The 115,343-nt window shown below is 44.3% G+C and carries 116 protein-coding genes, 2 pseudogenes and 2 riboswitches (1 of these 120 running past the window's edge); of the genes and pseudogenes, 100 read left to right on the top strand and 18 right to left on the bottom strand.

Annotated elements, in window-relative coordinates:
* From BMW94_RS15795 to BMW94_RS15705, 18 genes are all read left to right on the top strand, one after another.
* Positions 1-24 carry the end of a sigma-70 family RNA polymerase sigma factor gene (locus BMW94_RS15795; protein ID WP_090999808.1) on the top strand. The gene continues 507 nt to the left of window position 1, outside the view, so 24 of the gene's 531 nt are visible here — the last part of the coding sequence; its start codon lies beyond the left edge, outside the window; it ends in the stop codon at positions 22-24.
* A gap of 485 nt (positions 25-509) precedes the next feature.
* Positions 510-1,166, top strand: a complete 657-nt coding sequence (locus BMW94_RS15790; RefSeq protein ID WP_090999806.1) for a hypothetical protein — start codon at positions 510-512, stop codon at positions 1,164-1,166.
* 112 nt (positions 1,167-1,278) lie between these two features.
* Positions 1,279-3,864: a DNA polymerase gene (locus BMW94_RS15785; protein WP_090999803.1), complete on the top strand. Its 2,586-nt coding sequence runs from the start codon at positions 1,279-1,281 to the stop codon at positions 3,862-3,864.
* A gap of 79 nt (positions 3,865-3,943) precedes the next feature.
* Entirely contained in the window at positions 3,944-4,381 is a 438-nt protein-coding gene (locus BMW94_RS15780; protein WP_090807164.1) for a hypothetical protein, read from the top strand.
* Between the two features lie 61 nt (positions 4,382-4,442).
* Entirely contained in the window at positions 4,443-4,871 is a 429-nt protein-coding gene (locus tag BMW94_RS15775) for a hypothetical protein (RefSeq protein WP_146218468.1), read from the top strand.
* 214 nt (positions 4,872-5,085) lie between these two features.
* Positions 5,086-5,289, top strand: a complete 204-nt coding sequence (locus BMW94_RS15770) for a hypothetical protein (RefSeq protein WP_090807160.1) — start codon at positions 5,086-5,088, stop codon at positions 5,287-5,289.
* 10 nt (positions 5,290-5,299) lie between these two features.
* Positions 5,300-5,482 carry a hypothetical protein gene (locus BMW94_RS15765; protein ID WP_090999800.1) on the top strand — a complete coding sequence of 61 codons (183 nt, stop codon included), beginning with the start codon at positions 5,300-5,302 and terminating at the stop codon, positions 5,480-5,482.
* 87 nt (positions 5,483-5,569) lie between these two features.
* Positions 5,570-6,064, top strand: coding sequence for a hypothetical protein (locus tag BMW94_RS15760; protein WP_090999798.1), 495 nt, complete (start codon positions 5,570-5,572; stop codon positions 6,062-6,064).
* 137 nt (positions 6,065-6,201) lie between these two features.
* On the top strand, positions 6,202-7,182 hold the full coding sequence (locus BMW94_RS15755) for a hypothetical protein (RefSeq protein ID WP_244192724.1): 981 nt from the start codon (positions 6,202-6,204) through the stop codon (positions 7,180-7,182).
* Between the two features lie 410 nt (positions 7,183-7,592).
* Positions 7,593-7,904, top strand: a complete 312-nt coding sequence (locus tag BMW94_RS15745; protein ID WP_090807151.1) for a hypothetical protein — start codon at positions 7,593-7,595, stop codon at positions 7,902-7,904.
* Positions 7,905-7,991: 87 nt separating this feature from the next.
* Entirely contained in the window at positions 7,992-8,348 is a 357-nt protein-coding gene (locus BMW94_RS15740) for a hypothetical protein (RefSeq protein ID WP_090999796.1), read from the top strand.
* Positions 8,326-8,655: a hypothetical protein gene (locus BMW94_RS15735; RefSeq protein WP_090999795.1), complete on the top strand. Its 330-nt coding sequence runs from the start codon at positions 8,326-8,328 to the stop codon at positions 8,653-8,655. The genes BMW94_RS15740 and BMW94_RS15735 overlap by 23 nt, the downstream gene beginning before the upstream one ends.
* A 330-nt stretch (positions 8,656-8,985) precedes the next feature.
* Positions 8,986-9,483, top strand: coding sequence for a hypothetical protein (locus tag BMW94_RS15730; RefSeq protein ID WP_090999794.1), 498 nt, complete (start codon positions 8,986-8,988; stop codon positions 9,481-9,483).
* A 306-nt stretch (positions 9,484-9,789) separates the two neighbouring features.
* A complete protein-coding gene (locus BMW94_RS15725; protein WP_175480720.1) occupies positions 9,790-9,972 on the top strand; it encodes a hypothetical protein in 183 nt (60 codons plus the stop codon).
* 163 nt (positions 9,973-10,135) lie between these two features.
* Positions 10,136-10,429 carry a hypothetical protein gene (locus BMW94_RS15720; protein WP_090999792.1) on the top strand — a complete coding sequence of 98 codons (294 nt, stop codon included), beginning with the start codon at positions 10,136-10,138 and terminating at the stop codon, positions 10,427-10,429.
* Positions 10,426-10,668 carry a hypothetical protein gene (locus BMW94_RS15715; RefSeq protein ID WP_090807139.1) on the top strand — a complete coding sequence of 81 codons (243 nt, stop codon included), beginning with the start codon at positions 10,426-10,428 and terminating at the stop codon, positions 10,666-10,668. Before BMW94_RS15720 ends, BMW94_RS15715 begins: the two co-directional genes overlap by 4 nt.
* A gap of 138 nt (positions 10,669-10,806) precedes the next feature.
* Positions 10,807-11,049, top strand: coding sequence for a hypothetical protein (locus BMW94_RS15710; protein ID WP_090999790.1), 243 nt, complete (start codon positions 10,807-10,809; stop codon positions 11,047-11,049).
* 154 nt (positions 11,050-11,203) lie between these two features.
* Positions 11,204-11,500 carry a lytic transglycosylase domain-containing protein gene (locus BMW94_RS15705; protein ID WP_368086917.1) on the top strand — a complete coding sequence of 99 codons (297 nt, stop codon included), beginning with the start codon at positions 11,204-11,206 and terminating at the stop codon, positions 11,498-11,500.
* A gap of 561 nt (positions 11,501-12,061) precedes the next feature.
* Here BMW94_RS15705 and BMW94_RS15695 read toward each other — a convergent pair.
* Positions 12,062-13,259, bottom strand: a pseudogene (locus BMW94_RS15695) (IS1182 family transposase); the annotation flags it as partial.
* A 241-nt stretch (positions 13,260-13,500) separates the two neighbouring features.
* Here BMW94_RS15695 and BMW94_RS15690 point away from each other — a divergent pair.
* The 7 genes from BMW94_RS15690 to BMW94_RS15660 all read left to right on the top strand — a co-directional run bounded on the left by BMW94_RS15690 (position 13,501) and on the right by BMW94_RS15660 (position 17,377).
* On the top strand, positions 13,501-13,788 hold the full coding sequence (locus BMW94_RS15690) for a hypothetical protein (protein ID WP_090999786.1): 288 nt from the start codon (positions 13,501-13,503) through the stop codon (positions 13,786-13,788).
* A gap of 2 nt (positions 13,789-13,790) precedes the next feature.
* A complete protein-coding gene (locus BMW94_RS15685) occupies positions 13,791-14,750 on the top strand; it encodes a sigma-70 family RNA polymerase sigma factor (RefSeq protein WP_090999784.1) in 960 nt (319 codons plus the stop codon).
* Between the two features lie 181 nt (positions 14,751-14,931).
* Positions 14,932-15,093, top strand: coding sequence for a hypothetical protein (locus tag BMW94_RS30525; protein ID WP_175480719.1), 162 nt, complete (start codon positions 14,932-14,934; stop codon positions 15,091-15,093).
* A 327-nt stretch (positions 15,094-15,420) separates the two neighbouring features.
* On the top strand, positions 15,421-15,633 hold the full coding sequence (locus BMW94_RS31305) for a thioredoxin domain-containing protein (protein WP_217648187.1): 213 nt from the start codon (positions 15,421-15,423) through the stop codon (positions 15,631-15,633).
* Positions 15,634-15,878: 245 nt separating this feature from the next.
* On the top strand, positions 15,879-16,160 hold the full coding sequence (locus tag BMW94_RS15670; RefSeq protein WP_090999779.1) for a thioredoxin family protein: 282 nt from the start codon (positions 15,879-15,881) through the stop codon (positions 16,158-16,160).
* A gap of 133 nt (positions 16,161-16,293) precedes the next feature.
* The gene (locus BMW94_RS15665) at positions 16,294-16,752 is read left to right on the top strand and encodes a type IV secretory system conjugative DNA transfer family protein (RefSeq protein ID WP_139209350.1); all 459 of its coding nucleotides are present in this window, start codon (positions 16,294-16,296) and stop codon (positions 16,750-16,752) included.
* Between the two features lie 31 nt (positions 16,753-16,783).
* Positions 16,784-17,377 (top strand): type IV secretory system conjugative DNA transfer family protein, encoded by a 594-nt coding sequence (locus tag BMW94_RS15660; protein WP_090999775.1) that lies wholly within the window; start codon positions 16,784-16,786, stop codon positions 17,375-17,377.
* 393 nt (positions 17,378-17,770) lie between these two features.
* Here BMW94_RS15660 and BMW94_RS15655 read toward each other — a convergent pair whose 3' ends face one another.
* Positions 17,771-19,057, bottom strand: a complete 1,287-nt coding sequence (locus BMW94_RS15655) for an IS110 family RNA-guided transposase (RefSeq protein WP_175480737.1) — start codon at positions 19,055-19,057, stop codon at positions 17,771-17,773.
* Positions 19,058-19,384: 327 nt separating this feature from the next.
* On the opposite strand from BMW94_RS15655, the gene BMW94_RS15650 reads away from it, so the two are divergent.
* From BMW94_RS15650 to BMW94_RS15635, 4 genes are all read left to right on the top strand, one after another.
* Positions 19,385-21,067 (top strand): DEAD/DEAH box helicase, encoded by a 1,683-nt coding sequence (locus BMW94_RS15650; RefSeq protein ID WP_368086916.1) that lies wholly within the window; start codon positions 19,385-19,387, stop codon positions 21,065-21,067.
* A 512-nt stretch (positions 21,068-21,579) separates the two neighbouring features.
* The gene (locus BMW94_RS15645; RefSeq protein WP_090999769.1) at positions 21,580-21,957 is read left to right on the top strand and encodes a hypothetical protein; all 378 of its coding nucleotides are present in this window, start codon (positions 21,580-21,582) and stop codon (positions 21,955-21,957) included.
* Positions 21,958-22,846: 889 nt separating this feature from the next.
* The gene (locus BMW94_RS15640) at positions 22,847-24,238 is read left to right on the top strand and encodes an N-acetylmuramoyl-L-alanine amidase family protein (protein ID WP_254790249.1); all 1,392 of its coding nucleotides are present in this window, start codon (positions 22,847-22,849) and stop codon (positions 24,236-24,238) included.
* 31 nt (positions 24,239-24,269) lie between these two features.
* Positions 24,270-24,815, top strand: a complete 546-nt coding sequence (locus tag BMW94_RS15635) for a GerMN domain-containing protein (RefSeq protein WP_090999767.1) — start codon at positions 24,270-24,272, stop codon at positions 24,813-24,815.
* A 668-nt stretch (positions 24,816-25,483) separates the two neighbouring features.
* On the opposite strand, the pseudogene BMW94_RS15630 reads toward BMW94_RS15635, so the two are convergent.
* Positions 25,484-26,410 (bottom strand): annotated as a pseudogene (locus BMW94_RS15630) (IS30 family transposase).
* Between the two features lie 337 nt (positions 26,411-26,747).
* Here BMW94_RS15630 and BMW94_RS15625 point away from each other — a divergent pair.
* The 3 genes from BMW94_RS15625 to BMW94_RS15615 all read left to right on the top strand — a co-directional run bounded on the left by BMW94_RS15625 (position 26,748) and on the right by BMW94_RS15615 (position 29,157).
* On the top strand, positions 26,748-28,154 hold the full coding sequence (locus BMW94_RS15625) for an RCC1 domain-containing protein (protein WP_175480718.1): 1,407 nt from the start codon (positions 26,748-26,750) through the stop codon (positions 28,152-28,154).
* Between the two features lie 67 nt (positions 28,155-28,221).
* The gene (locus tag BMW94_RS15620; RefSeq protein ID WP_090999764.1) at positions 28,222-28,440 is read left to right on the top strand and encodes a hypothetical protein; all 219 of its coding nucleotides are present in this window, start codon (positions 28,222-28,224) and stop codon (positions 28,438-28,440) included.
* An 81-nt stretch (positions 28,441-28,521) separates the two neighbouring features.
* Entirely contained in the window at positions 28,522-29,157 is a 636-nt protein-coding gene (locus BMW94_RS15615) for a hypothetical protein (RefSeq protein WP_090999762.1), read from the top strand.
* Here the strand turns inward: BMW94_RS15615 and BMW94_RS15610 are convergent.
* On the bottom strand, positions 29,122-29,283 hold the full coding sequence (locus BMW94_RS15610) for a transposase (protein WP_175480717.1): 162 nt from the start codon (positions 29,281-29,283) through the stop codon (positions 29,122-29,124). The genes BMW94_RS15615 and BMW94_RS15610 overlap by 36 nt on opposite strands.
* 345 nt (positions 29,284-29,628) lie before the next feature.
* On the opposite strand from BMW94_RS15610, the gene BMW94_RS15605 reads away from it, so the two are divergent.
* Positions 29,629-30,828 (top strand): IS110 family RNA-guided transposase, encoded by a 1,200-nt coding sequence (locus BMW94_RS15605; protein WP_090999757.1) that lies wholly within the window; start codon positions 29,629-29,631, stop codon positions 30,826-30,828.
* Between the two features lie 130 nt (positions 30,829-30,958).
* Here the strand turns inward: BMW94_RS15605 and BMW94_RS15600 are convergent, their stop codons facing one another.
* On the bottom strand, positions 30,959-31,618 hold the full coding sequence (locus BMW94_RS15600; RefSeq protein ID WP_090999755.1) for a CatB-related O-acetyltransferase: 660 nt from the start codon (positions 31,616-31,618) through the stop codon (positions 30,959-30,961).
* A gap of 578 nt (positions 31,619-32,196) precedes the next feature.
* Between BMW94_RS15600 and BMW94_RS15595 the strand changes: the two genes are divergently transcribed.
* Positions 32,197-33,498, top strand: a complete 1,302-nt coding sequence (locus BMW94_RS15595; protein WP_090999753.1) for an aldehyde dehydrogenase — start codon at positions 32,197-32,199, stop codon at positions 33,496-33,498.
* Positions 33,499-33,609: 111 nt separating this feature from the next.
* Here BMW94_RS15595 and lexA read toward each other — a convergent pair whose 3' ends face one another.
* A complete protein-coding gene (lexA, locus tag BMW94_RS15590) occupies positions 33,610-34,236 on the bottom strand; it encodes a transcriptional repressor LexA (protein WP_024630400.1) in 627 nt (208 codons plus the stop codon).
* Positions 34,237-34,541: 305 nt separating this feature from the next.
* Between lexA and BMW94_RS15585 the strand changes: the two genes are divergently transcribed.
* The 8 genes from BMW94_RS15585 (at position 34,542) to BMW94_RS15550 (ending at position 41,568) form a co-directional block, all read left to right on the top strand.
* The gene (locus BMW94_RS15585; RefSeq protein ID WP_090999751.1) at positions 34,542-34,919 is read left to right on the top strand and encodes a LysM peptidoglycan-binding domain-containing protein; all 378 of its coding nucleotides are present in this window, start codon (positions 34,542-34,544) and stop codon (positions 34,917-34,919) included.
* Between the two features lie 95 nt (positions 34,920-35,014).
* Positions 35,015-35,224: a DUF896 domain-containing protein gene (locus BMW94_RS15580; protein WP_062325454.1), complete on the top strand. Its 210-nt coding sequence runs from the start codon at positions 35,015-35,017 to the stop codon at positions 35,222-35,224.
* A gap of 126 nt (positions 35,225-35,350) precedes the next feature.
* Positions 35,351-35,863: a hypothetical protein gene (locus BMW94_RS15575; protein ID WP_090999749.1), complete on the top strand. Its 513-nt coding sequence runs from the start codon at positions 35,351-35,353 to the stop codon at positions 35,861-35,863.
* A gap of 27 nt (positions 35,864-35,890) precedes the next feature.
* Positions 35,891-36,697, top strand: coding sequence for an HAD family hydrolase (locus BMW94_RS15570; RefSeq protein WP_090999747.1), 807 nt, complete (start codon positions 35,891-35,893; stop codon positions 36,695-36,697).
* 537 nt (positions 36,698-37,234) lie between these two features.
* Positions 37,235-38,197, top strand: a complete 963-nt coding sequence (locus BMW94_RS15565; protein ID WP_090999744.1) for an ABC transporter permease — start codon at positions 37,235-37,237, stop codon at positions 38,195-38,197.
* Positions 38,198-38,209: 12 nt separating this feature from the next.
* Complete coding sequence (locus BMW94_RS15560; RefSeq protein WP_090999742.1) at positions 38,210-39,079, top strand: carbohydrate ABC transporter permease; 870 nt, start codon at positions 38,210-38,212, stop codon at positions 39,077-39,079.
* 77 nt (positions 39,080-39,156) lie between these two features.
* Positions 39,157-40,788 carry an ABC transporter substrate-binding protein gene (locus BMW94_RS15555; protein WP_090999740.1) on the top strand — a complete coding sequence of 544 codons (1,632 nt, stop codon included), beginning with the start codon at positions 39,157-39,159 and terminating at the stop codon, positions 40,786-40,788.
* Between the two features lie 105 nt (positions 40,789-40,893).
* Positions 40,894-41,568 carry a GntR family transcriptional regulator gene (locus BMW94_RS15550; RefSeq protein WP_090999738.1) on the top strand — a complete coding sequence of 225 codons (675 nt, stop codon included), beginning with the start codon at positions 40,894-40,896 and terminating at the stop codon, positions 41,566-41,568.
* Between the two features lie 92 nt (positions 41,569-41,660).
* Here the strand turns inward: BMW94_RS15550 and BMW94_RS15545 are convergent, their stop codons facing one another.
* Positions 41,661-42,206: a cupin domain-containing protein gene (locus BMW94_RS15545; protein WP_090999734.1), complete on the bottom strand. Its 546-nt coding sequence runs from the start codon at positions 42,204-42,206 to the stop codon at positions 41,661-41,663.
* Between the two features lie 179 nt (positions 42,207-42,385).
* Here BMW94_RS15545 and metH point away from each other — a divergent pair, with 179 nt between their 5' ends.
* The 27 genes from metH to BMW94_RS15415 all read left to right on the top strand — a co-directional run bounded on the left by metH (position 42,386) and on the right by BMW94_RS15415 (position 69,802).
* Complete coding sequence (gene metH / locus BMW94_RS15540) at positions 42,386-45,826, top strand: methionine synthase (RefSeq protein ID WP_090999731.1); 3,441 nt, start codon at positions 42,386-42,388, stop codon at positions 45,824-45,826.
* A 73-nt stretch (positions 45,827-45,899) separates the two neighbouring features.
* The gene (gene rnz, locus BMW94_RS15535; RefSeq protein ID WP_091000164.1) at positions 45,900-46,838 is read left to right on the top strand and encodes a ribonuclease Z; all 939 of its coding nucleotides are present in this window, start codon (positions 45,900-45,902) and stop codon (positions 46,836-46,838) included.
* 128 nt (positions 46,839-46,966) lie between these two features.
* The gene (locus BMW94_RS30520; RefSeq protein ID WP_175480716.1) at positions 46,967-47,125 is read left to right on the top strand and encodes a hypothetical protein; all 159 of its coding nucleotides are present in this window, start codon (positions 46,967-46,969) and stop codon (positions 47,123-47,125) included.
* A gap of 68 nt (positions 47,126-47,193) precedes the next feature.
* The gene (locus BMW94_RS15530; protein WP_090999729.1) at positions 47,194-48,003 is read left to right on the top strand and encodes a TIGR01457 family HAD-type hydrolase; all 810 of its coding nucleotides are present in this window, start codon (positions 47,194-47,196) and stop codon (positions 48,001-48,003) included.
* 7 nt (positions 48,004-48,010) lie between these two features.
* On the top strand, positions 48,011-48,832 hold the full coding sequence (locus BMW94_RS15525; protein ID WP_090999727.1) for an Fpg/Nei family DNA glycosylase: 822 nt from the start codon (positions 48,011-48,013) through the stop codon (positions 48,830-48,832).
* Positions 48,822-49,670 carry a deoxyribonuclease IV gene (locus BMW94_RS15520; RefSeq protein WP_090999725.1) on the top strand — a complete coding sequence of 283 codons (849 nt, stop codon included), beginning with the start codon at positions 48,822-48,824 and terminating at the stop codon, positions 49,668-49,670. Before BMW94_RS15525 ends, BMW94_RS15520 begins: the two co-directional genes overlap by 11 nt.
* 20 nt (positions 49,671-49,690) lie before the next feature.
* A complete protein-coding gene (locus BMW94_RS15515; RefSeq protein ID WP_063562852.1) occupies positions 49,691-50,029 on the top strand; it encodes a cyclic-phosphate processing receiver domain-containing protein in 339 nt (112 codons plus the stop codon).
* A complete protein-coding gene (locus tag BMW94_RS15510; RefSeq protein WP_079693932.1) occupies positions 50,029-50,346 on the top strand; it encodes a thioredoxin family protein in 318 nt (105 codons plus the stop codon). Before BMW94_RS15515 ends, BMW94_RS15510 begins: the two co-directional genes overlap by 1 nt.
* Positions 50,343-51,122 (top strand): ABC transporter ATP-binding protein, encoded by a 780-nt coding sequence (locus tag BMW94_RS15505; protein WP_090999723.1) that lies wholly within the window; start codon positions 50,343-50,345, stop codon positions 51,120-51,122. The genes BMW94_RS15510 and BMW94_RS15505 overlap by 4 nt, the downstream gene beginning before the upstream one ends.
* A 6-nt stretch (positions 51,123-51,128) precedes the next feature.
* A complete protein-coding gene (locus tag BMW94_RS15500; protein WP_090999721.1) occupies positions 51,129-52,178 on the top strand; it encodes an SAM-dependent methyltransferase in 1,050 nt (349 codons plus the stop codon).
* 179 nt (positions 52,179-52,357) lie between these two features.
* On the top strand, positions 52,358-53,836 hold the full coding sequence (locus BMW94_RS15495) for a serine/threonine protein kinase (protein ID WP_090999719.1): 1,479 nt from the start codon (positions 52,358-52,360) through the stop codon (positions 53,834-53,836).
* A gap of 26 nt (positions 53,837-53,862) precedes the next feature.
* A complete protein-coding gene (locus BMW94_RS15490) occupies positions 53,863-54,885 on the top strand; it encodes an SAF domain-containing protein (RefSeq protein ID WP_090999716.1) in 1,023 nt (340 codons plus the stop codon).
* A gap of 69 nt (positions 54,886-54,954) precedes the next feature.
* The gene (locus BMW94_RS15485; protein ID WP_064637143.1) at positions 54,955-55,668 is read left to right on the top strand and encodes a hypothetical protein; all 714 of its coding nucleotides are present in this window, start codon (positions 54,955-54,957) and stop codon (positions 55,666-55,668) included.
* On the top strand, positions 55,665-56,495 hold the full coding sequence (locus BMW94_RS15480) for a CpaE/TadZ family protein (RefSeq protein ID WP_090999714.1): 831 nt from the start codon (positions 55,665-55,667) through the stop codon (positions 56,493-56,495). The genes BMW94_RS15485 and BMW94_RS15480 overlap by 4 nt, the downstream gene beginning before the upstream one ends.
* A gap of 6 nt (positions 56,496-56,501) precedes the next feature.
* Complete coding sequence (locus BMW94_RS15475) at positions 56,502-58,328, top strand: ATPase, T2SS/T4P/T4SS family (protein ID WP_090999712.1); 1,827 nt, start codon at positions 56,502-56,504, stop codon at positions 58,326-58,328.
* Positions 58,318-60,384 (top strand): hypothetical protein, encoded by a 2,067-nt coding sequence (locus BMW94_RS15470; RefSeq protein ID WP_090999710.1) that lies wholly within the window; start codon positions 58,318-58,320, stop codon positions 60,382-60,384. Before BMW94_RS15475 ends, BMW94_RS15470 begins: the two co-directional genes overlap by 11 nt.
* Before the next feature lie 55 nt (positions 60,385-60,439).
* Positions 60,440-60,925 carry a hypothetical protein gene (locus tag BMW94_RS15465; protein ID WP_063562843.1) on the top strand — a complete coding sequence of 162 codons (486 nt, stop codon included), beginning with the start codon at positions 60,440-60,442 and terminating at the stop codon, positions 60,923-60,925.
* Positions 60,926-60,941: 16 nt separating this feature from the next.
* Positions 60,942-61,340, top strand: coding sequence for an ammonium transporter (locus BMW94_RS15460; RefSeq protein ID WP_090999708.1), 399 nt, complete (start codon positions 60,942-60,944; stop codon positions 61,338-61,340).
* A complete protein-coding gene (locus tag BMW94_RS15455; protein WP_090999706.1) occupies positions 61,337-61,888 on the top strand; it encodes a hypothetical protein in 552 nt (183 codons plus the stop codon). Before BMW94_RS15460 ends, BMW94_RS15455 begins: the two co-directional genes overlap by 4 nt.
* On the top strand, positions 61,875-62,858 hold the full coding sequence (locus tag BMW94_RS15450; protein WP_090999703.1) for a hypothetical protein: 984 nt from the start codon (positions 61,875-61,877) through the stop codon (positions 62,856-62,858). The genes BMW94_RS15455 and BMW94_RS15450 overlap by 14 nt, the downstream gene beginning before the upstream one ends.
* A gap of 132 nt (positions 62,859-62,990) precedes the next feature.
* Positions 62,991-64,538: an ABC-F family ATP-binding cassette domain-containing protein gene (locus BMW94_RS15445; RefSeq protein WP_090999701.1), complete on the top strand. Its 1,548-nt coding sequence runs from the start codon at positions 62,991-62,993 to the stop codon at positions 64,536-64,538.
* 136 nt (positions 64,539-64,674) lie between these two features.
* Positions 64,675-64,784: riboswitch (TPP riboswitch) on the top strand.
* A 315-nt stretch (positions 64,785-65,099) separates the two neighbouring features.
* Complete coding sequence (locus BMW94_RS15440) at positions 65,100-65,693, top strand: thiamine phosphate synthase (protein ID WP_175480715.1); 594 nt, start codon at positions 65,100-65,102, stop codon at positions 65,691-65,693.
* A gap of 4 nt (positions 65,694-65,697) precedes the next feature.
* A complete protein-coding gene (gene thiO, locus BMW94_RS15435; RefSeq protein WP_090999696.1) occupies positions 65,698-66,921 on the top strand; it encodes a glycine oxidase ThiO in 1,224 nt (407 codons plus the stop codon).
* Positions 66,918-67,121: a sulfur carrier protein ThiS gene (gene thiS, locus BMW94_RS15430; RefSeq protein WP_063562837.1), complete on the top strand. Its 204-nt coding sequence runs from the start codon at positions 66,918-66,920 to the stop codon at positions 67,119-67,121. Before thiO ends, thiS begins: the two co-directional genes overlap by 4 nt.
* A gap of 3 nt (positions 67,122-67,124) precedes the next feature.
* Complete coding sequence (locus BMW94_RS15425; RefSeq protein WP_090999693.1) at positions 67,125-67,892, top strand: thiazole synthase; 768 nt, start codon at positions 67,125-67,127, stop codon at positions 67,890-67,892.
* Positions 67,889-68,938, top strand: a complete 1,050-nt coding sequence (locus tag BMW94_RS15420) for a ThiF family adenylyltransferase (RefSeq protein ID WP_090999691.1) — start codon at positions 67,889-67,891, stop codon at positions 68,936-68,938. The genes BMW94_RS15425 and BMW94_RS15420 overlap by 4 nt, the downstream gene beginning before the upstream one ends.
* Before the next feature lie 174 nt (positions 68,939-69,112).
* Positions 69,113-69,802 carry a winged helix-turn-helix domain-containing protein gene (locus BMW94_RS15415; RefSeq protein ID WP_254790248.1) on the top strand — a complete coding sequence of 230 codons (690 nt, stop codon included), beginning with the start codon at positions 69,113-69,115 and terminating at the stop codon, positions 69,800-69,802.
* 139 nt (positions 69,803-69,941) lie between these two features.
* Here BMW94_RS15415 and BMW94_RS15410 read toward each other — a convergent pair whose 3' ends face one another.
* Together BMW94_RS15410 and BMW94_RS15405 are read right to left on the bottom strand one after the other, a co-directional pair.
* Positions 69,942-70,442 (bottom strand): C40 family peptidase, encoded by a 501-nt coding sequence (locus BMW94_RS15410; protein ID WP_090999689.1) that lies wholly within the window; start codon positions 70,440-70,442, stop codon positions 69,942-69,944.
* 282 nt (positions 70,443-70,724) lie between these two features.
* Positions 70,725-71,366 (bottom strand): thiamine diphosphokinase, encoded by a 642-nt coding sequence (locus BMW94_RS15405; RefSeq protein ID WP_090999687.1) that lies wholly within the window; start codon positions 71,364-71,366, stop codon positions 70,725-70,727.
* Positions 71,367-71,552: 186 nt separating this feature from the next.
* Between BMW94_RS15405 and BMW94_RS15400 the strand changes: the two genes are divergently transcribed.
* Positions 71,553-72,221 (top strand): trimeric intracellular cation channel family protein, encoded by a 669-nt coding sequence (locus BMW94_RS15400; RefSeq protein ID WP_090902466.1) that lies wholly within the window; start codon positions 71,553-71,555, stop codon positions 72,219-72,221.
* Position 72,222: 1 nt separating this feature from the next.
* Positions 72,223-72,693, top strand: coding sequence for a low molecular weight protein-tyrosine-phosphatase (locus BMW94_RS15395; RefSeq protein WP_090999685.1), 471 nt, complete (start codon positions 72,223-72,225; stop codon positions 72,691-72,693).
* Positions 72,694-72,857: 164 nt separating this feature from the next.
* Here BMW94_RS15395 and BMW94_RS15390 read toward each other — a convergent pair whose 3' ends face one another.
* Positions 72,858-73,592 (bottom strand): alpha/beta hydrolase, encoded by a 735-nt coding sequence (locus BMW94_RS15390; RefSeq protein ID WP_063562831.1) that lies wholly within the window; start codon positions 73,590-73,592, stop codon positions 72,858-72,860.
* 255 nt (positions 73,593-73,847) lie between these two features.
* Between BMW94_RS15390 and pdhA the strand changes: the two genes are divergently transcribed.
* The 9 genes from pdhA (at position 73,848) to BMW94_RS15345 (ending at position 85,868) form a co-directional block, all read left to right on the top strand.
* Positions 73,848-74,915: a pyruvate dehydrogenase (acetyl-transferring) E1 component subunit alpha gene (gene pdhA / locus BMW94_RS15385; protein WP_053780908.1), complete on the top strand. Its 1,068-nt coding sequence runs from the start codon at positions 73,848-73,850 to the stop codon at positions 74,913-74,915.
* A 105-nt stretch (positions 74,916-75,020) separates the two neighbouring features.
* Positions 75,021-75,998, top strand: coding sequence for an alpha-ketoacid dehydrogenase subunit beta (locus BMW94_RS15380; RefSeq protein ID WP_062325380.1), 978 nt, complete (start codon positions 75,021-75,023; stop codon positions 75,996-75,998).
* 175 nt (positions 75,999-76,173) lie between these two features.
* A complete protein-coding gene (locus BMW94_RS15375) occupies positions 76,174-77,487 on the top strand; it encodes a dihydrolipoamide acetyltransferase family protein (protein ID WP_090999683.1) in 1,314 nt (437 codons plus the stop codon).
* A 3-nt stretch (positions 77,488-77,490) separates the two neighbouring features.
* Positions 77,491-78,906: a dihydrolipoyl dehydrogenase gene (gene lpdA / locus BMW94_RS15370; protein ID WP_063562829.1), complete on the top strand. Its 1,416-nt coding sequence runs from the start codon at positions 77,491-77,493 to the stop codon at positions 78,904-78,906.
* A gap of 286 nt (positions 78,907-79,192) precedes the next feature.
* Positions 79,193-79,987 (top strand): thymidylate synthase, encoded by a 795-nt coding sequence (thyA, locus tag BMW94_RS15365; protein WP_063562828.1) that lies wholly within the window; start codon positions 79,193-79,195, stop codon positions 79,985-79,987.
* Between the two features lie 30 nt (positions 79,988-80,017).
* Entirely contained in the window at positions 80,018-80,506 is a 489-nt protein-coding gene (locus BMW94_RS15360; protein ID WP_072733281.1) for a dihydrofolate reductase, read from the top strand.
* A gap of 625 nt (positions 80,507-81,131) precedes the next feature.
* On the top strand, positions 81,132-82,619 hold the full coding sequence (locus BMW94_RS15355) for a glutamate synthase subunit beta (RefSeq protein WP_090999681.1): 1,488 nt from the start codon (positions 81,132-81,134) through the stop codon (positions 82,617-82,619).
* Between the two features lie 307 nt (positions 82,620-82,926).
* Positions 82,927-83,394, top strand: a complete 468-nt coding sequence (locus BMW94_RS15350) for a ferric iron uptake transcriptional regulator (protein WP_024633997.1) — start codon at positions 82,927-82,929, stop codon at positions 83,392-83,394.
* Positions 83,395-83,519: 125 nt separating this feature from the next.
* Positions 83,520-85,868: a type IA DNA topoisomerase gene (locus tag BMW94_RS15345; RefSeq protein WP_090999679.1), complete on the top strand. Its 2,349-nt coding sequence runs from the start codon at positions 83,520-83,522 to the stop codon at positions 85,866-85,868.
* 94 nt (positions 85,869-85,962) lie between these two features.
* Here the strand turns inward: BMW94_RS15345 and BMW94_RS15340 are convergent, their stop codons facing one another.
* Positions 85,963-86,727 carry an HAD family hydrolase gene (locus tag BMW94_RS15340; protein ID WP_064637169.1) on the bottom strand — a complete coding sequence of 255 codons (765 nt, stop codon included), beginning with the start codon at positions 86,725-86,727 and terminating at the stop codon, positions 85,963-85,965.
* Positions 86,728-86,769: 42 nt separating this feature from the next.
* Entirely contained in the window at positions 86,770-87,690 is a 921-nt protein-coding gene (locus BMW94_RS15335) for an ArsR/SmtB family transcription factor (protein WP_090999677.1), read from the bottom strand.
* Positions 87,691-87,892: 202 nt separating this feature from the next.
* Between BMW94_RS15335 and BMW94_RS15330 the strand changes: the two genes are divergently transcribed.
* The 5 genes from BMW94_RS15330 to BMW94_RS15310 all read left to right on the top strand — a co-directional run bounded on the left by BMW94_RS15330 (position 87,893) and on the right by BMW94_RS15310 (position 93,409).
* Complete coding sequence (locus BMW94_RS15330) at positions 87,893-89,092, top strand: MFS transporter (RefSeq protein ID WP_090999675.1); 1,200 nt, start codon at positions 87,893-87,895, stop codon at positions 89,090-89,092.
* Positions 89,093-89,175: 83 nt separating this feature from the next.
* Positions 89,176-89,901, top strand: coding sequence for a phosphonate ABC transporter ATP-binding protein (locus tag BMW94_RS15325; protein WP_090999673.1), 726 nt, complete (start codon positions 89,176-89,178; stop codon positions 89,899-89,901).
* Positions 89,902-89,968: 67 nt separating this feature from the next.
* Positions 89,969-91,246, top strand: coding sequence for a hypothetical protein (locus BMW94_RS15320; RefSeq protein WP_090999670.1), 1,278 nt, complete (start codon positions 89,969-89,971; stop codon positions 91,244-91,246).
* A complete protein-coding gene (locus BMW94_RS15315) occupies positions 91,239-91,937 on the top strand; it encodes a response regulator transcription factor (RefSeq protein WP_063562821.1) in 699 nt (232 codons plus the stop codon). Before BMW94_RS15320 ends, BMW94_RS15315 begins: the two co-directional genes overlap by 8 nt.
* Positions 91,934-93,409: a sensor histidine kinase gene (locus BMW94_RS15310; RefSeq protein WP_090999668.1), complete on the top strand. Its 1,476-nt coding sequence runs from the start codon at positions 91,934-91,936 to the stop codon at positions 93,407-93,409. Before BMW94_RS15315 ends, BMW94_RS15310 begins: the two co-directional genes overlap by 4 nt.
* 100 nt (positions 93,410-93,509) lie before the next feature.
* Here BMW94_RS15310 and BMW94_RS15305 read toward each other — a convergent pair whose 3' ends face one another.
* Positions 93,510-94,736, bottom strand: coding sequence for a glucose-1-phosphate adenylyltransferase (locus tag BMW94_RS15305; protein WP_090999665.1), 1,227 nt, complete (start codon positions 94,734-94,736; stop codon positions 93,510-93,512).
* A 159-nt stretch (positions 94,737-94,895) separates the two neighbouring features.
* Between BMW94_RS15305 and glgB the strand changes: the two genes are divergently transcribed.
* From glgB to BMW94_RS30515, 3 genes are all read left to right on the top strand, one after another.
* Positions 94,896-96,953 carry a 1,4-alpha-glucan branching protein GlgB gene (gene glgB, locus BMW94_RS15300; protein WP_302848001.1) on the top strand — a complete coding sequence of 686 codons (2,058 nt, stop codon included), beginning with the start codon at positions 94,896-94,898 and terminating at the stop codon, positions 96,951-96,953.
* Positions 96,950-98,392 (top strand): glycogen synthase GlgA, encoded by a 1,443-nt coding sequence (gene glgA, locus BMW94_RS15295; protein ID WP_090999662.1) that lies wholly within the window; start codon positions 96,950-96,952, stop codon positions 98,390-98,392. The genes glgB and glgA overlap by 4 nt, the downstream gene beginning before the upstream one ends.
* 322 nt (positions 98,393-98,714) lie before the next feature.
* Positions 98,715-98,999 carry a hypothetical protein gene (locus BMW94_RS30515; RefSeq protein ID WP_090999660.1) on the top strand — a complete coding sequence of 95 codons (285 nt, stop codon included), beginning with the start codon at positions 98,715-98,717 and terminating at the stop codon, positions 98,997-98,999.
* A 124-nt stretch (positions 99,000-99,123) separates the two neighbouring features.
* Here the strand turns inward: BMW94_RS30515 and BMW94_RS15285 are convergent, their stop codons facing one another.
* A complete protein-coding gene (locus BMW94_RS15285; RefSeq protein ID WP_090999658.1) occupies positions 99,124-100,890 on the bottom strand; it encodes an alpha-glycosidase in 1,767 nt (588 codons plus the stop codon).
* Between the two features lie 244 nt (positions 100,891-101,134).
* Complete coding sequence (locus BMW94_RS15280; RefSeq protein ID WP_090999656.1) at positions 101,135-102,310, bottom strand: M20 family metallopeptidase; 1,176 nt, start codon at positions 102,308-102,310, stop codon at positions 101,135-101,137.
* Positions 102,311-102,490: 180 nt separating this feature from the next.
* Here BMW94_RS15280 and BMW94_RS15275 point away from each other — a divergent pair, with 180 nt between their 5' ends.
* The 3 genes from BMW94_RS15275 (at position 102,491) to BMW94_RS15265 (ending at position 105,815) form a co-directional block, all read left to right on the top strand.
* A complete protein-coding gene (locus BMW94_RS15275; protein ID WP_090999655.1) occupies positions 102,491-103,954 on the top strand; it encodes an ABC transporter substrate-binding protein/permease in 1,464 nt (487 codons plus the stop codon).
* The gene (locus BMW94_RS15270) at positions 103,941-104,663 is read left to right on the top strand and encodes an amino acid ABC transporter ATP-binding protein (protein ID WP_090999653.1); all 723 of its coding nucleotides are present in this window, start codon (positions 103,941-103,943) and stop codon (positions 104,661-104,663) included. The genes BMW94_RS15275 and BMW94_RS15270 overlap by 14 nt, the downstream gene beginning before the upstream one ends.
* Positions 104,664-104,948: 285 nt before the next feature.
* Positions 104,949-105,144, top strand: a riboswitch (cyclic di-AMP (ydaO/yuaA leader).
* Positions 105,145-105,146: 2 nt separating this feature from the next.
* Positions 105,147-105,815, top strand: coding sequence for a 3D domain-containing protein (locus BMW94_RS15265; protein ID WP_090999651.1), 669 nt, complete (start codon positions 105,147-105,149; stop codon positions 105,813-105,815).
* A gap of 130 nt (positions 105,816-105,945) precedes the next feature.
* Here the strand turns inward: BMW94_RS15265 and BMW94_RS15260 are convergent, their stop codons facing one another.
* On the bottom strand, positions 105,946-106,734 hold the full coding sequence (locus BMW94_RS15260) for a polysaccharide deacetylase family protein (protein ID WP_090999649.1): 789 nt from the start codon (positions 106,732-106,734) through the stop codon (positions 105,946-105,948).
* A gap of 146 nt (positions 106,735-106,880) precedes the next feature.
* Here BMW94_RS15260 and BMW94_RS15255 point away from each other — a divergent pair, with 146 nt between their 5' ends.
* The 5 genes from BMW94_RS15255 (at position 106,881) to BMW94_RS15235 (ending at position 109,810) form a co-directional block, all read left to right on the top strand.
* Positions 106,881-107,225 (top strand): prenylated flavin chaperone LpdD, encoded by a 345-nt coding sequence (locus BMW94_RS15255; RefSeq protein ID WP_090999646.1) that lies wholly within the window; start codon positions 106,881-106,883, stop codon positions 107,223-107,225.
* Between the two features lie 129 nt (positions 107,226-107,354).
* Positions 107,355-108,026 (top strand): PspA/IM30 family protein, encoded by a 672-nt coding sequence (locus BMW94_RS15250; protein ID WP_090899779.1) that lies wholly within the window; start codon positions 107,355-107,357, stop codon positions 108,024-108,026.
* Between the two features lie 94 nt (positions 108,027-108,120).
* Positions 108,121-108,522, top strand: coding sequence for a DUF350 domain-containing protein (locus BMW94_RS15245; protein ID WP_254790247.1), 402 nt, complete (start codon positions 108,121-108,123; stop codon positions 108,520-108,522).
* A gap of 23 nt (positions 108,523-108,545) precedes the next feature.
* Positions 108,546-109,052, top strand: a complete 507-nt coding sequence (locus tag BMW94_RS15240) for a DUF4178 domain-containing protein (protein ID WP_090999641.1) — start codon at positions 108,546-108,548, stop codon at positions 109,050-109,052.
* An 11-nt stretch (positions 109,053-109,063) separates the two neighbouring features.
* Positions 109,064-109,810: a DUF4247 domain-containing protein gene (locus tag BMW94_RS15235; RefSeq protein ID WP_079693908.1), complete on the top strand. Its 747-nt coding sequence runs from the start codon at positions 109,064-109,066 to the stop codon at positions 109,808-109,810.
* Between the two features lie 113 nt (positions 109,811-109,923).
* Here BMW94_RS15235 and BMW94_RS15230 read toward each other — a convergent pair whose 3' ends face one another.
* Positions 109,924-110,214: a restriction endonuclease gene (locus BMW94_RS15230; protein ID WP_079693907.1), complete on the bottom strand. Its 291-nt coding sequence runs from the start codon at positions 110,212-110,214 to the stop codon at positions 109,924-109,926.
* Between the two features lie 172 nt (positions 110,215-110,386).
* On the opposite strand from BMW94_RS15230, the gene glp reads away from it, so the two are divergent.
* The gene (glp, locus tag BMW94_RS15225) at positions 110,387-111,655 is read left to right on the top strand and encodes a molybdopterin molybdotransferase MoeA (RefSeq protein ID WP_091000158.1); all 1,269 of its coding nucleotides are present in this window, start codon (positions 110,387-110,389) and stop codon (positions 111,653-111,655) included.
* A gap of 7 nt (positions 111,656-111,662) precedes the next feature.
* The gene (gene mobB / locus BMW94_RS15220; protein WP_175480713.1) at positions 111,663-112,208 is read left to right on the top strand and encodes a molybdopterin-guanine dinucleotide biosynthesis protein B; all 546 of its coding nucleotides are present in this window, start codon (positions 111,663-111,665) and stop codon (positions 112,206-112,208) included.
* Positions 112,209-112,395: 187 nt separating this feature from the next.
* Here the strand turns inward: mobB and xerS are convergent, their stop codons facing one another.
* Positions 112,396-113,502 (bottom strand): tyrosine recombinase XerS, encoded by a 1,107-nt coding sequence (xerS, locus tag BMW94_RS15215; protein WP_063562805.1) that lies wholly within the window; start codon positions 113,500-113,502, stop codon positions 112,396-112,398.
* Positions 113,503-113,661: 159 nt separating this feature from the next.
* Here xerS and BMW94_RS15210 point away from each other — a divergent pair, with 159 nt between their 5' ends.
* Positions 113,662-114,150 carry a GNAT family N-acetyltransferase gene (locus BMW94_RS15210; RefSeq protein WP_076289151.1) on the top strand — a complete coding sequence of 163 codons (489 nt, stop codon included), beginning with the start codon at positions 113,662-113,664 and terminating at the stop codon, positions 114,148-114,150.
* Between the two features lie 153 nt (positions 114,151-114,303).
* Positions 114,304-115,197, top strand: a complete 894-nt coding sequence (locus tag BMW94_RS15205; protein WP_090999637.1) for an aldo/keto reductase — start codon at positions 114,304-114,306, stop codon at positions 115,195-115,197.
* Positions 115,198-115,343: the final 146 nt, after the last annotated feature.

The raw sequence follows: 115,343 nt of genomic DNA, 5'->3' as shown, positions 1-115,343 counted from the left end.
TTAAAAAAATTATGTCAGGGGTAACACCCTAATTTACCTACCTTAGAAGATATACATAGATAGATATTAGTAAGAGTGTCTTAGGAGTTTTTAGCTTCAATATTTCTCTCTTATAAAGTATAACATACTTTGCCTAAAAAACCTTTAACTGCTCCTATATATCTTTCGAATTTCTCATAGAAACATTCTACAACTGGACTTAGAGTAGTGTCAATACACTATGTTGTAAAACAGTGCAATTAAAATAGGTTTTGTAACAAATCTATAATTTTACAGATCATATTAATTACCCGATCCTTTAGTAGTTGAAGCAAATAACGTAGATATCCAAAGGTATAAATACACTACTAATATTAAGGAAGAAATATTAAAAGAAGATTAAATCTCTTTGAAATATATCGTATCCAATTCTTGAAAAGTCTTTCGCTCCTTTTTGAAAAGATGGAACGACGACTAATAGTAAGAGGTCAGCGAACCTCAGGTACAAATTACATTGGAGGAAACACATTATGTCTAACACAGTCGTTCGTGGTCTTGGAGCAATTCTCTCTGGCGGTGCAGAATTCATTACTTTTGAAGAAGGAAAGCCGATGACTATGCTCTTCATTGACTGGTTTGAAGACCTGCTCGGTATCCGTGAGCACTATGAATCCGGTCTGACACCTAAATACATTCGTTGCCCTGGCAAAGACATTTGCCCACTTTGCAAAGCAAACCCTTCCAAATATCCTGCATTGCGGATTAAGTTCCGTGTGTATGACCCTATAGAGAAGAGAGTCAAATTCGTCTCTTTGGCTAAGTCTCATGTTCAAAAGTTGAACCAAGAATTCAATCTTGACGAGTGCGACCCTACTAAGAACTTTGTAAACCTTTATCGTACTGGTAAAGGTGCTTCCGACACTGCCTACAGTGCCCGCCGCTATGTGACAAACCCTGAAGCTGGAAAACCTGTTCTGGACTTCCCGACGCAAGAATTAATCGACCAGATGCCTGATATTACACCGCAAGTTACACCACATAGCCCAGACGAGATTGCAGTTTTCATGCAAGCGTTAGTAGCAGGAGCCCAGACTCAACCTAACGTTTATAATCATGCACCACAAGGTGTTCAGTCAGCCTATGAGCAACAAGGAGTACCTGCAACACAACGCAAACTTCCATTCTAATCTGTAATGAGTAAGGAGCTGAGACGACCCTGGTTATTAAATACCCTATTTAAACACGACAGTCAATAATATCCATCACAACGTTATTTTCATATCTATAGGGAGTGTGAGTATGTCAGATAACGAAGTCATCAATATTTTAACTAAGGGCGAAAAGAAGTCTGCCCGAACCACACGCACTAGGAATACAGAAATAGTTAAAAAGGCGAAGAAACTCACTAAGAAAGAACAGAAAATCTTAGACGTAGAAGCATCGATCGTCATGCCTGACAATTACACGCTCATCAATACTCCTGAGCTACTTCAGCGATTAGTCAACTACTACAAAGCATATAAAACGATGTATCAAGGCGATGCCTATGTCTATCTCGACACTGAAACTTATGGACTAAACAACTGGCGGGACACTTTAATCTCAATTTCCATAGGTTTTGAATCAGAAGAGTATTTTAATATACCCATGCGCCCTTTTTTACATGAAATGTCGATAAATGTTGAATGTTTGTCATTTGACGCGGTATCAACCGCCCTTAAACCATTGTTAGAAGAAGAAGATATGATTGTCATGGCAAATGCAAAGTTTGACATTCACGCACTCAAGAATTGGGCAGATATTGACATTACGTTTAATATTCATTGGGACACGATAATTATGGGCAGTTTATTAAACGAAAATAAACCAAAAGGTCTGAAAGAATGGTACAACTCTTACGCTCTTCCTTGGCTAATCGAGCAAGGTAAATTGAGCCATGATGAACTTAGCCGCCCAACTTTTAGGTTCGGTAGCATGTTCGACAAGATTCCATTCGATAGTATACCTCACAGGCTTGCTAACTACTATGCTTGCCATGACGTATTCATGACTCATTGGGTGTTCAGATATCAAAAAAGCATTGTGGAAAATCCATCTTTTGGACTTGACGGCGTTTACCGTCTTTTCCGAGAAGTTGAGATGCCATTGCTGGCTGTTTTTGCTACAGCAGAACGACGGGGAGTAGAGCTAGACTCCAAGTTTCTGAAAGATATTATTGGTAAGGTTCTACAAGAGAAATTGGACGAACTTAAGGCAGATATTTTCGCCGTCTTAGGCGGAACGATTACTCTTATTAAGTCACGAACCCGACAGCGACAAGGGATTAAGTTTAAGGAAGAGTACGAAGTAGTGGAAGAGTTTAACCTAGGCTCCCCCGCACAACTAGCCAGCAAACTATACGTAGATCATAAGATTCTTGAGGCTGAAATGGTTTACGACAAAGACCTAAAGCGTAAAGTACCTAAGCTGTCTACAAGTAAGAAGGTACTTACAAGGAATAAGAAGGTAACCGTGACCCTTGGTGATAAGACTCACAAAATTATCGACTATATTCTGGAATACCGTGGGCTGTCGAAGCTAATTGATGCCTTCTGTAATAAGCTTCCTGACGATACGGTAGAAGGAATCATCCACTGTTCCTACAACCAACTGGTAAGGACTGGACGTGTTTCCTGTTCAGCACCAAACCTTCAGCAAATTCCATCTAAATTTGACCTGATTCGCTATGCCTTCCGTGCCCCTAGTGGGAGACTACTGGTTAGCGGAGACTTCTCGCAACAGGAATTGCGCTGGTTGGCTATCTTTACTCAGGAACAAACCCTCATTGATATCTTCAAGCTAGGGCTTGATATGCACAGTCGGGTAACATGCCAGATTCACAGCTTCGACTATGATATGTTCGAGACGATTCGGGGTTACAAGGGGGATTCAGAAGAAGAGACCAGCATTAACGTAGATGAAGCGATTACGAAATATGCAGGTTCTCATGAACTTATCTATGCAATAACTTATATGAACAGTAAAGAACAGGGCACTAACTCTTCTACTACGGAGATTGTCCGTCTGACCATTGAACGCCTTTCCGCATTTTTTGAGTTACTTCGTAAGAAAACCAAGTCCGTAGTATTCGGTGTAATTTACGGTATTACGGACTTGGGCTTAAGTGACCAAATTGAATCCAGTAAAGAGGAAGCAAAGGAACTGATTGACGGCTTTAAGTCCTCCATGCCTAACTACCTTAGGTGGGAAGGAACAACCCACAAAGAGGTTATGGAGAAGGGCTACATTGAGACTGTTCTTGGACGCAAACGCAGATTCGGTGAGATCATTGCTGAAGCTAAACAGGAGGATTTGTGGAAGCGTTCTGGTTGGCACTGGAAAATTGAAAAGTGCAAGCGGCAGAGTTGTAATGCCAAAATCCAGGGCTCAAGCGCTGACCAATCCAAGAAGGCGATGGTGGAACTGTTCTACCCTAAACGACCAGACGGAACTACGTGCTTAAACCGTCGTGAGTGGGTAATTAACGGCTATGTGTCTCAACTTGAGAAGGATGATATCCACCTTGTCCTTCAAGTACACGACGAGTTGATTTTCGATGCCCCTGAGACCGTTGACCTAGCCGTACTAAAGGCGATTACAGATACAATGGCTAATGTTATCCCTAACGATGCAGGAGTCCAATTCAAATCGGATATTGAGGTATCTCCTTATTGGGGCGGCAACTTCTCGCAAGAGCAAATCCGTCTTATGAACGAAGGTGCTTTGGATTGGAGAGATATCTTTGAGGAAGAGGTTAAGAAGAAGCTTTCCAAGTTCGGTATAGAGTATGAAGTCGGTATGTTTGCTGAGAAGGATGACGAAGAGGAAGAAGAGGAGGCCACATAATAACGGCTTCTTTGTTATTTGTTACTAACTAAGGTAAGTACCTTATATTGAAGATAGCAAGTCTGAAAGGAGTGATAACATGGCAACAGCTTCAGGGATTAGGGTGTGGGGAAACGTTTCTCTTGCACAAGACACAGAGATTAAAACTGGAGCTAATGACAACATCGTCGTTACTGTCAACGGAACGGATTACCCCATCACATTAAACGTAGGGGAGTATAAGACCAGCCATACGCATGTAACCTCCGAACTGGTTCAGCATATCGCAAGTAGATTAACAGCGGCAGGATGCCCTGTTTACGCCAAGGTGGGCGGTATCCACGACGATAACCCAAGAACTGTGCTTGTCATTGAAGCAGTAGATAAGGAGGCAAACGTAACAATAGCGGTGTCCGGTAATGGCGCTACTGCCTTTATAGGAGATAAGCCATACCAAGTCCAGCCGCCCGTTTCGGCTTCTGTACCTACTCTGGCGATGGTTAACTTAACCTCAAGAGTTCAAGCCAAGAAGACCTAAAAGATCCTTTCGGGGGTCTTTTTATTTTATCGCACCTTTTTACGTCGATGGCTTGACTACTGTGAGTGTAATGCAAAACAAACAATCGAAACGGAGCCAGGGACACATGACAACAGCAAAATCCAACCCTAGTAAGCAGAAGCGTACTTCTCAACGAGTGATGGTGCTGAACGCACTGCGTAACGCAGGTTCTAAAGGATTGGCTAACTACGAACTGTACGAAATCAGCCAGCGTTGGGCGGCACGTCTCCAAGAACTGTACAAGCAAGGCTACAAGATTCGTGTTGACAACTTGGGTGACGGTATTCACAGCTACACTTTGGTCGAAGAACCTGCCGTAATCCTGCCGGGACCTGAACGTGCTCAAGATGTTCTGACTCGTGAGATTGAAAGTAAGTTCGGTGGTTCTGTGACAACTGCTCAACTCCTTTACATCCTGCAATCTAACAAGCTTCAGGTTGGACGTAAAGCGGGGACATTCAGCGTATGAGAATCGGAGACATTGAACGGAACAAGGAAGACCGTCACTACGGAGCGGTCGAGTATTCGTCCTTTGAATTTTTAATCCACTCTTGAGTTGTTTATGAAGGGCAGTTAGGTCTGAGCAAGAAGATGGGCGTTTCTGCTTTCGCACTCTTGAAAATTTGATTTTGCAACTATCCGAGACTATGTAGCGACCACTATAGAGAAAGAGGCGACAAGCTATGAAGATGACAACAGAACAATACACAGAAATCATCGTAGGAAAGGTTGCTCACACGGCAAAGAACATCGCTAAGAATGGCGGTCGGCAAGAGGAAGTCGATTCTGATATAGCAGCAGCAATGATTATCACCTTCGCTCAAGAGATGATGCAAGTCATGAATCAAGTTGAGCAGATGAACGGCGAACCAACTATTTTACACTAGGAGGAAACACATGAGTGATGAGCCATTGCAAGAGGTTCTGCTTAACATAGGCGGTAACACCATCAATGACGTAAACAAGATGAATGCCCATTGGGATGACTCGAACGATGTAGCTGAGGAAAAATACGCTGGTTCAAGATACGTCTCTGTTGGCGGTGTTCTTCTGAAAAAGGGTGTCAGAGAAGACGATTAGCTTAATCATCTTCAGTAAGTATTATCGTTACGGAAACTTGGTCAAGGTTGGAGATTGCTCAGAGATTACATAGGAATTCGTAAAGATATGAGAACAAAGCCAGCCATGGAAAAGAGAAGGTATCTTCACCCTCCGTACTTGCTATACAAAGTTCTCCGACAGATGGGAGTAGTTAAAGTGATACCCAAAATTTCAACTATTAATTGGTCTAACTTGACAACTGACTTTAAAGAACTAGGGGGTATGACCTCCGTTGCGCCTTACAAACCTAGAGCAAAACAGGGCTTGGTTTGCAAGAAAAGCGGTAAGACATTCCAAAAAAAATGTAGCAGTAATCATCTATTCACTTGTTGTGACCGGAGAATAAGGGCGATTATGCAATACCACGAACACAGGGATACGCATCTTGCGGGAAAGAAGGCCAGATACCGTGAAAACAAGGATGCTTTTAGGCGCTTGGCACTTGTAAAACATCACAAGGATAAAGTTATGGAAGAGTTCCAGGACCTCAAAGCAACCTGTGGGTTCCGTCTTAGGGTGATTACAGAGATAATGGATTCCAAGACTGAGGGAGGTCAGTAATGTTAGATCGTTATGCTGTTGGTGGGCGACTAGACCCACCCTACTACCCTACCAAACCTCACCCTCATTTTGTGGGCAGGGCAATCATGGTTCCTGCTAAGGCGAACGGGGATAGGATGATCAAAGATACCTTCACAATGTCCCATGACCTTGAGTTCTTTGCGGTATCCATCAGAACGAACATGAATACCGTCGAAGACTACTGGAATTTAACTGTGGACGGAAAGGTACTCGCCAAGAACATTCATTGCAAGAATTACGAGGAAGGCTTGTACTTTCAGGTAGCGCATCCAGTGGTGGCAGGTAAAGAGTTCCTGTTCGAGTACCACACACCACACGGAGACGGAAAGAACCTTGAGTTGATGTTCCACTTCCTTACTGAGCCTGACGTTAACCTTGTACTCACCGGAACAACTGATTTAGGTAACTACCCTGACCCGCCCGAAGAGCCAGCCGAAGACCAACAACCACCGGACGCACCGGAAAGTGGCATACAGCTTCCTGTTACGTGGCAACCGTTTACTTCCGTTGTTGAAGCTGAGAAGTGGGCAAGTAACTTAGGAGTGTCAGTAAACTTCGCTAAGAAGATTGATGCCGCTAACTATGTGACCGAAGCATTGGCGTTACTCCTGAATACCTGCGGCGGCTTCGCTGATATGATTCAGAAGCATAAGCTAACAATTAAGATTGAGAACGGTAATGGTGCGAATGGATACTTTGACCCTTCCTCTGGAAAGGTTGTCGTAAGTAAGACGTATGACTACGCCAACGCTGATGTCATTGCTCAAATGGAATACGATACTGGACAGAAGTCCTCTCCTAATAAACTGAGGACGGTCATTCATGAGATTGGGCACTGGCTTCATTATCACAACATTGGAGCACAACAGTTCTATACGTACTCTGCCCTTGACCCAGACAACTATGGAGCGAAGACAATCCTCACCAATGCGGAATCGACGTATATTGCGAACCACCTTTGTAACTATGCAACCAAGTGGTTTCCTATTGAGTTGATGCCTGAAACATTCACCGCCAAGATAACTGGAGTACCTATTGATGCGAAGATATGGGAGTGGTACGAGCAGTACGGTGGATTCAAATGTGAGGGGTGGTAACGATGTGCCAACATGTGTTTCATAAAATCATCTCTTTAATAACAGCACTATATCTCTGTAAGAGGGAGCAAACTTCCTAAAAGCGTCTTACGTTGCCTTGCCTGTCTGAGTGAAGCGCCTTTATATAGAAGAAACTCAATCAGTCACGTTTACGAAAGAGATGGAATTGGCAGTAATGGAGAGGGGATTTTTATAATGGATATTACAATTCCTTGCATATTCTGCAAGCACTTTAATAGGGACGAACGGGAGAACATGACCTGTGCGGCTTACCCTAATGGAATACCTAAAGAGATTCAGGAATTAAAAGTAATTCACACTGAGTCGTATCCCGCCGATAACGGAATCAAGTACGAGCCATTAAGTGATCAGCATGACTACTTCAAATACTTTAAGGGAGAGATTCGACAATGAAAAAAGTAGTCGGAGCGTTATTGGCAGGTTTGGGTATTGGTGCGGCAGGAGCAGTCGGAGTTGCAGGAGCGTTAGCAATTATTATTAGTACTATTCTACTTAAAACTTTGTTTGCTCTCTTGGTAGGTTGGGTTATCGGGTTCGGGTTAAAACTCATTGCGGGTTCATTCGTAGCTGGTACGCTGAGTGCTATTTTCCACACAGCAATTCCCGCTTCCGCTTTACCACAAATCTTTGCAGGTATTGCATTGCTGGCATCCTTCATTAAACCTTCCCACAGCTTAGCAGACAAGAGCGCAAATAAGTAAAAGGTTTAAAGCTAGTTTTGAAGACCTGAAGAAAGGGCTTTGTAACTCCGCTAATCATACGCTGACCATTATAGAGAGGTGACATGAATGATAGGATTCTTAAACAAGTGCCCCCACTGTGGGGCACGTTCTTCTTTTACACCTGAAGAGATGGAATGTGATAAGGCGTTGGTGCTGTGGTGCAGTCTCTGCGGTAACTTCATCAATCAGACATTTACTATCGAGACTGTCCGCAGGTGGTGGGTTCGGTACGACGAGGGTGAGGAATCTATCGTTCCTCCGATCAGCAAGTACAACCTTCAGAAACTCATGGAGATCGAACAGATGCTTAACGAGCAAGGTGAATGGATGGAGAGCATTGAGATTCACATTAAAGACTTTAAAGAATACCAGTATACAGACGAAGAGGGTGACTTTAAGAATGAAGGTTCAGATAACAGCTAATTTTTTCCTTGACAACGGTGAAGTTAAGAGGGTGGAATGGTTCGAGATTGACCCTAAGCTTAAAGGTAAGATTGTCGAGGATGGCGTAGATAAGCCTGTGGAAATAATCCTCAAAGCGGCTAAAGACGTACAGGAAGAATACAAGAAAATATTCCGTAAGTATCAAAAGGAAGGTGAAGTATTCGCCGTAGAAAACATCTTGGGTGAGGTATCAGGGGTTCACTTTACAAAGGTGGCATACTGGACATTACAAGCAAAAGAAGTGAAAGAGGAGGCAACCGAGCCTACCAATAACACAACTATTTAATAGTAGCCTGGATAGGTTCGAATCCTGCCCACTAAGGTTGTACTTCTTTGCTGAGTTTTACCCCCGCACGAATTTCTATCGAGACTTACTCTTTTCTGCGGCTACTCACGTTTATGACATACGTTCCAAGCCTATAATAGCTAATATCCAGGCCTTCTATTAGTTGTTCGTTAACTATATGGGAGGTGCAAGAACAAAGATGCAGCTGAGGGTCCGAATGCCAGCTTCACACGTATTACTAACGGCGAAGTTACAGAATCAATCGCAACTACCAGCTGTTATGGAGCGACCACTATAGGAACAGTAAAACAAACAACGGAGGTAACAACAATGACAAAACAGATTTCCTTTAAGCCTTTCGGTTTCCCTGTAGTGCCTAGCATGAACGGTGGTGACTTTCTTGCCATCATCCAAAAAGCCGCGCGCTATGACGAGACGGTCAAGTTAAATAAAGACTTATCGAAACGTGTCGAGGAATTAGAAAGCACTTTAGCTGAACAAACACTTAAGTCAGAAGAAGCCTTCGCAGTCCCTTTGTTCCCACAGGGTTTTGAATACTTCGGAAATGCCGGAGAACTTACCGACGGAGAGATTCAGGGTGGTCTGGTTTCTGCCGCACAGGCAGAACTAGAAGCAGGCAAGTTCCACTTCATCGGAGCAGGAGATTCAGCTATCATACGTATGCACGATGAAGACCGTATCATCACGGTCGTAGCTCAAGGGTACTATGAGCACCAAGAGATCCTTCCTGATCGGAACACTAACGCTAACGGATGCGATGACCCCGACTGTACCTGCCAATTTTTTAAGTTCGCTCCTTCCATCTAGGTTACACTGTCCCTCTTAATTGAGAGGTTTGTCACACCATACATAAGAAGTGGTTACATTGTCAAAAGGATAGACCAAGGTTGAAGGACTCAACGAACAAGTTGAGAACGACTACCTATGAAGTGAACGAGAACGGACAGAAGAACAAAAAGTACGAAAAATAGATCCACCTGTACGTCATTAAACTCGTACCTATTGTGCTCCGTGGTGAGGATAACCCCGTATGGAGGGGTGGCATGTTCTATCGTGAGAAGGGTGGCAAGAAGTAAAGGTACAATGACCCTCAAACGAAAGAAGGTAAAACTGATGATGGACAAAAACGAAAACACAATGATTCTGGGGAATAGCCCACTGTTGATATCTGATGTAGCTTCTTTGATTAAAGCAGGGGAGTTGGACAAGTCTATCCCATTTATGGCTTATAACCGAGCCGCCCGTCGTACCGCTGAGAAGCAAGCAAAGAAAATGATTCGTCGCTCGAAGGACTAGATCTATAAGAAAAAAATGCAGGTACGCCATGAATGGTGTTTTAAAAACAGACTCCTATATGACTTCGTGCTTTGGAAAAAAGGTAAATGGAAGTCATCTATTAAAGGTGGAGTAAATCGTAAATGCTAGGACACTTTAAACGCATATTACTAGGAGGGGTAAAATGGAAAGGGCTTATGGTTACACTCTTGGAGTTGTAGTAGAGCAAGTAGAGATGATTGAGAGTGCTATCCGGAATATGGAGCAAGCGATGCGGCATGTGTCGCCCGCCACGGTAGACGTAATTCGCAGGAACAAGAATCAGCTTGAATCATTGCTAGAACGCATCATGGATGCTAACGTATCTTCCACCCCTGGGCTTCAGGCTTCTATTCAAGGTAACAAGCAGTGTCTTCAGGACTGCTTCTCAGCAGACTACACAAACCGTCTCAGCACGATTAGGAGGACAAGACGATGAAAATTAAGTTCAGGGACGTTTATGGAATTCTTCAGAACAACAGGAAGGCTGTTTCTGATATGGGACTGGATTATACCAATGTGCTTGAAGGGGAGGGCAAGTGCCTTATCTCTGCGGAACTGGATGCCCTGAAAGAAAGCTACGGAGACCTGTACAATTCGGACATCAAATTGAACGAAAATATCGACGCTATCAGGAAAAAAGCTAACTCCTGTTTTGCCTGTTTAGACCTAATTTAGCTACGCAAATACGCCAAAGTATCCTCTTCCAATGATTGAGGTGAATTGTAAGAAATTCGAGACCTTCGGGTCTCTTTTTCTTACGCATCTTTCTCCCTACATAACTCTACTACTGAGAGTAAAGGGAGAGTGATACAGATGAACATTGACCACAGAATAGCCGCAGGTTTGCTACTTAAAGAAGTTCCTGAGAAGCACATGAAGGAGATACACTTCCAAGCGAACGGGAAAAGTATTTTCCTGAGTTCCATCACTGAAGAGAAATTGGTCTCTGAAGATAAGTTAGATATGTTCCAACACTGGATTGAAGAGACAGTAATCAACCTGCCTTCTTACGAGACCCTGTTGGAAGTTCTTGAAGCTGAAGGGAACATTGTCTAATGACAACTAACGTAAGAGACATGACGAACAACAAGTAAGTTCGTAACCGCCTATCAAAATCTTGTACACAGCGCATGCAAGCAGTATACGCCTTACTTGATGGGATTAAACATTCTTCCGGTGCAAGTCGAACGTTAACAAGTTTGAAGTACTTATTGCAAAACACGGCAAGACCTACGAGTTCAGTCCGTATACTATTCTAGCAATAATTCAGGTTGAGACGAGTTCTACCTTTAATTCTAATCTCGTCGGTACTCACGGCGACACAGGGTTGCTTCAGGTGCTCCCCGCCACACAGAGATATATGAAGATTAAGGGTAGCCTGAAAAATCCTTCAGTTAATATCGAGATTGGCGCTAAGTACCTTGCTTACACACAAAAGAGATTCGGTAATGACCTTGGCATCGTTGCGTGTACAATCAGAGCGAGGGCAACGTTAAACGAGGAGTGACAACACTAAATATCTGTCAAAAGTAAACAAAGCACTGATGACAATCAAAAGGTAGCTAAACAAGATATGTTACTATCCCATAGCGATTTCCCTATTTTGGTAGTAACATAACGGGAAAGGGAGTTGTCGCTATGGCTAATAAGCACTTGAAAGATATAATCCGAGAGACCACAGAGGTCTTGAAGGAGGAATCCCACCAGCACGGAGCACTTCATGAGATTCACCCGAATGATGTTGAGCGTGTTTTGCGGAGAGGTCTCGATACTATTCTCGAAAACTTGGTTCAAGGTAACAGAATCTATCTTATCAATTCCTTTAATCTCGAACCCAAGGACTATGACGCAAAGTATGTCAAGAACCTCAGACCGGAGAGCCGATGGTCATTGAACCATATTGAGCAATCCTTATCAAACCGTCTGAGTCTGCCAAAAAACGACTCAAGGTCGGCAAGAAAACCTATCCGCTGATGTAATAGAAAGACCCCGAAAGGGGTCTTCAGATTGTCGAGAAACCCTGTACTTTTTTCAAAGTACGGGGTTTCTCATATTTTAAGTGGTCGGTTTAAAAAGGAGATAGGGGAGATTCCCCCCGTTTTTCAAGGCGATCCAGGTGGATCGCCATCTTCTTCATGTTCTGCACAGCTGCCGTCATCAGGGCCTGTTCCCTGACGTTTTGAAGTCCGCGCAAACGGCAATAGCGAAACCCATGGAGCTCTTTAGCATCCGCGAAGCTTCGCTCAATCGTCTCTTTTCGTTTTCGGTAGAGATACTTCCCGGATCGACTGAGCCGGTTGCCTCGCACCCACTCTTTGCTGTCCTCCCAGACATGACGGGTCACCACTTTTCGATGGTTTGGAGATCGTGTGCATTCGTTTAATAACGGGCAGTTCTTGCAATGCTGTGGATCAGAGGTGTACTGTCGGTATCCCTCGCGGTTGGTCGTTCTATACGGTAATTCGTGCTTTGCCGGACAAACATAAATATTGCGCTGTGCATCATATATGAACTTCCATTTGGGGAATAAACCTTGGGTCGGGTGAAATCTTCGGTGAGCAATAACGGCAAAAATATTTCGGCTTTGGAGCCCTTTGCATATGGGTGAAGTCAAGTACCCCGAGTCCAGAGAAACGGTTTCTACTTTAAAACCAAATCGTTGTTGTTGACGATCCAAACGGGACAAATACGGTATAGAATCATAGACATTTCCAGCGGTCACATGTACATCCGTAATCATGTTGTATTTCAGATCCACAGTACGGTGGTCTAAGTAGAAAAATCCTTCCGGCTTCCCATCACGTATCATATAACCGCTGTCAGGATCTGTTGTGCTCATTTTAATTTCCTTTTCCTCTATCACGTCCTCTCTAGGTTTTAGCGCTTTTTTCCATGTGCATTCCGGTCGGCCTCTACGGCAGCTTAAGTTCATTCACATAATCACGGATGTTTTGTAGAACCTGTTCTTTGGTGTACTTATGCTTATTCGCATTCGCTTTAACGTGAGTTGAATCGGTAACTAAGACACGTCCGCCTACCATACGGTGCTGAATCGCTTGTAGCACAATCCCGTCAAAGATTTCCTGAAAGATTCCGGTGTCTTTAAAACGAGTACGCCGATTCCAGCTAATCGTAGAGTGGTCCGGTACGTTGTCGGTGAGACCTAACCCCAAAAACCAGCGGTAAGTGAGGTTGGCCTGAATTTCACGTTCGAGTTGGCGTTCGGAACGGATACCATAAAAATAACCAAGAAAAATCATCTTAAATCTCGATTCGAACGCAACATATTTGTACACCCTTCCGCACGTTTATTTACTGATATTATACAATATTAACGCGGTGTCGTGTTGAATTAAATGTATAAAAAATAGCTGTCGAGATTTTCTCGACAACCTGAAGACCCCGAAAGGGGTCTTTTCTTTTTGCTCGCATCTCATACCATACATAGCGCGACTACTAGAGTATGAAGCAAATAACACGGTTTAATACCGGAAGGAGATGGGATAAATGAGTGTTGTTAATACCCCCGAGATAGCCGATAACGAATTGGATATTGAGGTAACAGATGCCCAAGCCACAGGCAACCACAAGAAAATCAAGACGATGGATGACACTGTGTACAAAGCATTTATGGAGAGAAACGGCTTAGCAAAACCTCAAGGACTGAAATTGAAGTGGAGCGATTTCAAAAAAACTCTTACAGTCAACGAGGATGGTGTCGTGGTTACTGCATATGGTGAGGTAGTGAACTTTTTGAAAGCTGCACAAGAAGACAGAAAGTTCGAGGTGAAGTAATAGTGCTGAGTCCCAACTACCTACATCTTAGGCAAGACAACCTGAAGGATATGCACAATATAGAACTCCTGAAAGCATGTAAAGAAGATAGAGAACTCATGGGCGAGTTCTTGAAAGCTAATAGAGACTTTATCTTCTCGATCATCAAGCATTTTAAAGGGAGTGTCGAGGAACTTGTTTCAAAGTTTCGTATCACCGAGGACGAACTGTACCAACACGCATGTATCGGCATACTCACATCTATTAGAGACTTTGACTTTGATAGGGGCATTAAGTTTACGACCTTTGTCGTGCGCCCCATCCTCTGGGAAATCAATCAACTTCTTTATAGTGACTCTCAGTCTGTCCGGTTAAGTCGTGGTGCAGTTGAACTCATTAAGAGGATGGCCGAGATTGAGGAATCTCTTGGGTATCGCCCCGCCGAGGATGAAATGTCCGAACTGCTTAAGGTGACTGTCGAACGCTATCGAGAGATTGCGATGTTCAGTGATGAACTTGAGCACTACGACGGTATGGAAAACTTCGAGTTCGCCAACAAGGACGAGAGAAGTATTGAAGAAGAGGTTACCAATCGTCTCTATGTAAAGCAATTACTAGAAGACCCCATGTTCACGGATTTCGAGAAGAAGGTCATGTGTTTAGTCTTGGAGGACGCAAGCAACAACAATACACAGATTGCGGAACGTCTTAACGTTTACCCGATGACGATTAACCGTACCTTGGCTCGAATTAGAAGTAAAATCGAGAGCCGTAAGTCTGACGTAAAAGAAGAGAAAACCAAGATTCCTTCCAAGTATGAACGGGAGATATCCATTCTCGCTCAGGAAACCAAGGAGCGTAATGAGAACCTCTGCATCGAAGATATCACGGAACTACTTGATGTCTGTGGTTACGACACCTCCACCTACTCGACAAGGGTTCTCTATTATATCCGTCAGAAAGCCAGCCAACAAGGTGCTTGAATCAATCGCAAACATCGTAAAAGGCATTTTCGGTAAAAAGGTAACCCTGCAAGCACGTACTTACAGGGAACTGGTTGAACAACTGGCTTGGGCTGAGCATTAAGTGACACGAAGGATGCTTTACTTGGTCTTCGATTTCGACTGCAAGACGGTGTACTGACTATGGAAAATATTGCTCAAGATGCTGAAGCAATCATTGCTCATTGCTCATCACCAAGAGCTTCTAACAGCCAAAGCTCACCGCAGTGACTTCCATGGACAAGTTGCCCAAGTCGAGACCGCAGTAAAGTTGGTTGACGGTCTGAAGACTGCTGTGGTGACTCCCGAAGAGGGTCTGAACTAATCCCTGAAGGGGGGTGAGAACCACATGGCAGACATTATCGTATCTGCGAAGTACGCTGCAGGTGACAAGATTATCGTCGGAAAATAAGACGAGTAATCATATGGTCTAATACATCGTGAAAGTGCTGACGATTAAGAACATCGTACCGGATGTTGATGAAGCTGGAAACGACATTATCACATACATGGTTGAAGTCTACTCCCCAACAAACACGAAAAATGCGAATGGACGTTAAGGAGGATGGCTTGCAACCACTTGAAGTCAACACTGAAGCATTCACAAACTACTAAGTAAGGAGGCGTATTTATTTACCCATAATCGGAGGAATTGTCAAATGACATCATTAAATTTTATGCACCTTGGTGCGTTCCATGTAAATTAATTGCTCCAATACTCTCTAAGGTTACTGTCGAGCGTGGGATTGATGATGATTCTACTACTGGTGCTGAGGCTGCTTCCAAAATCGGTGTTATGAGCGTTCCTACGGTGGTCTTTAAAAGAAGGCAAAGAGGTAGGGCGTTTCACTGGCAATGCGCCTGAGCACGTGATTACTTCCTGTGTAGAAATAGCAATCCACGCCTAATAGAAAGGGGAACGAATATGAGAGAACAAGACTATCACGGCTGGAACATTGAGGTATATGACAACCAAACTTTCCTTTTAGGGGCTAACTTCAACACTAACGACCACATGGGCAAGAGAAATATCTACGTGTGCTTGTACTTCGGTAAATGGACAGTAACTATCGGAAAGTTCTATAAGTTCCCGAATGATTACGGTGACGAATGAACCTGACTCTTTATTACAGCAACGACTGCGGTCACTGCCGACGCTTACAGAAGACTCTCGACAAGATTGCTCAGGAACGACAGCAGGTCAGCGTCTCTAGGATTGAGTATGATCCTTCCATTCACACGGAAGTAAAGTTCGTCCCGACAGTGGTTGTAAGCCACGGAGAGAGAGAACTAGGGCGTTTTAGTAGTGCTCTAGCAAAGAAGACAATCGACGTTTGGCTAGACCAATTAGAAGAATACATTAAATTTTACTTAGGCTCCGGATCCTTCTGAATGAGCAGCATACCCATCCGCTGTGCTATTTCCCTCGGCATGGGCATACTGAGCACTGTATTTATCCCTAGAAATGCCCGTTTTTATTGAGATATACAAACATATGAAACCAACGTACATAAGGTGGTGACAGATCCCAAAGGGAACTGTATGGAAAACAGGTCCCGAACTACGGAAACGTGGATTTGATACCATCCGTTTATCTCCTTTTGAAAATCACTTCCCAGGGTACAACCCGTTATCTGTGGCCAAGAATTATGCAGAAATTAAAGAGATTACACAACTCATTCTAATGAATGGCGGACTTGCATTCGAGATCCAGGGAAAGAGCGGTGGAGATTCAACCTGGCTTAACATGTCGCTACCGCTATTAGTGGCAGCATTCCTCTATGTGAAATATAGAAATCCGGAATGCCCTAGAATTGGTGATGCCATGGATATCATCCTCTTTATGGACATGGAGGAGATAGAGGCACTATTCAATGATTACAAATTAGCAAGACGAGAATATGCGCTGTTCAAACAAGCAGCCGGCTCAGATAAAATCTTAGCTAGTATTAAGGTAACGATCGCTACAAACATGCAACTGTGACCGGGTAGTCCACTTTGCACAACGAAATGATATACAGCCCAAACATTTACGATTTGGATTAAACAATGACAATAAAAAAACCGTTGTCCTGTTTGTTTCAGTACCTGAAACGAAATCCCTTTACGCTGCTCCGCTCATGGCCGTACTCTATCAGCAACTACTCCAGCGGCTGCAAGATATTACAGATGGATTCCCCGTCCTTTTCTTTTTAGATGAGTTTGCCAACTTGGGTATCATTCCGATTAGTGATACGGTTGCTGCTACAGCACGTTCCAGACGCATGGGGTTAGCTTTAGGCATCCAAGGTATTGAACAACTAAGTCAAAAATACGGAGAAGACAAGGCTGCCAATCTCTTAAATAACCTGAAGACTAAGATATTCCTTTCGGGCCTATCCCAAGTGTCTTGCGAGTACGCCTCTTGGTTCTGTGGAACCTCAACTATAAAAATAGAAACCATTTCTACAGCTTTTCTTGCTATGATACCAGACAAAAAAACGATAACATCAGCTGAACGAGATGCAGTCACATCGGATGAAGTGAGACGTCTTGACCCAAGAAAGGCACTCGTTATTTCAGACTATCTGAATGCAGCAACCGTAGATAAAATCTCCCACTCCCACTAAAAAGTAATGGTTGCTGCTGTTTTCTCTCTCATTCTTAGATTTACAACTTCGACACCTTTAGGGTAATGGAAGGAGATTGGTTTAGAACCATATTTTTCTGAAAAGGCCGGTGACGGGAACAGGGCTTGGACTCGATTTTCCAAACTGTGGATAATACGTATGATCGCACAGTGGATCTCCACATCTTCCCTTGGGGTTTACCCTCCCATGTCACGCTGGGTCGTTGCCCTTACATTCCTTCGTTCTACCTGCCTAGGGGTGGAGGCCGATTCTCGCTCCTATACGGGGTCATTGCCCTTATGGTTTATTCAACTTCGGCTTCTCCGGTGCTTCATTTGTCAAGTTATACATCTGCGAACGAGTCAAGATTTTCAAGGCTATTGACTCTTTGAACTACGCTGCATTCCGTTGTAACTGCGCTTGTCGTACAGGACCAAGAACGTCGTTTGCGTTGTACTCTATTTCCTTCGTCCCCAGCGTGTGCAGGACGCGTATCAGTTTTCCGCAGAGCGCGATAAGCGACTGTTTTTTCTTTAGCGGATTTTGACTTCGTGTTGTGAAATACTTATGAAGGGCCTTAAATTCCTCATTCTTCGCTACCATTGGCATGACGCAACGGAACAACAAGGCTCTTAATCGCGAGCGTCCACGCTTGGTGATGCCGGTTTTACCCTTGCGTTTACCGGAACTATTTTCTTTTAAATTCAAGCCCGCCAGCCGAATGATTTGTTGTCCGTGGTCATAATGACTCAGATCGCCAACCTCAGCCAGAAATCCTGCAACGGTAACCGCGCCAACGCCTGGTATATTCAACATCTGCGTTGTTCCCGGGATCTCATTCAAGATGTCCATGACCTGATTCATGGTCATTTCCACCTGTTTAGAGAAAAGCTCAAACTGCTCGAGCAAGCTCAGAAGCTCCAGTCTCGCAGCTCGTAACCCTTCGGTAAGCCCGATGGATGTCCCGGCTGTCGCAAAGAGCTTTTCCGCTCTCTTGATACCGACTCCTCGCTTCACTTCCGTTTTCCAGTGTGCGAGAACGCCTCTGGCGCCTATAGAGACGATCTCTTCCGGTGTCGGAAACTGGCGCATTGTCATTAGCGAAGCTTTGCCTTCCCAATCTTTAAACACGCTCAAATACTCTGGAAAATAGCGATCGAACCAGTTATGCACACGGGCCTTGACTTGGTTTAAACTCACCATAACCTTCTCACGGAAATTCATGAGGATGCGTAATTCGGCATATTCCATCGCCGGCAATTTGGGCTCTGAATACTTCCCGTTTCGAATGAGATCTGTAATGACTTTGGCATCCTTATAGTCACTCTTCGTCGGCGAGTTATCCTCAAGTTCCTTGCTCTTGTTTACGTGATGCGGGTTCACAATAACGACCTTTATATCTCGAGCTTCCAGAAAAGAAGCTAGCGGAAACCAGTAGTGTCCGGTAGGCTCGATTCCGAAAACAATGTCCGTTTTCAGATGAACCTCCTGAAGTTCTTTCATCCATGTTACTAGCTTCGTTAACCCTTCCTGATCGTTGTGGAACACGCAGTCTTTTCCTAATTCAATGCCACGGAAATCTACCGCTCTAGCTACGTGAATCTTTTTGGCAATGTCTGCTCCAATGACTAGCGTTTCTTTCGTAATTCGCGTAATCCGTTGATTCTGTTTCAGTTTCATCTTATACTTCATGATGTGCGCCTCTTTTCGTATGTGGGTATTGTTCTTGTCCGGAACAACGATTCCCAGTATACTAGAGGCGCATTTTTCATTCAGCTCAAATTACTTCATTACAGGAATGGCTTCTATTATGAAGATGACAAATATACCAAGAGAGTACGTGAAGGAGACCCCGATTTTTCTACTGAGTTTGAGGATCTTAGAGTTCTTTATGGGATTTCCAAAGATGGAAAATTTGATGCTGATCCATTCAATTAAACTCATAAAGACTAGGTGAAGGGAGCCACAGCCATTGGCAATATCTTTAAGAGACTACCAGAATGAAGCATCCTGTATCGTTTTCTAGAAACTTGCTGCAGGCGTAAAGAGACAACTTATATTGTTCTCCCAACTGGAGCGGGTAAGACGATCGTGGCTGCGGCCGTCTCAAAACTATTCAAAGAAACTTTTGATATAAATCGGCCTATTGTTTTCATTGCTCATCGAGACGAACTACTAAAGCAAACAGCAAGTAAAATGAGCCTGGTTTGGAGGGATGTACGTGTTGGCAGGGTTAAAGCCGCCGACAACGAGCAAGAAGTCGATGTCATTGTCGCATCTACTCAAACGTTAGTCCGTGGCAGGCAGATGGTTAGACCTTCGCTTGTTATTTATGATGAGGCACATCATAGTGTCTCTAAGGGTTCATACAAGGTCTTAGAGACCTTGGGCTGCTTTGAAGAAGATGGTCCACCATTACTCGGAATAACCGCGACCCCAAACAGACTTGATCGGCAAGCCTTAGGCCAGGTATATGAGGAGATTGTATATGAAAAAACGATCTTGGATCTCATCCTATCCAAGTATCTCTGTGATATTAGGGGGAAAAAGATTGTTGCAGATGAACTAAATCTGGATTCCGTTCAAACACTTGCTGGTGATTTTAACGAAAAACAACTGGGTGAGCAAATGGGCCAAGAAAGTGTTATCGATACAATAGTCCAGGCGTATTTAGAACATGGTGAAGAAAGAAAAACGATTATCTTTGCTGTAAATGTGAAACAAACCTATGAAATTACCGATCGCTTATCTTCTCATGGTGTGAAGGCTGCCGGGATAGATGGTTCATTGCCTGAAGAGACTCGCGATCAATTGCTCGCTGATTTTTCTCAAGGCATTCTACAAGTCATGGTGAATTGTATGATCCTAACGGAAGGCTTTGATGAACCGAGTGTAAGTTGTATTATGATGGCGAGACCCACTAAAAGTGAGAGCTTATATACCCAGTGCATTGGACGGGGGACCCGATTATATCCGGATAAAGTCGATTGCCTTGTTCTTGACATCGTTGGCGTTTCAGAGAAATACTCATTAATGACACTAAGTGATCTTTTTCCTCCTGGGCAAATAGAGGATGATGAGGAAATCGATGAAGATATCCTAAAAGACGAAATGATAGAGGATGGGGAATCCGTACTTGAATTTCAGGAGCGCCTGCATCAAATTGCCTTTGAACATGGTAAGAAAATGCATGAGATTAATCTTTTCTCCACAAAGACAATCTACTTATGGAACTCTATCTCCGGTATTGCTTACTACATTAGCATTGGCAATAAGCAATATTGTTACTTAATTAAAGACGATACTCACTGGTGGATTTTATTTGAACACACAAATAAGCGGCTGTATCCATTACATGATGAAGCTTTATCTCTAGAATACGCACAAGGTATTGCTGAAAGCTTTTTGCAGACAATCAGTACCAAGATTATTTATAAGGAAGCTCGGTGGAGACATCATCCAATGAGTCCAGCTCAACGTTCGCAGCTCGATAAAAATGCTATTGCTTATGATGACACATGGACAAAAGGGCAGGCATCCGATGTACTTAACAGTATTTTTGGAGAAAGAATTGCAACTAAAGTCATTGATAGATTTAATGGGGAACTATACCGTAGCATGTTATCAAATCAATATGTGCGTGATAAAATTTATCAGGATCTATCGAAAATTCAGAAAGAGATCAATTAACGATGAAAAATATCGTCCTAAAGCATTGATCAACAGCTGCTCACTTGAGGCTGTGGTGAATTAACCCATAAAGGATTCATTCAGTTCCCTAAGCAAAGCTTCTCCCCACTTTAGGGCAGAAATTGGACGCATAAGATTGTCTGTCGTGATTCCCCAATCGAACGCAAAAAGAAGCCAGTAGACAGCCGCCTAAATAGTCGGCTGTCTTTCCTTTAAGGTACTATTATTTAGTTTTAATGCTACCTTTCCTCAGTCAGGCGTAACTGTGAGTATGGTCCCAGTGGGATACTCTGAGTTACATACACCGAACGTAAATCTCCAAAGGTGTCGCACTGTTATATTTCTATCCGTCCAATAATAGAAAATGTTCACAAAAACTACATTTACATTTCGTGTAAAATAATGCTATATTATGTATGTTCTCTTATTTACATATTTAAGATGAATAGTAAATAGAAAGGAGATATCTAATATTTTTCATATCTAAATCCAACTAAAAAGGAGACTTTAAAATGTTGAAAAAATTTATTGCTGTTTCTTTAGTCGCTGCAATGGCACTTCCGGTAACTGGAGCTTTTGCATCGGATAACCCAACGGATAGAGTTAGACCTGACATCCAAAATACGCTTGATTCAAATATAACAGTTGCACCAGGAAAAGACGAAGTCAGCATTTTGGCTTATACATGGACAGTCAAAACAACAGCAAATATTAGAGCAACCGCATCGCCAACGGGAGCACATGTGCTCACTGTATATGCGGGCACTCAATTATTTGGTCAACATGGTGGTGAAGTTAAAGTTGTAAATGGAGAAAAATGGGTATATGTTTGGAACAGTGCAAACGTAGCGGGATGGATCTTGCTCTCAGCTCTCGAAGAGACTGGTTAATGATCATCGGTAATATGAATTTCTAATTGTATATCTTATTTGCTCAACAAGAATTACATCACTAAAAAAGATCCTTTCGCGATGTAATTGACGATCGGATCTTTTTAACTAAAATGTGTCCGTGCTTAACTTATTCTTGGTGTTGGAATAGATTGTATCCAAGATAAAATTGATCTCTCTTGAGCCGTCGTAACTCCGATCTTTGACCTCACCTCACCATCCTTCTTGTCGTTATAATAGAATCTCCTCCGGTGATGGAATAAGGTTGATTGCTCCGATGATCTAACTTCCTAATTTGCAATTTACAAAACAAACCTCTTACGTTCTCATACGGCTTACAACACAAACTTTCATTAGACAAGCATCTTAAAAAAGTTCACCCTTCCTATAAATCCGCACATAGATTTCCCTCTTATTTTCTACAACTAATGAACCATAATTAGAATATATTTGTATGAAAACCAATTATTTCGCAACTTTTAAGGGAGTTATAGCGTTATATTTATGAAAAGGATATTATAGGTAATTTTGTTCCTCCAAAAATATTCACTTTTCAACAAAAAGACCCTTATATATCGGGATAATTACATATACTTCAATTTAAACGGATTCACAGGATAAAAATGTATATCAATAGAATGTTGTCACAATTGAGTAGGTAGTACATCCTGCTTATAGAACTAACTTGAGGGTCACAGGAGGTGATTAGTTTTCCCAAATAAACTTGATATCTTTGAATTTCATAGCATCAGTTCAATTGTCTTTTGAATTAATTTATTTACGCAACAGGTTGTTTTCCTGTGAATCCTTTTCATAAATGAAAATCATATTGTAACCTTGTTATGCAGTTGAAAGATTAGTAATACGTAAATTAAAACCGAGGTGTAAAATGAAAAAAACTATAATGATGTTATTATTTAGTGCACTGCTACTCTTTCTAATACCCATGCACACTCATGCGGCTACAAATCAAACTAAAATTATTTTAGATGGCCAGGATCTAGTTTTACCTAATGATGTTGAAATCGTTAATGTTCGGAACAATATTATGATTCCAATTCGAGTAGTCGCTGAGAATTTAAAATTCAAGGTGAATTGGGACCAAAAAACACAAAATGTGGATATTCAAGAAGGTTCTAATGCAATTTCATTGACCGTTGGAAAAGATCAGGCTATAGTCCAAAATAACACAGTGACGCTTAACATTGCTCCCCAGATGATCAAGAATACGGTTGTCGTTCCCATACGCTTTGTTAGTGAAGAGATGGGGTTGGGAGTTGGCTGGAATAACAAAGACAAGATTGTTACATTAACTAGTAATACAACGCTCCCATCCCCACCCTCTAATGAGAAAGGGAATGAAGCAGCCACTAACCTGATTCATGATATAAACTATGCCAATGATCAACTTGTCGTTTCATTAGACCGTGAAGTTTCTCCAGTCATAACAACACTAAAAAATCCTGAACGAATTATCTTGGATTTCCCATCTACCAACTTCGGTAATATGGGACAAGTACCCCCTGGAGGATCCATGGGAAGGTTAGATACTAGCGACTTTCCAAGTGTTACTGAGGTACGCTATTCTCTTTTCAAAAATGATCCTGCTCAAGTTCGAATCGTGATTGAATTAAACAATGTAAATTCGGTTAATTATACTCAACAAAACATCGCTGGAAAATTCATCCTTGATCTGAGTATGGTAAACGATTCCGCACCTGCAACCCCTATCAACAGCGGAAAAAAAGTAGTCGTTATTGATCCGGGCCACGGAGGCAGTGATCCAGGTACAATAAGTTTTACCAAAAATCCAGAGAAGCATTTTGCCCTTGCATTAGGCCTTAAAGTGCAGGCTCTTTTAGAAAAGGAACCTGACATAGAATTAATCATGACTCGTGAAACGGATATCTACCCTACACGACCAGAACGCGTCAAGCTTGCAAACGATCTTAAGGCAGATGTGTTTGTATCTATACACGGTAACAGCGTAACCGCTGCTCCCCAAGTATCGGGAACTGAAACGTATTACTACAAACGCGAAAGTAGTAAAGAACTAGCAAACATCATTCATAAAAATTTGATTAAGGCCTTGGGATTTAAAGATCGTGGCGTTAAGAACGGAAACTACCAGGTCATCCGAGAAACCACAATGCCTGCGGTTCTTTTAGAAGTTGGGTTCTTAAGTAACAAGGCTGAGGAGGAGGCCATGATGTCAGAAACCAATCAAAATAAAGCGGCACAAGCTATTGTTGATGGAATAAAAGAATATCTGAATCTATAGGGCAGCAAATAATTTAAGAGGATGTGCTTCTATGAAAAAAGGAATCTATCTGGCTATCGCAATTTGTGCCATAAGCATACTAGCGGTGGGTTGTGGTAGCAAACCTATTTCTTCTGGTCCAGTACAGGGTTCTGATCCTGCAAATACTACACCAGCACCAATAGTTAATCAGGGTGAGGTGGACGAGGAATCTCAAGAAATTGGTGTTTTTTACGCCGACGATCAACTATTAGAACTTGAACAACGTAAGAAGGAGATTACATTCGAAGATGACTCCGAAAGATACAGTAAGACTTACGAAGCGCTTCAAAGTAGTGATCAAACCGAACTGATTCCTTTGTGGAAAAATATAGATTTACTTTCGGCTACTTTTGATCAAGGAAAGTTGACATTAGATGTGCATATTCCGGATGAAGCAAGATTAGGATCTGGAGGAGAGATTCTAGCCATCGATGCCTTGAAAGAGTCATTTTTCCAGTTTGAAGAAATAAGCAGTATTGATCTGCTTGTTGATGGAGAAGCAACTGAAAGTTTAATGGGCCATGCGGAATTAGAACATCCACTAACCCGTGAATAGAGCCATCATAAACAGCCGAATCTCTATTAAAATCGGCTGTTTATGATGAAGAGAACCCCCATTCTTAATTGAATGGACGAAGGCCTGCCCTATTTATAAACTGTACCCTACCCTATAGAGTAGACACTTAAAAAAGGTCTCTCTGTGGGGTATTTTTTGTTGTATGACTATAACGGAGAATGGTGCTTGTTAACTCAACAACACTTTGAATGGCATTGCTAACCTAAAAAAGTAATTTAGGCTATAAAATGGTTTTTTAATAAAATAAGAACATGTATTTGTATATTTTAAACTGGAAGCATAAGGCTGCCAAACGGCAAACTTATGGGTTAAGTCTCATTAGAGCTTGTACCAAACTTTTAAATGCTGATAAAAGCTTTTTAGAAACCCGCTTAAAGTGCTTTAGCACACTGAGCGGGCTTTTAAAAAATTGCAGCAATTTAATTAAATACATATACGATACCAAAAAACGCTTGATCCCATGATATCAATAAGTATTATAAATACTTTTTTAATTCGTTCTAACTGTTGCTTATTGAATATAGGATTAAAACTTACCGATGCATTAATCAGTTGAATTGTAGTGGGGATATTTAGTGAATAAAAGTTTAAAATATTAAAAAATAGTAATTTAACTTTATAAATGGGTTTTAATCGACGACGGATTGTCAAGCTAAATGCGACAGCTCCTCTGAAAAGGATTCGTGAGCGGTTCTCCAACCCAAGCATTTTCGTGGTCTGTGGTTGATTAAGCGCAGCGCAGTCTCCAAGGCTTCATCCGTGATTTGTGCGAAATCTGTCCCCTTAGGGAAAAACTCTCGCGTTGCCAGGAAGAATACGGATCTGCGAAATACACCTGTAAGCCATGAGCGGCTTCCAGGCTGGCGTAACAGGCGAACTCCTTGCCACGGATCTGCTGTAGCGGTTTGAAATGCACCGGCAGGGTACTGCGAGGCTGCTACACCAAAAGCAATTTCCATGGACAAAGCTGTACGGTCAGGCATGGAAATAGCGGTATATAGGCGGGTCCTGCGTTCGATGAACGTAGCTAAACAGCCCTTGCTTTTCCCACGGCCCGAAACGACTGTATCGAGCTCCCAATGGCCAAAGGTTTCACGGGAACGAACTTCTTTCGGACGCTGAGAGATGGTCTTACCTACAGCGAACTTGCCGCGTGTCTCCGCAGGCTTCTGCCGTTTACCTTTATGACGTAGCACAGTCAGTATGCCTCTCGCCAAACGGCCCGAATACAGCCAACGATAGATCGTTTTGAAGCAGACAACAGACTGTCCCTCTTGACGGAGACGTTCTACAATCTGCTCGGGAGACCACGTGGCCCGGAGTTTTTCTTCGATGAGGGTAGACTGTTCTAGTGACCATTTTCCGGAAGGGATGCAAGACTTACGTCGCTGGACATAGCTCTCCTGAGATCGCTCGGCACGATAGGAATGCTGCGTTTCGTTTCGATGGAGTTCTCGACTAATGGTGGCATGATGCCTACCTAGATCTCGGGCGATAGCCCGGGCGCTTTTCCCCTGTTGGTGGAGGATTTCTAGCTTACTGCGTTCAATTATGCTAAGATGTGCGTAGCTCATGGTGGATTCTCCTTGTGTGAATGTGGTGTAGGAACCTTCATTCTACACGAATCCGGCCATGGGCCATTTTTTATTTATTTCCAGTAGGTGTCGCACTTCATATTACAATCCGTCCGACATAAAAATACAAAAAGAAACAAAATGCACCCGTTACGAGTTGGTTGTTATCCATCATAATCAGATAGTTCCAACAAGAATGGAGATGAGAGATTATAAGAACAAGAGAATGCATAGCAGTATTCCATTGATTTGAATTTTTTTAAGTAGCAAGAAGGGTTACTAATTAAAGGTTTTACGTTTATTTTAAACGATGGTAATAAGGAGAGAGAAAACAAGAATGAAATGGAAAATAGTCAGTAAAATAATGCTTTCGATCTTGTTTATTGGGAGTATTGCATTTGAACCTTCCGTTAAAATCTACGCGGATCAACAGCTATCTAAACAGCCGTTGATTTATACAGGAGAGTCATTTTCAGGTGTTATAAATTCAGATGGGTCAATTTGGAGTTGGAGGGATAACAGATATGGGCAATTAGGGAGAGGAGAGAAGTCAACACGGAGAGAGCCAGTCCCGAAGTTAGCAAACAAGATGGAATTGAACATTGTGCAAGTAAGTACAACTGTTGATTCAACATACGCATTAAGTTCTGAGGGAGAGATATTAGCATGGGGGTATAATTATGATTTAGGGAACGGTAGTCTGGATCTTGGATACATCCCGTCACCTGTACTCATAAAGAGAGATCAGAAACTTACAGACATTATTTTAGTAGACGGTGGGGAACACTATGGGACGGCAGTTCGAAAAGATGGAACAGTATGGAGCTGGGGAGTAGATTCATATGGACAATTAGGGGTTGGTGCAAGTAAGTTAAGACAAAAAATTTATGCGTCTCAAGTAAAAGGACCTGGTGATGTTGGTTATTTGAAAAATATTGTTTCAGTATCAGCTGGAAGGAACCATACTGTTGCTATCGATGAGGATGGTACAATCTGGACGTGGGGGAAAAATTCCTTCGGAGAATTAGGTAAACCGGATATTTTATCGAGTAATATTCCTGTACATTTGAGCGATGCATTTAATCAAGTCAAGGCGGTGAGTGCAGGGAGTAGTTTCACCATTGCTTTAAAGTCTGATGGGACTGTTTGGGGTTGGGGAAACAACAGTTATGGCCAGTTTGGTGATGGAACGTTACAGGATAGCTATACTCCTGTTCAAGTTAAAGGACCAACTGGGGAAGGTTTTCTCGATCAAATCGTGGCGATTAGAAGCGGGGGGAGTCATACTCTAGCTTTACGTGTAGACGGAACAGTATGGAGTTGGGGAGGAAATTATTCTGGGCAACTGGGCGTCCCTTCCGCTTCCTCTAAAGGCAGTAATATCCCAGTACAGATTGAATTCAAGGATGATTTCGGTCGATTTATCGAAATTCAGAGTCTAGATGCTTTCAGCGATCATAACATCGCCTTATCTACAGATAAGCAGCTATTCACTTGGGGAGGTAATTCGAAGGGTAACTTAGGTGTTGGAGATACAAAATCTCGGTTAGCTCCAGTCAAAGTTGATTGGCGAGACAGTATTGTAGACGTGAAACCTGTATACAACACTTCTTATATATATGATGCAAATGGAAGGGTGCTGCGCAAAACAATATCTCAAAAAGAAGGGCCTACTTTATATACATATCAGTATATATATGATTTTAATGGCAATCTAAAGAACATCCAAATTGTTCAGCCTTAATAAGATAATGCATTGGTACATGATTACTATCATCGGGAAGTTTATATTGAAACGGAGAGAAGTTCACTTGAAGAACAACACATGTAGAAAATACTTAACCATCGTTCTCATTTTTGCGGTCATCACAGGGCTTTTTGGGAACGTTGTGCCTTCGGTTACATATGCTGAAGAGCAAGTAGAACAAACCGAACAAAACGTTTCCACAGGGCAGGGTCCTTCTCCATTGGAGTCTCTTTCTCTGATTGCTGAACAGTTTAATAGAACGGAAGATTTTATCCAGGGATAACTGGATCAGGGTTATACGTTAAATGAAGTCATTAGTGCTTTATATAAAGCTAGAGACGAACAGATTGGATTCGACGAAGCTTTGCAAGCCGTACGTCCACAGGAAATTAATGAATCCGCTACGGTCACGAGTGACGTCTATTCGGACCCTGTTGTAGCTGAGGAAGCACCAATCACTGGTGTGGAAGCCGACCAGTCCAGCATTATGCAGCGGTATGAAACGTTTGCGGTGGAAGAGGAACTGACTACCCCGCCAGATACAGAGCTTGAGAAAGAGAACGAATCGAAAGAAGAGGAAGACAAAGAAGTTGAGGGTGAAGAAAAAGAACAGATCGATGAAGAAGAGCAATTGGAAGGTGAAACAGAGTCTGAAGGAAAAGCACCACCGACAGAAACTACAACTGATGATGAAAACGCACCTCAAACGAATCAGGATGTAAGTCAAGAACCGTCAGCACCTTCAAGCGAAAACACTTCTACCCTTGAAGGAAAGCCGGCTGCTGAGTCCAAGGAAACAACATCATCACAAGGAAGTGCAGAAAGTACATCTCCTACGTCGATGGAATCGAAATCAGAACCGAAGAATATCTCCGAAAAAATATCCAAATCTATACCTGAAAAGGGGCTGGTTAAAGAGAACAAAGATGCTTCAATTACGAATAAAAAGCAATCCGAGTCATCATCACCATCGAAGTTTCACCCACACCTTCAGTTGTGAACAGTTGCGAATTCCTTCGCGTTCAGCGACTACTTTGTAACTTGAAGAACCTTCGACATAGGATCTAACTGCATTCAATTTGAATTCTTCCGTATACGTCTGAAATGTTTGCCCTTTTTTCGCCATAAAAATATCCCCTCCAAGTTTCACTTGAACCCCCATGATAACATGAAGTTTTTTTTAAGTGTCTACTTAAAGGGGATAATACCAACAAGATGACCTTTTTTAAAGTGTCTATCTTATAGGGTACATTTTAATTACTGGTTGGCTTTTTTTAATAGCCGTTTTACGATGGAGGCAGCCGGGAGAACGTGACAGCCCCTGGGGATAAACCTCGTACTAAAAACAGTTCTCCCACCGCCCCCTTCTACCATGTTTGAGCTGGTTGAGGCCCTGACCTCGTATCACAAGCGAAGCTGTGGAGTAGGAACCATTGTGGGAATACCGGCGAATTTACATTAGGAGGAGACGATGAAACCTGTTGTTGGCGTAGATGTAGCTAAAGGAAAATCGGTTGTACAAGCGTTTACTAAGCGGAACACTCCTTATGGACGTAACCAAGAAATTCTGCATACCCCTAAAGGGTTCGAAAAACTGAAACAACTTTTGGAGGATGTAGAGCAGAAGACGACCCTCAAGCCAGTCGTTATTCTAGAACCTACAGGGCATTATCACCGTGTACTGGTGCTCTATTTGCAACAGGCTGGATATGAGGTCATTCTCGTCAACCCTCTGCAGGCGCAGAGAGCACGGAGAATCGGATTGCGAAAAGTCAAAACGGACGCCTCAGATGCCTGGCATTTAGGAGATCTGTACTACCAAGAAGAGAACTGGCCTGCTCATCCTGGACGAAAAGAGGCCCTGATAGACTTACAGTTCTTAAGTCGAGAACACGAGTTTATCACAAGCTTGTACGTTCAAGCTAAACTCAATATGCGTACACTTGTCGATCAAATCTTTCCAAGTTACGAGGGGGTGTTTAAAGATTTATATTCCAAAACATCATTGAATTTACTGGAGGCTTGTCTCACTTCAGAAGGGGTGAAGGCACAAACGCCAGAGGCTTGGGCGGACATGGTGAGATTGGCCACTCGGGCTTCACGCTCTGAAGCTTGGATGAGTCGCAAGGTAGAAGCCCTACAGATCGCAATCGCAAATAATCCCGTGCAGCGTGTTCCTTATGGTCTGGAAATGGCGCTACGAAGTCTGCTGACTCTAGTTCGTGAATTCCAAGAACAACTTGCAGCACTCGAAAAAGTAATCATGGACCTGTCCGAGACTCTGGATGAAGTTCAACTTCTAAAATCCATTCCTGGGGTTGGAACAAAGTTGGCCACAGCCGTTGTTTCTGAAATTGGAGATGCCTCACAGTTCCATCATCCCAAACAACTGGTGGCATACGCCGGAATCGATCCGAGCGTTTTCAGTTCAGGGAAGTTTGTGGCGACACAGAACAAGATCACGAAACGGGGCTCCAAACGACTACGACGAGCGATGTATTTAGCGGTAACGTGCGGACTACGAAGAGAGCTGAATCCTCGGCTCAGGGAGTATTACGACAAAAAAAAGAGTGAAGGAAAGCCCCATAAAGTAGCCGTGATCGCTTGCGCCAACAAGTTACTCCATCACGTATACGCTATGCTTAAGAAAAGGCAACCCTACACTCTATAATTTAACAATCCAGAAAATTCCATTTACATGGGGTTTATTTGTTATGACTTTTTTTACAGTATACCAAATGTGTACGCTCTTCAAAAGCATGACTTGACATACTATTAGCTGGTTTTATATCTATAGGAACTCAGTCCTTAATTTCTGATAAGTAGTACTCATATAACTCATCAATAGAAGAGCTCGAAAGCAAGTGAGTGACTGATTCAATCGATTCTCTTTTCCAATCAAACCAGCGCATTTCTTTTAACTTCATGATTTCTTCTTCTGAGAAACGCTTCCTAACTTCTTTTGCTGGATTTCCACCAACTATCGTGTAAGGGGCGACATCTTTTGTTACAACTGAGCCTGCTGCAACAATAGCACCTTCACCAATGGTAACACCAGGCATAATCATTGCATTCATGCCGATCCATGCATGACTTTCTATAATGGTATCTCCCTTGGGTGAGAAGGAACGGCTAATTTGATCAGCAAACGGATAAACCGTGATCCACTCCGCATTATGATTGTTATTTCCTCCCATAAGAATAACGACACCGGCTGCGATACATACATAATTACCAATAATTAATCGATCTATTTGCCAACCAAATTCCTCAACGGGGTTGAATAAGCTCCTCGATTTTTCATCTCCCCATAAATATCTCACGCATCCATCTTCAAAAGAAGAATGGTTATCGTAATAACCAGAGTAATAGGAGTAATCGCCGACTTCGATTAATGGATTGGTTACAATATCCTTTAAATACTTAATTTCAGACCAGTGATTAAATTGCTTTATATTCATTTTAATGTCCTCGCTTCTAAGTTATATTTCTGAGTAACTTAGAAGCGAGATGCGGTAGCCACATTCTTTAGTTTTTTTAGACGACGAATCATCTGAATCATCCTTCCTTAAGTTATGAGGGCCATTGTAGCAATCACTTCTTTTTTTGTCAATTCTATTCTCATAAACATATGCAGTAAGTATCCTAGCTCCAAGTATTTATCAAGTATTTATCAAGTGTATATCAAGTATATATAATGAAGAGAAAATTCAGGAAGAAATAACATAGGCAGAAACCGTATCCGCTATCGAGAACGATAACTATCTCACGTTGTAGTAAATCAGGGACCGAAATATAAAGGTAAAGAGAAAGCTGGCATTCGTAGTGTAGGTTTTGGCATCTTAGCATTGAGGTTTAATGTAGTCAATAAGAACCAGAATGGTTAATTAAATTATGATCATATTGTTGAAGCGTGAGTATGTTTTAATTGTTTGCTCTATTTTACAGTTTCTATATGTTGATAGTTTCATATAATTGCGTTATAATTCATTTATGTTGTTAGAAATTAAATTTTGAACAATTAATTGGAGATGTTAATATGGAACAAGAGAAGCAACTGGTTGCCGCACAGCGGACATTTTTTTATACAGGTCAAACGAAGTCTATTGAGCACCGTATTCAAGCCCTTAAGCAATTAAGACAGGGAATTGAGAAGTATCAGCAACGTATTCTTGACGCACTTCGTGCGGATCTAAATAAATCTGAAACAGAGGCTTATGGCTCTGAGATTCGGATCGTGTTGGGTGAACTGGATTTTGCATTGGAACATTTGGAGGAATGGGCTACACCAAAACCTGTGCCTACAAATTCTGCTATACCTGATGGCACAAGCTTAATTTATCCTGAACCTTATGGAGTTGCTCTTATTATTGCACCATGGAACTATCCGTTCCAACTGGCTTTCGGCCCTCTTATTGGAGCCATTGCTGCGGGTAACTGTGCCATTATTAAGCCGTCTGAATTAACCCCAGCCGTGTCACGTCTGACTTATGATTTGATTCATGAGATATTTCCTAGTGAGTACCTGGCAGTTATGGAAGGGGAAGTCGAGACCAGTACAGCATTGCTGAAAGAAAAGTTTGATTATATTTTCTTTACAGGCAGTACAGGTGTTGGCCGCATTGTTATGAAGGCAGCTGCTGAGCATTTGACTCCAGTTACGTTAGAACTAGGTGGTAAGAGTCCGGTCATTGTTCATCAGGATGCGGATTTGAAGCTGGCGGCTCAGCGCATTGTGAGAGGTAAATTCCTGAATGCTGGACAAACCTGTGTCGCTCCGGACTATTTGCTTGTGCACGAGGAAGTACATGACAAATTAATGGAATTGATCGGTGTAGAAATTCAGGACAAGTTTGGAGACGATGTGATGAAAAATGCTGATTTTCCGCACATTGTCAACGCACGAAACTTTGATCGGTTATCGGTGTTGCTCCAAGATGGAAAAGCAATGATCGGTGGACGTTCTGAACGTGATCAGCTGCTCATTGAACCAACCGTACTGGGGGAAGTGGATTGGAAATCCCCTGTGATGCAAGAAGAGATCTTTGGTCCAATTCTTCCTGTATTTAAGTATACCGACCTCAATCCCATGCTAGATGAGATTGTTCGCCGTCCAAAACCACTGGCATTATATCTCTTCACTCAAGAGGAGGATCTGCAGAATCGGGTTCTGAATCAAGTATCTTTTGGTGGTGGATGTATTAATGACACATTGTCTCATATGACATCACATTATCTTCCGTTTGGCGGCGTAGGAGAAAGTGGAATGGGTTCCTACCATGGTCAACAGAGTTTTGATGTGTTCTCTCATCATAAGAGCATTCTTAAACGCAGCGAATAGTCGGCTAACGTAGAACAATATAATTAGTATGAAAAAAAGAGGTTGTCCCATTGAATGGGACAACCTCTTTATGTATCTTATTGTGAAACCTCTGTACAACTTCAATACATATTAATGAATATCACGGAAAAGGCCAATGACTTTGCCCAGGATGCTAACGTGTTTCAAACGCAACGGTTCAAAAGTCGAATTTTCCGGTTGAAGACGAATATGATCTTTCTCTTTGTAGAATGTTTTTACCGTTGCTTCATCGTCTTCAGTCATGGCTACTACGATATCGCCGTTATCCGCAGTTTGCTGCTGACGTACGATAACATAGTCTCCGTTAACAATGCCTGCTTCAACCATACTGTCTCCCACGACCGAAAGCATAAATACTTTTTGTTCGCCTACATAATGTGTAGGAAGAGGGAAGTAATCTTCGATATTTTCTGTTGCTGTAATTGGAACCCCTGCAGTAACTTTACCCACGACAGGAATGCGAGCAACGCTGTGAGCAAACTGATGTGAATGCTCTGACTCTTCCTGGCTGAGAAGTTCAATGGCTCTTGGTTTGGTTGGGTCACGTCTAATCAGACCTTTCTTCTCCAAACGATCCAGATGTCCATGTACTGTAGAGCTGGAAGCCAATCCAACGGCTTCACCAATTTCGCGTACGGAAGGAGGATACCCCTTCAACCGGACTTCATTGCGTATAAACTCCAGAATAGCCTGTTGCCTGCTGGATATCTTCGACATACCGTATCAACCCCATTTTAGTAACGTTTGGGAAAATTATAACATAGAACCTCCGTTCGTACAAACATAAGTTCTAAATAAAATGCTATAAAATCAATGTTTTTTTGCATATTAAGATGAAAATTTTCTTTGGATCTAATCAAATACTGCAAATGACAGTTTTCATACAATAGAAGATAGATTATAGAATGTGGGTTATAACAAAAAAAAGCGAACAATTGTTCTAAAAAGTTATTGTGCAAAACAAGTGTTCGTGTTATATTGATTTCAACGGATAGGAACAAACGTTTGGAGGTCGATCTTTAATGAGATATTCTACTTATCAAAGTATTTACGAACCGGTGCATTCAGAAGTGGTTGAAACGAACATAAGAAATTTTAAGAAGTTTTTTGCAAGAGGCCATATCCCAACATGGGTGTTGAAATTAATCATTGTAAGCTTAATTATACTGGTTGGATGCAGTACAGTAATGACAGTGTTTGCTGGGAATGAGAATGATCTGTTGCCTGGCGGGAAGATCGCAGTTTCACAAGGAGATACCCTATGGAGTATATCATTGGATCACAAACCGGAAACAATGGATACACGTATATATATAGAAGCAATTAAGAAAGTCAATCAACTTCGGTCAACTTCAATACAAGTGGGGCAAGTCTTAATACTTCCTCAATTCACACATTAAACTGCATATCCGCACGCATTAATGCGTGTCAGCTTGACAAGCTGTCCTTATCATGTCAAAGTTAATATGACTTTGTATTTTTGGAGGGGACAAGCTTGGATATAGATAGTCTGGTAGCACGTATTAATGAATTGGCCCGCAAGCAAAAATCTACTGGATTGACAGAGGAAGAGCTCGCTGAACGTGCCAAGCTTAGAGAAATTTATTTAAATAACATTCGAAGCAATTTCAGACAGCAACTGGACTCGATTGAAATTGTAGATGACGAGAACGATCAAGGCCACCAAGGCAAACTCAAACATTAAGGAAACCTAATGATATCATTATGATATTTAGGTTTCTTCCTGTTATCTAGAGGTTGCAAATTATAGGGGGAAATGTTGGTTTACAGTTATGTAAGCCGACACGAAGAACATCTAAGGGGGATTCTCATGTCGCGTTCGTTCGAGAGAACGGTTCGGAAAAATTCGAAGCAGTTGAATCAGCAACGTAAAAAAAGCGGTAAACCGATCTCAGGTACACCAGGTGAGGAAGTATTTAAAGGACGCAGCCTTCTGTTTCCTATTTTTCTGATCGGACTAGCATTCCTGTACCTCTTTATGAGTACATTTCTTGTCAAAGCTCCGATGACCACCTGGGACTGGGTGACCATGCTGCTGTATGTATTTTTGGCAGTCATCTTCATGCTCCGTCGTCCTTATGTCAAAATAGGAAGTAACCGGATTTTGACGACAAAGGGGAACCGTGAGCGTTCAATTGGAGTCGACGATATCGTGAAATTCAGAATTGAGCCAGGTACGGTTGTGATTGAGCATAATGCACGAGGTAAGAGATGGGTATTTACCAAATTACTCAATCGTTATGATACCGATGCAATTACTGAACGTCTTCTGAAATTCGCCAAAGCACATCAGATCACCGTGGAAACATACGAGAAAAAGTAATTTTGCATAAAGGGGAAGATGACCGAAATGGCGTTAAAAGCGATTTTGTTCGACCTGGATGATACTTTACTGTGGGATGAGCGCAGTGTTCGAGAGGCCTTTCATGAGACTTGCCTGATTGCAGCTCAAGAGACTGGCGTTAAACCTGAAGACCTTGAAGAAGCTGTTCGTAATGAGGCACGCAATCTGTATGAGTCTTATGAAACTTTTTCGTTTACCAAAATGATTGGGATTAACCCGTTTGAAGGTCTTTGGGCTAACTTTACAGGTGGGGATCAGCCTGAGTTTCGCCAGTTGGAGCAGCTTGCACCTGCATATCGTAAAGAGTCATGGCGTCGTGGCTTGTTAAAGCTGGGTGTTGATCGTGAAGATCTGGCGGAACGACTTGCCTCACAATTTGGGGCTGAGCGGAGATCAAGACCCCATGTGTATGAAGAAACGATGGAAACGTTGAGTCATCTACAAGGGAAGTTCAAGCTTTTGCTTTTAACCAACGGCTGTCCTGCTTTACAACAAGAGAAGCTTGATGGGGTTCCTGAATTGGCTCCTTTTTTTGATGAAATTATTATATCGGGTACATTCGGTAAAGGAAAACCTGATCCTTCCATCTTCGAACACGCATTGAGTAAGCTGGGAGTGCAACCTGAGGAGAGTATGATGGTTGGAGATAAGCTTACGACTGATATTCGTGGAGCATTATCTGCAGGTATTCAATCTGTTTGGATTAACCGTGAGAATAAAGAGAATACCGAATCGTATGTGCCTGACCATCAAATCAAGCATTTATCCGAATTGGAACGAATCATTGCTGAATTTTCAATGAGTGCATCATAAATCGTTTTTTTCTTGTACTGCTCAAACATTGTTAGGTTTTATGAGATGTATTTTATCCATAAAACCTAACAATGTTTTTTTGTTTTGGGACAGCTTGAACTGAACCGTAATTACGAAATATAAAATTTTTTATTAAAAGTTATTGATATTATAGAACTGCTGATTTAGAATATAACTAACATACTAGTACAACTAGTATGCGAAGAAATGCAGCGGATATCTGTTGACTTACTCGAATGAAGTGAAACAGGAGTTATTCGCTCTAATTTTGCTTTCTATTGTAAGCGCTTTAAATAATTAAAGAAAGCCACTTAATTCAGTAAAAACAACAGGTAGTGGTTAGTAAGAAAATGATGGTAAGCATCTTAACCGATATGTATCTCTAGTGATTCCCAGAATTGATACCGCTTACATTATTTATTTTGCAGTGGGGGTGAATTTCATCTAAATACTTGTCTTCAACAAAAAGAAGAGATGATAAGACTTGATCGAAAACGCTTTTAGTTTATCAAGCTAAGGATCGGAGTGAAATAACATATGGAGTCAGAAACTGCTAAAACCACACTAACGATGACATCTTTACGTAAAGAAAGCAGGTTAAGAACGGCTGCAGCTCTGCTTCGCAAAGATTGGCAGCTGTACTCACTGTTAATTCTTCCAATTATCTATCTTATTATTTTCAAATACGGGCCCATGCTCGGTAATGTAATCGCCTTTAGACGATTTGTACCGGGAGGCAGTATTTTTGGAGAGACGTGGGTTGGATTCAGGTATTTTCAGATGTTCATTCAAGACCCAACCTTTTGGAAAGTATTTGGGAACACACTTGTGCTCGGTGGACTTGCGTTACTTTTCACCTTTCCAGTACCGATTATTTTTGCATTGCTGCTGAATGAGGTGAAAAGCAAACGTTTCAAAAAGTTTGTGCAGACCGCATCGTATCTTCCGCATTTTTTGTCCATCGTCATCGTTGCAGGAATGATTCTGCAATTAACGGCAGTCAATGGCTCGATTAACGGAATGGTTTCATTTTTTACCGGAGACAGCATTCCTTTTATGCAGCGAGCGGAATGGTTCAGAACAATTTATATCACCTCTGAGGTTTGGCAAGGTATGGGGTGGGGAGCCATTCTATATTTAGCTGCATTGACAACCATTGATGATTCTTTGTATGAGGCTGCGCGGATCGATGGTGCGAACCGTTGGAAGCAAACCCTCCATATAACCATACCTGGCATTCTCCCAACGATCGTTACGTTGCTGATTTTGAATATGGGTAATTTCCTTGCGGTTGGATTTGAGAAAATCTTGCTCCTTTACAATCCGCTGATCTACGAGACATCTGACGTGATTTCTACTTATTTATACCGGGTAGGTTTGCAGTCGAGCAATTTCAGCTATGCTACCGCCATTGGTTTGTTCGAATCCATTATTGGGCTGATCCTGGTATTCTCGGTTAATGCCATTTCACGCAGACTGACACAACGAAGCTTGTGGTAAAGGAGGAGCAATATGCTGGAATCAAAATCATACAAAGTATTTAAAGTTTTCAATGCGATCTTTTTGATGCTTGTGGTGTTCATCACGCTCTATCCGTTTTTGAATGTTGTGGCCCAATCCTTCAGTAGCGAGGCTTATATCAATTCAGGCAAGGTAAGCATTATCCCAAGAGGGTTTAATGTAGAAACCTACAAGACCATCTCTCGCGATAGCATGTTCTGGACCAACTACAAAAACACAATTATATATACCGTTGTAGGTACATTGATTTCCATGTTCATGACGACCATTTTCGCTTATGCCTTATCCAAGAAAAGATTAATGGGACGAAAGTTCTTGACGATGTTTGCCGTGTTTACGATGTTTTTCAGTGGCGGCTTGATTCCTAACTATGTCCTAATTAACTCTCTCGGCTTCAATAATACGATGTGGGCATTGGTTGTGCCTGGGGCAATCAGCATTTATAACATGTTAATTATGAAATCATTTTTCGAAAACATGCCTGAGGAGCTTGAGGAAGCGGCAGCGATCGACGGTTTAAATACGTATGGCATTTTGTTGCGGATCATTCTACCGCTGAGTAAAGCAGTTATGGCAACGATGGTTCTGTTTTACGCTGTAGGACACTGGAATTCATGGTTCCCCGCATTTCTGTATCTCGACAAAAAGGAACTATTCCCCGTTACGATCTACTTGCGCAACATGATTGCAGGTGCAACTGGCGGTGCTTCGGCTGGTGCTTCAGCGGATAACCTGACTCAAATTTCTGCAAATATCAAATCAGTCACCATGGTAATCACCATTTTGCCTATTTTAACGATTTATCCATTTGTTCAGAGATACTTTGTAACCGGTATCATGTTGGGATCTGTTAAACAGTAAAACAGTAATCCTAATCCCATATTGTTCAACACCTTGATTGTAAGGCCAATCTAAACCACATGCAGGGGGAGATTTGAATGAAACAGAAACCACGTAAGCTGTTAGGCAAGATGGTTCTGGCAACAATGATGAGTGTCGTTCTGGCAGCATGTAGCAGCGGAGCTGGTGGAGACAAAGTCGAACCAGAATCCAAGGGATCCATGGAATCCTATGGTGTAGGGCAGACCTTCAAAGCCACTGAACCGTTTAATCTATCTATTCTGTACAGTGACCAGCCTGCATACCCGTACAAGAAGGATTGGCTCCTGTTCCAAAAAATCACGGAAAAAACCGGAGTTACTCTCGATCCTACCATCGTGCCGATGAGTGATTATCCTCAGAAAAGATCCCTTCTGATCAGCTCTGGAGATGCTCCACTGGTTATTCCGAAAACCTATCCGGGTGAAGAAGCGGCTTTTGTATCCTCGGGTGCGATTTTGCCAGTGAGTGACTATGTTGATTTGATGCCTAATTTCAAGGATAAAATAGAGAAATGGGGACTTCAGGATGAGCTGGAGGGCCTTCGACAAGAAGATGGGAAATATTATGTACTTCCAGGTTTACACGAAGAGGTATGGCCAGACTATACCCTTATTGTGAGAACTGATATTTTTGAGAAAAATAACATTGCTATTCCAAAGACATGGGATGAATTGTATGAGGCTGCCAAAAAGCTGAAAGAAATTTATCCGGATTCCATTCCATTCTCTGATCGATTCAAGTTCAATAGTACGCTGGGTATTGCAGCTATTGGTTTTGGGACAAAAGCTGGATGGGGATTCGGTAATGGTCTTACGTATCAGGCAGACAAGGATGAATTTGTATACACGGCTACAACACCGGAATATAAAGATATGTTAACTTACTTCAACAAGCTTGTATCGGAAGGACTTCTGGATAAGGAAAGCTTCACCCAAGACGATGATCAGGCTACACAAAAATTCGTTTCTGGAAAATCATTTATGATTAATGGTAACTCTCAAACCCTAGTGCTTCATCGAAATGACATGAACAAAACGTTGGGAGAAGGGAATTTCTCCATCGCCAAAATTACAGTCCCTGGTGGTCCAAAAGGCCAACTGATGTCTGGCTCCAGACTTGAAAACGGTGTCATGATTTCTGGGAAAATTAAAGACAGCAAAAACTTTAAAGCAACCATGCAATTTATTGACTGGTTATATTATAGTGATGAAGGTCAGGAATTTGCTAAATGGGGTGTTGAAGGGGAAACCTTCACCAAAAAGGACGGCGTTCGTAAACTGGCAGATGACGTGAATTATAACGGATTGAATCCGAAGGGCACGAAAGATTTGCGTATCGATTACGGCTTCTCTGGTGGTGTGTTTGCATATGGAGGCACAACAGATTTGCTGCAATCCATGTTTAGTGAGGAAGAACTGAAATTCCAACAAGACATGAAAGATACAAAACAAGTGATTCCGGCAGAGCCACCAATTCCTTATTCGGATATCGATCGTGAACAAGTCACGCTGCTCAGTACACCACTCAAGGATTTTTCGGATCAAAATACACTTAAATTCATTTTGGGAGAGCGCAAACTTACCGAGTTTGATGCATTTGTAAAAGAATTGGAAAGCCAAGGATTGTCTCAATATATGCAGCTTGCCAACGACACGTATAAGAAGTACAAAGAAAACAAGCAACAGTAGTTCTGAATTGATGGTATGCCCATTGCCGTTTCACTGAGGGAATTTTAGTGGAGCGGCAAATTGTGCTAAGATGGATGAATACGGCTGAGAGGAAGAGGTTACGGAATGTCACTTAATCAAAAGATTAGAGGTTCGACCCGGGATTATTCATACAATCTGATAAAGGAACGAATTCTGCACCTTGAACTTGAGCCTGGTACCAAGATTTCCGAGAAGGAAATTGCGGATGAATTGCAAGTAAGCAGAACGCCAGTACGTGAAGCATTCATGAAGCTTGCCGAAGAAGAATTACTGGATATCATTCCACAGAGTGGAACCATCGTGTCCCATATTAATCTGGAGCATGTTGAAGAAGGCCGGTTTATGAGAGAGAAGATGGAGAAGGAAATTGTCACGCTGGCTTGTGCTTCTTTTCCGGAAGAATTCAGATTCAGACTCGAAACCAATATTGCCATGCAGGAAGTATGTATAGGAAAAAATAACTTTTATCGGCTTTTTGAACTGGATGAAGAGTTTCATCAAATATTGTTTCAAGGCACAGGAAAAATGAGAAGTTGGAAAATGTTACAGCAGCTCAATATTCCCTTTAATCGCCTTCGTTTGTTACGCCTTTCTGAAGATTCCGATGCAGAGGTTATTATTTCACAACATAAAGAAATATACCGACTCATCACGGAACGTGAAACTGATCGAGCTGTTGAGGTTATGGAAGCTCATCTCAGACTCGTTGTTGTTGAACAAGAGAAAATGAAGGCCAAATATCCGCATTATTTTATATAAAATATCAGATTTTGTATACTATCTCAATATGCAGAAACCCCTGTTCGAATTGAACAGGGGTTTGTTGAGCAAATAATATAATTTGCTTATTATTAGGCTTGTTTGATAAACGTTGGGTCCGGGTAAGGATCTGCGATCCAGCCATCTTTTTCAATGAACAGGCGCACGGCAATGATTTGTTTGTTCTCCATCAAAGTGAAGAAGTGTGGTGTGTTCTCAGGTACCGAAATTACGTCTCCAGGAGACAGTTCTACATTAAAATAACCTACATCATCCGTAGCTTTGATGACAAAGATTCCTTTGCCGGCTACAATTGCACGGATTTCATCTTCAGCATGAGTATGAATCTCTTCAAATTTGGCAAGTTTCTCTTCAATATCTGGTGTTTGTTCAGACAGCGTGATTACATCCCAGATTTGGTACCCGCGACGTGCAGCCAAGTCTCTGATTTCATAGTCATATGTTTTTAGGACTTCTTCTTTTTGTTCATCGGTGAGTCCAAAGTTGTTTTGCAGATCTGTGTTTAATTTTGACGCGTCCCATTTTTCATATAAAACATCATATTTGTTTAAGAAATTTCGAACATTTTCGTCTCCAGTGATACGTTCGTTCGTATTTCGGATTACAATTTCAGCCATGTTCTTTCCCTCTTTTCCACTTGGTTTAATCGCTATTATATCGGATTCCTCTATTTTTGTCGATTAACAAATTGATTCGAACTTCAACAAAAACCGCCAGGGGACTGATCAAACCCGATCTTTCACATTAAGTTAGTTTCTGTTAAACTAAGATTTAACGTTTTGCGGAGGTGACGATATTGGATAAGCTTAGCTTACATGATGCATTAAAACAACGAATATTGATCCTCGACGGTGCAATGGGGACCATGATTCAACAAGTTGACCTTACAGGCGCAGATTTTGGCGGAGAAGACCTGGATGGATGTAATGAAATGCTTGTACTTACACGTCCAGAGCTAATCCAGCGTATTCATGAGGAATATCTGGAAGCCGGTGCTGACTTAATTGAAACAAATACGTTTGGTGCAACTTCTGTTGTACTTGCTGAATATGACATTCAGGACCGTGCACGTGAAATTAATCTCGAAGCAGCCAGAATTGCAAAAGCGGCCGTGGATCGATTCTCGACACCGGAGTCTCCGCGTTATGTGGTAGGTGCTATGGGACCTACAACCAAAACCCTGTCAGTAACAGGTGGAGTAACATTTCAAGAGCTCATCGACAGTTATTTTGAGCAAGCGCTTGCTTTAATTGAGGGAGGCGTTGATGCGCTGCTGCTCGAAACCTCACAAGATACGCTTAATGTAAAAGCAGGTAGCATTGGAATTCAACAGGCGTTTGAGCAAAGTGGTATCAAGCTTCCTCTAATGATCTCAGGAACGATCGAACCGATGGGTACAACCCTCGCTGGTCAGAATATTGAGTCTTTTTATATATCCCTAGAACACCTTAACCCAATTTCGGTGGGACTAAACTGTGCTACAGGTCCGGAATTCATGCGTGACCATATTCGCTCGCTTTCCGGGATGGCTTCAGTTGCGGTAAGTTGTTATCCAAATGCAGGTCTTCCGGATGAAAACGGTAATTATCATGAATCCCCGGATTCGCTTGCTCAGAAGATCGGTGCTTTTGCTGAGCAGGGCTGGTTGAACATCGCGGGTGGCTGTTGTGGAACAACACCTGCACATATTCGGGCAATGCGGGATACACTTGCCAAGTACCCTCCAAGAGAAATGAACGGAACACATCCACCAGCGTTGTCGGGAATTGATCCAGTCTACGTTGAACAGGACAATCGCCCTTATATGGTTGGAGAACGTACGAACGTGCTTGGATCACGAAAATTCAAGCGTCTTATTGTTGAAGGGAAATATGAAGAAGCTTCCGAAATTGCTCGGGCTCAGGTGAAAAATGGGGCACATGTTGTCGACGTTTGTGTTCAAGACCCGGATCGTGAAGAAGCCGAAGATATGCAGAAATTCCTTGAACTTGTTGTCAAAAAAGTAAAGGTGCCACTTATGATCGATACGACAGATGCAGCCGTCATCGACCTTGCACTGCAATACTCTCAGGGTAAAGCGATAATTAACTCCATTAACCTTGAGGACGGTGAGGAAAAGTTCGAGCTGGTGACTCCGCTCTTGCATAAATACGGCGGTGCTGTCGTTGTCGGAACGATTGATGAACGCGGTCAAGCCATTAGTCGTGAGGACAAGCTGGAGGTAGCCAAGCGGTCTTACGATTTGCTGGTGAACAAATATGGATTAAAAGCCGAAGACCTGATTTTTGATACACTGGTGTTTCCAGTAGGAACGGGCGATGAGCAGTATATTGGTTCGGCCAAAGAAACAATTGAAGGTATTCGTGTCATTAAAGAAGCGATGCCTGAATGTCATACGATACTAGGGATCAGTAACATTTCATTTGGATTGCCTGAAGCAGGGCGTGAAGTGCTGAATTCTGTATTTTTATATGAGTGTACCAAAGCAGGTCTCGATTATGCCATCGTTAACACAGAGAAGCTGGAGCGTTATGCATCCATTCCGGAAGAAGAGCGCAGACTCTCGGAAGAGCTGTTATATAATACGAATGACGAAACACTGGCTGCTTTCGTAGCGGCGTTCCGTAACAAAAAGGTTGAGAAAAAAGAAAAAATCTCGAACCTGTCGTTGGAAGAACGTCTCGCATCGTATGTTGTTGAAGGAAGCAAAGAAGGTTTGCTGCCCGATCTGGAGCAGGCACTCGCCAAATATACAGCCCTTGAAGTAATCAATGGCCCGTTGATGCGGGGCATGGAAGAAGTAGGGCGACTGTTTAACAACAATGAGCTGATCGTAGCAGAAGTGCTTCAGAGCGCGGAAGTTATGAAAGCTTCGGTAGCTTATTTGGAACAGTTCATGGAGAAGAATGAGACGTCGGTTAAAGGAAAGATTATTCTAGCGACGGTCAAGGGCGATGTACATGACATCGGCAAAAACCTGGTGGAGATCATCCTTTCCAATAACGGTTACCGGATCATTAATTTGGGTATAAAAGTACCACCAGAGCGAATTATCCAGGCGTACAGAGAAGAGAAAGTCGATGCGATTGGTCTATCCGGTCTGTTGGTGAAATCGGCGCAGCAGATGATTCTTACCGCTCAGGACTTGCGCACAGCAGGTATTGATGTACCTATTATGGTTGGTGGAGCGGCATTGACCCGCAAATTCACCAAGAATCGTATACGCCCGGAATATAACGGCATGGTTGTATATGCAAAAGATGCGATGGACGGTCTGGATTTGGCCAATAAGCTGATGAACCCAAGCACTCGAGAAGTGATGCAGCTGGAGATGGACGCTGAAAAAGAGGCGGACGCAGCTGGTGCAGAAACTGTTACATCCCTTCCCGAGCTAACTCGGGTAGAGCGTTCGGATATCGCAATAGACAATCCGGTTCTTGTTCCACCGGATCTGGAACGACATGTCATGCGGAACTATCCGCTATCACACATCTTACCGTATGTGAACATGCAGATGCTGCTCGGGCATCATCTTGGTTTGCGTGGCTCGGTAGAGCAGCTGCTTGCTTCCGGTGACCAGAAAGCTACTGACCTGAAAGCCGTAGTGGATGATATTATGCAGGAGGCTGTTCGTGACGGGATTATTCAGGCGCATGCGATGTATCGTTTCTTCCCGGCTCAGTCCAGTGGTAACAGCGTCATCATCTATGACCCTGAGAATACAAGCAATATTTTGCATACATTTACGTTCCCTCGTCAAAAAGTCGAACCATTCCTGTGCCTGTCCGATTTCTTGAAGCCAGTGGAATCCGGGCAAATGGATTATGTTGGTTTCATGGTCGTAACGGCTGGTCACGGTGTACGCGAGTTATCGACAGCTTGGAAGGAGCAAGGTGATTATCTTCGCTCACATGCTCTGCAATCCGTAGCGCTTGAAGTAGCAGAGGGATTAGCTGAGCGGGTTCATCATATGATGAGAGATATCTGGGGATTCCCGGATCCAGCACAGATGACCATGAAGCAACGTCATGGAGCACGCTATCAGGGAATCAGGGTATCATTCGGATATCCGGCCTGTCCCGATTTGGAAGACCAAGGGCCACTGTTCAAGTTGTTACAGCCTGAGGATATTGGTGTGGAATTGACTGAAGGTTTCATGATGGAACCTGAAGCATCCGTATCGGCGATGGTATTCAGCCACCCGCAAGCGAAGTATTTTAACGTGGATAAGGCTTAAAAGTAAAAGGTCAGGGGAAGCCCTCCGCATTGTCGGAGGCTTTTTGCTGGCAGCAGAAAGAGGTGCGATCCAGATGGAACTATATTTCCTGGGAACTAACGCTGGTGTACCTACGCTTCAGCGGAATGTAACTTCCATAGGGCTGCGCATGTTGGATGAGCGTAGAGCATTGTGGTTGTTTGACTGCGGGGAAGGAACCCAGCATCAGATTTTAAGTTCTCCGCTTAAATTGAGCAAATTGGAGAAAATATTTATCACCCATTTACATGGAGATCATGTATTTGGACTTCCAGGTCTGCTCTCCAGCAGAGCGTATCAGGGTGGCACTACACCGTTAACGGTGTATGGTCCGCCAGGAACTGAACGAATGATCATGACAACCATGGAGCTGAGCCAATCACGTCTAAACTATGATCTAAGCATTGTGGAACATACAGGCGGAGTGCTTTTCGAAGATGAGAGCTTCATTGTGGAATCTGCATTGCTGGAACATCGTATCGACAGTTATGGGTATCGGATTACCGAAAAGGATCGTCCAGGCAGCTTGGACCCTGCAAAACTGGCTGAGTATGGCTTGAAGCCGGGGCCGCTATTTGGTCGCTTGAAGCGGGGAGAAACGATTACCCTCGATAACGGGGACTTCCTTCGCCCAGAAGATGTGTTGGGTGTACCCAAGCGTGGGATGGTGATTACCATCTTGGGCGATACGCGCCCATGTGACAATGTACAGCCACTTGCTCTAAATGCGGATGTGCTTGTACATGAAGCTACGTTTCTGCATGATTTGGCTGATACGGCTCATGAGTACTATCATAGTACATCGAAGCAAGCGGCTGAGGCGGCGAGAGCGGCAGGTGCAGGACAGCTGATCATGACCCATTTTAGCTCTCGCTACAAAGATGAGGATCAGCTGCAGCCACTTTTGGAAGAAGCACAGTCAATATTCCCGAATACAAAACTTGCGATTGAACACGAGCTTATTCCAGTTGTTCACCGTAAGAGCGAATCCTAATGGTGGATGTGCACAACAGCGGAGCAAAACACGACGGGAGAACAAGCCGTTAATTGCACGGGACTGAGGGGGAATCACTCCCGAGGTCCCTTTTGCAATCTGGCCGGAAAGCGTGTAGGATGGGCATTATGAGCCAGGAAATAATTCGGATTATTTTCCGGGAAAGCGCAGGAAATGACAAGCTTGTACAGAAGACGCGCGGGGCTATACGGCCGTGTTCGATTCGGTTCGACGTGTTGCGTGCAGATGCGAGCAAGCCATTTTTATGTACTGAATACATAGGTTAGCATTGAAGTTCGAGGCAAATGGTTAAGGACATGAAATGTTAATGGAATAAAGAAAGGAAGTGCTGTATGTGATTAAGGCCTATCTGATCGACCTGGATGGTACGCTCTATCATGGCAGACATCGTATCGAAGGAGCCGATAAGCTTATTCAGACATTAAATGAACAAGGCATGCCTTATTTGTTTGTGACTAATAATTCTTCGCGTACACCGCAAGGCGTGGCAGATCATCTGAACGGGATGGGGATCCCCGCCGATGCAGCTCAGGTATGTACTTCTGCGGTGGCGGCTGCGGAATACGTGGCTCAAGAGTCTCCGGGTGCGAAAGTGGCTTGTATCGGAGAAGATGGGCTGTTGCAAGCGATAGAAGCTGCAGGGCTTACACTAACGGACGATGAACCTGAATACGTTATACAAGGAATTGATCGTGAATTTTCCTATCATAAATTGACCAAAGCGCTTCGCTGGATCAACGGTGGCTCTAAATCTGTCATGACCAACCCGGATTTGCAGCTTCCTTCTGATGATGGGCTTACGCCGGGAGCGGGGACGATTGGGGCAGCGATAGAAGCAGCAACTGGAGTTCACCCTACCGTCATTGGCAAACCGTCAAGTATTATTATGAAGTCTGCCATTAGCCGATTGAACTTAAAGTCTGATGAAGTTGCTGTAATCGGAGACAATATGCGTACAGATATTGCGGCAGGAGCTGCAGCGGGATGCGAGACCCTGCTGGTTCTTACCGGAATAACGACGCGGGACAATATGGATAGCCACATCCAGGCGACCAAGGTTCGTCCTGATCATGTGTTTGAAGATTTGCATAAACTGATTGAGTGGCTGTCGCAGACGACAAGCCAAGCATCCAAGAAGGGGTAGATGTACGATGCCGGAATTGCCGGAAATGGAAAACTACCGGACCTTGCTGTCCGAGAAAATACTCGATTTGCCGATTACAGGTGTGGTGGTTAACCGTGAAAAGTCGATTAATACCGATCCTGATGTGTTCACCCGTGAACTGACAGGGAATCGGATCATATTTGTAGAGCGCCGGGCCAAACATTTGATTTTTCATCTGGCTAATGGTAAGCGGCTTGTGTTGCACCTTATGCTGGGCGGAATGATTTTCTGGGGCACGGAAGCTGAACGTCCTGATCGTTCCACTCAAGTGGAAATTCAGTTTGGAGAATATACTTTATTCTTTATCGGGCTCCGTTTAGGATATCTGCATCTGCTTACTTCAAAAGAGACGGAAGAGGCTATGTCTGACCTTGGACCTGAACCTCTTGATCGGCGCATGAATGCAGAACGTTTTGCTGCCCTGCTGAAAGGACGTCGGGGGACACTCAAAACTACACTGGTCAACCAGCACATTATTGCAGGCATCGGAAATTGTTATTCGGATGAGATTGCCTTTGCAGCAGGCCTGAGACCAAGCTCCAAGACGCAAAATATTGCTGCATCGCCTGAACTCACAGCACGTTTGTACCATTCTGTGCAATCCGTGTTGCGGGAAGCTGCATCGGAAGGCGGTTATATGGAAATGCCGCTGATGCAGGGAGATACCAAGACCGGAAGTTTTGACGAGCAGTGCCGGGTGTATGATCGTGAAGGGGAAACTTGCCCTCGTTGTGGGGGAACGATAGCGCGCGTGGAAATTACGGGCAAGAAGGCTTTCTTCTGTCCGGATTGCCAGCATGAGGCTTAAAAGCGGAATCGGGGCACATGTCAGCACCAGAGGTGGATTTCTTCAGGCAGCCAAGCGAGCATATGAGATGGGGGCTACGGCATTTCAATATTTTCCGAAGAACCCGCGGAGCCTTGGCTTGAAAGAACTGGACCTCAAAGATGCTGAACAGTGTCGGGATTGGTGTGAGAAGCAGGGGATATCTTCCATTGCCCACTCACCCTATCCCACGAATCCGGCTTTGGGCAAAACCCGAGGAGAGGCGGGTTTTCACGCAACCATCGCATCGATACAAAATGATCTGCATATTGCAGATGCCTGCGGTTCAGTAGGGACTGTAGTTCACTTTGGACATCTCAAGAGCAATGAACCACTTGAAGGATATCAGAATCTCATATCCTGTCTGGATACCGCTTTAGCAGATTGGGATGGACAGGCAAAGATTCTGCTTGAAAATCAGGCTGGAGATCATGGCCCCATGGGTACGACGATGGAAGAATTGATACAGATTCGTAAGCTAAGCCGGTATCCTGAACATATTGCTTTTTGTTTTGACACGTGTCATGCTTTTGCTTCAGGCATGTGGACGTCAGGCAATGAGGCATCCATGCTGGAGAAAGGCAGACTGCTGGGATACTGGGATGCTCTTGCGGCTGTTCACTTTAATGATTCGAAATATCCTTCCGGTTCATGCAAGGACAGACATGCACGGATTGGACAGGGTTATATAGGGAAAAAAGCGATGCAGGAACTGTTATGTGCGCCTGAATTTCAGCAAGCGGTAGTTGTGCTGGAAACCGAATCAGGCGAAGATGGAACACACCGTGGTGACATTGAGCTCATGCGTTCCTGGCTTTAAATGGGAGAGGAGCGATTGTAATGCATGTTTTTTTGGATGATTACCGGGCATGTCCGAAAGGGTTTGTTCTGGCTACCAATGCAGAAGAATGCCTGATGCTGCTTAGAGAAGGTGACGTGGACATTCTATCCCTGGATTTTGAACTGGGTCCAGATTCACCGAATGGCGGAGAAGTTGCTGCTTCGATCGTCCGGGAAGGTTTGTTTCCACGCCAGATCTATTTGCACACGTCCAGCATGTATGGCAAACGTCAGATGTACGAATTGTTGTACAGCAATAAACCAGACTCTGTTACCGTCCATAATGGTCCGATGTCGGGTGAGGTTATGCTGCGTGTTGCTGCGGGAGAAGAAAGCTGATGAAGCCAATTACAACCAAAATGTTAATGCGTGGTGTATGGGAAGGCATGCCTCAGGCTGTATTTATCTTTACCCCGCTATGCGGAACCTGCGCAGCAGCACGTCGAATGCTTGAGATCGCCGAACATTTGCTGCCCGAAGGCATTTTGACCGAGATGAATATTCACGATATCCCGGATCTAGTGCAGCAGTTTCAGATTTCGAGCGTGCCTGCGGTTATGCTGTTTGATGGAGAACATGATGTGCCCAGAATGGTCTATCGGATGAACTCTGTCGAGCATCTGTTAGGGGAAATCCGAAAGGCGGTGCTAAAATGAGTGTAATCTCGATGGAGCATGTCTCTCTTAGAAGGGAAGACAATCAGATTCTGGATGACGTTCATCTGCATGTTAAAGAAGGCGAGCATTGGGTGATTCTTGGGCGCAATGGTTCAGGTAAAACAACGCTGCTGGAAATGATGAATGGATATATGTTTCCCAGTCAGGGGCGCATTGAAGTATTGGGCAACCTATATGGTCAATGTGATGTGCGGGAGGTTCGGAAAGAGATTGGTTATATCAGTCAGACATTGATTGAGAAACTGACACCTCGAGATCCGGTGTGGGAAGTTGTCGCAACAGGAGCTTATGCTTTTTTGCGTTTCTATCAAACGATCCCGGATGATGTGAAGGCCAAAGCATTGAACCTGCTTGATGAAATGGGCTTTGCAAAACTGGCTAATCATTCGCTCGGAACCCTTTCTCAAGGGGAACGCAAAAAAGTAATGCTGGCTCGTTCATTGATGGCAGATCCCAAATTGTTGATTATGGACGAGCCTTGTGCCGGACTCGATCTGTATGAACGCGAGAAAATGTTGGCCGAAATTGATCGGTTGCGTAAGCGAAATATCACTGTCGTTTATGTGACTCATCACGTCGAAGAGATCGTACCTTTGTTCACACATGTGGCCTTGATCCGCGATGGACGTATTGCTGCGGCAGGGCCCAAACATGAAGTTTTAACACAAGATACAATTAAGCATACGTACGATGTTCCGGTTGATATCCAGTGGGATGATGGACGTCCATGGATCCGCGTACGTTCTGGAGGGTAACACAATTTGAGTACACAGTCATCTTGGGGTGAAGGAGACTTCTCCCGTTTTATCTGCACAGCCAATCATGGTTTTGCACCTTATGCTCAGGAGGAATTGCGCCGTACGTTTGGTGCAGTCAAGAGCACGGTACTCGTACCAGGTGAAATTTTGCTTGCCGGTCTTCCGATTGCGGAAGAAGAGGTAGCGATTAAGCTTTTGGAAGAAAGCCCGACGTTTTTACGCCATATTCAACCTGTTCAATTTCAGGAAAATACGGAAGATTCGGCGCAAGCCATGGAAAAATTGATTTCATTTGTGCTGAACCATACCGAGTTAACAGGAACTAAAGTTGCATTACAGGTTCGTAAAACCGAAGGTGCCTTCTGGCAGGAGAACGCTGCTTCTTTGAAACAGCTGTTGACTGAGAAGTTGGATGATCTTGGCTGTGAGTGGGTTGTCCGTGATGCGGATCATGTTATCTCTGTCTTCGTTGCGAATGACATGTTATATGCCGGTGTATCCAGACCTGATCAAAATCTGTCGGACTGGAGTGGCGGAGCCGTTCGTTTTCAGAAGGAAGAGGGGCAAATCTCCCGGGCCAAATTCAAATTGCTTGAAGCGGAGCAGACATTTGGCATCGACTTTACTTCTTTTCACAAAGCATTGGACATCGGTGCTGCACCAGGTGGATGGACCTCTTTCCTGCTTGAGCGCGGGCTTGAAGTTACAGCTGTTGATCCAGCCAAAATGGATGCGACCCTGCTGGAATCGCCCAAACTGACCTTTTTGAAAAAAAATGCCGGTGATGTACGTTTCCGCGAAGGGGAATTCGATCTGCTCGTATGTGATATGAGCTGGAGCCCCAAGCTGATGAGCCGTCTTATATCGGATCTGTTATACAGTCTTCAATCAGGGGGAACAGCGGTTGTAACGGTGAAGTTATTGCATAAGAAGCCGCTCGCATTGATTAAAGAAGTCATCGATACATTTGAGCGCTCCCGGATGCAGATTCAGCGTTCCAAACAGTTGTTTCACAACCGTGAAGAAATCACGCTATATATGATTAAGTATTAAGTTATTAAAGGCATTAAATTTTATGCTTTACAATACCTTATTGCCTATACTATAATGATACCAATATTAACCATAACAAGTTGAGGGAAAGCATCCCGAAGTGAAGAGTCCGGATATCCGGTCTGTTCCGCTTCGGTGAAGCTTTCCCTTTTTTGTTAGGTATACAAGGAGGAGTCTATATGAGACATCCGGCCAGGCTCGAGCGTGGAAGCCTGCTGGGAGGAAGATATCGTATCGTGTCCATTCTCGGTTTGGGTGGAATGAGCCATGTATATGAAGCGGAGGATTTGAAATTACCAGGCAAAACCTGGGCGATCAAAGAAAGCGTGACGGCGATGCCATACGAAGGCAGTATGGAGTCTGAAGCTGCTCTTCTTACATCTCTGAGGCATCCCAGATTGCCGCAAATCGTAGATTTTTTTGTCCCGGATGAGCATGGGTATACCTATCTTGTGATGGAGTACATTGAGGGATTGACACTTAGTGACTATTTCAAGCAATGTCGCGGGAAGATTCCGCTTGAACATATGACGGAGTTTGTGCTTCAGCTGCTGGATGTATTAAGTTATTTGCACAGTCTGGACCCGCCCGTCATCTATCGGGATTTGAAACCATCCAACATTATGATTACACCGGAACATGAAGTCAGACTGATTGATTTTGGGATTGCACGGAGCTATAAAGCACAAAGAGTCGACGATACGGTTAAATTGGGAACGGCCGGCTTCGCTGCACCGGAACAATATGGTTCAGGACAGACGGATGCGCGTTCTGACCTGTACGGGCTTGGAGCATTGCTGCTCTATCTTATGACTTGTGGAGCTTATACGGAATGGATTCAGGGCGTAGAAAGTTCCATTCGCAGCGATGTTCCTCGTACCTATATTCCTGTTGCGAGAAGATTGTTGCGACTGAATCCGAATGAACGTTTTCAATCGGCTGATGAAGTTCGCAAGGAGCTGCTGCGCCGGCCGGGAATAGCGGCTGGTGGTTCAGAAACGACGGTGACGATAAGCGGAGGGACCAGAGTGATCGCTTTGACGGGGGCATCATCCGGAGTTGGAGTTACACATACGGCCATAGCCATCAGTCACTATCTGGAGCGGCAGAACTTCAAAGTGGCCATAATCGAGATGTCGCCACGTTCCCAATCGTTTGCACGGATTCAACAAGTGGCGTATGCAGGTAAACCCGTGCCAGCAGGCAGACAGTTTGCAGTAGATGGTGTACATTACTGGAAACAATCGGGACGTGCAGACATCCTGTCTTTATTGGGAGGCAGCTATCAGTTCATTGTGATGGATCTGGGCAGTGGTCAGGATCAGAACCGGCTTGAAGAGTTTCTCAGAGCTGACTTGCCCATTGTTATAGGTTCCGGTGCCGAATGGAGACAAGCTGAGATTGGATCTTTTGTCCGATCACACAACCGGTACCCCAGAGACAAATGGATCTACTGCCTGCCACTGGCAGCAGCTGACGCCGTTCAGCGCATGCGCAAAACGTTGGACACTTCCAGTGTCTACGGTCTGCCTTTGCATATCGATCCCTTTGATCGGGAACCGCAGATGGATAAGGTTTTTGCTCATATTCTGACTCATATGATGGGGCAGCTTCCCAAGAAACGTTCATTCTTTACAAGAAAAAGAGTACATGATTAGAAGAGATTGCGAAAGGAGAGCCTCTTTTGTCTAAATTAAGAAAACAAAGCCGCCAACTGATTTACGCTGGATTGACAGGAGCAGGAGCGATTGGTTTATTGTTTGGGGCATATGTCATTTACAATGTCAAAACCATAAGTGATAAGAGGGCTGAAGTGGAGGCCCGTTACTCATCAGCCTACGAACAAAAAGAAGCTGAATTGATGCAGCAGTGGAACTCAGGGGCACAGGGATGGGTAACTATACGGGATGTTGAAGCCGGAGAGCCGATATCGCCCGAGGATATCAAACTCATAGCCGTTCCGGATGCACAGGCACCAAGGAATCTGTGGTCCAGTTCCAAGCAGATGGATGGTCAAGTGGCGAAAATAGAATTAAAAAAGGGAACAGCCATTACAACTGAAATGGTGTATGAAGATACCCCGGCACCGCCGGATTTAAGGAATCGTGAACTACAGGTTGTGTTATTACCTTCTTCACTCGTTAAGGGTGATAACATTGATATTCGTATTCAGTTTCCAACGGGTCAAGACTATATTCTCCTGTCCAAAAAGAAAGTCGAAAGATTAAATGCAGCTACACTATGGATTACGATGACAGAGGAGGAAATCCTGTCCCTTTCAAGTGCAATTGTAGATGCCTATTTACATAAAGCTTCAATCTATGCCTTAACCTATGTAGAACCTCAGTTCCAGACACCAGCGATCCCGACATACCCTGCCAACAATGAAGTGTTAAAGCTGCTGGAGAGTGATCCTAATCTTGTGCGGCGGGCTGAAGTGGAGTTGGCGCGGCAGGTACGAAGTTCGTTAGAAAGCTCACTCGCCGCATCCATGTCAGCGCCATCCCAAGGTGTGGAGCAGGATGTTGCGCAGTCTTCCGTTTCATACAATAATCGCCCTGGAGCGAATAACTCTTCATCTACTGATGGGGTCATCTGGAATGACGGTTCAGGTAGTGGTGGAGCGACTGAAACTGGGAGCAATGATTCTTCAGTATCAGCTTCGAGTGCGGATGAGCAGAAAAGCTTGCTGACGGGCGGAGAGTAAAATGCAAGGAAAACAATTTATTATTCATTTAACAACGTATAAAAGTAACATGAAGGAGATTTGATAGCTATGCAAACATGGATTTTTGCCGGGTTATGCGAGAAGAATGACCTGATGCTGTACCTTTGCAAAATACTAGCCTCCTCCGGTAAACGTGTCTTGCTTGTTGATGGAACATTACAACAGAAATATGGATACGGCGTTGGGGAAAGTCAGCAATCTCTGCGTATTACAGAATTTGAAGGTTTTGATATCGCTTGTCAGTTCGTAACTTCAACAGCGGTTGAGAGTCATCTTGAAGCGAGTGGCGAGAAATTGGAGAGTTATGATTACGTCCTTTACGACATGGAAACATCACACTTTGCGTCACGTGATCTATGGCTCACGGCAGATATCCGTGTCTGGGTCAGTGATTATGAACGTTACAATCTGGAACGGGGCAAAGGCTGGCTCAAGCGGTTGCTTGAAGAACAGTCCCTACCAGCAGAACTACCATTTCAGCGCATTTTGATTAATGCCGTTGATTGCAAACTGGAAGCTCGATATTTGTGGGCGTATCTGGAAGGCAGTCCATTTGTATGGACAGGAGAATCACTGATGTTGCCTTGGGATGAATTGACTGCAGCAGTCAAACTGGAAAACGAGCATCATCGCCGTATTCGCCTGGGGCCATTGTCACGGAACTATAAAAAATCGCTATGCAGGTTAGTGGAGCAGTTGACCGGATGGGAAAATGTCCAGAGCCGCCGGGCCATTAAAGAAGCAGAAAGGATGAGGGCATGAGCACCATTACGTTTTGGAGTCCTTTTGCAGGAACAGGCAGCACCTCAAGTGCGTTAATCGGCGCCTATGCGATGGCCCTTCAATATAGGACAAGAATTTTGCTTGTAAATACAGGTCCAGTCGGGAGCAGCACAGAAGCTGCCCTTCCACCTAAAGAAATAGAGGACACGGGATCAGCATTCACGTTTGAGGAAGGGGGTTGGGATGCTATGGAACGGCTGCATACCAGCGGGAGTCTGAACAAGCATAATTTGAGGGACTACACCAAGCCGCTCCTCAAAGATCGTCTGGATTTGTTGACTGGCAGAATTAACAGGCTGGAGCGTTCCTCAGAAGAGCATGTAGAGACATTAAAAACGCTGCTGCACGTAGCCAATGAATATTATGATCTGGTTCTTCTGGATGCAGACCGTGCAGGCATACTTGACCAGGTTCTGCTGGATCAAGCCGACTATGTTGTGGTGAATTTGAACCAAAATATGAGGGATCTGGAGTATTTCTTTGAAAAAATTAGACCCGAGAGCATGGGTGATCAGAAGCTGCACATCGTGCTGAATAAGTATGATCCTCATTCACGCGCAACCATTACCAATATTCGTCGGCGTTTTCGATACAAGGGATCGATATCAGTGTTGCCCTATACCACCGGATTTCTGGATGCCTTTAATCGTCGTGATGCGGCTGCGTACTTGCAATTGGAAGGTCTGAGCAACAATAAAGATATTCGTAAAGGGAGCTTTGCCGCAAGTATGGCTGAACTCGCTCGCCTCATTATGGACGGCGCAGGGATGCGTACCGTACTAAAGAGGCTGGAAAGGGGAGCCTGACCTCTGATGTTCTGGAATACCCTATGGTTAATTTTAATTTTGCTATTATGCCTTGCGTATGTTTGGTTCAAATACAGAGCTTCCCATCGTGAAAAAAATAACCGTGCTCCTGAGCGCGAATCCTTCACGATTGAAGTGCTGACAGAGAAAGTAAAGAACTCGCTTCATGAGCTTAGTCATAGTCAACTTGCGGATGCCGGATTGCATGAAGAAGAATATCGCCGAAGAATCAATCAGCGTGCCGAGATGCGCAAGGCGCTTAAAGGTTGTGTATCAGGAAGCATCAGTGACAAAACGTATGTCAAAAATCTGATAGGTGATCTGCTTACTCGCAGTATAGGACTGAATAAGTCAAATATCGATGAGGTCATTTATTTTGGAGAAACTGAGTTGCTGACGGTTCAGGATCAATTCGAAATCGTGTTTTATCTATACCGGCAGCAATTTGGTGTCGATGCCTTGTCGCGTATGATTGACACTTATGATCTTGGCAGACTAAGGCTGGGTGAAGGTGCAGACGACGGAGGAAGTTACTATATCTCCGAAGATGACATCCGATATGTGTTTGAGTGTGAGTATAGAGAGCTTGGCTTCAGAGAAAAAACAGATATCATCGTTCAACGTATCTACCAGCATTACAAAGGTTTCTCGGTTGTTGATGAAATAAGAGATCAACGAATAGATGGCGTTAGTGGGGGGGTGAGCGGAATGCTGGATGCCGTTCAGGATATGGGGCTACGGCAGCCAGCTTCGTGGAACGATCTGCTCCCGGATGGACTCGAAGATGCTCCCCTTGAAGAACCACTTAGTGGAATGGAAAGTGTTTGGATTTTCTATAAAGGTAAGTCCATTCATCTATCCTTCCTCTCATTTGGCAGTATCCGTGAACTAAAGAGGGTATGTCAAAATATTTATAAATACAACTATCCGGGACAGCTTTCGGAAGCAAATGGATACAAAGTGAACGAGATGAAGGATGGATCGCGTGTCGTTGTTGTGCGTCCCCCCTTTGCCGAATCATGGGCATTCTTTGTCCGTAAATTCGATATTCCCAATGCTTCACTGGAACAGTTGATTACCGGAAACAACGCAGATCTGCCAATCACTTTGCTGCAATATTTGATGAAAGGCAGTCGAATTACAGCCGTAACAGGAGCTCAGGGATCGGGTAAAACGACGTTGCTTATGGCGATGGTGAAGCATATTTACGCTTCGTACACCCTACGTGTACAGGAGATGGCTTTCGAGTTACAACTGCGGCGTATATACAGTCGGCGTAACATATTAAGTTTCCGGGAGACGGAGCACATCTCAGGTCAACAGGGACTGGACTTACAGAAAAAGACCGATGGTACTGTAAATATTCTTGGTGAGGTCGCAAGTGACGAAGTAGCCGCATGGATGATTCAGATGTCCCAGGTTGCCAGTCTGTTCACCCTGTTTACCCATCATGCCAAAACGTTTCGTGATCTGGTTTTCTCCCTCCGTAATTCACTGCTCAAAACAGGTATGTTCCAACATGAACATATTGCCGAGGAGCAAGTAGTAAGTGTCATTAATTTCGATGTACATATGAAAAAGGACGCAGAGGGACGAAGATATATCGAACGAATTACGGAGTGTCTGCCACGTGCGAATAAAGGGGATAGCGTGGAAGAACGGGCGGGATTTACGTTTCGCAATGTGATCGAGTACAGGGATGGCAATTACGTCGTCACAGCTCCGATCTCCATAGGGAGTATCACGGATATGCGGGATCAGATGACACTACAGGACGCTGAACTGTTCGAACAGTTCATTAAACAACATTGGGGTGATACCGATGACCGTTAAGCTGGTTCTTCTGTTGGTACTGGGGATATGTGCAGGTGGCCTGATAATCACGCTACTTGTACTGAACCTGTTACGTCATAGAGGAGGTGACACTGCAAGTAAATCCATCGGGATCGCTACGCTGAACGGAAATCGTACGCTGCGATGGGGATCGTTCTTGTTACAGTCTTATCGCTGGGGCATGAAAGTGCCGCTGCTCTCAGCTTATATTTTACAAGTACAGAAACGAATCTCGTTCCGGCATGTCGGTGACGAACCAGCATTAAGACGAATGAGCATGAGCGTGGTTCTAATGATCCTCGGAGGGTACGGGAGTATCAGTGTAATCCTTTTCCTTATGCAGCCTGGTATCGCCTTTGTCATATTGTCGGTACTCTGCGCTGTAGTTCTAAACAGCCTTGTACTGGATATGTTTCTGAATCGTATGGAGAAGCGACTGTTGGTACAGATGCTGGATCTGTTTGCCGACGTGAGACATCGGTATCATCAGCATGGAATGGTAGAGGAGGCACTTTATGAAGCAGCGGAAGCGGGTAAAGGAGAGGCTGCCGAGCAAGTGTTATTGATCTATGAAGCATTAACTTCTCCCGATCCGAACGAAGCTTTGGAACGGTACTATGAGATTGCGCCAAATCGCTTTCTGAAAGGTTTTGCCGGTATTTCATATATGGTGATGGAGTTCGGAGATAAAGACAGAGCACAAGGTTCGATTTACTTGAAAGGCCTGGGGAATCTGACGCAGGAGATTCATCTGGAGATTTTGCGCCGGGACAAACTGGACTATCTGTTAAAAGGGTTGAATATCATCGCTCTGGCCCCCGTCCTGTTTACAGCTCCAATCGAACGTTGGGCCAGAGGAAGTTTTCCGACTATGGATGAATTTTATCGCAGCAAAATCGGGTTTGTAACCAAAATATCGATCTACGTCATTATCATACTTGCTTACCTGCTTTTGCAAAGACTTCAGCAATATGATGAAACCCGCTATCGGACAGGACGAAAACACTCCAGGATCGATCGGTTCTTATACAAGCAGACGTTCATTCGTAAAATCGCGATGTGGTTCGCCGCCAAACCTGGCAGTATCAATTACAGTCAAACCGTAAGACTGATGCGGGAAAGCAGCTCGGAACTGAAATATGAATGGCTGGCTATACGAAGGCTGATGTTATTTGCAAGCTGTTTTGTCCTGACCATTGGCTGTGTCTTGTTGCTGCATCAGGTTGAACGAAATCACATCTTACATGATCCCGTGAGAGATGACCGGATGTTTGGCGCGATGGGAGAGGCGGAGCTGAAGCAGGCTACAGAAAAGACAAGCTTGGATCAAGCTGTGCTCGAGCGAATCGAGATGAAGCGTGGAGCTACTTTTGATGAGATCTCCAATGCATTGCAGTCCGTGAATCCGGTGCAACTGGATCATGATAAACAGACTGAAACTATTACGCGCATTCTGCAGAAGCTGGAAGGTTACAACAAGCAATACCTCCACTGGTGGGAGTTCATTATTGCAATGATGATAGGTATAGCGGGTTATCACATGCCGATCTGGCTCATGATGTTCCAGCGCAAGATGAGAAGTATGGACATGAGGCATGAGATCTATCAGTTTCAGACGGTTATCTCAATCTTGCGAGAGATGGACCGTATGTCTGTGGAGGAGATATTAGAATGGCTCAATCGCTTTGCTGTTATTTTCAAAAGGCCACTGCAAAAATGTCTGTTGCACTTCGAGCATGGGCCGGAGCACGCACTTGAACAATTGAAAGACGATGCAGGCTTGCCTGAATTTCAGCGATTGGTTGAAAAACTGCAACTTGCACTTGGGAAAATTTCGATTCGAGAGGCATTTGATGATCTGGATAGTATGATGGCCTTTTATTTTGAACAACGGAAGCAGGAATACAGCAAGATGATTGATGTTAAGGCATCATGGGGAAGAATGATCGGGTTTGCACCGATGTATGCCCTGATCTTCCTCTATCTGGTCATTCCACTGGTAGGCATGAGTTTCCTGCAAATGAACATTTATTACGAACAGATTCAGAAACTGTAACGACCATGTACGTCACAGTCTGAAATAAATTAAAAACGATATAGGAGGATTTATCATGAACAATGCATCAAGCGCTTTAAAGGTGGCAGCAGGCATCTTTCTGACCATCGCCCTTATTACGATTGTGGTTCTATTGTTTATTTCGGCTCAGGAGGCGACCAAAACAGCACAGAACAATTTTGCCGATATCCAGACCGAGTTGTCCCAAGCTGCATTTACCGTGTATGACGGAACAACCATTAGCGGATCACAGGTCACAAACGCGTTGCGTAAATATGCGGACAAGGATCAGTTCGGGATTCAAGTGATTACAGGTAAAAACAAGGGAGGTCAATGGTATGGCAATCAGTTGAATATATCCCAGGATCTCAATAACGCGGATTATGGTTCAGTGATTTCTCCAGATGATAAAGTAGGCATTATCAATCAAACTATGAGTGAAAAAGACAACCAATATGTCAATCCAAGTGGCAAATTCAAAGCAATTATTGTAAAAGACAGATCCAATGTGGTAAGAGGGCTTATTTTCCAGCAATCCTGACAGGAGTTGGTTTAACATGTCCCAGAATACACAGCAGCTCATGTTGTTCTGTACGGCGGTTGTCCTATTTGTGACAGCCTGCCTGTACGGGCAGCAGAATGTTCGGGTTCTATCAGACGCTTTGAATCACTTGATGCAGACGACAGCAGACATGGAAGGAAGGCTGAATACCACGCTGCGTATAAGCGAGCCAACCCGTTATAGTGGTGCGGAAGTGTTACACACTGTGAGGCAAATGACAGGAACAACGGTCAGCGTGGAGGTTGACGGGAATGCATATGTCATTGATCCCCTTGTAAACAGAAAAGGAACCATACCTGTCCAGCTTGCTGCTTCGTATAGACCCGAGTTCATAAGAAGTGAGGCTGGCGAACTGCTGAAGATTGCATTTTGGAAGGAGGCCAGTACACCTTGATTAACGCTGCATCCAAGCTGCTTGCTGTTTTGCTGGCAGTGATTTTACTTTATGTATACCCGGCAGCAGAGACTGCTGATCGACAGGATGACATGGCACGTATGACCGTTGTTCAGACGGTTACCCGTTTTGTTGATGCGGTCAGAACAAAGGGATACATTTCCCCCGCCATGTATGCAGAGTTCGAAGAACAGATGGCCCGAACAGGGAATGCCTATGAAATTTCCATGGAGCATTTGCACAAAAAATATGTTCCTCATTACTCAGATCCGGTGGATCAGAGCACATTCTCAGGTACCTATGAAACTGTACAGGATGGCTATTATTCAGCCCAAATTAAAGCAAAGCTGTTTCCATCGTCCGGTGTGCTAGCTTTGGACGATCCTGGGCGAAGATATACACTGGCAATGGGGGATTTCTTCACAGTAACCGTCAAAAATACCAATCGCACACCTGCCATGTTGATTCGTGAGTGGTTGAACGGGTCTGCACAGGCTGCAGCCGTGTTTACCACATATGGGGGTATGGTGCTCAATGAAGATTACTGATCTTTCTATTGTGTTTGTGCTTATCTTTTTACCTATATTCTGGGTTATTTCTCACAATACAGACAATGCCCAAGAGGCACAATATTTAAGCAATCGATATAAGATGGCACTTCAGACTGCCGTACTGGATGCAGGGGCTGTGATGCATCAAAATGAGAAGCAAAACGATGAAGCAGGGTATGATTCGACCAAATTTGTAAAAGCGGACAAAGAGCTTGCCTTGACTACCTTTACCCAAACACTGGCGCTAAATATGGGGATTCAGGATGATCCTGCTGCTATACGGGCCATGTTTAATTACATTCCTGCAATGGTCGTGCTGGATTATGATGGTTATTACATTTTGGCGAACGAAGCTGAGATGACGGGTGAGCTTGAAGATTCATTCCGGCAAGTCTGGAGTCCCAAAAAGCCCTATACATATTCTGATTCAAATGGTAGCAGTATTAACTTCACACTCGATGGGTATGTGTATGCCTATGATGCAGGCTTGGGCATGTGGGTTGAGGGTTTCCAGAAAGAACTGGCCTCCAGCACACAAATCCCTCTGCTTCAGAATGCCGAGACGTTTGAGCAGGTCAGACGAGGCCGGATCGTGACAAGTGTGCAGGAAGATTTGGCAGATGTTATTAACCGGCATAATGAGTTTGCAAGAAGGAATGGTGTTTCCTACACCTTTACCATGCCTTTGATTTCTCAGGAAGACTGGTACAATTCGATTAATGATACGGGGCTGATGGCGTTTATTCAGGGAATACCTGTAGGTAACCAAAAGATTAACAATTATGCCATTGGTGGTGGCAGACTGGTGAAGAAAACAGCGATCGTTGGCGGAGTTGATCCTGTAAGTGGAATTAAATACTATTACCCTTCCACATGTAGCAATGGTTACAGAGCCGAAGAAGTGTTTACAAATGCCAAACAAGCGGCAGCGCAAGGATATTTTGAGTATAACTGTTCCAATAATTAAAGGCAGTTTGTTTGTAATATAAAAGCGAGGTTGCATGGGATGTTTACATTACTTTCAGAAAAGGCGAAAACTGTGCTAAAATAGGGTTTCGGAACGATAGTAATGTCCAATAGATAGGAGCAACCTCATCTTATGAGTTTATTGTCAGTAGAGAACGTCAGTCACAATTTTGGAGACCGCACGTTATTTAAAAATGTATCTTTTCGTTTACTTGCCGGAGAGCGTGTTGGCCTTGTTGGCGCAAATGGTGTGGGCAAGTCCACACTGATGAACATCCTTACCGGGAAATTGTTAAAGGACGAAGGGAAGGTCGAATGGACCCCCAAAGTTCGTTATGGATATTTGGATCAGCATACCAAGCTTACGCCTGGAAAAACGATTCGTGATGTGCTTAAGGATGCGTTTCTGCCCTTGCTTGAGTTGGAAAAAGAAATGATGTCCATCACGGATCAGATGGCAGACGCCGATCCAGACAAGCTTGAATTGTTGCTGGAAGAAATGGGTGACATTCAGGAGCAATTGGAGCAAGGTGATTTTTATCTGATCGATGTGAAAGTGGAAGAGATGGCGAATGGACTTGGATTGTCCGCCATCGGTCTAGATCGTGATGTGGCCGCGCTTAGTGGTGGTCAGCGTACGAAGGTATTGCTTGCCAAGCTTTTACTGGAGAAACCCACAGCTCTTTTGTTGGATGAGCCGACGAACTATCTCGATGTGGAACACATTGAATGGCTGACGCGTTACCTGAAGGATTACCCGTATGCGTTTATTCTGATTTCGCATGATACAGAGTTTATGAATGAGGTCGTTAACGTTATTTATCATCTGGAATTTGCCAAGTTGACGCGTTATGCAGCGAACTATAACAAATTCCTTGAAATGGCCGACATGAATAAGGCACAGCATATTGATGCTTATGAGAAACAGCAGGAGTTTATCAAGAAGCAGGAAGATTTCATTCAGCGGAACAAAGCCCGCGCTTCCACTTCCGGTCGTGCCAAGAGCCGTGAGAAGCAGCTCGGCAAGATTGAACGGATTGATCGTCCAGACGAAGCGGCCAAACCCACATTCAAATTCAAGGATGCCCGGGCGAGTAGTAAAACCGTCTTTGAGGGTATTGATTTTGAAATCGGATATTCATATGCATTATTGCCCAAAATGACGATGACGATTGAGCGTGGCGAGAAAATTGCCATTGTTGGATGTAACGGTGTAGGTAAATCCACACTGCTCAAGACGATCTTGGGGAAAATCCCACCAATTAGCGGTAAGACTTTCTTGGGGGACTATTTGGAAACCGCCTATTTCGAACAGGAAGTACGTGCAGGTAATATTACCCCGATCGAAGATGTGTGGAATGAATTTTCTCATCTGACACAGAATGAAGTCCGGGGCCATCTCGCACGTTGTGGGTTGAAAAATGAGCATATTACCCGTCCGCTTAACGCGCTTAGTGGTGGCGAACAAGCCAAGGTTCGTTTGTGTAAACTTCTGATGCGTGAAAGTAACTGGATTTTGTTCGATGAGCCTACAAATCATTTGGATGTAACCGCAAAAGCAGAGCTGAAACGTGCCTTGCAAGAATTCAAGGGGACCGTGCTGCTCGTATCCCATGAACCTGAATTTTATGAAGGCTGGGTAACCAAAACGTGGGATGTTGAAGCTTGGTCGGAGAAATAATATTTTCTACGAAATTCTTCGCACCAGAAACAGCAACTTTGTTAACTACATGACTTCAGCAATGGTGAACAACGTAATTCATGGAAATGTACGGTGACAAAAAAAGGTGTCTATGGTAACATAGGCTACAGCTTCATATGAACACTAGGGGGGCCGCACGATGCGGCTGAGATGGAAGAATGCGATTCCGGACCCTTTGTACCTGATCTGGGTTATACCAGCGTAGGGAAGTGGCGCGTTTCAGCTAATGACAAAGAGCTTTATCGTTGACTTTGCGATATGGCCTGCAAGATGAATCATGCAGTTCTATGTATACAACGTTGCGACTATGGATGGTTTCTATAGTTGTTGTGCGTTATGTATAGAGTAATTGCATGCGACAGTCATTCAGTTGATCCATGAATTTTAAATTCGTGGCCACTCCCCTACGGGAGTGGCTTTTTTGTTGTTGTATATCAGCTTAAATCATGCAAGAGGAGGGCGAATAGGACGGTAATCTTCCGCGAACATGTAATAACAAGATCATTCGAACTGCATGTGGTTTCACCAGGTACAGGAGACTTGGACTCTTTTCTGAATATTGCTAAGGATATATGGCAGTGGGTTGATTATATCCACATTCGGGAAAAAAAGCTGACCCTTGAGCAACAGATGTATTGGGCGCAAAGTCTAAAAACACAAGGTGTTGCATCTAACCGAATCATTATGAATGGCTCAGATCAGCTGGATCAACATGCTTCAATTGGTGGTGTGCATTGGGGTCAAGCAGTTATTCGCAGCTATGATAAGGATGAGTTGAGGAGAGTCGATCGGCTTCGCGTAGGAGTATCGGTTCACTCTCTGGAAGAAGCGAAATTTGCAGAAGAACGTGGAGCGGATTATCTCTTTTATGGGCATGTCTATGCTTCAAAAAGTAAACCGAATTGTGAACCCAGAGGGCTTCGTGCGTTAGCTGAGGTATGCGCTAAAGTTTCAATTCCGGTAATCGCGATTGGTGGAATTGAAACGGAGAATATTGCTGCCATTCGAACTGCAGGTGCCAGTGGAGCTGCTGTGATTTCAACGATTTGGACGACCGATAAGCCGGAACTGGCTGCCGCTGCATTGCGACAGGCGATCACGGATTCAGAGAAGTACGCCGAACTAAGGAGATGAGACCATGAGAGAGGAAGCAAGAAGCAGGAATCGTTCAGGCTATCATCCAGGAATCGTTTCGGAAAGTAAAGTTGGAGCGGAAATTCGAGGCAGGCTTCATGCAGAAACCATTATTGTAGGCGGAGGCGTTATCGGTTGTGCCATAGCATGTGAACTCGCTACCCGAGGACATGACGTTCTTCTGGTGGAGCGTGCGCGGATCGCTGGAGGAACTTCCTGTGCAGCAGCCGGGATGCTTGCTGCTGATAGTGAGGAATTCACTCATGCTGTAATGGCAAAGCTTGCACGGCAGAGCAGAGCTTTGCTTCATGAGCAGAAGGAACGAATCAGTTCGCTTAGCGGAGTGGAAATGGGGCTGCAACAGCATGGCTTTATTACTCCTTTTCGCTCATACAGTGAGGTCAGCAGTTACAAGAATAATCGATCGTCCACCTTATCTACAGAACATATTTGGTGGGATCGTATTGCTGTCCAACAGGAAGCTTCATGGTTAAACAGGGATACGTATGGAGCATTTTACAGACCTTCCGAGAGCGAGGTTCTTCCTGTCAACTTAACGCAGGCTTATGTCAGATCGGCTCAAGCCATGGGTGCAAGGGTGATGGAAGGGGTACAGGATGTCCGTTTGCATACGAATGTAAACGGTGTGCAAGGAATCGAGACTTCAATAGGAACGATGACATCGAGAAATGTAATTATTGCTACAGGGTTACATGGTGAAGAATTGATGAGACATGTAGGTCTGAAATCGCCTGTTTTACCAGTAAAGGGGGAGATTGCAGCCGTGCAGTTTTCTCCCCACCATGCCGGGTACAGGCCAGACAAAACGGTGTATGCAGAGGATATATATATTGTTCCCAAAGCCAATGGAGAAGTATGGATCGGTGCAACAAGCCTTCCTGGAAGAACAGACATGAACGTTTCGGTACAAGGCATTCAGAAGCTGCTTGCAGCTGCAACAAACTGGGTACCTGGCATGAAGGAAGCACATTTTATCCGAGCGTGGGCTGGTGTCCGTCCTTCGACTCCGGATGGATTGCCCTATGTGGGGGCTTGTGATAGTGTACCGGGTTTATTCGCTGCTTTTGGACATTATCGTAACGGCATATTGCTTAGTGCAATTACAGCCAGCCTCATGGCTGACTTGATTTGTGGCAAAACCTCGGAAGAACTGGGGATTCAGGACCTTTGTCCAGAACGTTGGAACACGAAGGAGGTATTGCAGTGAACATCATTGTCAACGGACAAACCATGCAAATTGAAGATAGCTTAAATCGTGTAGACAAATTGCTCCATTCATTTAATTTGCAAGTAAAAACCGTCGTGGTTGAATTGAATCGTCAAATTTTAACGCGGGAATATCATGAAACGACGGCGTTAAGAGACGGAGACCGAATTGAAATTGTACATTTTGTGGGAGGCGGTTGAATCATGTTGAGGATTGGAAATTATACGTTTGAATCTAGATTGCTGCTGGGTACAGGCAAATTTTCGGACTTGGAAGTGCAGAGCCAGGCGGTTGAGGCTTCAGGTACGGAAGTATTAACGTTCGCGGTTCGGCGTTTGAATCTGGAAGATCGGAACAAACAGCACTTTCTGGACACACTGGACTTGAAAAGGTATACCCTGCTTCCCAATACAGCGGGTGCTTCAACAGCAGAGGAGGCTGTGCGAATCGCTGAACTAGCTCGGGCTTCAGGACTTTGTGATATGATAAAAGTAGAAGTTATCGGCGATGGAATCACATTACTTCCTGACCCAATTGAAACCTATAAAGCTTGCGAGATCTTGCTTGAAAAGGGCTTTACGGTACTGCCTTATATCTCGGACGATGTTATTCTGGCCAAGCGATTGCAACTACTCGGCGTACATGCTGTTATGCCTGGGGCTTCACCCATAGGGGCGGGGAGAGGGATTATTAATCCCTATAACCTGGAGATTATTATTGAACAAGCCGTCGTTCCTGTTATTGTGGATGCAGGACTTCGAGCACCTAAAGATGCTGCATATGCGATGGAGCTGGGAGCTGACGGTGTTTTGTTGAATACGGCTGTCTCCGGATCCGGAGATCCAGTGAAGATGGCGAAGGCAATGCGAATGGGGGTTGAAGCAGGTAGACTGGCTTATGAGGCAGGCATGATTCCCGTTAAGCGCTATGCAGCGGCGAGCAGTCCCGCGGAAGGAATGATTCATACATGACTAATCAGACACGATCTTCTGAACAGGGAGACCGCTATTCCAGACAGGAACGGTATGCACCTATCGGTAAGAAAGGTCAGCATAGATTGAATAACAGTAAAGTATTAATTGTTGGAGCGGGCGCGCTGGGTACGGGCATTGCTGAAACACTGGTACGATCAGGAATTGGCCATATTACCATTGCAGATCGTGACTATGTAGAGTGGAGCAACCTACATCGACAGCAATTATATATCGAGCAAGACGCGATTCAGCGAATGCCCAAAGCGATGGCAGCGAAGAATCGTCTATCTGACATTAATTCTACTGTTGAAATTGTAGGCAAAGTGATGGACGTCAGAGTAGACGAACTGGAGGAACTGGTTCAGAATGCAGACTTGATCATGGATGCCACAGATAATTTTGATACCCGGCTATTAATAAATGATATGTCTCAAAAGTATCGCATTCCCTGGATTTATGGCGGATGTGTGGGCAGTTATGGAATTACCTACACATTTCTACCTGGCGAAACACCTTGTTTAAACTGTTTGTTGGGTGAGGTTCCGTTAGGTGGGGACACCTGTGATACGTCAGGCATTATCCCTCAGGCGGTGCAGATGGTTACAGCTAATCAGACTGCGGAAGCGATGAAGTTTCTCAGTGGTAATTCAGGTACGCTGAGACGCAAGTTGCTATCATTCGATGTGTGGAGAAATGAATACATATCCATTAACGTCGACGGTGCCCGAAAAGAAGATTGTCCTTCCTGTGGAGTAAAGGCCAACTATCCGTACCTTTCTGCTTCCAACCTGGAAAAAACAGACGTATTATGTGGCAGGGATACGGTGCAGATTCGCCCTTCACGGCGAATGAATCTGGATTTACAGCATACGGCTGATCGCCTTGGCAAGCTGGATGAAGGCCAAGTGGAGGCTAATCCGTTTTTGGTTTCTTTTACAACGGGAGCGCACAGGATGGTCATTTTTCATGATGGTCGCGTCCTTGTTCATGGAACAAAAGACACGGCAGAGGCGCGTACGCTGGTTCACCGATACTTTGGTTGAAGAAAAATGAAATGAATGTTCCGAGTCCATTCCTTCCGGGAATGGACTTTTTCATTTTACGGCATGATAACTATACAACAATGCTGCGATGCACACTGGTCACAAGAATCTGGAGGCTAAGTGTAGTTTAAACCAACAAATGTAGCAGCGTATAAGACAGGCCGGGTGAAAAAAATGAAAAAATCCATATTACTGGTTGGCAGGGGCGATCTGGTTTCTTTTATTCAAGGCATATTGTGTGCTGAAGGATACCAAGTCGAACAAATGGAATGGACGGATCTGAATCGTCTTTCTGAATCAACACTCACGAATCTTAATATGATCATATTAATGAATGAAGGATGTCACGAAGATACCCTGAAAAATGGACTAGAGTCTTTTGTACACATAGGAGTCACATCTCCATTACTTGTGATAACTCCCAAGATATCGCCTGAATTAATAGTGGAATTGCTCGATTACGGGGCTAATGACGTGATAGAGTCACCTATTCATGGTAATGTGATGATGGCCAGAATACGGAATCTTTTACGTGTGTTCTCACATGCTTCACAGGAAGATGAAGAAGTCATTGTAGTGCATGATCTCAAGGTCAATCTGCGTTCACGCCGAGTAAGTCGTGCAGGTGAATATCTGGTATTGACTCCGAAAGAATACGAATTGCTGGAGTTTTTGGCCCGTCATGTGAACGAGGCGTGTCCCCGGAGCGTTATTTTAAGGGAAGTATGGGGATATGATTTTGCAATGGATACCAATGTGGTGGATGTGTATATCAAACATTTACGGGTGAAGGTGGATAAGGGGAGGAGCGTCAAATTAATTCATACCGTGCGTGGAGTTGGTTATATGCTTCATACCCAATAAAAGAGGTCGTTCACCGCTCCAAACGTATTGCCTGTTTTTCACATAACTCCTGTTTGGACAGAGAGCTTCATTGGGTAAATAGAAAAGGACCGGATCATCAGATCCGGCCCCACTCGCTTCGTTATTACTAAAATATGAGCTACAGTACGCGGCGAGCTTTAATATATGTTTTTTTCCAGTTCCCCGAGTTCAAGTCGGAGAGAGTGACACCTGGTGATCCGTACGTGTGCAGAACTTTTCCGTCTCCTGCGTATACGCCTACGTGAGTAATATTGGAGCCAGTAGAGCGGCTACCGCTGGAGAAGAAGAGCAGATCTCCCACTTGCAGATTAGCTTTGGAAACAGCTACACCTTCCTGGGATTGCTTAACGGATGTACGTGGCAGGTCCACACCATACTTTTTGAAGATGTATTTCATAAAAGAGGAGCAGTCAAAATATTGGGTAGTAGAAGTTGACGCCCCAAATTTATATGGAGTACCTGTAAAGGTTTTACCATAGTTCACAATTTGTTGTCCTGTGGATACGGAAGCGCTTGCTGCCTTTGCAACAGGTGCATTCGTCATTAATACAGCTCCAAAACCTAGTGTAGCGCACAACCCGACGGTTACGGCCTTTTGGACAAAGATGTTTGTTTTCATGTGAGTACCTCCAAAATTCGTTTTCGTTTAGTTGCTAGAGCGAGTATAACAGCTTTGTAACAACCTAGAAATTGGATGGAACCCTCCTGTCCCTACGGCTGCAACGGTTTGGGTTTGTTTATTAAAATACCATTAAAAATGTCAAAAAATTAATCATTGACGAATCTCGGATATTACAAATATAGAAAAGACTCTTGATATATCAAGGGTCTTTGTTGTTTTATGAGCTTATTTTTAATCTAAATCATAGGTTACAAAAACGTAATAAGTATAGGCGGAAGGTTAATCTTTGCTCTGAATAATGAGTAATAATCCACTATCAATTGAGACGGTGCCAGATTTTCCGAGCAGTTTGTTGCTAATTCCCAAAGATTGTCCCATGCGTATCGTGGCTTGGTTTAGCGGGTACATGAAACCTTCCAGTGTAATACCTGTTACTTCATTAGTAAGTGGGAGCAGGGAGATGTAGTCATATCCACGGTCTTCCACAAAAGCTTCGGAGGTCGTTAACATCATATAATTGTGTTCATCCTGCAGAGTACAGGAAATATGATGCTGCATAGCGCGGACCATAATATGTACGTTAGCCAGTGTGTGATCCATGCGTGTGCCCGTTGCGCCCAACATAAGGATGTCAGTAGGCTCAAGATCCAATGCTGTTTCAAATGCCATCTCGGTATCCGTCAAATCCTTATGTACAGGATCACAGGTGATTATCCGTTCGCTGTTATCTCGTACTCTCTCCCTTTCCTGCTCGGTAATGGAATCAAAATCACCTACTGCGATATGTGGCTGAATCCCATGTTCTATTAAGAACAACGCCCCACGATCGGCCGCGATAATGATGTCATCCTTATCGATTTCTTTTAGAAATTGAGGAGAGAGGTTTCCCCCTGTAAAAATAACAATTCGTTTCTTAGTCATTCTATTTCATCCTTCCTAATCAATAAAGAACAATTCACTTCTAATTAAGGTGTTAGAATGATGCAAAAATCATTCACAAAACCAGTATAATCCACAAAATGTGGTTGCACAATTTCGGCATGCGCGGATACAATGGGTAGAGCAACATGGAGATGACTTGAAAAGTGAGGTTTGAACAGGTTGGACTTGCACATTTTTGAAGTATTCAGCATTATAGGTACCATTGCATTTGCAATGTCCGGAGCTTTCGTGGCAATGGAAGAGGAATATGATATTTTGGGTGTACTGGTACTGGGACTCGTAACCGCATTTGGAGGCGGAGTCATTCGTAATGTTCTCATTGGTGTACCCGTAACGATGCTGTGGAGCCAGGGAATGCTAATTATGCTCGCACTAATATCTGTAGCGATTGCGTTTGTTCTACCTCTTAAGTGGATTGGTCACTGGAAGCGGACTGAAGCGCTGTTCGATGCGATTGGACTTGCAGCATTTGCGATTCAAGGAGCGTTATACGCGGCCGATATGGGACATCCCATTAGTGCGGTTATTGTAGCCGCAGTTATGACCGGTATAGGCGGAGGGATCATTCGTGATCTGCTGGCAGGAAGAAAGCCGTTGGTACTGCGTGATGAAATTTATGCTGTGTGGGCAATAACAGCTGGTTTCGCCATAGGTATGGGATGGTTTACAACGAACGCTGGACTGTTAATATGTTTCGCCGCAGTTGTGTTCTTCCGAATGTGCTCTGTTCATTATAAATGGAAGCTGCCCCGTCGTTCCCTGGTACAAACGGAGAGTGTGAAACCTCAGACAGCACCAGCGCCACTTAACCGCACCTTGAGTAAGGGGGAATAACATGATTAACGTTTTGTTTGTATGTTTGGGCAACATATGCCGATCGCCGATGGCTGAGGCTGTCCTCCGTCATAAAGTGAGTGAAAGAGGACTTGATCAGCAGATTTCAGTGGACTCCGCAGGTACAGGAGACTGGCATGTTGGCAAACCTCCGCATGAGGGGACACGATCATTGCTGGATTCCTATCAAATTTCTTATGCCAATATGGCGGCAAGACAATTTGCGAGTGCGGACTTCACACATTTTGATTACATTATATGCATGGATGATTCCAACGCAGCTAACGTAAGAAGTGTAACAGGCGGTGAGGATGCAGAAATTATCAAGATGATGGATCTGCTGCCGGACGAGACGCTCCGTGAAGTACCCGACCCGTATTATACTGGGAATTTTGAAGAAGTGTACAGATTGGTTGATGCAGGCTGCGACGTGTTGCTGGATCGGATTGAAAAGGAACATTCATTGATATAACAATTAATGATGTTTTCTAGCAATGACAATGACAAGTGAGATACAAAAGAAGAAGCCGGAACGGACAAGCAGGAGAACCTGCTTCTTTTTTGAGTGTTGATGTAAGCGTAATCATACAGTTGTAAAACAAAAGCGGCATTTCAGCCGCCTGTTCAATCATCGAATTAATTTTCTTGAAGAAAGTAAAGCAATGCTTCCGGCAGCTCATTCTGCCAGAATCCCCATTGGTGATGCCCGTCTTTCTCCTGATAGGAGACGAGTGCACCTCGTTTTTCCAGCAAATCACGGGTATCGCGATTTAATTGAACAAAATCATATGTGCCGGTATCGGCTTCAAAGGCAGTCTCCTGCAAACCAACAATCATCCAGATCGATAACCAGGACAAGTCTTCAGCTGCAGCGTAGATTTCCTGGGAAGCGGAGTAGTAAGCTCCAGACATGCTGATGACACGTGTAAACAGGTCTGGATAGAGTAGAGCAAGATGAAGCGAAACGCTGCCACCCAGTGAGTCTCCTGCAAGAACACGTTCCTGCGGAGAGCGGCGCACAGGATATTTCTCTTCTACATAGGGAATAATCTCTTCAGCGAAGCATGAGGTATACGCCTTGAACCGATCGCCGAAAGGGGCGTATTCCTGAGTTCTTACTGACACGTCAACCTGAACGCCTACTATAATGAAAGGTTCGGCACCCTCATCGAGAATGATACGGTTGGCAGTGGTCGCAATACGTCCAAAGTTGAAAAATTCTTCACCGTCCTGACAATAAACGACAGGGTAGGATAACAATTCGTTATAGCCTGGGGGAAGATAAATTCGCAGTGTGCGCTTCTCACCGAGATAGCGGCTCTCAATCTCTTCCTTCACAATCGTACGTTTCAAATAGCGGGAATCCGTCATAAAATGTCACCTTTCTCCGTTAATTTTTGCATTCGACCGCGCAATACGGTAAGATTATCCTTGTGCGGGGATAGGTCAAAAACGCAAACATGTATTATGCTGTTATACCAATATTAAGCCCCTGTTATACATACAATCCGGAAGGAAACATAAAAAAATTACGGAAATCTTTGACGTATGCAGTGAAACAGGTGTATAATAATATTATAACAGCGGAACTTGATATTCAAATTTTTTGTTGAGGTGAAGAAAAAAATGAGCAAGGTTCCTTATGAAGTATATACCGAGGATGTAGAAGCTCTGTCCGTGCTGTCTCCTGACGGTGAAATTGTTAACAAAGACATGATGCCTAAACTTTCCGACGATCAATTAAAAGAAATTATGTACCGCATGGTATTTACCCGTACTTGGGATGACCGTGCAGTAAACCTGGGCCGTCAAGGTCGTCTTGGTTTCTATGCTCCAGTATCTGGTCAAGAAGCTACAATGGTTGGTAGTGAATTTGCAATTGAAAAAGAAGACTTTGTATGTCCTGGCTATCGCGACATTCCGCAACTCGTGTGGCATGGACTTCCTCTTTATCAAGCGTTCCTGTACTCCCGTGGACACCAACATGGTGGACAAATCCCAGATGGCGTTAATGTATTGATGCCACAAATCATCATTGGTGCACAAATCCTGCACGCAATGGGTATTGCTATGGGTTACAAATTGAAGAAACAAAAACAAGTTGTAATTACGTACACAGGTGATGGTGGTTCTTCAGAAGGTGACTTCTATGAAGGTCTGAACTACGCTGGTGTTTACAAATTGCCGGTTATTTTCTTCGTACAAAACAATGGTTATGCCATCACAACTCCTTTTGCCAAACAAACGGCAGCTCTGTCCATCGCTCACAAAGCGGTAGCAGCAGGTATCAAAGGTGTTAAAATTGACGGTATGGACATCTTCGCAGTTATCAAAGCGGTTCAGGAAGCTGCTGAACGTGGTCGCAACGGCGAAGGCGCAACTTTGATCGAAGCAGTAACTTACCGTTTCCGTCCTCACTCCCTTTCTGACGATGCTTCCAAGTATCGTACAAAAGAAGAAGAGGCTGAATGGAATGCTAAAGATCCAATCGCACGTTTCGCTAAATATCTGGAGAAAAAAGGTCTTTGGACTGAAGAAGATACAGCACGTGTGAAAGAAGAAGCAAAAGCAAAAGTGAACGAAGAGATCAAAAAAGCGGAAAAAACCGAGAAAATGACGATTTCAGGCTTGATCGACAGCATGTTCGAACAAACGCCTAAGCACTTGGAAGAGCAAAAAGCTGATTTCCAATAAGTTTTTTCCGATAAAGCATAAACATCCGGGACGGGTTCCGGTGTCCCGGTATACATGTATGAATTCAAATGTGAACTGTCAATGTTTAAGGAGGAAATGAAGCAAATGGCACAAATGAACATGAAAGAAGCAATCCGTGATGCGCTTCGCGTGGAGTTGAAACGTGATCCTAACGTTCTGCTTTTCGGTGAAGACGTAGGTAATGTAGGCGGCGTTTTCCGTGTAACGGAAGGTCTGCAAAAAGAGTTTGGCGAAGAGCGTGTATTTGATACTCCACTTGCTGAGTCCGCTATTGGTGGTCTAGCTGTAGGTTTGGGTGTTCAAGGCTTCCGTCCGGTTGCCGAGATCCAATTCGTTGGTTTTATCTTCGAAGCCCTCGACCAAATGGTAGTTCAAGCAGCTCGTATGCGTTTCCGCTCCGGCGGTAAATATAATTCTCCAATCGTATTCCGTACACCATTCGGTGGCGGTGTAAAAGCGGCAGAATTGCACACAGATTCCCTTGAAGGTTTGCTTACGCAAACTCCGGGTATCAAAGTGGTTGTTCCTTCTAACCCTTACGATGCAAAAGGTCTGATGATCGCTTCTATTCGCGACAACGACCCTGTATTCTTCATGGAGCACTTGAACTTGTACCATGCATTCCGTGCAGAAGTACCTGAAGAAGATTACACAGTTGAGCTGGGCAAAGCGAACGTTGTTCGTGAAGGTTCTGATGTAACGATCATTACTTACGGTATGATGGTTCACACTTCTGTGAAAGCAGCAGAAGAGCTCGAAAAACAAGGAATCAAAGTTGAAGTTATCGACCTTCGTACGGTTAGCCCGATCGACATCGATACGATCGTTGCTTCTATTAAGAAAACAAACCGTGCAATTGTTGTACAGGAAGCTCAAAAGAGCGCAGGTGTTGCAGCTGAAGTCATTGCCCAAATCAATGAAAAAGCAATCCTGCACTTGGAAGCACCGGTTCTGCGTGTAGCTGGTCCGGATACTGTATATCCATTTGCACAAATCGAAGATACATGGCTTCCTAACCCAGCGCGTATCGTTGCTGCGGTTAACAAAGTCGTAAATTTCTAATTTAATCATCTGACATGCCGCAAGGCGCAGTATGGTGATCCACACCGCAGCGCAAGCTGCACTGTAAACAGCCATTAGCCCCTTGAGTAACAGTTTATTGCATTAGCAGTAACGGTTGTTTCTTGGAGTTAAGGGTTGTTTTCAGGATTGAGACATAATCAAGGAGGTTTTTCAGTTGGCTAAATTTGAATACAAATTCCCTGAACTGGGCGAAGGCCTTCACGAAGGCGAAATCATCAAGATGCACATCAAAGTCGGTGACAAAGTAACTGACGACGACATCATCATGGAAGTACAGAATGACAAAGCGGTCGTTGAAGTACCTTGTCCGGTTAACGGCACAGTAACAGAAGTATTCGCAAAAGATGGTCAAGTTTGCCACGTTGGCGAAGTTGTTGCAATCATCGACGCTGAAGGTGAGCTTCCAGAACAAGACGACGCTCCTGCAGGCGAGCAAGAAAAAGATGCAGCTCAAGGTGGAGCTGACACAAGCGGTTCTTCCGCAGCAGCTTCCAGCTCGGATGCAGCTAAAGAAGGCGGAAACAACAGCGTTCCGGCAGTACCTGCCAAAGACGTTCTGGCAACACCAAGCGTGCGTAAATTTGCTCGCGAACAAGGCGTAGACATCGCTCAAGTTAACGGTACTGGCAACAACGGTAAAGTTACCAAAGAAGATGTTGAATCCTTCAAAAACGGTGGCGGTTCTTCCGCAGCGGCATCTTCCGAAGCTCCGGCTCAAGAAGAGAAAAAATCCGCAGCACCAGCTGCTGCTGCAGCTGATCAACGTGTGGAAGAAGAGCGCGTACCATTCAAAGGTATCCGTAAAGCGATCTCCAATGCGATGGTTAAATCGGCTTACACAGCACCTCACGTTACAATCATGGACGAAGTGGACGTAACTGAACTGGTTGCTTTCCGTACTCGCATGAAACCTATCGCTGAGAAAAAAGGTACAAAAGTAACTTATCTGCCATTCATCGTTAAAGCTCTGGTTGCTGCTTCCCGTGAGTTCCCAGCATTGAACGCTATGATCGATGAAGAAGCTAATGAAATTGTATACAAAAAATACTACAACATCGGTATCGCTACAGATACAGACAACGGCTTGATCGTTCCTGTTATCAAAGATGCTGATCGTAAATCCATCTGGATGATCGCTGATTCCATTCGTGATCTGGCAGCTCGTGGCCGCGAAGGCAAATTGAGCGCGAACGAAATGAGAGGAAGCACAATCTCCATCAGTAACATCGGTTCTGCTGGCGGTATGTTCTTCACTCCAATCATCAACTTCCCAGAAGTTGCAATTCTCGGAACTGGACGCATCAGCGAAAAAGCCGTTATCAAAAATGGCGAAGTTGTTGCAGCACCTGTAATGGCTCTTTCCCTGAGCTTCGACCACCGTATTATCGATGGCGCAACAGCACAAAACTTTATGAACTACATTAAACAGCTGCTCGCTAACCCTGAGCTGCTTGTTATGGAGGTGTAAGATATGGTAGTAGGCGACGCTTCTCTCAATATCGATACATTAGTAATTGGTGCGGGTCCTGGTGGCTATGTAGCTGCCATCCGTGCTGCTCAACTGGGCCAAAGCGTATTGATCGTAGACAAATCCGAACTGGGTGGCGTTTGTTTGAACCGCGGATGTATTCCATCCAAAGCCCTGATCTCGGCTGCACACCAATATGAGTCTGCATTGCACGGCGAAGCTTTTGGTATCTCTGCTGAGAACGTAAAAGTGGACTTCAGCAAAACTCAAGAATTCAAAAACGGCGTTGTTAAGAAAATGACTGGCGGCGTAGCTGGTTTGCTCAAAGGCAACAAAGTTGAAGTTTTCAACGGTGAGTGCATGTTCATTAACGAAAACGAAGCTCGTGTATTTAACGATCACGAGTCTCCACGTTACAAATTCAAAAATGCAATCATTGCAACAGGTTCCCGTCCAATCGAGTTGAAACCTTTCCCGTTTGGCGGACGCATTCTGTCTTCAACAGAAGCTCTGAACTTGCCTGAAGTTCCAAAAAGCATGATCGTTATCGGTGGCGGTTATATCGGTGCTGAGCTTGGTCAAATGTACTCCAAATTCGGTGCTAAAGTAACAATCATCGAAGGTTTGGATACGGTACTGCCAGGTTTCGATAAAGATATGACTAGCCTCGTAGCTAAAAACATGAAGAAAACAGGCATCGAAATCGTAACGGGTGCAAAAGCTGAAAGTGCTGAGCAAACGGATAAAGATGTAACTGTTAAATATTCCGTAAATGGTGAATCCAAAGAAGTAACTGCAGATTACCTGCTGGTTACTGTTGGACGTCGTCCAAATACAGACGGAGAGCTTGGTCTGGACCTGATTGGCGTAGACGTTGACGAGCGTGGCTTCGTTAAAGTTGATCACCAAGGCCGTACTAGCATTCCTCACATCTTTGCAATCGGTGATATCGTATCTGGTCTGGCACTTGCCCACAAAGCTTCTTATGAAGGTAAAGTGGCTGCTGAAGCGATCGCAGGACAACCATCTGTAGTTGACTACAAATGTATGCCGGCAGTTGTGTTCACAGATCCTGAGTGCTCCAGCGTAGGTTACACTGAGAAAGAAGCTAAAGAAAAAGGCTACAAAGTAAAAGCTGGCAAATTCCCTTATGCGGGTAATGGCCGTGCTGTATCTTTGAACCACGCTGAAGGCTTCGTGAAAATCGTAGCTGACGAAGAAACAGGTCTTGTACTGGGTACCCAAATCGTAGGTCTGGAAGCTTCCAACCTGATTGCTGAGCTTGGACTCGCAATTGAAATGGGTGCTACTTTGGAAGATTTGGCGCTGACTATTCACGCTCACCCTACTTTGGGCGAAATCGTGATGGAAGCAGCGGAACTGGTTATGGGTCACCCGATCCACATCATTTCCCGCTAATATCGTCTAAACTTCGGATTCGTCCGGCATTATACGTAAATCAAGAAGGGATGGATAACGTGTTACAGCGTTGTCTGTCCCTTCTTTTATGTAAACACTAAAGCGAGATCTTGTTAAAGAATCATGCAATCAGAAGCTTAATGTGTTACACTGTAACAACCAATATGACAGCGGAGGGCTTAGGTCGATGCTGTATTTAAATAAGGCAAATTGGAACAAACACCAGCTGTGTGAATGTTCTTGTTTGTTTTTATTGCTATGAAAAAAAGTGCGAGGGGAATATAATTTGAAAAACTATCTCGATTTATTACAGGATATCTTGGATACAGGCGTGCATAAGGGAGATCGCACCGGAACTGGAACACAGTCGGTATTTGGCAGACAGCTCAGATACGACCTATCCGAAGGGTTCCCACTGGTAACAACGAAGCGAATTCATCTGAAATCAGTCATTCATGAGTTGTTGTGGTTTTTGAGCGGGGATACGAATATATCCTATCTGAAGGAAAACGGCGTTAAGATCTGGGACGATTGGGCTGATGAAAATGGTGATTTGGGTCCGGTATATGGATCACAATGGCGTACCTGGGAAGCACCAAACGGGGAGAAGATCGATCAGATTGCTGCTGTGATTGATTCGATCAAAAATAATCCAGATTCGCGGCGTCACCTCGTTAGCGCCTGGAATGTAGCGGAGATTAACAACATGAAACTGCCTCCTTGTCATTTCGCGTTTCAGTTCTACGTGGCTGAGGGTAAACTATCGTGTATGCTTACCATGCGTTCTGTAGATACGTTCCTCGGGCTTCCATTTAACATTGCCAGCTATGCGCTGCTGACGCATATGATTGCACAGCAGTGTGATCTTGAAGTGGGAGAGTTCATCTGGTCCGGTGGTGATGTTCATATCTACTCCAACCATGTGGAACAAGTGAAAACGCAGCTGGAGCGTGAGCCATTCGCGTTGCCTAAATTAGTAATCAAGCGCAAGCCGGATTCCATTTTCGATTATACGTTTGATGATTTTGAGTTTGAGAACTACCAGCATCATCCGGGGATCAAAGCACCGATTGCGGTATAAACAGAAACGGATTGAAGGAGTGTGTAATCTTTGAGCATTGAACTTGTATGGGCGATGGGCGAGAATGGCGTTATTGGATTGAATAATTCCATTCCGTGGCGTTTACCTAAAGATATGGCCTTTTTCAAGCAACGTACGTTGAACAAAACGATTATTATGGGACGTAACACATGGGAGTCCTTTGGAGGCAAGCCGCTTCCGCAACGTCGGAATATTGTTGTAACAAGAGATCTGAACTACCAAGCGAATCAGGCTGAAGTGGTGCATACGATTGAAGAGGGTCTGGAAGTTACAAAAGGCGAAGAGCTCTGCGTCATTGGCGGTTCCCAGGTCTATCGTGAGTTTTTGCCACTCGCAGATCGTCTGGTGGTGACCAAAATCCATGAGAATTTTGAGGGGGATACTTTTTTCCCGGATGTGGATTGGTCGGAGTGGGAGCTAACAGAACAGATCGAAGGCGAGCAAGATGAAAAAAATGTTTATGCATATACGTTTGAGTTCTACGAACGAAAACGGTAAAAGGGTCATAAGATGAAGTAGAAGAGCCCAAACATATGCTATTTACGAAGTATAGGGGCGCTGATTTGCGAAATATTCGTGAACAGCGTCTTTTCTTTTAGAAATAGAATGAAATAAATACGAATTAACATATAAATGACATAAATATGACGTAAAAATAACGAAAAAATGAATGCAATACATATCCCCTTAATCACTCTGTGGTAAAAAAGTATAAAAATTGTGGGAATTCACCGTTGTAAAGCCCTAAAATCAGTTATTGTTCGGATTTGGCAGCCTAAAACAGCATAAATTGTTGTTTTTAATGACAAATTACCTCACATTTAAATGACGTTTGATCCGTTTTTTCATCAATTAAACGCCTGGTTTTGTACAGCCACACCTTGGAAATAACCATTTTAAGGGTATTGACCATGGGTAGACTTGGACGATATGATGTATAAAATACAAATAATTATTCGGATAATCCATTTAATATTCAGCATGCAAAGTGCTACTATAATTGAAATATCTTCGAGAAGATTTTGTGATACAATATACAAAAACTCAAACATGAGTAATCCATTTCATATAGAACCATGCAGATGAAGGGATTAAGACAAGAACGGATGGGGGAAAACGTAAGATGTCTACACCTACTGGATTTATGGAATACAAACGGCAGCTGCCTGCGGACCGCCAACCAGCGGAGCGGGTTAAGGATTGGGAAGAGTTTCATAAACATATGGCTGAAGAAGAGCTCAGAACACAAGGTGCACGATGCATGGATTGTGGTACCCCGTATTGCCATACAGGTATAGATATGACTGGCGGAACTTCGGGCTGCCCTGTGCATAACCTGATTCCAGAATGGAATAATCTGGTGTATCGTGGTTTGTGGAGAGAGGCGCTTGAACGTCTGCACAAAACGAATAATTTCCCTGAGTTTACAGGTCGTGTCTGTCCTGCTCCTTGTGAAGGGTCATGTACAGTGGGACTGATCGGTGAACCTGTAACCATCAAAACGATTGAAGAAGCCATTATTGAAAAGGGTTTTGAAGAAGGATGGGTAGTTCCCCAGCCACCGGAGAAACGTACGGGTAAACGTGTAGCAGTTGTAGGTTCAGGTCCAGCAGGACTGGCTACAGCAGCTCAGTTAAACAAAGCAGGTCACTCGGTAACGGTATACGAGCGCTCCGACCGTGTCGGCGGTTTGCTGATGTATGGTATCCCTACGATGAAATTGGACAAAAACGTCGTTCAGCGTCGTGTTGATTTGTTGGAAGCAGAAGGTATTCAATTTGTAACAAACACGGAGATCGGTAAAGATATTGCTGCGCAGCAACTGGTGGATGATTATGATGCGGTTGTCCTGTGCGGCGGTGCAACCAAACCACGTGAGTTCAACATTGAAGGCAGTGACTTGAAAGGCGTACACTACGCCATGGATTTCCTGAATGGCAGCATCAAAAGTTATCTGGACTCCAATCTGGAGGATGGTAACTACCTGTCAGCACAGGACAAGGATGTTATCGTCATCGGTGGCGGGGATACTGGTTCCGACTGTGTAGCTACATCGCTTCGCCATGGTTGTCGAAGCATTACACAATTTGGTACACATACTCAGGCTCCTATGGAACGTGATCGCATTAACAACCCTTGGCCGCAATTCCCGAACGTATATACTCTTGATTATGCACAGGAAGAAGCGAAAGCGCTGTTCGGTGACGATCCGCGTGAGTTCTCTATCATGACGACCAAATTTGTGGGTGACGATGAGGGTAATCTCAAAGAACTTCACACCGTTCAAATTGAGCGTATTGTAGATGAGACAGGACGCAAAATCTATCAGCCGATTCCGGGTACAGAGCGCGTCTTCCCAGCTCAAATGGCCATGATTGCTATCGGTTTTGACGGACCGGAACAGACTCTGGTGGAGCAACTTGGACTCGCAACAGACCGTCGTACCAACGTTAAGGCACGTTACGGCAAATACAATACCAATGTGGATAAAGTATTTGCTGCCGGTGACATGCGTCGTGGTCAAAGTCTGGTTGTATGGGCAATTAATGAAGGCCGTGAGGCTGCCCGTGAAGTGGACAAATACTTGATGGGTGCCACAGTTCTCGTATAATGAGTTGGTATGCGCTAATGAATATATGGTTTTGCAATTTATGAATAAATTATTATAATTGATACAACAAAACTCTCGCAATTAGCGGGGGTTTTTTGTTGTTTTTAAGATAACATGAGGCGTTCAGCTAAAATTATTTTAGACAACTGTGAGGTATAGCATTGCTATTTATCCCATAAAGATTTATTATTAGATTATAATAATTATAAATAAGAAAATGTAAGGACACATCATTGAAAACTACACGAATTGTGAAATTATAATATCCGGAGGTGCAATCTTTATGGCAAGTAACCGGGACAAATCCATTTCAGAACAGATTGATGACATTAAAAAACAGTTGGTTGCAAAAGGTTATAAGCTGACACAGCAACGAGAAGTTACGGTACGTGTGTTACTTGAGCATGAGAAGGATCATTTTAGCGCAGAGGAAGTGTTTCTACTGGTCAAGGAACAATTCCCCGAGATTGGCTTGGCTACGGTATATCGTACGCTTGAACTGCTTAGTGATCTTCAGGTCGTAGAAAAGATTAACTTTGGGGATGGTGCTGCGCGCTTCGATCTGCGAAGTACGGATGGCTCACATCACCATCATCATTTGATTTGCACAGAGTGTGGCACTGTAGAAGAGATCATGGAGGATGGCTTGCTTCGTTTGGAACAACAAATCGAGCGTCAGTACGGCTTTGCCGTTACAGACCATCGTCTTGATTTTCAGGGCGTATGCAAAGAGTGCAGAGCGAAGCAGGCTTTGAATGAACAGGCAGCAGGGTAAATCCAATGGGGAGGATGCTCCCGCAACCAAAATCTGATATAATAAGTTTCAGAAGCAAGGGGCTTCCGTGGGCGGAAGGCCCCTTTTTGCCGTCATCTGGACGGTGAAGGAGGAGAGATGGACGGATGAAGACACTGGTTATTGCGGAAAAGCCCGACATGGGCCGAACCATTGCCGCCGTCATAGAACCAAGAGCCAAGAACAATCGCAATTATTTGGAAGGTGAGCATTACATTATCACCTGGGCGATTGGTCATCTATTGGGACTTGCTGAACCGGATGCCTATGATTCAAAGTACAAGCGCTGGAATATCGGCGACCTGCCGATCATTCCGGATCAGTTCAAGATTGTACCCAACCCCAGAACGAAAGATCAACTGAAAATGATCGGAGAACTTGCGAAAAGGGCATCGGCCATCGTTAATGCTTGTGATGCAGGGCGAGAGGGACAGTATATTTTTGCCTTAATTCAACAACAGTTGAAGCTGCGTCAGCCTGTCAAACGGCTGTGGATATCGGACCTGACCGCAGAGAGTATTAAACGTGGTTTTGACGGTTTGAAAGATGCCTCCGAATTTGAGAATTTGACCCATGCTGCCAGGGCTCGTAGTGAAGCGGATTGGCTGATTGGCATGAATGCATCCCGGGCTTTCACTACACGACATAATGCCTTGCTCTCTGTAGGCCGGGTACAGACCCCGGTACTGGCCTTGATCTATGATCGGGAAATCGAGATTGAAGCGTTCCAGTCCCAGACCTTTTATGAAGTAGCCGCATGGTTTCGTCAAGAAGGAGTGGAGTACAGGGGATTACGTCAAGGGGACAAGCTGACCGACCCCGCCGTTGCTGAATCGATAGCGACCAGTGTGAAGGGGAAGACGGGACAGATTACCAAGTACGAAGCAAAGCAGACCAAGGAGTATCCATACCGCTTGTATGATCTGACTCTTTTGCAACGTGAAGCAAATGCCAAGTATGGGTATGGAGCGAAGAAAACGTTGGATATTGCACAGGCGCTTTACGAGAAACATAAGGTCATCTCTTATCCACGGACCAATTCAAACTATGTTACGGAACAGAATATTGAAGGTATGCACAAAACGCTGAATCTGCTTAAAAATGGACCCTATAGTGAACTGGCGCAAGGAGCGAAACCGGAACTCGTCCATAAAGGTAACAAGGGTGTATGTAACCCGTCCAGAGTTGAGGATCACCATGCGATTTTGCCTACATTGAAACGACCGGGTACGTTATCCAAGGATGAGCAGAATATCTATGATCTGATCGTAAGACGTTTCTTATCCCATTTCTATCCGCCAGCAGAGTACAAGCAGCATACCGTGCTCACTGACGTTGAGAAGCACCAGTTCAAGACCTCTGTGAAAGAGCTGCTGTCACTGGGGTGGAAGGTGGTACTGGGATCTACAGATCAGGAGCAGACAGGCAAGAAAAAGACAAAGAAAAACAGCAATGAAGAAGAGGAAGCAGAGGAATGGACGGACAAGGCCTTTGCCGTTCAACCTGAGTTGCCTGTTCAATGTACCAAGAGTGAATTCAAGGAGAAGGCTACACAGCCTCCCAAGAGTTATACTGAGGGAACGTTGCTAAAAGCAATGGAGAGTGCAGGGAAACAGATCGAGAATGAAGAGCTGCGTGATGCAATGAAAGACAGTGGACTGGGGACACCAGCGACTCGCGCGGCAACGATCGAACGACTCAAAAACGTGGGTTACATTACGATGCAGGGTAAAAAGATGCAACTGACGTTGAAGGGCCGGACAGCCATTGAATTGATCCGCAAGGCAGGCGTAGATTTGTTAACCTCGCCTGAAATGACGGGCCAATGGGAAAGAAGACTGTACCAAATTTCCAAAGGTGAAGCGGGCCAGGACAAGTTTATGGAGAATGTCAAAAAATTTACGATGTCCATTATTGATAAAGTACGTGTGCAGGCACCGGCACCAGCGGATGCTTTTGGGGAAGATACACGTGGAGGGCGGGGTAAAGGCAAGGGAGCCAAAACCCAGAAAACCAGCACCAGGACAACTTCTGCCAAGACATCAGTTACTGGCTCAAGTACCAGTGCAGGTTCGAAGACTTCACGTCAAACGTCGGGAGCGTCATCCAGAACTGGCAGTGTTGCGAACGCAACGGCACAAACGCGAACTTCGACCTCCAGTCAACCGGGCGTTCGTGAAACGCTGGCATTCTGTCCATCACCGGGTTGCACCGGTCAGATTATTGAAGGCAAGAAAGGCTATGGCTGTACACGCTTTAAGGAAGGCTGTGGGTTTGTCATTTGGAAAGAGTACGTCGGCAAGAAAATCACTAGTACGATGTTAAAAGCGTTGATTGAAAAGGGCAGTACTCAGGTACTGGCTTTTAAACGAAAAGACGGAAGTACAGTGAAGGCTCGTATTATTTTGCAGGATAAGGAAACCGGCAAACTATCTGCGGAAAAGCAGGATGCATAAGTTTATTGGATGAAAAAGCAGAAAGAAGAAAGAAGAACGTACAGCCTGATATACCAGCGCCAAATCCTATAATAATGAAATAAGAAAAGGACCCTTATCCAAGGGTCCTTTTTTGTTGCTGTTGTTGTATATTTTCATGGATGACCTTCGGTACCTCTTCCAGGGCCGTGATGGTATACATCGATGTGTCGGGATTAGGTTGAAGCTCCACCATGTTGTATTGCCATTCGTTCGGCTGTTTGATATATATGCTATGGATGCCGGCCGTCACTGCTGGCATGATGTCTGTGCGCAGTGAGTTTCCAATCATCCACGTTGCACGACGCTCAAACGGTCCAGTAGAGAGAATACCTTCAAGCGCTTCGATGTTCTTATGCTGCCGGATGTAGATCCGGTCATCGAAATAAGCTGAGAGCTTCATCTGGTCAATCTTCCGCTGTTGAATTACGGTTTCTCCACCTGTGTACAGGTAGAGGGCATGTCCAGCTGATTTAAGATTCTCAAGCGTTTCGACCATATGAGGGTAAGGCTCAACCTCTTGGTCATATACACTCATTCCCAATTTGGTGAGGTAAGACTCTTCTTGGTGAGAGGTGGGCTTTGAGAACTTCTGGGAGAAGTAGCGGTAAGTATCAATAAGGGATTGAGGGAAATGGTGACTTGCAAAGCCCAGTTTGTTAACCCCGGTTACATCGATCTCCAGCTGTTTCTCCCTAATTTGTTGAACCGTTAGGGCATGTCCGTCAAACCACTCCTGCATGTTCTCGAAGAATTCACCAAGCACCAGATTGAAATATTTATTGCAGTACACGAGTGTATCATCGAGATCAAACAAAATATGTTGTTTTATTATTTTCATATCCAATTCACTCCTTGCAGCAGCAGCACAGTTGTTCATATTTTATATGCGAATATAGGATTCCAGGAACATGTTCAATTCAGATACGCCATCTGGTCGAATACTGTATTTCTCTTTGCGATTACTGCCGAGCAGATGGGTTCGCAGCAGTCCGGCGATGCGCAGTGCCATAACCTGGTCTTTAACCATATCCTCGTCTTTACCCAGCTCCTCACACATCTCAGCGAGTGACTTCGGTTCACCTGACACGTAGCGAAGCAGACGGAGTCTCTCAGGGTCAGCCAGGGCATGTGTGAAACGAAGCAGACAGGTTGGCGGTTGGTCTTCATCCTCTTCAGGTGCGTCTACAGGATACTGCATGATCATCATGCCCTCATAGAAGCAGTACATATTAATGGGGCGGTTGTGAACAGTTGGAAACAGGATAACTTCATCCAGACCAGGCATCGGTTCAACCAAAACACCCGCAGTAGCGTATTCAATAAGGAGTTCAGGTCCCATTTTATCAAGCAGTATACGTTTCTCTTCTGCGTCTTCCTCCAGCCAGGTACGATAATCCTCACTCATATTCTGACAGTAATGCTGATCCCAGAGTCGCAAAAGTGGCACATAGCTATCCCGAATACGTGTAGATTCTTCTATGGTAAGATGGGGCAGCAGAACAGATACGCGTGCGAACAGCTCTTCGGCTGTTAGTCCAGCAAGCATATCCAGAAAATCAATATTTTCATTAGAAGTGTCCCGATAGGCTGCCCATGCAAACAAGACATCAAAATCATCAAAAGGCCAGGTGGCGGCAGGTGCGAGTGCTGCTCGAACATTGGAACTTAGTTTGCCTTCCACCTCAATGATCCATTCGGGGCCAACATCCAGATGTTGAATCCACTTCTTCGTTACATATACCAAAAAGCTGTTGAGCATTTCATATATCGGTGAAACATCGATTTTCACATGATAAGCCATATGATGCAGAATCCTCCCGTCACATCTAAATGTACGCAGCGACTTAAGTACTATTATGGCTTGTTTTGCAGGGCGTTGTCCACTATAATGTTCAAGTCCAGGGCAAAACACCCTGGCATAACCATACATGATCAATAGAATAGTTATAACATGCGAAAGGTCGTCAGTGATGGCGATTTTTCTTTGTATGCTTGCAGGAGGAATGAATTACGTGTCATCTATAACTACCCCCAAATTATCACATTCTACAACAAACTATCTCATTCTAATTACCGTTATTGTTGTGGCGGGGATTAGTCAGGGGCTTTTATTGCCGGTGTTATCCATTTTCTTGGAGCAAAAAGGAGTCTCGCCGGGTTTAAACGGATTGAATGCAGCCGCATTGTACGTTGGCTCTTTTGCCATGACCTTGGTGGCGGAGCGACTGCTGGGAGCTATTGGTTTTAAAAAGCTGATTATCGGCGGACTGTTATTTGTCATGATTCCCCTGATTCTGTTTCCTTATTTTCCGGATATCAAAATTTGGTTTATTTTGCGTCTTGTCGTTGGAATCGGTGATAGTGCACTCCATTATTCTGCCCAGTTATGGGTACTACTGGTGACCGCACCTGAAAAACGTGGAAGATACATCTCTTTATATGGCATGTCCTATGGTTTAGGATTCAGTATCGGCCCATTGGGAATTAAGCTGCTCGGGTTTGGGGATGCCGTTCCATTCTGGGTATTATTCGTATGTATGGCTGCTGTACTTATCCTTGTATTAATGAAGCTTCCTGATACGAAGCCGGAAAAGGCCGAACACGGACAACTGCCTGAACGTCGTTTCCGTCGCAGTCTGGCCTGGGCATGGTATGCACTGTTGCCTGCGTTATTGTACGGGTACATGGAAGCCGGGATGAACAGCAATTTTCCAGTATACGGACTGCGCATTGGTCTGGATGCCAATCAGATATCGTCATTGCTTCCTTTTGTTGGAATCGGTGGTCTATTTCTGCAATTACCCTTAGGCATGTTGAGTGACCGTTATGGGCGTAAGCAAACGTTAATGTTTGCCGGCATTACAGGAGGTATCATCTTCATGCTGGTTCCTGTGGCCGGCACACATTTCTGGTGGACACTTGTGCTGTTGACCATAGCAGGAGGTCTGGTAGGTTCATTTTTCTCGCTTGGCCTAGCCTATGCCGCAGATATTTTGCCAAAAGCGCTGCTGCCAGCAGCGAACGTGGTGGCCTCATTTCATTTTACAATTGGAAGCATCATTGGACCTAATCTGGGTGGGCAAGTAATCAACTGGATTTCACCAGGAAGCATGTTTATTTTGCTTGGATTCATGTATCTTCTTTTTGGTGCAGCAGGTGTATTATTTCGTCGTAAACCTATGCTTGAATCTGTGGTAAAATAGAAGCTGGTGTTCGCATGGAAATTGATGTCCATTTCCGAGTACACTAGTAGTAGGGAAAAACATGGACAAGAGGAGACATCGCGATGATCAGAGTTGAGGGTTTAAGCAAATCCGTTGGAGCGGACCGGGTTCCGGTTCTGCGGGATATACGGTTCGATATGCAACAGGGTGAAATGATCGGGGTAGTGGGCTCGAGTGGCAGCGGGAAAAGCATGCTGCTTAAATGCCTTGCTATGATGGAAAAATGGGATAATGGTCGATTTACAGTGGACGGGGCCGAGATTATAAAAGAAGGTTGGTCCGGAAAACGGAAAATTAAACGGGAATGGGCATACTTGGAACAGAATCCGCAATTGTATCCGAGACGTACCGCTTTGAAAAATGTATTGATCGGTCGTTCTGGTCAAACTCCTTTGTGGAGAATGGTAACAGGTATGGTTCGTTCCGATGATTATATGGGTGCGATGGATTATCTGGAAGGGCTCGGATTGCTGGATAAAGCACACCAGACGGCAGAGAAGCTCAGTGGTGGCGAGAAGCAGCGTGTTGCCATTGCCAGAGCGCTGGCGCATGGTGCCAAAGTTGTTTTGGCGGATGAGCCTGTCATCGGACTTGATCCGCATACCGCAGATACGGTGCTGGAAACACTGCGCAAATTGTGCGAAGAGGAACGGGCAACCGTAATTGCAGTATTGCCGATTGAAATGGCAGAGAAACATGCGACCCGCATCTGGGGTCTTGCCGAAGGCAAGATTGCTTTTGATATACGTGGACGTCGGTTGACACAGCAAGAAAAAAATATGATTTAAACTATTGAAAAGAGTGATGAATTTGCTTAATTCACGGTGGGGGCGCCTGTTAGCGGGGGGAGCGGCTATGATTGTACTCGGCTCCGTTCTTAGCGGATGCTCTGTCCTGAGTGATCCCAAGCTTTTGATGAAACAACCCATGATGTCGATGGACAAGGAGAGGCTTCTTACAATTGTACAGAAGGAACAGCCTCCTGAAAGCCAATTAATTCGGCCCAAAGACTTGAACAATACAAGCATGATACGGGTGGCAGATTTAAATGGGGATGGAACCCGAGAGGCCATAGTTTTCTACGAAACTCCGAGTGAAAATGTGCGAATTCATGGCATGCTTCTCGAAGAGCAGGGTGATACCTGGGTGAAAAAACTTACATTTGATGTTCCGGGAAATACCTTGCAATCGTTTAAACTGCTGGACATTACGAACGATGGCAATCCTGATATTGTTCTTGGAGTGAGTCTTGAAGCACAGAAAGCTTTAATGGCCTATTCCTATAAAGGAGGAGCCCTTGAACAGGTGATGGGCGGAGTACCGTATAATGAATTAATTATTGATGATTTGCAAGGGAATCCTTTGGATCTGAACGGCGACAAAAAAAATGATTTTGCTATCGTTTCGCTCAATACCAGCGGATTTGCCTCCATTGCCCTGTATCAATATGATGATGGCAGCTTCAAGGAAGTGGACCGTATACAGACGGACTATACAGTAAAAGAATTTTATAATGCGCTTGGTGGTCAAATTGCCAAGGATAAAGTGGGCTTCGTATTGGATGCCGAATTGGATGACCGGAGTACCTTTACACAGATTGTGTATGTAAAGGATAACAAATTGTTGTATGCATTCAATTCCCCTGATCAAACCTATAGAGATGACAAAATTTTAAGCGGTGATTTTAATAATGATGGTATTATTGAATTTGGATTGAAGGAAACACCCAGAGGCTGGGAACATTACGTATTTGATGCTCGAATGTGGTTCTATACTTTCTATCAATGGAATGGTAAGGATGGCAAAGATTTTGTATCCTTCCAGTATCGTGATGATGCGAATGCATTCCATCTTAACCTGAAAACGGATTGGTACGGAAAAGTTACAATAGATACCAAATCGGAAAAGGGGAAATATATTCGTTTCAAAATGATTGATACGGATGAAACGGTGGGTGAAATAAAATATTTCACACTTACGCAATGGGAACAGGACAAAGGTAAAGGGTGGAAAGAAATTACTAAATCAAATGATCGAGTAATTGCTTATCGTGGCGCGCAATCTGCGAATAACGATGGTGGATTACTGGACAATATGTCGCATCTGAACAGAAAGGAAGAACTTAATGAGTAAAGTACTTATTCTTGAGGATGAAGAATCCATCCGCAGTTTTATTGTTATTAATTTGAAGAGAAACGGGTTCGAAGTGCTTGAAGCGGGAGACGGACATGAAGCGCTTCGCATTCTGCAATCCGTACCAGATATCGACTTGGCTTTGCTGGATGTTATGGTTCCTGGAATTGATGGATTTGAAGTGTGTCGTCGTATTCGTGAAACGAATGAACGTCTGGGTATTATTTTCCTGACAGCCAAAGTGCAGGAGCAGGACAAGGTATATGCGCTATCCGTTGGAGCAGACGATCACGTAAGTAAGCCGTTTAGTCCAACCGAGCTGATTGCACGTATACAATCTTTATTGCGCCGGGTCAATGTACACCGGGAGACGGCTGCGAAGGTAACGTTCCAATCAGGGCCCTTCTCACTGGATCTGATCTCCAAGCAATTTAAGAAGCAAAATGAATTAATTGAGTTAACACCAACTGAGTTTTCCTTGATTCAATTTTTCTTGGAAAAAGAAAATACGCCGCTTAGTCGAGATGTGCTGCTGGATCACGTGTGGGGCAAAGAGTATATGGGTGATCCCAAAATCGTGGACGTAAACATTCGCCGCTTGCGCCAGAAAATTGAGAACAATCCTTCCGAACCTGAATACCTGCAGACTGTATGGGGTCACGGGTACAAATGGAAGGGCCGGGATCAATGATCAAAAAAGGCATTACACGGCAGATCGTACTACATTATTTCATTGTAGTTTTTCTGGCTCTGCTGTTGGTGGAATTCGTATTTTTGATTGCAGTGCAAAGGTATTATTACGAGAGTATTTATAATACGATTAATCAGCAGATTACTTCGACGAACGATTTTAAAGAAACGTTATCTCGTACGGATGAGGCCAATAATTTATCGTATTTGCTCGCGAATTTACAATTGGGTAGTACCGAGCTGCAAATCCTTGATATGGATGGCCGAGTCTTGGCTAGTTCAACTGCTTTTGAGTCTGAGCATGCCGTTCTTCAAACGAGTGATATATCACAGGCCATGAACGGAAGCATTGGCCGTTGGGTGGGTAGACAACCCCTTACGGGTGAGCAAGTCATGGCGGTATCCCACAAGCTAGATTTGGGTGGCGAAAATACTTATATTGTGAGGTACCTCACCTCGCTGGATATGGTTAATTCTAAGCTCCTGGTTATGGGGCTGCTTGCGGTAGCTGTAGGTGTGGCTGTACTAGTCATTGTTTTAATTATCAGTATCGGAATGGCGAATTCAATTGTGCGACCCCTCAATAACATTACAGCGGTTTCGGCGCAAATGGCCAGGGGACGTCTGGATGTCAGAGTTAAAGGGAATTACAAGCACGAGCTTGGCGAACTTGCATCTACATTGAATTTCATGGCACATGAGATTGTACGAAGTAACCAGATTAAAGACGATTTTATTTCTTCTATTTCGCATGAATTGCGAACACCTCTGACCAGTATCAAAGGCTGGAGCGAAACCCTGGATTCAGGTGGGTACGATCCCGATGAGACGAGAATTGGAATGAGTATTATCTCCAAAGAAACCGAGCGACTGATCGGTCTTGTTGAAGAAATGCTCGATTTCTCCAAATTGCAGCAAAATCAGATGAAGCTTGTAAAAGGCTCGGTCAGCATTCGAGAAATTGTTCAGGAAACGATGTTGAACGTTTGGGCCAAAGCGGAGCAAAAGCAAGTACATCTCAAGCTGGAAACAGATGAGACGCGTGCGTTTAACGTATTTGGAGACGGCAATAGGCTGAAACAGGTCTTTCTTAATCTGGTTGACAATGCGATTAAATTTTCTCATGAAAATTCGTGGATTTTCCTTTCTGTTAAAGAAGAGAAGGGGCAGATCATAGCTGCTGTTCAGGATACGGGTATTGGGATCAGTGAAGAACATCTCATCAAAGTACGTGACCGGTTCTTCCAGGTGAATCATCAAAACGGGGGAACAGGGCTGGGGCTTGCCATTACGCAGGAACTTGTGGAACTTCATGACGGCACGATTACGATTCAGAGTGAGCTTGGTTCGGGAACCACGGTTACCGTTTCTTTGCCAGCATTGCCTGAAGAAGTGCAGGAGACAGAGGCCCAGCAGACAGAGGCCCAGCAGACAGAGGCCCAGCAGACAGAGTCCGATAAAGAAGGAACATAATCCCTTGCTAGCAACATTAAGGATACGTATTAGGCTTTGAAAAAATGTTGGGATTTAACGCACCAAAAAGGCGAGCCATTGGCTCGCCTTTTTGGTATCCTTATGAAGAAAGTTCGCCAGCACGCAGACGCCCGCTTTTCTCATAGACATCTTTCAGCATGCGTACAGGTTGTGTGCGCACAGCTGGTTTGGCGGAGACAATCTCATTCGGTCCGACTACCACAATTTCATCCGTCGTACCTTTGACAATGGCACCGTCTTTGATTATGGCACCTTCACCAATAATGGCACGTTCGATATGAACACCGCGACCTACCCGTGCATTTGGCATGATCACGCTGTCTTTGATCTCAGAACCTTTACCCACCTCGGCTCCGCAGAAAATAACAGAACGTTCAGCCCGGCCATCAATGGCGCAGGATTCATGAATCATGGAGTGCAGGAGCTCAGCACGCGTATGACGTGCTTTGTATGCACTCGGTTTAGTTCTCCATTCACGAGTAAACATCGGCCAGTCTTCTTTTTGCAGGCTCCAGTCTTCATCGTTATGAAGCAGATCCATGTGTGCATCCCATAAACTCTTCACGGTACCCACGTCTTTCCAATAACCATTGAAGTTATATACGAAGAGAGGGGTATTTTCATTCAACATTTGAGGAATCACATCTTTACCGAAGTCATGGCTGGATTCCGGATTTGCGGCATCTTCAATTAAGTGGCGCTTCAGATATTCCCATTTGAACATGTAAATGCCCATGGAAGCCAGATTGCTTTTTGGTTCGGCCGGTTTCTCGGCAAACTCAGTAACTCTTAGATTTTCATCCGCTGCCATAATGCCGAAGCGATGGGCTTCTTCCCATGGAACCTCCATAACGGAGATCGTCGCTACTGCTTCATTCGCTGTATGAGCTTCCAGCATTTCACGATAATTCATATGATAGATATGGTCACCCGACAAAATTAGAACATTTTCGGGGTTTTGTTGGTCAATATAGTCCATATTTTTATAAATAGCATCCGCGGTTCCCAAGTATTCGTCATTTCCTGTATGATAAGATGGAAGTAAGGAAATTCCTGCCTCACTTGAAGTACCATGTCCCCAAGGTTCTCCTCCACCAATGTGATCATGTAATGAATCAGCTTGATACTGCGTCAGAACACCTACAGTGTCGATGCCTGAGTTTACGCAGTTGCTGAGAGGAAAATCGATAATCCGGTAGTGCCCGCCAAACGGTACAGCGGGTTTTGCGATACTTGAGGTTAAAGGGGCTAATCGCTTCCCTTCTCCTCCCGCCAACAGCATAGCGATGCAATCTTTATTAAACATAATCGTTTCCCTCCCAAGATATTTGTCCAGTGTAGTACATACATAAACGCAATGCGGAGCTATTGAAACGATGTATACTGTAAAATTCCTGAAAAATTACAACATTTTTTTACACACCGCATTTTTCTTTTCAACTTGGCTAGAATGGGGTAATGGTTAATGTTATATCTATTTTCTGGAGAAGAAGGTGATCTCTTGGCCATTCAACCGTTAACAAACCCGGAAATTTCGCCGGAGCACATTTATTTGTTTCATGAAGGAAACCTTCATCACAGTTATCGAATAATGGGCGCACAGCCTGCGATCGAAGATCATCGTCAGGGATATCGTTTTACCGTGTGGGCTCCGAATGCCACAGAAGTAGGCCTGGCTTTAGACCGTAATGGATGGAAAGGTGAACAGGAACCTTTATATAAGATACCCGATTCTGGATTTTGGAGTCGTTTTATTCCGGAAATCAGTGAAGGAACATTATACAAATTCCGTATATTAACGGAAGAGGGTACCGAATTGCTCAAAGCTGACCCTTATGCTTTCCAGGCTGAAGTTCGTCCGCGTACGGCATCGGTCACCAGCTCCATCGAAGGTTACAAATGGAATGATGGCGCATGGAGACGCAAACAACGAGGCGTGTATAACAAACCTCTACATATTTATGAAATGCATGCTGGAACCTGGAAACGGAAAGAGGACGGCACACTCTACAGTTATCGTGAACTTGCGGACTTGCTTGTTCCTTACTTATTGGAGATGAAATATACGCATGTAGAAATGATGCCCCTGAGTGAACATCCTTACGACCTTTCGTGGGGGTATCAGAACACAGGATTTTTTGCGCCAACCAGCCGTTACGGGCAGCCTAAAGATCTGATGTATCTAGTTGATACGCTACATAAGGCAGGAATAGGCGTTTTGCTCGATTGGGTCCCCGCACATTTTGCGAAGGATGCTCATGGCTTGCGTTTGTTTGATGGAACGCCCTTGTATGAATATGCAGATCCACTGTTAGCAGAGAGACCAGGCTGGGGCACCCTCAGCTTTGACTACTCTAAACCTGAAATTCGTTCGTTTTTGATCTCTAATGCGTTGTATTGGATGGAGATGTTCCATTTCGACGGACTTCGGGTCGATGCGGTAACCAGTATGCTTAAGTTGGATTTCGAAAAGCAGCCAGGACAATACCGAACGAATAACGAAGGTGGCCTGGAAAACAAGGAAGCTGTTGCTTTTTTGCAGCAGTTGAATGAAACGGTCTTCAAGTATTTTCCCTATGCTCTGATGATGGCAGAAGAATCCAGTGCATGGCCGATGGTTACTTCGCCAGTAGATCAGGGTGGGTTAGGGTTCAACTACAAATGGAACATGGGTTGGATGAACGATACACTTGATTACATGGAATCGGATTTTCACGAACGTCCTTCCAAACATCATTTGCTGACATTCCCGGTCGTATACTCCTTTGCTGAAAATTACGTGCTTCCTCTGTCTCATGACGAGGTCGTTCATGGCAAAAAGTCGCTCCTAGACAAGATGCCAGGAACATACGAGCAGAAGTTTGCCGGCATGCGCGCCTTCATGGGGTACTTTATGACATTCCCAGGCAAGAAACTGCTGTTTATGGGTGGAGAATTCGGCCAGTTTATCGAATGGAAAGATGAAGATCAACTGGACTGGTTTTTGCTGAACTATGACAGTCACCGTAAACTCCACAAGTTTGAACGGGATCTGTCCGAGCTATACTTGGGCGAAAAAGCTTTGTGGGAGCTTGATCATTCCTTTGACGGTTATGAATGGATCACTCCGGATGATCAGGACCAAAGTGTCATTTCATATGTGCGCAAAGGAAAAAAATCTGCGGATACACTCCTTGTGCTCATTAACTTTCAGCCAGTCAAGCGGGAGCGTTACCGGATTGGTGTCATGCGTCCCGGTATGTATACCGAAGTACTGAACAGTGATCATTCCGATTATGGCGGATCAGGCATTATCAATGATATGCAGCTTACTACAGAAAAGATTCCTTTTCATGGGCAACCACATAGTCTGGAAGTTGTTTTGCCACCGCTAAGTGTCGTTATTTTAAAAAAGAACACACGTCGGAAAACGGATGCACTGCCCCTTGAAGTTCAATCCGTCAGAGCAAAAGCCAGTACCACTAAAACCAGTAAAACAAAAGATAGCACTACAGTTAAACCCAAAAGGAGGACGAAGGCATGAATATTCTATTTGCTGCTGCTGAAGTACATCCATTTATCAAAACAGGAGGCCTTGCTGACGTCATCGGCGCATTACCACAAGCACTAAAGAAGAGTGGGGCAGATGTTCGTGTCATTTTACCCAAATACAAGGGCATCCCGGATGAGTATAAAGAGGCGATGGAGCCTGTGATCACGACAGATGTTCCTCTTGGTTGGCGCAGACCTTATTGTGGAATAGAGATGCTGGTTCATGACGGGATTCCTGTCTACTTTGTAGACAATGAATACTATTTTGGACGGGATGGCGTTTATGGGTATATGGATGACGGGGAGCGTTTTGCCTTCTTCAATCGTGCTGTTCTCGAGGTGTTGCCACAAATTGAATTCAAGCCGGATGTGCTGCACAGTCACGATTGGCACGCGGGTATGATTCCTTTACTGTTGGAGGCTCACTTTGCTCATGATCCCTTTTATAGTGAGATGAAAACCGTTTTTACGATACATAACCTGTTATATCAAGGTGTGTTTCCACATGATTTATTCAGTGATTTGCTTGAGCTGGATGATCGGTATTTTACGGTGGACGGGGCAGAATATTATGGCAATGTCAATTTCCTTAAGGCTGGAATCGTTTTTGCGGATCATGTAACGACCGTCAGCCCAACCTACGCCAAGGAAGTACAAACCTCCTACTATGGCTATGGTCTGGATGGATTGCTCAGTTCATTGGGCGATCGTTTCAGTGGGATTGTTAACGGTATTGATACCAAGAGTTACAATCCGGCAACGGATCATAAAATTGCGGTTAAATACAGAACCAGCCTGTCCAAGAAAATCGAGAACAAAATCGAGTTGCAAAAGGAATTAGGATTGCCTGTACGTCCGGATGCTCCACTGATGGTGATGGTTACAAGGCTTGTGGATTCCAAAGGGTTGGATCTGGTGTGTCGTGTATTGGATGAATTATTGTATTATGACGATATTCAGTTCGCAGTATTAGGTACTGGGGATTCGGCTTATGAACACTGGTTCCGTGAGGCAGCTAATCGTTATCCACTGAAAATGTCTGCTCAAATTACGTTCAATGATGGGTTATCCCGCCGTTTCTACGCAGCCAGTGATCTGTTCCTGATGCCATCGAGGTTCGAGCCGTGTGGTATTAGCCAGTTGCTTGCACTCCGTTACGGCAGCGTACCACTTGTCCGGGAAACAGGGGGTCTGAACGATACGGTTCAGGCATACAATGAATTCAGCGGTGAGGGGAATGGGTTCTCCTTCACTAGCTTTAACGCCCATGACATGATGAACACCATTCGTCGTGCTGAGGAATTTTATCGTCAGCCCGAGCACTGGAAAAAGATTGTGAAAAATGCAATGACCGGAGACTATAGCTGGAACGTCTCAGCCGAAGAGTATATGGATATTTATCGCCGCATAACGCTTGAATCTGTGAAATAGATCTGCACAAATGAGCCGCAGTATATTCGTACTGTGGCTTTTTTTGTACGGTCATAAGGAGGAGGCGAATTTAAAATGAACAACTACATTAATTTTACCTCTACTTACAATCCTAATTTGCAGGCGCGCCTTTGTAACCTCCAATGTCTTTAAGGATATCAAAATCACGTCTGTTATTTCAGTATCTTTCCTTCCCTCCCAATATAATCCCAACGGCCTAAACAATCATCTGTTTGTAATTCAGGGGAACCTGATTGACACCATCTCCAGGCCAAGTGCTACTGCTGCCATTGAAGCGAAAACCAGTACAGGTGCAGAAGGCATGGACATCGGAATGATATCAGACAATATCATCATTCCAAGAGGTAAACACTGGGGAATTGTCGCGGATGGTCATATTATTGTAAAAGGAAACTACATTGCCCAAGCGGGCATAGCCATGGATATTGCCAATGGAGTGATTGATCAAGCAACATCATTGAGCCCGGCTTTGAAACGACCAATCCTGACCGGATGGTCAGTTTGCATAATGATTGTACCTTTTCGCATAATTCAGTCGCAGGAAAAGGTACATGTATTCAATTACGTGGCTCGAACAATATCATAACTGGAAATCGCTTGAAATATGAGGGAACATGGTGGGCAGTGCATCTGGACATGGTTAATAATACGGTGGAGGGCAACATCATAAGAGATAATATGCTGATGGTTGGGGCAAGTGCGACGGGATGTTACCTCTTTGGCGCAAGGCTCGGTTCCAATTGTCTATACAAAATACGATATCCGTAAGGATCAAGTTTAATATTCATTATTCCATTGGTGGGAACAACAGGATCTTCGGTTAAGGCATCCTTCCAGTCCTTGGTTTCCATTGGATGTGACAGGGTACGCTCTTGCGGAGTATTGTTCATCCACACTGTGAAGTGAAGAGTGTCATCCATACGTTCGTAAATGATGCAAGGATCGTTGTGATCGGCTTTCAAAAAACGGAAGCGGCCTTTGCGCAGAGCCTCATTACTTTTCCGCAAATCAATCATCAGTCGGTAGAAGTCATAAAGCTCCTGATCTTGCTTGGCAGGGTCCCATTGCATGCATTTACGGCAATCCGGATCACCTTCTCCGCGTATACCAACCTCATCCCCATAGAATATACAGGGTGTTCCAATATAAGTGAAAAGAAACACAACTGACAATTTTAATCTGCGTTTGTCTTCTCCAGCTCGAGTAAGCAGACGTGGGGTGTCATGACTGCACAGCATGTTGAAGATGACCTCATTCGTCTGTTGCGGGTAACGCATAATGAGTGATCCCATCTCGTTAGCGAAGTTATAACCATCCATCGAACCACAGAAGAACTCAAGCACCTTGTCAGCAAAAGGGTAGTTCATCACGGAATCAAATTGATCTCCCATGAGCCAGGTCAGGGAATCACTCCATACTTCGCCTACAATATAGGCTTCTGGATTGGCGGTTTTGACCACTTTGCGGAAATCGCGCCAAAAATGGTTATCCACTTCATTCGCAACATCGAGTCGCCAACCGTCGAGTTTGATCTCCTTGATCCAATATTCAGCCACATCAAGCAAATAGTTCTTTACTTCGGGATTGGCCGTGTTGAACTTGGGCATATTTCCATAAAACCCAAATGTATCGTAGGTTGGAATACCATCCTTGATCTGCACCGGATATTCATTGATATGAAACCAGTCTGCGTATTTGGAGTTTTTGCCGTTCTTCAGGACATCTTGAAAAGGAGGGAAGTCTTCGCTGCAATGGTTAAAAACCGCGTCAAGCATGACACGGATTCCGCGGCGATGACATTGTTCTGCTACTTTTTTGAGCATTTCATTGTCCCCGAAATGAGGATCTACTTTTTTATAATCAACGGTATCGTATTTATGGTAGGAGTTTGCTTGGAACAGTGGGGTAAAGTAAATGGCATTAACACCGAGTTTAGTCAGATCGTCCAGGTGATTGAGCACACCTTGCAGGTCTCCGCCAAAGTAGTTATCCAGTTCAGGTCGGCCACCCCATTCCTGGGTTCCTTCAGGGTTCAGGTCGGGATTGCCATTAGCAAACCTTTCGGTCATGATTTGGTAGAACACGGCTTCTTTGGCCCATTCGGGAACCTTGAATACATCGATTTCATGAATGTAGGAAAATTCATAATATCCTCCTGTAGGGTAAGGGGGAGCATAATGAATTCCGTTATCAGCCAGATATATATTTTCGGTACCGGCGGTGATACGAAAGATGTAAGTGAGACGCTTGAATTTGGGCTTAACTGCAATTTCCCAGTAATCAAACATACTGTCGGAAGCCGCTCTCTCCAGTTGAATTTCCTTGTAGGTTCCATTCCAATCATATTTATCACCAGTCAGTGCAGTCACATATTGCACATCGTTTCTCTTCGTCCGTACACGCAAGTGAATCGTCGAGGGATTATAAGCATAAGCCCATTTATCGCGGGGAACGTGATACATCGCTTCGAGCAGCATGACAACACCTCCTGAACTCAAGATACAGTTATAGCTATAAATAACCAAGTTAGATAGCATGTGAACCATAAGTTTGGTGGCTAAATGTAAGAATTTCAACATTTTTCAACGTTTTCTTTTCACAGCATCTCCAGCTTGTGTCCGTATATACGTATTTATCATTAACAAAAAGGGTGCTCCTTAAGACCTGAAATGCAGGTTCTGAAGAACACCCTAGGTTCATATACAGCAGTTCACGAAAAACTTAGCGACTTGCTTGCTTAAACTCTGTTTGAATGGTTTGCAGCAGCTCAGGCTGTGTAAGAACATCATAAGCAGTTGCAGCAATTGCCTTAGCTCCAAGGATCATACCATCCAGGGCGCGCTCCTGAAGCGCCAGATCACGGAATTCAATGGAATGAAGTGTATGAACTTCGTCCACAACACGGATATAAGGATGGATTGCAGGACAACGCAAGGATACGTTACCGATATCCATGGAACCATGGTCGTTGCCACTCACAATCTCCTCTTGAGAAATGCCGAGTTCAAGCAGATTAGTACTAAAAGCAGCAGATAATGATTCATTCGTGACCATCTCATCATAGGAAGTCTCATAATTGGATGTCACAAGCCGGCATCCGGTTTGCAGAGCAGAACCTTCCGCAATCTGAATTACACGTTGAGTGAGAATATTCAACTCTTTTCTCGTTGAGGCACGTACATAGAATTGGGCAGAAGCGTAGTCAGGTATGATGTTTGCTGCCTGTCCTCCGCTATTAATAACCCCGTGGATTCGAACCGTACTTTTCACTTGTTGACGGAACGCATTAATGCCATTAAACGTCTGGATCACCGCATCCAGGGCATTGATGCCTTCATGGGGGCTTGCAGCAGCATGCGAAGATTTCCCATGGAATTCAAATTGTACGGCATCAATAGCCAGGGAGCTTCCAGATTTCTCATAGGCGTAGTAAGGGTGAGCCATCAGCGCGACATCACAGTCATCAAATAACCCTGCTTCAGCCATAGGAACTTTAGCGCCACGCGTTTCTTCCGCTGGTGTACCGAATACTTTTAATGTTCCGCCCACTTCATCCAGTATGGACTTCAGACCTACCGCAGCTCCGAGGCTCATCATGCAGATCAGATGGTGCCCACAAGCATGACCGATTTCCGGTAGTGCGTCGTATTCACATAACAGGGCAATCGTCGGACCTGGCTTGGATGCAGCATACGTACCGATAAATGCGGTGTCCAAGCCAAGGACAGGAGCTTCTACGGAAAACCCATGGTAGGCAAGCTCTTCTTTTAACCGAGCAGAGGCGAGGTATTCTTCATTCCCAAGTTCGGGATTCGCACCAATATATGATGAAATCTCTTTAAAACGGGAAGCATATTGATCAATTACAGTTAGAATTTGTGTTTTGGTATGTGTCATGGTGGACTCCTTAGCAAAAATGAAAATAATTCAATAATTATATCATAGTTGCAGTTATTTTTCAGAAACTAGTCAGGAATTGTAATGTCAAAATGCATTGCATATTCATGCATTCTACTTTATAATGACTCAGGCATCAACAACAGAAAGCATACAAAGTATTATAAGGGGAGAACAGGGTTGAAATTGATTAGTCGTTACACCATGGTGCTGCTAGCTTTTGTGGTCTTGTTAACTACGGTTGCACCTGTTGCGTTGGCAACGGGAACTACAGGCAATTCAGGCAGCAAAAAGCTGGTGCTCGGTACAAGTGCCGATTTTGCACCATATGAATTCCATAAAGTGATTGATGGTAAAGACCAAATCGTCGGATTTGATATTTCGATTGCTAAAGAAATTGCTGCCGATTTAGGCGCAGAGCTTGTAATAGAGGATATGGGTTTTGACGGACTTCTTCCTGCGTTACAGAGTGGTCGTGTGGATATGGTCATCTCGGGAATGACACCAACGGATGAGCGTAAACAAAGCATTGACTTCTCCGATACCTATTATAAATCAAAGCAAGTCATCATGATTCGCAATGCGGATAAAGATAAATATCCAACCATGGCTGATCTGGAAAATGAAAAGATTGGCGTTCAAAAAGGCTCTATTCAGGAAACGATTGGCCAGGGAATCCCAGGCGCAAAACTGACAGCACTTGATAAAATATCCGATATCGTGCTGCAATTGCAGACTAATCGTGTAAATGCTGCAATCGTTGAGGATACGGTAGCTGCCGGTTATCTGGATGATGTTATTGGACTAGCTCCCGCTATTCCGGATGAGGAGCAGGCCGAAGCGGCAATTGGGATTCGTAAGGGCAATACGGAATTGCTGAATGCAGTGAACGGAACGCTCGAGCGTCTGAAAAGCGAAAATAAAATCGATCAATTGGTTACGGAAGCAAGCCAGTTGATGGCAGACAAGGTGAAAAAAGATCAAAACATTTTTCAAGTGTTCTGGGAGTACAAAAGCTTTTATGCAACAGGTGTAGGTTATACCCTTTTACTGTCTGCACTCGGTGTAATATTCGGGGTAATTATCGGTTTGATCATCTGTCTGTTCCGTCTGCATGACGTTTCAATTCTACGTTGGATCGGAACAGCCTACGTTGAAGTTATTCGTGGTACACCAATGCTGGTTCAATTGATGATTATCTATTACGGGCTTGCCTTGACGTTCGGTATTACATTTTCGCCGCTTCAGGCGGGGATTATCACTCTGTCCATTAATAGCGGTGCTTATCTTGCTGAGATTTTCCGCGCAGGTATAAAGGGTGTGGATCGCGGCCAACTGGAAGCAGCTCGTTCCCTGGGAATGGGCAGAGGTGCGGCTATGCGCTTCATCGTGCTCCCGCAAGCGTTCAAAGCGGTGTTGCCGGCGATCGGTAATGAGTTCGTGACCATAATCAAGGAATCCTCCATTATCTCGGTTATCGGTATGGTGGACATTATGTACCAGGCAAGTGTAGTCAAAAACATTACGTACCAAGGAATGAGTCCATTCCTGATTGCAGCGGCCATTTACTTTGTGCTGACGTTCATTTTGTCCAAGCTGCTGGGTCGACTGGAAAGGAAGTTGAGTGCAAGTGATAGACGTTAGACAATTACACAAATCATATGGAAATAATGATGTGCTCAAGGGCATTAACGTAACGATTGGCAAAGGCGAGGTTGTCGTGGTCATCGGTCCGTCCGGATCGGGGAAAAGCACCTTTTTGCGCTGTCTTAACTTATTGGAGCAGCCTACTTCCGGTGAGATTGACTTTGAAGGTGTATCGATCACTGACCCTAAACACAACATTAATGCAACTCGTGAAAAAATGGGGATGGTATTCCAGCATTTCAATCTGTTCCCGCACAAAACGGTGCAGCAGAATATTACGATTGCTCCCATTAAAGTGAAGAAACAGCCTGCACACGAAGCGGAACAAATCTGTGCAGATTTGCTCAAGACGGTTGGCCTCTCTGACAAAAAAGACGCCTATCCAAATCAGCTGTCCGGTGGACAAAAACAACGGATAGCCATTGCAAGAGCTCTTGCGATGCAACCGCATGTTATGCTGTTTGACGAGCCTACTTCTGCACTGGACCCCGAAATGGTCGGTGAAGTACTGGATGTCATGAAGCGGCTTGCAGAGGGCGGCATGACCATGGTTATTGTAACGCATGAGATGGGCTTCGCACGCGAAGTGGGTGACCGCATCCTGTTTATGGATGGCGGCGTTATTGTAGAAGAAGGAACGCCTGCTGAAGTGTTTGGTGAGCCCAAGCACGCACGTACGCGTGACTTCCTCGCTAAAGTGCTCTAATACATCCGAGTTAATAAAGATGAAGATTAGGATGAAATTGCAAAATCTATACTGTGGATGAGAATTTCATCCCCTCATACATCCCTGTCGACGACCTGTCGGCAGGGATTGTTTTGTTATGTGAGGATACGCAAGGATTTACATAAAAAGTAACGTTTCTGTCATCAGCGATATAAGCTCAAATAGACATTTTTTTGAAAAAACCCGCTTAAATTCAGCCTGAAATTGAAGTGAATTAGCCAGATGGTAACATTTACTACGACTCTTGGTTACAAAATTGTGATATATTTGTTCCTGCCGAAACTTCCGGAGTTGGGAGTGTGGGGGATGTAACGATGCAGAGTGTGCTTGGGGAAGAATCATTTGCACACGGCTTGGGGTGAATTAGGGCTACATATATTTTGAATGTAATTAACCTATAGGGTGGTTTCCTCCATCCGAATCCGACAACTAACTTCGCAGGCATAATGAGGGAGGAAGACCATGATTAACAAGAAACGTATAGCCAAAACAGCAACAGCTTTGCTGACAGCAGCAATGCTCATTCAGGCCGTTCCGGCTCATGCTGATTCAGTTCATGTGGCCAAAGAAGGGGATACCTTCTACACCTTATCCAAACAATATGGAGTTGGACTTAACGCTCTTATTAAAGCCAACAATGACATTTCAGCTTACAACATTTATGGTGGTTTGAAAATTACGATTCCTGGCAAAACAACGAACACAGTTTCTGCTGCAGCAGCTAAAACAGAGGCAAATACGATAACTACTGCAAGTCTTGATGTTAACGCGGATAGTAAAGTTGTACAAGCCTGGGGTAAAACGTTTGATTACAGCAAAGCTGTCGACGTCAAAGCAACAGCTTACTCCGCGGACGCTTCTGAAAATGGAGGATGGGGTGCGGTGGACTACTTCGGTAATCCGCTCGAATTGGGTACTATTGCAGTAGACCCGAGTATCATTCCATTGGGAACCAAGGTACTGGTGACAGGTCATACACACCCAGGACTGCCAAAACAGGCATTTGTCGCTACAGCTCGTGATGTGGGCAGCGCCATTAAAGGCCATAAGATTGATATCTTTATTCCTGGCAGCAAACAATCCGTGAGCACATTTGGTATTCAGGATGTTGAACTTTACATCTTGAAATAAAATCAAAGCGTAGCTGCACATGAGCATATGTGACTTTAACTGAATCTAATTAAACAATAAAGGTGTCCCTCATCACGATAATGTGATTGAAGGATACCTTTTTAAATATCCGACTTCTGGATTCCATGACCTATTTACCCTTTGGCAGTTCCAGCAGTTCATCCAAAGTTACCAGCTCATACCCACGGTTTCGCAATTCCTCGATGATTTCAGGCAACGCCTCGATGGACCCACTCAGCTTCGATCCGACACCGCCTCCTGCATGCTGCAGAACAATGGACCCTGGTTTGACGGCAGACAGGATGTTTTGTTTCACTTCCTCTTTGGAGAGGCCTTTCCAGTCCAGGGAATCGACGTTCCAGTTCACAATGCTGTAATGTTGTTTGGCCGCCCATTGCAGCTGTTGCTCGTTAATGTCGCCATAAGGTGGACGTATCATTTTGGGTGTGTACCCCGCTAGATTCCGAATAATATCCCCGGTATGTAAGATTTGTTTGCGAAATGCATTCATGGACAGCTTACTGAACTCCGGGTGATTGTAGCTGTGGTTGCCAACGATATGCCCTTCCTTCACCATGCGTTTCACCAAATCAGGGTGTTTCTCAGCGCGATGTCCCACAATGAAAAATGTAGCCCGAACCTTGTATTTTTTTAATATATCCAGCACCTGCGGGGTGAACCGTGGATCAGGTACGTCATCAAAAGTCAGAGCGACCTTTTTTGTTGAGGGGCCATTGGTTTTGAACGTATCCGCATATTTCTGTCTAAGCTGTCCCAGCGTCAGCTGCTCCTCTTCGGAAGAATCAGACTTCGAAGCAGGTTCGGTTTGTGGGCTTGAAGAAGCCCATAACTGAGCAGGAGCGTAACTTCCTCCCAGAAGAATAACCATGATGGATAACATGATGAGGCGTATACGCATGTTCGTGCCTCCTTTTCCCAAATTGCGTTCTCTTTGGTATGCCCGGGGCCATCCGTAATTATGCATAATGTGAGATGTTTCATTGCTGATTCATTAAATCGGAGCCATAATTCCACCATATATATAGAAAAGGACAGGTGGGCAGGATGAGTACATACAACTTAAATTCCGTTCGTTTACAGGTGATCGAGGCAGGGGAGGATAAGGTGTTTATGGTCACTGGAGGCAGATCACATATTGGAGCAGTAGCGACATTTTATCCAGATCGTGAACGGGTGAGTGGAGCTACGGTGCATATTCCAGGACATAAAGAACAAGAACTGTGTGAAAGACTGGCACGTAAGGCTGCCTTGCATTTAAAGGTAACCGTGACCGTGATTATGGGGATTCACTTTGACGCCATTACACGGATGCAGATTGATGAGATTGTGTACACTGCAGAGAAGCTGCTTGATGAGGAGCTGTGCCATACAGGTCGACTGATTCAATAGTTAAATTTACGCTAAGTGAAGCAAAATCGTTATTTATGATTTTTTTTGTTAAAATTGAAACGAGTAGAACATTGCCACGTATGTATGATTATATACAAGGATGAACTATCGACTAGGAGGAATACCATAATGTCCATTTTCAAACGATTACGCGATTTAACAATGTCTAACATTAACTCTATCATTGACAAGGCAGAAGATCCGATCAAGATGACGGATCAATATATCCGGGATATGCAGGAAGATCTTGAAGATGCGGAGAAAGCTGTTGCTGCGCAGATCGCCATTGAGAAGAAATTCAAGCAGCTGTTCGAAGAACAGGAAGCTCTCGTGAAGAAACGTGAGGAGCAAGCACATACAGCAGCTCGTGCACAGAATATGGATTTGGCCCGTCGGGCACTGGAAGAGAAAAAAGTGGCTGAAGAGAAGATGGCCGAATACAAAACAAGCTATGACCAAAACAAGGCTTCTGCCGATAACCTTCGTGGCAAGCTGGACGAAATGCGCAAACAATTGACTCAAATGAAAAATAAACGCGAAACATTGGTTGCGCGCTACAACGCGGCAAAAGCTCAAACCGAAATCAACAAGGCGCTGAACGGATTTAGCTCTGATACTGCAAGTGCCGGCATGAAGCGTATGGAAGAGAAAATGATGCAGATGGAGGCTCAGGCTGAAGCCAGCAATGAGATGTCGTCCAAAGGTAAATCGCTGGATGATGAGTTCGAGAAGCTGGGCAAGGATCAGGCTGTTGAGGATGAACTGGCAGCATTGATGAAGCAATACGAAAATAAGAACTAACCTTGTAAGCAAGCAGGGGCACCAGCGGAGGAGAGACCAGCGTTTCTCCTTCGCTTTTAATTGCGGTTCATGTTGAAATGTGGGGGCTATGGAAATGGATTTGAACATTTTGGCAATGCTGGTCTGGACGTTATCGGGTTCGGTTTTGCTGTTTATCTTGATGTATGTGGATTCTTTGTTCACGAAGTATAAGGATTTTGCCGAAGTGAAGGCCGGCAATATGGCCGTTACAACACGTATGGTTATGAAGCTGTTTGCTCAGGGATATGTACTCGCCACCTCCATTTCGACAGCGGGTCATCTTGGAGAAGCGTTGCTGGTATCCGTTGTTTCCTTTGTCATTTTGCTGATACTGGAGAGTGTGGTTCACTTTATGATTCGTAGATGGGCGAACCTGGATCTGGATACGGGAATACAGCAGGGCAAGACAGGTTACGGTTTGTTCTCGGGTGCACTACATATCGTGGGCGCATTAATTATTGCAGCTTGTTTATAAGATAAAGAACAGGAGTAATGGGCATGAGTGTGTGGAAACGGATTAAAGGAATAATGGCCAAACCTGAACCGCCTAAGGCAGAGAAAACAATGCTTCAGCTGGCACCAGGTGATATCTGTGAGGTTTCGCTGGTCACCTATGAAGTGGTTGGGCGGGTACATCATCGAGCACGGAATGCGGCTGTCCTCACGTTGCAGGATGGTACGGCAATCCGACATTTGCATATTGAAGAACGGGAAATGACCCGGTATGCCCTCTATACACCCATTGATGGCCGTCTCGATGCACCGGATGAGGTGCCTACATTGCTGGATCTGGATGGACGTGCATATCATCTGGAGGAAGAATACGGAGGAATGGTAACCACTGCAGGCAGGACACCCTATGGTCAGGCTGGGGAACAATTCGTATGGCAATATCAGTCTGATGATAACATGCTTTTGCGTGTGGAGTGGCAAGACAGAAGATTTACGCTGTATGAGGGTGAGTCCATTCTTCCTGCGGATATCAAAGTGATTCGTTCGAGCTAGGAGAGGTTCCAATGAAAAAGCGCTTGGCACATGGATTAAAATTAATGCTGGTCCTCAGCCTTGTGATGTCGCTGCTGTCCGCGTGCGGAGCACCTTCCGTTCAGGACACTTATCCGCTTGAATCGGTCAGCGGCAGTGGTAACACGACATCCTATGTGTACCGAGCTGCCGATCGTACCGTTCCAGAGGTCGCTCAGGAATTATCTGAACAGCGGAAGCCAGATCAGATCTCGGCGGAAAATACAGAGCGGATGTTCCTGGTATATCAGGACCAGTATTATCATTTGCAGCAAGACCCGAATAAAGCGGAAGACACCTTGGTTGAAGTGGATTCCAAAGAATATGTTCGGCAAAATTATGATTCGTCCTTTTTGCAAGGCTACTTAACCGCAACATTAATTGGAAGTTTGTTTGATTCTTTTGGGGGTAGTGGGTCCGGTACGTATCGGGGTTATACGAACAAGGACACGTACAAACCAAGAGAAGGTTCCTATCGGACACCGACGAGCAGCGATAAAAAGGCTGCTCCACCGATTACCGTTGACCGGAAGGGGTCGATTACCCGTCGTGGCAGCGATAAGGATTCGAGCGTAGGGTCCGGTGGAGGACTATTCAGCAGAAATAAGGAACAAAGCAAAGGCACAATTGATCGTAATAAAAGCAGTGGCGGTCTTGGGGGATTGTTTGATTCACCCAAGAGCTCTTATAAAAAGCCCAAAACGAGGGTTGGCGGTGGCCGAATCATGAGGCGTAGGTAGCACTTCTCTTGAATGGGGCCCGCAATATTAAATCATTCGCAGAAGAACAGTGAAAAGGTAAGGTGGAGCGAGCTATGCCACTGAAAATGACCTTGGACGCTGTTCTTTTTGTTTTACGATTTGCGGACATGATGGGACTTTCGAACACGAGGAATGGTTGTGGCTGGTTGTTTGCGAATCCAGCGGATATAAGGAGCGATGCGTTCATCTTGCCTTAGGGCCTGTATCTCAGTTAAACCTAAGGCTATAATATCGCGATTGGTATACAGAGAATGAATTTGTTTGTGGCAAGGGATACAGAGATCGGCAGTAGGCATGTGCGTTCCGCCCATTTCCTTTGGTGTCAGGTGGTGGACTGTTGTCTCGACAGGCTCCCTTCCACATAATTCGCATCGTTGGTTCATCAAGGTCAGCTCCTTTTCTCTTACATATTATGGTCTGTGTATTCGTCTTTCATGTGAATGGGGTGTAGGAGAGTACTTGTCATGACCTGGCTTTCGGGCTACACTTTTTAATATGAACAAATGACTCAGGGAGGTTCTATCACCATTGAAAATAAATACACATTTAACGGATATGACGACTGCGAAATTTATCCGTAAAGCTATACAGGTGCCGGACGCGCAGGCGAAAGTTGCTGCTCATGTCAGATCGGGTTCAACAGAAAAAGTAACACTTGAACAAGCACATGGTCGAACGCTTGCTGAGACGATTCATGCTCCCCATCCTTACCCATTCTTTCGTCGTTCCGGAATGGATGGGTTCGCGATTCTAAGCTCGGATACGATTGAAGCATCCAGCGAGCAGCAGATTTGGCTCCGTATCATTGATGAAATTCCATGCGGATATACATCGGATCTTACGATTACATCCGGTACAGCTGCTCGGATCATGACAGGAGCTCAGGTACCGGAAGGTGCAGATGCTGTTGTTATGATGGAGATGACTGAAAGCAAAGAAGAGCACGGAGAACAATGGATTGCCTTGAAGCGCCAGATTCAGCCGGAGGCCAACATTACGCCAATTGGATTGGAAGTTCATGAGGGACAATTGCTGCTTGAAGCAGGAACGATTATTCAGGCAGGTGAACAATCCGTGCTGGCAACATTCGGCGTAGGCCAAGTGCCTGTATACAAACGCCCCAAGGTAGCCATTTTTGCGACAGGTACAGAATTGTTGGAAGTGGACGAGCCGCTGCAACCAGGGCGTATTCGGAACAGTAACAGCTATATGCTACGTTCTCTGGTCGTTGAAGCGGGGGGAGAGCCGGTTATGTATGGTTCGATTGCTGATGACGTAGATACTGCACGCACGAAGCTTACAGAAGCGCTTGAACATAATGATATGGTGGTCACAACAGGTGGGGTATCGGTCGGGGATTATGACATTATGGGTGACTTGGTTCGGGAAGGGAACATGGAGATGCTGTTTAACAAAGTGACCATGCGTCCCGGCAGTGTTACGACGGCTGCTGTGGTTAATGAAAAGTTGCTATTTGCACTTTCGGGCAATCCTGGAGCATGTTTTGTCGGCTTTGAGTTATTTGTTCGGCCAACGATTCGCACGATGCAAGCTGATGCTCATCCATATTTGGAGGAATGGACAGCCATATTGGATGATGATTATACAAAGGTCAACAATTTCACGCGATTTGTACGCGGACGGACAGAGATACGTAACGGAATGGTGTATGCTAAACCTTCTGCCGCACGTGTGGACGAATCAAGCGTCATGATCACCATTAAAGATAGCGATTGCCTGATCGTTGTTCCGCCCGAGAAAAAAGGCATTCCTGCTGGTGAACAGGTTCGAATTCTCAGACTTCCCACGGGTCATGTCAGGTAGGTCATACATGTCTGAAACAAGCAGCACTTCACCACATATCATGCAGATTGTTGGATATAAGAACACAGGCAAAAGCACCTTAATTGCTGCGCTTACGCGGTACCTTACCTCTGCTGGACGAAAATTGGCTGTAATAAAACATGATGGACATAATCATTTTGAGATGGATCACGAAGGAACTGATTCCTACAGCTTTGCTCAGGCAGGGGCCGATGCAGTCGTTGTCATGTCGGAGAAACGTACTGCACTCATTGAAAGACAAGCGACGCCGCTGGAAGACATGATAAAATATCTGTCAGCGTACGACTGGATTCTCATTGAGGGATACAAACAAGCGCCATATCCTAAATTAGTTATGATCCGGGAAGAGAAAGACCTTTCTCTGATCGAGACGTTACAGGATGTAGTTGGGATTGTTTCATGGCTGACGCATGGCAAGAGTGAATGTGTGGAGGAAAGAGAGGGCCTCGTTAGGTATTCTGTTCATGAGACAGGGGATATAGCAAGATGGCTGGTCTCGCTTGAGCATCAGGAAGAGAAAAGAAAATTATGACGAAATAATTATTATGTAAACTTAATGATGTGAAATGTAAGGAAAAGAGTATGTTTTCATTAATTTTGCGAATGAATTAAAATAGAAAAAGCGATCCTTGCAGGACATTTTCCTGAAAGAATCGCTTTTTTAAGTTAGCTTGATATCTTATAAGAAATCTGAATCATGCTTGATGTGTATAAATAGGCTACATCCCATCATCTGTGCGACGTTCAATCGCTTCAGACATCGTTTTATCCGTGAGGTGTGCGTAAATTTCGGTTGTTTCCGTAGAAGCGTGTCCAAGCTGCTCCTTCGTTTTATAGATATCATTTTGCAAATAATAGTCGGTCGCAAAAGAATGACGCAATTTATGCACAGTCAGATACGGCTTGCCGAATTGTTTGGCGTACTTCATAATCATGGCCTGTATGGCCCGTTTGGTCATCCGACTTCCTTCGGAATCTCCATTGCGAAGAGCAATAAATAAGCCTTTTTCCCGTTTGGGTGTGCGGTAACGTGACTGACGCAGATTGATATAGGTCGCGAGTTCATCCTTGGCTTGTTCTCTAAAATACACGGGCGTCTTAAACGTCTCATCATTATTACCTTTGCGATATACATACAGCAGCTTATTGTTGAGATCCAGATCATCCACGTTCAGGTTCACCACTTCAGATACACGTAAACCCGAATTCAGAATGAGGCTGGCAATACAGGCATCCCGTTCTTTGTTTAGCTCGTGTGAGTAAATCGCCTGTTTGTTCTTTTCCATATCCACGGCATATCCTTCCAGGATGTATCCGATAAACTCCAGTAACTCCTCTTCCTCCAGAAGTTTACCCTTTAGTTTGGCTGCTGTATCTTTGGGTTTATGGGTACGTTTGATCTCAATCTTCGCCATAATGTTTCGTTTAAGCAGGGGGTAGAAATCTTCGTCTTCCGCAATCTGACTTAAATAATGAAAGAGCGAACGCAGAGAAGAAAGTTTACGGGAAACCGTGATTCTGGAGTTGGCTCCTTCACGCTTGGTGGCCAAAAATAATCGATATGATGTCACTGATTCCATTCGAAGGACTTCTAGTTCAAGCAATGTAACTTCCTTATTAGAGCTTGCCTCGGATAATCCTTCTGCGCGTAACCAGCCAAAGAAGGCTTCATAATCTCTTAAATATTCAAGCAAAGTAGAAGGAGATAAGTCGGGTAATTTATAGTCAATGAATTGCTGAACGAACCAAGGCATGGAAGGCAGTTTGTCATCCAGCTTGCGTCGGTCAATCTCTTTTTGCACATTGGTCAAGTTCGGCACCCCCATGATAAAATAATTTCTAAAATATGCTATATCCTATTTTACCATATTTAGATCGTCACAGCCTGTTCACGGAACCGGAATCATCCAATTCATGCTTCCTTGCCCTTGGCGGTGTAAAGCTTTAAAGTATGAATTATAAGTAGAGCAGAGGAGGTGAACCGGATGAATATAAAAATAGAGCTGGTTCCCCGGGAACGCAGTCAGGTGATTCGGCACTTAATGCAATTTTATCTATATGATTTTACAAAATATTTAAATATTGATGTGGACAGCAACGGTATTTTCCCGGAGTATCCCGGTTTGGACGCTTTTTGGTCAGAGGAAGATCGTAAGTTTCCTTTTTTGATTACGAGTGATGAGGCACCCGCTGGGTTTGCATTAGTAGAACGTTGCGAACCAGGCAGCAAAGATAATGACTATTATTTGACCGAGTTTTTTGTAATGCAGAAATACCGGCGTAGTGGAGTGGGTACCCGGGCAGCTTATGAGCTGTTTGAACGTTTTCCGGGAAGGTGGAAAGTAACCCAGGTTCGCAACAATGTCATTGCTCAAGCATTCTGGCGGAAAATCATAGGGGAATACACGGGAGGCCGCTTTCGTGAGAAATTTCATCCTGAACTGGGGAACCCGAGTCAGTTCTTCGTAACCTGATTCAACGGATGTATCCGTGTTGGAGGAAATAAAGTAAGATGAACAAGTGGGTGTAATACCCAACATAAGGGTAATACATACCGAAGACTAATTGGTACTATATGTACTTTCATTATCTGTAACCAAATTCACGAAGCTTGGAGGAAATGATCCATGGAACTGCGTAATTACGGAAACACTGGAATGAAAGTAAGTACACTTGGGTTTGGTGGGGCGGAGATCGGCAAGAACGTATCCAAAGCAGATGTAGAAACATTGCTTAACAGTGCGTTGGATGCAGGGTTAAACGTCATTGACACGGCTGAATGTTATGGGGATAGTGAAGAGTTAATTGGAGATGTGCTATCACATCGCAGAGACGATTATTATTTGTTTACCAAATGTGGACATGCCGCTGGGGTAGATGGCCCAGATTGGGACGCCAACGTATTAGAGCAAACGATTGACCGTAGTCTTAGACGACTAAAAACGGAATACGTTGATGTAATCCATCTTCATAGTTGCTCTGAAGAAGTACTTCGGCAAGGAGCGGTCATTGAAGTGCTGCAACGAGCCAAGGAAGCTGGGAAAACGAGATTTATTGGATATAGCGGCGATACGACGGATGCTCTTTATGCGATTCAGACAGGCGTGTTCGACAGCTTGGAAACCTCGCTGAACATTGCTGATCAGGAAGCCATTGATCTGACGTTGCCAGAAGCGAGAAAGAGAAATATGGGTGTTATTGCCAAACGCCCCATTGCCAATGCGGCATGGACGTATGACTCGCTTCCGGAAGAAGCATATGCCTTTGTATATTGGAAACGCTTGAGCGAACTTGGGTATGGTTTTCTGGGCGAAGATGCACAAGCAGCCGTTGAAACCGCATTACGTTTTACGCTCAGTACAGAAGGGGTAGACACGGCGATTGTGGGTACAGCCAAACCTAACCGTTGGCAGCAAAATGCCGATCTTGTCGCCAAGGGAGCTCTGAGTAAGGAGTTATATGACGAGATTAGAGAACGTTGGAAAGAAATAGCGGGAGCTGACTGGACTGGACGAACTTGATCCATTCAGCTATAAAATAGCGTGAGATATGCCAAAGTCGCCTAAAGGCGGCTTTTTTATTATGGCTTTAGCCAGTTGAGTGCGTGAAACGCGCGAAACAAAAAACCACCCGCTATGCGGGTGGAGGGATTGAAGGTTTGACCACT

This window comes from Paenibacillus sp. OK003 (assembly GCF_900109515.1).
GTDB classification, from domain to species: domain Bacteria; phylum Bacillota; class Bacilli; order Paenibacillales; family Paenibacillaceae; genus Paenibacillus; species Paenibacillus marchantiae.
The sequence above is the reverse complement of the archived record's forward strand: the minus strand, read 5'-3'. Positions and strand labels throughout refer to the sequence as shown.

What these genes read in the sequence shown, in the direction of transcription:
- BMW94_RS15470 (WP_090999710.1), top strand. Translation starts at nt 58,318, where the DNA reads ATGACCGTTAAGCTGGTTCTTCTGTTGGTACTGGGGATATGTGCAGGT.
- BMW94_RS15450 (WP_090999703.1), top strand. Translation starts at nt 61,875, where the DNA reads ATGAAGATTACTGATCTTTCTATTGTGTTTGTGCTTATCTTTTTACCT.
- BMW94_RS30525 (WP_175480719.1), top strand. Translation starts at nt 14,932, where the DNA reads ATGCTGAAGCAATCATTGCTCATTGCTCATCACCAAGAGCTTCTAACA.
- BMW94_RS15425 (WP_090999693.1), top strand. Translation starts at nt 67,125, where the DNA reads ATGTTGAGGATTGGAAATTATACGTTTGAATCTAGATTGCTGCTGGGT.
- BMW94_RS15505 (WP_090999723.1), top strand. Translation starts at nt 50,343, where the DNA reads ATGAGTGTAATCTCGATGGAGCATGTCTCTCTTAGAAGGGAAGACAAT.
- BMW94_RS15460 (WP_090999708.1), top strand. Translation starts at nt 60,942, where the DNA reads ATGTCCCAGAATACACAGCAGCTCATGTTGTTCTGTACGGCGGTTGTC.
- xerS (WP_063562805.1), bottom strand. Translation starts at nt 113,502, where the DNA reads ATGGGGGTGCCGAACTTGACCAATGTGCAAAAAGAGATTGACCGACGC.
- BMW94_RS15280 (WP_090999656.1), bottom strand. Translation starts at nt 102,310, where the DNA reads ATGACACATACCAAAACACAAATTCTAACTGTAATTGATCAATATGCT.
- glgB (WP_302848001.1), top strand. Translation starts at nt 94,896, where the DNA reads ATGTTATATCTATTTTCTGGAGAAGAAGGTGATCTCTTGGCCATTCAA.
- BMW94_RS15320 (WP_090999670.1), top strand. Translation starts at nt 89,969, where the DNA reads ATGATTGTACTCGGCTCCGTTCTTAGCGGATGCTCTGTCCTGAGTGAT.
- BMW94_RS15720 (WP_090999792.1), top strand. Translation starts at nt 10,136, where the DNA reads ATGGAAAGGGCTTATGGTTACACTCTTGGAGTTGTAGTAGAGCAAGTA.
- BMW94_RS15575 (WP_090999749.1), top strand. Translation starts at nt 35,351, where the DNA reads ATGTCGCGTTCGTTCGAGAGAACGGTTCGGAAAAATTCGAAGCAGTTG.
- BMW94_RS15305 (WP_090999665.1), bottom strand. Translation starts at nt 94,736, where the DNA reads ATGTTTAATAAAGATTGCATCGCTATGCTGTTGGCGGGAGGAGAAGGG.
- BMW94_RS15745 (WP_090807151.1), top strand. Translation starts at nt 7,593, where the DNA reads ATGAAAAAAGTAGTCGGAGCGTTATTGGCAGGTTTGGGTATTGGTGCG.
- BMW94_RS15515 (WP_063562852.1), top strand. Translation starts at nt 49,691, where the DNA reads ATGCATGTTTTTTTGGATGATTACCGGGCATGTCCGAAAGGGTTTGTT.
- BMW94_RS15405 (WP_090999687.1), bottom strand. Translation starts at nt 71,366, where the DNA reads ATGACTAAGAAACGAATTGTTATTTTTACAGGGGGAAACCTCTCTCCT.
- BMW94_RS15585 (WP_090999751.1), top strand. Translation starts at nt 34,542, where the DNA reads ATGAGATATTCTACTTATCAAAGTATTTACGAACCGGTGCATTCAGAA.
- pdhA (WP_053780908.1), top strand. Translation starts at nt 73,848, where the DNA reads ATGAGCAAGGTTCCTTATGAAGTATATACCGAGGATGTAGAAGCTCTG.
- BMW94_RS15250 (WP_090899779.1), top strand. Translation starts at nt 107,355, where the DNA reads ATGTCCATTTTCAAACGATTACGCGATTTAACAATGTCTAACATTAAC.
- BMW94_RS15260 (WP_090999649.1), bottom strand. Translation starts at nt 106,734, where the DNA reads ATGCGTATACGCCTCATCATGTTATCCATCATGGTTATTCTTCTGGGA.
- BMW94_RS15235 (WP_079693908.1), top strand. Translation starts at nt 109,064, where the DNA reads ATGAAAAAGCGCTTGGCACATGGATTAAAATTAATGCTGGTCCTCAGC.
- BMW94_RS15605 (WP_090999757.1), top strand. Translation starts at nt 29,629, where the DNA reads ATGAAACCTGTTGTTGGCGTAGATGTAGCTAAAGGAAAATCGGTTGTA.
- BMW94_RS15395 (WP_090999685.1), top strand. Translation starts at nt 72,223, where the DNA reads ATGATTAACGTTTTGTTTGTATGTTTGGGCAACATATGCCGATCGCCG.
- BMW94_RS15735 (WP_090999795.1), top strand. Translation starts at nt 8,326, where the DNA reads ATGAAGGTTCAGATAACAGCTAATTTTTTCCTTGACAACGGTGAAGTT.
- BMW94_RS15380 (WP_062325380.1), top strand. Translation starts at nt 75,021, where the DNA reads ATGGCACAAATGAACATGAAAGAAGCAATCCGTGATGCGCTTCGCGTG.
- BMW94_RS15285 (WP_090999658.1), bottom strand. Translation starts at nt 100,890, where the DNA reads ATGCTGCTCGAAGCGATGTATCACGTTCCCCGCGATAAATGGGCTTAT.
- BMW94_RS15655 (WP_175480737.1), bottom strand. Translation starts at nt 19,057, where the DNA reads ATGAAACTGAAACAGAATCAACGGATTACGCGAATTACGAAAGAAACG.
- BMW94_RS15475 (WP_090999712.1), top strand. Translation starts at nt 56,502, where the DNA reads ATGTTCTGGAATACCCTATGGTTAATTTTAATTTTGCTATTATGCCTT.
- BMW94_RS15600 (WP_090999755.1), bottom strand. Translation starts at nt 31,618, where the DNA reads ATGAATATAAAGCAATTTAATCACTGGTCTGAAATTAAGTATTTAAAG.
- lpdA (WP_063562829.1), top strand. Translation starts at nt 77,491, where the DNA reads ATGGTAGTAGGCGACGCTTCTCTCAATATCGATACATTAGTAATTGGT.
- BMW94_RS15770 (WP_090807160.1), top strand. Translation starts at nt 5,086, where the DNA reads ATGAAGATGACAACAGAACAATACACAGAAATCATCGTAGGAAAGGTT.
- BMW94_RS15310 (WP_090999668.1), top strand. Translation starts at nt 91,934, where the DNA reads ATGATCAAAAAAGGCATTACACGGCAGATCGTACTACATTATTTCATT.
- BMW94_RS15485 (WP_064637143.1), top strand. Translation starts at nt 54,955, where the DNA reads ATGCAAACATGGATTTTTGCCGGGTTATGCGAGAAGAATGACCTGATG.
- BMW94_RS15345 (WP_090999679.1), top strand. Translation starts at nt 83,520, where the DNA reads ATGAAGACACTGGTTATTGCGGAAAAGCCCGACATGGGCCGAACCATT.
- BMW94_RS15230 (WP_079693907.1), bottom strand. Translation starts at nt 110,214, where the DNA reads ATGAACCAACGATGCGAATTATGTGGAAGGGAGCCTGTCGAGACAACA.
- BMW94_RS15710 (WP_090999790.1), top strand. Translation starts at nt 10,807, where the DNA reads ATGAACATTGACCACAGAATAGCCGCAGGTTTGCTACTTAAAGAAGTT.
- BMW94_RS15335 (WP_090999677.1), bottom strand. Translation starts at nt 87,690, where the DNA reads ATGGCTTATCATGTGAAAATCGATGTTTCACCGATATATGAAATGCTC.
- mobB (WP_175480713.1), top strand. Translation starts at nt 111,663, where the DNA reads ATGTCTGAAACAAGCAGCACTTCACCACATATCATGCAGATTGTTGGA.
- BMW94_RS15635 (WP_090999767.1), top strand. Translation starts at nt 24,270, where the DNA reads ATGAAAAAAGGAATCTATCTGGCTATCGCAATTTGTGCCATAAGCATA.
- BMW94_RS15790 (WP_090999806.1), top strand. Translation starts at nt 510, where the DNA reads ATGTCTAACACAGTCGTTCGTGGTCTTGGAGCAATTCTCTCTGGCGGT.
- BMW94_RS15205 (WP_090999637.1), top strand. Translation starts at nt 114,304, where the DNA reads ATGGAACTGCGTAATTACGGAAACACTGGAATGAAAGTAAGTACACTT.
- BMW94_RS15625 (WP_175480718.1), top strand. Translation starts at nt 26,748, where the DNA reads ATGAAATGGAAAATAGTCAGTAAAATAATGCTTTCGATCTTGTTTATT.
- BMW94_RS15740 (WP_090999796.1), top strand. Translation starts at nt 7,992, where the DNA reads ATGATAGGATTCTTAAACAAGTGCCCCCACTGTGGGGCACGTTCTTCT.
- BMW94_RS15755 (WP_244192724.1), top strand. Translation starts at nt 6,202, where the DNA reads ATGTCCCATGACCTTGAGTTCTTTGCGGTATCCATCAGAACGAACATG.
- BMW94_RS15210 (WP_076289151.1), top strand. Translation starts at nt 113,662, where the DNA reads ATGAATATAAAAATAGAGCTGGTTCCCCGGGAACGCAGTCAGGTGATT.
- BMW94_RS15465 (WP_063562843.1), top strand. Translation starts at nt 60,440, where the DNA reads ATGAACAATGCATCAAGCGCTTTAAAGGTGGCAGCAGGCATCTTTCTG.
- BMW94_RS15565 (WP_090999744.1), top strand. Translation starts at nt 37,235, where the DNA reads ATGGAGTCAGAAACTGCTAAAACCACACTAACGATGACATCTTTACGT.
- BMW94_RS15550 (WP_090999738.1), top strand. Translation starts at nt 40,894, where the DNA reads ATGTCACTTAATCAAAAGATTAGAGGTTCGACCCGGGATTATTCATAC.
- BMW94_RS15325 (WP_090999673.1), top strand. Translation starts at nt 89,176, where the DNA reads ATGATCAGAGTTGAGGGTTTAAGCAAATCCGTTGGAGCGGACCGGGTT.
- BMW94_RS15355 (WP_090999681.1), top strand. Translation starts at nt 81,132, where the DNA reads ATGTCTACACCTACTGGATTTATGGAATACAAACGGCAGCTGCCTGCG.
- rnz (WP_091000164.1), top strand. Translation starts at nt 45,900, where the DNA reads ATGGAACTATATTTCCTGGGAACTAACGCTGGTGTACCTACGCTTCAG.
- BMW94_RS15640 (WP_254790249.1), top strand. Translation starts at nt 22,847, where the DNA reads ATGAAAAAAACTATAATGATGTTATTATTTAGTGCACTGCTACTCTTT.
- BMW94_RS30515 (WP_090999660.1), top strand. Translation starts at nt 98,715, where the DNA reads ATGGACATCGGAATGATATCAGACAATATCATCATTCCAAGAGGTAAA.
- BMW94_RS15265 (WP_090999651.1), top strand. Translation starts at nt 105,147, where the DNA reads ATGATTAACAAGAAACGTATAGCCAAAACAGCAACAGCTTTGCTGACA.
- glp (WP_091000158.1), top strand. Translation starts at nt 110,387, where the DNA reads ATGACGACTGCGAAATTTATCCGTAAAGCTATACAGGTGCCGGACGCG.
- BMW94_RS15420 (WP_090999691.1), top strand. Translation starts at nt 67,889, where the DNA reads ATGACTAATCAGACACGATCTTCTGAACAGGGAGACCGCTATTCCAGA.
- BMW94_RS15690 (WP_090999786.1), top strand. Translation starts at nt 13,501, where the DNA reads ATGAGTGTTGTTAATACCCCCGAGATAGCCGATAACGAATTGGATATT.
- BMW94_RS15670 (WP_090999779.1), top strand. Translation starts at nt 15,879, where the DNA reads ATGAACCTGACTCTTTATTACAGCAACGACTGCGGTCACTGCCGACGC.
- BMW94_RS15415 (WP_254790248.1), top strand. Translation starts at nt 69,113, where the DNA reads ATGAAAAAATCCATATTACTGGTTGGCAGGGGCGATCTGGTTTCTTTT.
- BMW94_RS15730 (WP_090999794.1), top strand. Translation starts at nt 8,986, where the DNA reads ATGACAAAACAGATTTCCTTTAAGCCTTTCGGTTTCCCTGTAGTGCCT.
- BMW94_RS15315 (WP_063562821.1), top strand. Translation starts at nt 91,239, where the DNA reads ATGAGTAAAGTACTTATTCTTGAGGATGAAGAATCCATCCGCAGTTTT.
- BMW94_RS15610 (WP_175480717.1), bottom strand. Translation starts at nt 29,283, where the DNA reads ATGGCGAAAAAAGGGCAAACATTTCAGACGTATACGGAAGAATTCAAA.
- glgA (WP_090999662.1), top strand. Translation starts at nt 96,950, where the DNA reads ATGAATATTCTATTTGCTGCTGCTGAAGTACATCCATTTATCAAAACA.
- BMW94_RS15520 (WP_090999725.1), top strand. Translation starts at nt 48,822, where the DNA reads ATGAGGCTTAAAAGCGGAATCGGGGCACATGTCAGCACCAGAGGTGGA.
- BMW94_RS15510 (WP_079693932.1), top strand. Translation starts at nt 50,029, where the DNA reads ATGAAGCCAATTACAACCAAAATGTTAATGCGTGGTGTATGGGAAGGC.
- BMW94_RS15715 (WP_090807139.1), top strand. Translation starts at nt 10,426, where the DNA reads ATGAAAATTAAGTTCAGGGACGTTTATGGAATTCTTCAGAACAACAGG.
- BMW94_RS15340 (WP_064637169.1), bottom strand. Translation starts at nt 86,727, where the DNA reads ATGAAAATAATAAAACAACATATTTTGTTTGATCTCGATGATACACTC.
- BMW94_RS15765 (WP_090999800.1), top strand. Translation starts at nt 5,300, where the DNA reads ATGAGTGATGAGCCATTGCAAGAGGTTCTGCTTAACATAGGCGGTAAC.
- BMW94_RS15545 (WP_090999734.1), bottom strand. Translation starts at nt 42,206, where the DNA reads ATGGCTGAAATTGTAATCCGAAATACGAACGAACGTATCACTGGAGAC.
- BMW94_RS15330 (WP_090999675.1), top strand. Translation starts at nt 87,893, where the DNA reads ATGAATTACGTGTCATCTATAACTACCCCCAAATTATCACATTCTACA.
- thiO (WP_090999696.1), top strand. Translation starts at nt 65,698, where the DNA reads ATGAGAGAGGAAGCAAGAAGCAGGAATCGTTCAGGCTATCATCCAGGA.
- BMW94_RS15785 (WP_090999803.1), top strand. Translation starts at nt 1,279, where the DNA reads ATGTCAGATAACGAAGTCATCAATATTTTAACTAAGGGCGAAAAGAAG.
- BMW94_RS15255 (WP_090999646.1), top strand. Translation starts at nt 106,881, where the DNA reads ATGAGTACATACAACTTAAATTCCGTTCGTTTACAGGTGATCGAGGCA.
- BMW94_RS15410 (WP_090999689.1), bottom strand. Translation starts at nt 70,442, where the DNA reads ATGAAAACAAACATCTTTGTCCAAAAGGCCGTAACCGTCGGGTTGTGC.
- BMW94_RS15760 (WP_090999798.1), top strand. Translation starts at nt 5,570, where the DNA reads ATGAGAACAAAGCCAGCCATGGAAAAGAGAAGGTATCTTCACCCTCCG.
- BMW94_RS15480 (WP_090999714.1), top strand. Translation starts at nt 55,665, where the DNA reads ATGAGCACCATTACGTTTTGGAGTCCTTTTGCAGGAACAGGCAGCACC.
- BMW94_RS15780 (WP_090807164.1), top strand. Translation starts at nt 3,944, where the DNA reads ATGGCAACAGCTTCAGGGATTAGGGTGTGGGGAAACGTTTCTCTTGCA.
- BMW94_RS15245 (WP_254790247.1), top strand. Translation starts at nt 108,121, where the DNA reads ATGGATTTGAACATTTTGGCAATGCTGGTCTGGACGTTATCGGGTTCG.
- BMW94_RS15555 (WP_090999740.1), top strand. Translation starts at nt 39,157, where the DNA reads ATGAAACAGAAACCACGTAAGCTGTTAGGCAAGATGGTTCTGGCAACA.
- BMW94_RS15390 (WP_063562831.1), bottom strand. Translation starts at nt 73,592, where the DNA reads ATGACGGATTCCCGCTATTTGAAACGTACGATTGTGAAGGAAGAGATT.
- BMW94_RS15725 (WP_175480720.1), top strand. Translation starts at nt 9,790, where the DNA reads ATGATGGACAAAAACGAAAACACAATGATTCTGGGGAATAGCCCACTG.
- lexA (WP_024630400.1), bottom strand. Translation starts at nt 34,236, where the DNA reads ATGTCGAAGATATCCAGCAGGCAACAGGCTATTCTGGAGTTTATACGC.
- BMW94_RS15445 (WP_090999701.1), top strand. Translation starts at nt 62,991, where the DNA reads ATGAGTTTATTGTCAGTAGAGAACGTCAGTCACAATTTTGGAGACCGC.
- BMW94_RS15645 (WP_090999769.1), top strand. Translation starts at nt 21,580, where the DNA reads ATGTTGAAAAAATTTATTGCTGTTTCTTTAGTCGCTGCAATGGCACTT.
- BMW94_RS15570 (WP_090999747.1), top strand. Translation starts at nt 35,891, where the DNA reads ATGGCGTTAAAAGCGATTTTGTTCGACCTGGATGATACTTTACTGTGG.
- BMW94_RS15525 (WP_090999727.1), top strand. Translation starts at nt 48,011, where the DNA reads ATGCCGGAATTGCCGGAAATGGAAAACTACCGGACCTTGCTGTCCGAG.
- BMW94_RS15495 (WP_090999719.1), top strand. Translation starts at nt 52,358, where the DNA reads ATGAGACATCCGGCCAGGCTCGAGCGTGGAAGCCTGCTGGGAGGAAGA.
- BMW94_RS15240 (WP_090999641.1), top strand. Translation starts at nt 108,546, where the DNA reads ATGAGTGTGTGGAAACGGATTAAAGGAATAATGGCCAAACCTGAACCG.
- BMW94_RS30520 (WP_175480716.1), top strand. Translation starts at nt 46,967, where the DNA reads ATGAGCCAGGAAATAATTCGGATTATTTTCCGGGAAAGCGCAGGAAAT.
- BMW94_RS15595 (WP_090999753.1), top strand. Translation starts at nt 32,197, where the DNA reads ATGGAACAAGAGAAGCAACTGGTTGCCGCACAGCGGACATTTTTTTAT.
- BMW94_RS15560 (WP_090999742.1), top strand. Translation starts at nt 38,210, where the DNA reads ATGCTGGAATCAAAATCATACAAAGTATTTAAAGTTTTCAATGCGATC.